Below are 111,427 nucleotides of genomic sequence, written 5' to 3'. Positions count from 1 at the left end.
CCGCACCCCGGGACGCTCGCGCCGAGCGGAGTGCCGGCGGCCGCCGCCCTCCATGCCCGGGTCGTCGTGCGCCGTCGCGACTTCACCGTCGACATCGCCCTCGACGTCGCCCCCGGTGAGACCGTCGCCGTGATGGGGCGCAGCGGCGCTGGGAAGTCGACGCTGCTCACCGCGCTCGCCGGGCTCACGCCGCTGGACGAGGGCGAGATCACGGTCGATGAGCGCGTGCTCGACCGCGCACCGCGCCTGCGCACCGCCCCCATGCACCGCGGCGTCGTGCTGCTCGGCCAGGACGCGCGACTGTTCCCGCACCTCACCGCGCGTGAGAACGTCGCCTTCGGCCCCCGGTCGGCCGGGGTTGCGGCATCCGTCGCCCGGTCCGCTGCGGACCAGTGGCTCGCGCGCGTGGGTCTGCCCGACGCGGGGGAGCGCCGGCCCGCGCACCTGTCGGGTGGGGAGCAGCAGCGGGTCGCGGTCGCCCGGGCCCTCGCCGCCCGGCCGCGGGTGGTGCTGCTCGATGAGCCGCTCGTCGCGCTCGACGCGGTGACGGCGTCGGAGATCCGCTCGATGCTGAACGAGCGTCTGATCGGGGTGACGACGATCGCCGTGACGCACGATGCGGTGGATGCCGCGGCCCTGGCCGACCGCCTGCTGATCGTCGAGCGGGGGCGGGCGACGCAGGACGGCCCCGTGCGCGAGGTGCTCGCCGCTCCGGCGACCGAGGTCGCGGCGAAGATCGCGGGCCTCGAGCGGCTCGTCGGTGTCGCCGCGGGCGGGGGATTCGTGCGCGACGGCATGCGGCTCGAGTCGACGGATGCCGCCTCCCTCAACCTCGCGGCGACGGAGGGGCGTGCGCTCGCCGCGGTCTACCGCGCGGCCGACGTGCGCCTCGGCGCGGGGGCACCGGCGACGGTGTCGCACCTGGAGCCGACGCCGACGGGCGTGCGCGTGGTCACCGACTCCGGCGTCGCCGAGGTATCGCCCGGGGAGGCCGCGGCGCTCCGCCCCGGGGACGTCGTGCGGTGGAGCGTCCCACCCGCCCGCGTGCGCTTCGTCGCGGCATCCTGATCCCGCGCGGCTCACGCCGTGACGACCCGCCCGCCCTCCAGCCGCACCTCGCGGTCGACCAGCCCCGCGGGCACGTCGACGTGCGACACCACCACCACGGCCTGGTCGCGACCGACGGCGCCCAGCAGGTCGGCGAGCAGGGCGTCGGATGCCGCGGGGTCCACGCCCGCGGTCGGCTCGTCGAGTACGAGCACCGGAAAGCCGCGCAGCAGCGACCGCGCGAGGGCGAGGCGTTGGGCCTGCCCGCCCGAGACGAGTCCGCCGCGGTCGCCCACGCGCGCGTCGAGACCGCCGCGCTCGTGAGCCCAGTCGGAAAGGCCGACGCGGGACAGCACGGCCCACAGGTCGGCCTCGGAGGCGCTGTCGCGGGCGAAGAGCAGGTTCTGGCGGATGGACTCGTCGAACAGGTACGGCGACTGCTCGATGAGGCCGACCGTGCGGCGCAGGTCGTCTCCCGAGAGGTCGCGCGCCTCGACCCCGCCGATGCGGAACGACCCGGAGTAGTCGAGGAAACGCGCGAGCACGTGCGCCAGCGTCGTCTTTCCCGCACCGCTCGGGCCGGTCACGAGAACGCGCTCGCCGGGTCCGACGCGCAGGTCGACGTCGTCCAGTCGTCCCGCGTCGCCGTCGGAGTCCGACCGGGCGGGCCAGTGAGCCCCGAGGCCGCGCAGCTCGATCCCCTCGCCCAGCGCGGGCGCGCGATCGGTCGACGCGGGCTCGTCGCGGGGGAGGCCGTCGGGGATGCGCTCGGGCACGGCATCCGCGATCCGCTCCGCCGCGGCGCGCACCTGCCGCCACGACGCGAGCGCGAGGGGGACGGGACCGAACACCTCGAACACGGCCATCGGCAGCAGCACGACGACCGCGAGTCCCGGTCCGGACAGGGTGCCGCCGGTCACGGCCGGGGCGGCGACGAGCAGAGCCGCGAGAGAGGCGACGCCCGCGAGCACCGACACCGCGCCCGAGGTCAGTCCCTGCGCCCCGCCGCGGCGCACGATCGCCCGACGCAGCGCCGCATCGGCCCGGCGCACCCGGTCGCGTGCGGCATCCACCGCCTCGTACGCGGTCAGCACGTCGAGGTTCGTGAGAAGGTCGTGCACCGCATCGGCGACGGCGGCGCGCAGCGGTGCGATCGAGCGCTCGGCGCGGGCGCCCGCGGCCCAGCCGACCGCGACGGCAGCGGCGAAGGCCGCGAGCAGGCATCCGAGCATCGTGAGCGCGGCGGGCCACGACACGAACGCGGTGAAGACGACGGCGGCCAGCGCGGTCGTGGCGGCCGTCACGAGCGGTAGCACGACGCGCAGCGGCAGGTTCTGCAGCTCCTCGACGTCGTCGACGACGCTCGACAACAGCCCGCCGCGCTGCGCACGCCCGAGGCCGTCGGGCGCGAGCGGCACGAGGTCGCGCACCAGGTCGGCGCGCACCCCCGCGAGCTGATGCAGCGCGGCATCGTGACCGCTCAGGCGTTCGAGGTACCGGAACACCCCGCGCGACAGGGCGAAGGCGCGCACCCCGACGACGGCGACCGACAGGTACATGACCAGCGGCTGCTCCGCGGCGCGCGCGATGAGCCACGCGCTCGCCGCGAGCAGGGCGACGGCGCTGGCGGCCGTGCCGAAGCCCGCGAGCAGCGCGGGGGCGAACCGCCGCCGCGACGGCATCGCCGCGCTCAGGATGCCGCGCACCCGCCCGTTCACGACCGCACCTCCGCGCCGACAATGCGTGAGTCGACAGAAATCGTCGCCCGAGCGACCTCCGAAGCGACACTTTTTGCCACCTCACGCGAGAAGAGGGGGGACAGCGCGACCACGCGGTCCGCGATCGCGCGAGCCGAGCGGCGGTGCGACACCAGCAGCACGCCGCGGCCGGCGTCGGCCTCCCGGCGCAGGGTCGCCCACAGGTGCGCCTCGGTCGTGGCATCCAGGGCGCTCGAGGGCTCGTCGAGCACGAGCACCGGCGACCCCGCGACGCGGGCGCGATACAGCGCGCGGGCGACGGCGACGCGCTGCGCCTCCCCGCCCGAGAGCCCCACCCCGCCCGCGCCGAGCGTCGTGGCGGGGTCGATGTCGGCCGCGCCCGCGTCGCAGAGGGCTGCGCCGATCGCCGCGGCGTCGACGACCGAGCCCAGCGCCACGTTGTCGGCGACCGTCCCCGCGAGCAGTCCCGGTCGCTGTCCGGCCCACGCCGTCGACGCACGCGCGTGCGCCACGACGGCGCCGTCGATCCGCACGGCGCCGTCGTACGACGCGAAGCCCAGCAGTGCCGCGACCAGCGACGACTTGCCCACGCCGCTCGGCCCGGTCACCAGCACGATCTGGCCGGGCCCGACCGACAGCGACACCTCCGGCAGCACGTGCTCCGCGCGCTGCACCCGCACCCGCTCGAGCGCGATCGTCGATCCGCGCGCCGGGGTGGCGGCATCCGGGCCCTGACTCGTGCGCGCAGCGTCCAGCGCGTCGAAGATCTCCTCCGTCGCGGCCACCCCCTCGCTCGCGGCATGGAACTGCACGCCCACCTGCCGCAGCGGCAGGTAGGCCTCGGGGGCGAGGAGCAGCACGAACAGCCCGACCAGCAGCGAGAGGTCGCCCGCGAGCAGGCGGAAGCCGATCGTCACGGCGACGATGGCGACCGAGATGGATGCCAGGAACTCCAGCGCGAAGCCCGAGAGGAACGACACGCGCAGCACCGTCATCGTCTCGCGCTTGTAGTCGCGCGTGACCGCCTCGATCGAGTCGGCGGCGCGGTGCTGCCGCCCGAAGGCCTTCAGCGTCCCCAGTCCGTCCACGGTGTCGGCGAAGCGCGCCGCGAGACGGCCGAGCGTGCCGTACTGCTTCTGCTGCACACCGCGGGTGGCCAGGCCGATCAGCACCATGAACAGCGGGATGAGCGGGATCGTCAGCACCACCGTCAGCCCCGACAGCGGGTCGGCCAGGGTCATCGCGCCGATGAGGATCGGCATCGTGATCGCCGTCGCGACGAGCTGCGGGAGGTAGCGGCCGAAGTACGCGTCGAGCGCCTCCAGTCCGTGTCCCGCGGTCACCGCGAGGGCGGCGGCGTTGCGCCCGCCGAGCCAGTTCGGCCCGAGACGGGCCACCGCCGCGACGAGCGCCTCGCGCAGCTGCGCCGATGCCGCCGCCGCTCCGCGGGCCGAGGTCCGCTCGGACGCCGCGATCAGCAGCCCCCGGAGCAGGGCGAAGGATGCCGCCGCCCCCACGTAGCCCCACAGCTCGCCGAGCGGCTGCCCCTGGATCGCCCCCACCAGCGCGCTCGTGAGCGTCCACGCGAAGCCCGTGATCACACCCGCCTGCGCGAGCACGATCGCCGCGGTGACGGCGAGGAAGCCGCGGGAGGCGGTGGCGTAGCGGAGCAGCCGGGGGTCGACGGGTTTCATGGGATCAGTGCGCGACGAGCGCGGCCTTCTCGATGCGGGCGCGGGTGACGCGCTTGCGGAACACCCAGTAGGTCCAGCCCTGATAGGCGAGGATCAGCGGCAGGAAGATCAGCGCCGCCCAGCTCATGATCGTGAGCGTGTAGTCGGTGCTCGAGGCGTTATCGATCGTGAGGCTCGCACCCCCGGCGAGGGTCGAGGGCATCACGTTGGGGAACAGCGCGAAGAAGAGCGCGGCCACGGCCGTCACGATCGTGACGGCGCCGAGGGTGAACGCCGTCCCCTCGCGATCGCGCGAGTTCGCGACCCACGAGCCGATGAGGGCCAGCGCGGCGACCCCCGACAGCGCCACGACGCCGAGGAACAACGGGGCCTGGGCGGCCTGGGCGATCGTCCATGCGAGGAAGACGGCCGCGAGGGCGATGGTGAGGAGACCGGCCCGACCCGCCAGGCGCCGCGCGTCGGCGCGGACCTGTCCGTCGGTCTTGAGCGCGACGAAGTACACGCCGTGCGTGAAGAACAGCAGCAGCGTCGTCAGCCCGCCCAGGATGCCGTACGGGTTCAGCAGCGTCAGCACGGTGCCGGCGTACTCGTGGTCGGCATCCAAGGGCACGCCCTGCACGATGTTGGCGAAAGCGACGCCCCAGAGGAACGCGGGGAGGGCGGACCCTGCGACGATCATGCGGTCGAACGAGCGCTTCCACCGGAGGGAGTCGCGCTGATGGCGGTACTCGAACGACACCCCGCGGGCGATGAGGGCGAGCAGGATGACCAGCAGCGGCAGGTAGAACCCGCTGAACAGGGTGGCGTACCACTCGGGGAACGACGCGAACAGCGCCGCCCCGGCCACGATCACCCACGTCTCGTTGAGATCCCAGACGGGGCCGATGGTGTTGATGATCTGTCGGCGGGCGATGTCGTCCTTGCCGAGGAAGGGGATCGACATGCCGACGCCGAAGTCGAACCCGTCGAGTACGAAGTAGCCGACGAAGAGGAAGGCGACGATCCAGAACCAGAGGTGTGCGAGATCCATGATGTTCTCCTGCGTTCTCAGTAGACCGTGGTCGGCGTGTTCTCGAGCGAGTCGTCGTGCTCGGCATCCGGGTCGGGCAGGGGCTCGGGGCCCTTCTGCGCGAACTTCACGATGAGACCGAACTCGACGATCGCGAGGCTGAGGTAGACGAGCGTGAAGGCGACGAGCGAGACGAGCACGCTCCATCCCGGGACGCTGGGGGAGACGCCGTCCTGCGTGAGCATGAGCCCGAAGACGATCCACGGCTGCCGGCCCATCTCGGTGAACACCCAGCCCACGAGGCTCGCGAGCATGGGCAGGGGAGCGGCCCAGATCGCCACGCGCCACATCCACCCGGCGACGGGGCGCTTGGCGTTCTTGCGCGTGACCCACAGACCGACGACGCTGACGAGGGCGGCGATCCCACCGAGGGCGATCATCCAGCGGAACGCCCAGTAGGTCACCCACAGCACGGGGGCGAAGTTGCCGTCGACCTGGTCGGCGAACTGGGGGAACATCTCCTGGCTGTACATCGTGTTCAAGTCGTTGATGCCCTCGACGCAGCCGTCGAGGGAGTGCGTCGACAGGATGCTGAGCAGGAACGGCACGCGGATCGAGAACAGCTCGCTCGTCCCGTCCGGGGTGCCGAGGGTGAAGATCGAGAACGACGCGTCCTGTCCGCAGACCGTGTTGAACGTCGCCTCGGCGGCGGCCATCTTCATCGGCTGCGTCGCGACCATGACCAGGCTCAATTGGTCGCCGACGATCGCCACGAGCACGAACGACACCACGGTGGCCCACAGGCCGAATCGCAGGGTCTTGCGCATCATGTCGGTGTTGCGCCCGCGGGCCATGTGCCAGGCCGAGACCGCGACCACGACCATGGCGGCGAACATCCAGCCCGCGAAGATCGTGTGCGGGAAGGCGGCGAGGGCCACGGGGTTCGTGAGCAGGGCCCAGAAGTCCACGAGCTCGGCGCGGTGCCCCTCCGCCGACATCTGGTAGCCGACCGGGTTCTGCATGAAGGCGTTCGCGGCGATGATGAAGTACGCCGACAGGGTGGCGCCGATGCTCGCCATCCAGATGCTCGCGAGGTGCGCCAGGCGGGGGAGCTTGTCCCACCCGAAGATCCACAGGCCGATGAACGTCGCCTCGAGGAAGAAGGCGAGCAGGCCCTCGAAGGCGAGCGGGGCGCCGAAGACGTCGCCGACGAACCGGGAGTAGGCCGACCAGTTCATGCCGAACTGGAACTCCTGCACGATGCCGGTTACCACGCCCATGGCGAAGTTGATGAGGAAGATCTTCCCGAAGAAGCGCGTGAGGTGCAGCCATCGGACGTCGCCCGTGCGATACCAGACGGTCTGGAAGACCGCCACGATGAGCGACATCCCCAGCGTCAGCGGGACGAAGAGGAAGTGGTACAGGGTCGTCAACCCGAACTGCCAGCGGGCGAGAGCCAGGGGGTCGAGCCACTCCATCGGGAGCCTCCGATCGAACCGGATTGTGTGGTCAGACCACATGCTACGCCGCGCCGTCACGCTCCGTCCGGCGATGATTCGGCGTCGAATCACCTCCCCGGTCTACGCTGTGACTTACCGGGAAAGTCTTTTCCCGCGAACGCTGCGGAGGTCGCATGTCGGTGCGTCAGAGCCTGCTCGCGATCCTCGATCGCGGCGCGTGCTACGGATCGCAGCTGCGCGCGGAGTACGAGCGCCGCACCGGCGTCGCCGTCAACGTGGGCCAGGTCTACACGACCCTCGAGCGTCTGGAGCGAGACGGGCTCGTCGAGGGCGCGGGCGTCGACGACGAGGCGCGGGTGCTGTGGCAGCCCACCGCCGCCGGCCGGGTCGAAGCCCGCACCTGGCTGACGACCGCGTCGCTCGCGGAGGGCCGCGACGACGTGGCACTGAAGATCGCCCTCGCCGTGACCCTCCCGGGCGCCGACGTCGACGCGGTGCTCTCGGCGCAGCGTGCAGCGGTGCGCAGCGCCCTGGGAGAGCTCGACGACGATGTCGACGATGCGGATGCCGTGCCCGCGGCGATCGTGCGCGCCGCCCGGCGCGCGAAGCTCGAGGCCGACCTGCGTTGGCTCGACGAGGTCGAGCGCCTCACCGCCCTCGCCGAGCCCTTCGCCCTGTCGGACGAGCGGCCGCGGCGCGGGCGACCCGCGCGCTCGGCGGTCTGACCCGACCGGCGAGACGGCTGCGGCTCCCTGATCTGCGAGCGGTGATCCGTTCGCGCAGGCTCGGTGATCTGCGCACGCTCAGTGGCATCCGGGATTCTCATGCTGTGGGTGTGCGGATCGCTGAGGGTGCGCGGGGAGACGACGGCGCGGACGGCCGCCCGGTTTACGGTATAAGCCTCTCGTAGCCCCCGCGTGGTCTTTCGTCAAGGGTCGGGCGCATCGTCGGGAGGACGTGCACGCTGAGAACACCCGGACGACCCAAGGAGTTCTCACATGGTCATGGAAGCACCGCTCAGCCGCCCGGGGTCGATGAAGGCCGCCGCTCGCTCCGCCGCGAAGGCCGACGCCGTCGTCATCCCGCCGGCGTTCACCGAGATTCCGTGGACGCGGATCGACCTGGACCTGTACGAGGTCGCTCGCGACGGCTACATCGTCGGTTACGTGGAGGTCGTCGGGGCCGTCTTCGTCGCTCTCGGCGGCGCACGGTACGACCGCGCGGTCGAGGTGTCGCAGCACCTGACGTTCCACGCGGCCGTCGACGCGCTCGTGCGTCGCGTCTTCTGACGCCGTTCCCCGGCGGGATGAGCGCCCGCCCGCGCGGTCAGCGCGCGAGCGTGTAGCCCGCTTCGTCGATCGCCCCGGCGATGTCGTCGTCGCTGATCCCGTCCGCACGTGCGATGCGCACGAGCGACGCGTCGCCGACGCGGAGGTCCACCGAGAGCACCTCAACGCCGTCGAGAGCCGAGAGCTCCTCGGTCACCGTGCGCACGCAGTGCTCGCAGGTCATGCCCTCCACGGAGAGGACATCGTTTCCGGTGGTGGCGGCGGGGGCGTTGGATGCCGCGGCGTTGTGCCCGCAGCCGCACCCGTCGCCGCAGCCTCCACCGGCAGGAGTGGCGGCCGTGAGGCCGAGTTCGATGCGCTGTTCCGACATGGTGGTCTCCTCAGGAACGGACCAGACGCGCGATGGCCTGGTTGGCTTCTTTCAACTTCTCTTCGGCGACGGGCCCGCCCTGCGCGGCGGCCTCGGCGACGCAGTGCGAGAGATGATCGTCGAGGAGCGAGAGGGCGACGTTCTCGAGCGCCTTCGTCACCGCCGACACCTGCGTGAGGATGTCGATGCAGTATTGGTCGTCGTCGACCATGCGCGCGATTCCGCGCACCTGCCCCTCGGCGCGACGCAGGCGCTTGAGGAGGTCGTCCTTGTGACCCTCGTATCCGTGCATGCGTCCATGATACCCCCATGGGGTATGCCTAGCACCGTCTCCCGGGGTGTCAACCCCCTCGGCGAACCGCCTGGCGTGGCGGAGGGTCGGGGCATAGGAGGTCGACATGCTTTCTCGTCAGACCGGTGGTGGTCGGCGATGACCACCGAACCTTTCCCCACCGGACCCCACCGCCCCGTGCGCATCCCGCACCTGCCCCCGTTGCGCTCGCAGCGGCGAGAATCGAAGGATGACGCGAACACTGGCAGCGCTTCCGGGCGCCGCCCGGAGGCTGTGCCTCAGCCGACGAAACGGCGAGATCTGCACTCGTGAGGACGGGCACCGGGGCCTTCACCACCGCACCGGTGGGCGACTGCTCTGGAGCGAGCTGCAGGCCGATGCGCCGGAATGCCCCGGCGCCGGATCCCCGGCTGAACCGGCCCCGACTCTGGACGACGGGTTCCCCGATGGGCGGGCCGTCTGCCCCGTGTGCTGGGCGTTCGTGGAGGTGACCACGGAGGGCGCGCTCGCCCCGCACGACTCCTGGCGCGGTGACGAATCGCGCGAGGAGGCCGACCGGCGGCGGGAGTGGTTCAACGCCTTCGGCTGGTGACGACCCCGGTCACGCGGGCGTCGAGACCAGCAGCGCCCGCCCGTCGACCACCTCGACGGTCTCATCGAGCGCGCCGGCGTGCACGAGGTCGTGCGTGACGAGCAGCGTCGCGGTGTCGCGGTCGTGCGTCAGCCGTGGCGGTCAGTGGGTCGTGAGTTCGTGACGGTGCGGAGCGACACGGCCGCTCTCAGCACGCCCAGGGCGATCATGACGACCGCGGGGCGAGGGTGGTCAGGGGGCTGAGGACGACGGCAGCGCGCCGTCGGCGAGCGCGCCGAGGATCGCGGTCAGGCCGATGCCGACGCCGACGAGCAGCACGACGAGGGCCTGCCCGACGGCGTCGCGCACGAGCGCGGGTGTGCTCGCCCCGAGCGCCTTCAGGATCGCGACGTCTCTGCGCATCGTGGAGCGCGGCGCGTCGAATCCGACGTCGCCGCGCGCCTGCACATCACCGATGCGACGGTGAAGTCGCACCTCGCGCACGTCTTCTCCACGCTCGGCGTCACCTCGCGCACCGCCGCCGTCTCGTCGGCGCGGGCCCTCGGCATCCCCCCCACCCTCCCTGTCCGGCCCGCAGGCGACGACGTACGATGGGCCTCATGATCCGGGTGCGAGTGGTCGGCGTGGCCCTCGACCCGGCCCAGCAGCACGTCATCCTGCTCTCGCCCGTCGACGCCGACACCGATGGGGAGCGTGTGCTCCCCGTGTGGATCGGCCCGCAGGAAGCCATGTCGATCCTCGTCGCGATCGAGGGGACCGCGACGCCCCGCCCGCTCGCGCACGATCTGATGACCACCATGCTGGGGGAGTTGTCGGCGAGCGTCGACCGCGTCGAGATCACCCATCTCGACGAGGGCACCTTTCACGCGCGCCTGGTCGTCGACACCCCGAGCGGACAGCGTTCGTTCGATGCACGCCCCTCCGACGCGATCGCGCTGGGGGCCCGCGTCGACGCGCCGATCTGGGTCGCCGACGCCGTCTTCGCCGAGGCGGGCGTGCCCGACGACGCGGTGGAGCTCGACCCGTCGCCCGAGGAGGAACGGGTGGAGGAGTTCCGCCGTTTCCTCGACGACGTCGACCCCGAGGACTTCCAGGGCTGACGGTCCGCCACCCCCGTGACGCTCCTAGACTCGCGGAGGGGCCGCGCGCCGCGGCCTGTTCCACGACGAACGGGGTACGAATGCAACTCGCCATGGTCGGACTCGGACGGATGGGCGCCAACATCGTGCGCCGGCTCATGAGGGATGGACACGATTGCGTCGTCTTCGACGTGAACCAGGATGCCGTGGCCTCCCTCGTCGAGGAGGGGGCGACCGGGGCGACGAGCATCGCCGACCTGGCCTCGAAGCTGCAGAAGCCGCGCGCCGTGTGGCTCATGATCCCCGCCGGGCTCACCGGCACGGTGGTCGACCAGGTCGCCGAGGTGCTCGAGCCGGGCGACATCATCATCGACGGCGGCAACTCAAACTACCGCGACGACGTGCGTCGGGCCGCGAAGCTCGATGCCACCGGCATCCACTACGTCGACGTGGGGACCAGCGGCGGCGTGTTCGGTCTCGAGCGCGGCTACTGCCTCATGGTGGGCGGTCACGACGAGGCCGTCGCGCACCTCGAGCCGGTGCTGCGCACCATCGCGCCCGGGCCGGGCGAGGTCGAGCGCACGCCCGGACGCACCGGCGATTACACGACCGAGGAGCGCGGGTACCTGCACTGCGGACCCTCGGGCGCCGGGCACTTCGTGAAGATGGTGCACAACGGCATCGAGTACGGCATCATGGCCGCGCTCGCCGAGGGCCTGAACGTGCTCAACAACGCCGACGCGGGCCTGCACCAGGGGGAGCACTCCGCCGAGGTCGCGCCTCTCGAAGAGCCGGAGTTCTACCAGTTCGACATCGACACCGCCCGCGTGACGGAGCTCTGGCGTCGAGGCTCGGTCATCTCGTCGTGGCTGCTCGACCTGACCGCCGCAGCTCTCGCGCAGAACCCCACGCTCGACGGGCTCGCCGGCCGTGTCTCGGACTCGGGCGAGGGGCGGTGGACCGTCAAGGCCGCCGTGGACACCGGAGTGCCGGTGCCGGTGCTGGCCGCGTCGCTGTTCGAGCGTTTCGCCTCGCGCGGCGAGGACCACTTCGCCAATCAGGTGCTGTCGGCGATGCGCCTGCAGTTCGGCGGTCATCAGGAGCTGCCCGCCGGAGACGTGCTGGAAGCGGGTCAGAAGAAGGCCGAGAGCGGCAAGAACTGATCTGCGGGCGCCGGCGTCACCGTGCGGACGTGGCGAGCGACCGATCCGGCGCAGACGTTCTGTCGGACCGGCTCACCAGACGTTCAGCGCTGACGGGTCAGCGCGTCAGCGCGATCTGGCAGATCGTGAGGCCCCCGCCGTCGTTCCACACCTCGACGGCGGGGGCCTCGCACGTCTGCTCTTCGGCCGTGAGCAGCCGCACGCCCTCGTCGTCGTAGACGGCGTACGGTCCGACGGTTCCTCGGACGGCGGCGGAGATCCCCTGGGGGAGCTCGCCGACGGAGGACAACGCTTCCAGGAGCGGGGCGCTCGCCGTCTCGCTGTAGAAGGTCGGGGCGTCGTAATCGCGGCAATTGGCCGTCCCGCCGGTGCCGACGGGGAAGCCCGTGCCGAGGCAGTAGCCGCCCGCGGGGACGTCGGGCAGAGCGCCGTGCTCGCTCCGATACTTCTCGAAGATCTCCTGCCACTGCACGAGTTTCTGCGTGGCCTGACGGTTCGGCGAGGTCTGCGCGGAGGTCAGGAGCACCGCGAGGAAGACGAGGGCACCGAGGATGATGAGCCCGCCGATGACCAGCGAGACGATGGCGACGGGGTGGAGGCGGGCGCGAGACGTGGACGACATGGCGGGCTTTCTCGAGGGACGGGCGCGGGCGACGCGATGACGGGTGCGTCAGACTCGCATGCGCGGCGGCGTCGCTCTTCCGCGATCACCGTCTCTCCCGCGACGAATCGTCCGAGGTTCACCCGGGCGGTCGCCCGCTCGGCATCCTGCGTTCTGCCGGGTCCGACGGGCGAGGGAGACTAGAGGGATGAGCAGTACGGCATCCGCGCCCTCCGACCGTTACGTCGTCGCCACCGACGGCGCCTGCAAGGGCAACCCCGGCCCCGCGGGCTGGGCCTGGGTCGGCGAAGACGGCCACTGGGCGGCGGGGTCGATCCCCTCGGGCACGAACAACATCGGCGAGCTGCTCGGTCTGCTGCACGCGATCACCGATCACGCCGATGTGCGGGAGCTGGTCGTGCAGGCCGACTCGAAATACGCCATCGACACGTACTCGTCGTGGATGGACGGCCACCGTCGACGCGGATGGGTCACCAGCGCGAAGAAGCCGGTGGCCAATCGGGGGATCCTCGAAGCGCTCATCGCCGCGCGCGACGCGCGTCGTGAGGCGGGGCTGCCCGATGTCGTCCTCGAGCACGTGCGCGGCCACTCCGGCCACGTGCTCAACTCGTGGGCCGACGAGCGCGCGGTCCGCGCCTCGCAGCACGCGGCGAAGGGCGAGGAGCTCATCTGGACCTCCCTGCGCGGCCTCGATCGCCTCGAGGTGCAGAAGGCGCCGCCCCGCTCGGCAGCGGACCGCAACGGCCGCTGACGGCCGCGGGCTCACCCGGCCAGCACCTGAGCCTCCTCCTCCGCGGTGAGTCCCGCGCGACGCGGCCGGTCGAGCCCGCGCGCGCGTTCGTCGTCGAGCACGCGACGCATCGTCTCGGCCAGCGGGCGACGTGTGCCGCCGGATGCCAGAAAGGCGGTGTCGCTGCGGCGGGAGAAGCCCCTGGCCTCCGCGGGCAGCCACAGGGGGAGCGACCGCGGGCCCGCCCAGTACTGCACGCCGCGGGCGAGGAGGGTGTCGTCGTCGAGGACGACGGGCTCCACGCTCGCCTCGGCCGCGTCGCGGGCCGCGCCGAGTATCGCGGCGAGGGGCACCTCCTCCCCGACGGCATTGACGGGACCGGCCGTCCGCGCGGCACCGGCCCGCACGATCCACTCCGCGAGGTCGTCGACGTCGATGCCCTGCGCGTGCCGTCCCGCCGTCTCGGGCACGACCACGCGGCCCCCGCGCGCGAAGCGCGCCGGCCAGTAGCCGAAGCGATCGGTGGGATCGCCCGGGCCCACGATGAGTCCGGCACGCGCCAGCAGCGCGCGATCGCCGACGGCCGCCGTGCTCAGTCGCTCGGCGTGCACCTTGGCATCCGCGTACTGCGAGAGGTCGGCGGGGTCGACGAGCGCGGCGGACTCGCCGGCGAACGGGGCGTCGGACCGGGCGTAGACCGACACGCTCGACACGAGGGTCCAGTGCGCCGCACGATCGGCGAGGGCCTCGAGACCGGATGCCACGAACCCCGGGTCCCACGACAGCTCGACGACGTCGTCCCACTCGCCCGTGAGGCGCGCGTAGGCGTCGGGATCGCTGCGATCGGCGCGCACGAGCTGCGCTCCCGTCGCGACGGCGCCGGACTCCCCGCGGGCGAGGCAGGTGACGTCGGCACCGGCATCCAGCGCCGCCGTCGCGATGGCGCGGCCGAGCCACGCGGTTCCGCCGAGGATGAGGATGCGTCGCATGCGGCCAGCCAAGCATCGCGACTGCCGCGAGGCGAGCGGGTTCGCGCTCGGCGGACGCAACCCCTCGCGGATCGCCCCGCTTGCTGGCAGAAAGGGTGGGTGCACCCCGTCGAACGCGCTCCCTCGCTCATCCAGCAGCGCTTCACCCTGGAACGCGCTCGAGCGTGGAGCAGGTGGATGATGGCAGCGTCCGTGATCTTCGCGGTGGGGACGACGCTCCAGGTCGTTCTCGACGGCGGTGACGTGCCCTGGTGGCGCTGGTTCGGGCTCGTATTCTGGTGGGTCGTGGTTGCTCTCAGTGCGCGTCGAGCGGTGCGGGAGGGGCGCTCGATCCGTGCGTTCGAGGCGGCGCATGGGCGGGATGCCGGAAGGCAACGGCCCGTCGGCGGCTGAGTCGCCTCAGGGCGCGGTCTCCGTCTCGACCGCCACGGCCTCCGCGTCGAGGGCCTCGGCATCCCGACTCCGACCGAGGATCTCGTAACGCCGCTCGATCCCGGCCGTCTCGGCGCCCCACGTGCTCGCCGCGACCCGACGCTGGTGGGCGTCGAAGGCCGCTTCGTCGACGAACCGTTCCTCGACTCGCCACACCAACGGGTCACCGGTCGGATCGACGTCGAAGGAGACGCATCCCGGTTCGGCCCGGGTGAGGGCGACGTGCGCCGGCAGGTGCGTGAGGACGCGGTCGAGCTCCGCGGCGTCGGCGCAGCGGAGCTCGCCCGTCAGCGTCACCTCGGAACCTGGAGGGGCGAGGGCGTGGTGCGGCATCCGCCCACGTTACGCGCTCAGGTCGCCGGGGCCGCGAGCGACGGGGTCTTCGCGATGGCATCCTTCAGCACCTTCTCGCCCGCGAAGAGGGTGTCGTGGTAGACGTCGCCGAAGGCGAAGGGGGCGCGCATGTGCCAGATCGACGCGCCGGTGCACCAGGACGACGTCAGCGGCGCTTTCAGGATCGAGCGGTACAGCAGAGCCTGCACGTCGTGGTTCGCGGCCCCCGTGGGGGGTGCGCTGCCCTCCTGCTGCGCGAGACCGTCGACACGCGGTTGCACGCCGACCTCGGTGATCAGGAAGGGCATCTGCAGCCGCTGGCACACGTCCTCCAGCTTGCCGAGGTGGTCGTCGGTGCGGCCGCCGGCCCCGCGCCAGCCGGCGGCGAGCTCGTCGACGGAGATGTTCGGCGCCGACGGGGTGTAGACCTTGTCGGTCAGGCGGATCCACGAGTTGATGCCGAACACGTCGAGAAGCTGCGCCATGTGCGGGGTGCCCTGGGGCAGCCAGTACGTGTGCAGCAGGTACAGCTCGAGGGTGGTGAAAGCGGCGGTGAGGTTCACCGCGGGTTCGACCGAGCGCACCGTCTCGACGAGGTCTACCCACTTCGCGTAGAGCGCGGCGTCGGTCTGACCGGGCTGCTCGCACGCGATCGAGAGGTACTCGATGTCGTTGTCGGCGCAGAGGCCCGCGAAGTGCACCATCTGCTCGGTCCACCGCGAGAAGAACCCGTCGACGGATGACGGGGCGTAATTCGCGCGGTAGAACCCGTCGCCGTCCTGCTCGGTGGCGATGTGGGGCTTGAGCAGGGTGATGCGCACGCCCCGGTCTTTCGCGAGCGCGAAGACCTTGCGGATGCGGTCGTCGGAGACCCGGGTGAACGTCGTGGAGGTGGCATCCGGGATGTAGCAGAGCACGACGAGGGTCGCGTGGGCGCCGAGACGCGCGATGCGGTCGAGTTCGCGCGCCGTCACCGACAACGGGGTCTTGTCGTCGAGGCTCAGCGAGATGCTGAGATCGCGCGTGATGGCGCCGACGGTGCCGGCGAACCGACGCCGCCGACGATCGTCGCCGCGGCGCACCTCGATCGTGAAGGCGTAGTCGCCGGTGGCGGTGAGTCGGCCCGCGAGCGCTGTACCGGTGATGCTCAGCCCGGCGGCAAGAGCGCCGTCGATCACGGTCAGGGTCGCGTCCGTGTTCTTCGAGAGCGGGCGGTGCACGGTGCCCCACACGTGCAGATCGAGATCCTCGGGAGCGTTCGGGCTGGCTGACGCCGAACCCGTGGAAGTCGGTGAGGCGGTTCCCGAGGAGGATCGGCCCGAGGGTGCGGCGCCCGGTTCGTCGGAAGCGCCGGCGGTGATCACAGTGGCCGCCGCGGCGCTCGCGGCGCCCAGGGCCACCACGCCGAGGCCGCCCAGGAGGAGCCCGCGTCGTGAGACGTCCATTTCGACCGGCCTCCTCTCGATCCGATGCCGTGCGGCGATGCGCCCGTTGCGCGGTGTCGACGTCGACCGAGGAGGCGGCCGCCTCTCGCGTGCCCCCGTCGCTACCAGGCTACGGGGCGTCCCCGGCGGGGCGGGCGCGATCTCCGGCGACTCTGGACGGTCTCATGGCGTCCGGCCCACCCGAACGTCCCGGTTACGCTGGGATCCCCCCACCTCTGGAGGCACCGTGTCACCCGTCGACCGTTCCCGACGCATCCGCGTCCTCCGCACAGCGACCCTCGGGATTGCGGGCGTCGGATCGTCGATCGCCATGGCGGTACTCGGGTCGTGGTGGCCGCCGATCATCCTGCTGCTGGCCACGGCCGGCGCCGTGCTCGTGATCTGGCGCTCCGACAGCGCGCTCGCGGCATCCAGGGCCGTCATCCCCGTGCTGATCGTCGTGAGCGCCCTCACGGTGGCGGGGCTGATGGGTGTGGTCGGCGCACTGCCCGCGGGCTGGGTGTGGGCCGCTCTCGGCGCCTACGCGGTGGCCTGGGGCGAATACCTGCTGTCGCAGACGGTCGCGCGCTCGCGCGGCATCACGACCTGGCGCTGAGCGGCATCGCCCGCTCGACGGCCATCCCCTCACCGTACGTCTTCGCGCGAGACGACGAACGGACCCGGATGCCGAGGGGGTGTCATCCGGGTCCGTTCGAGGGGGAGCGGGTCAGACCGTCGCGAGCGTCGACTGCCAGCCGAGCGCGGGGGCGACGTGCGTCGCGAAGTTCTCGACGAGGCGGAGGTTGAACTCCACGCCCATCTGGCTCGGGATCGCCATCGCAAGCAAGGGGCGCCGTCGAGAAAGTCTCGCAGCTCGACGCGGCCAGGCCAGAGACCGGGATTGTGATTCGCCACGTTCCGACATCTCACTCAATAAGATGCTCTTCCAACGACACACGTGATGACATTGCGAGCAAAAAGTTCTCGCAAGCTCTGTCGACCCAACTTGTAAAGAGCCACCATTGGCTGCTCCCACGGAGTTGCTCGACGTGGTGAGGGCGGTAGCGCACCATGTTGCTTAGGTGGAGCATAACTGCGAATGTGAGCGCTTCCGCAGAAATCAGTTCCAAGTGCGGGGATCGGACGATGTTGTCGCGTGGCTGAGCGAGCGTCCGGTTACGTGAAATCAAAGAACGATCGAACGCCTGCCTCAGACCCGGGAGCGCGAGCGGCATTGCTGAGTAGGGCACGGGAACCTTTGACTCGTACCGGACCACGTCATCGCGGTCGCTTTCAACATGATCGAATGAACCCGCGAACGCCGCCGCTTCGTCCAGCAACTTCCTAGGCGACAGGTCAGCTTCACGTAACGCTAACCGAGAAACTTCGACAACTAGCCAAGCAAAACGGTTCGGCCGCTTGCCACTGGCGCGAATAAACGTGTCCTCGATAGGTATAAGCAGAGGGCGCTTGTTGAAGGCGCTAGCGTATAGATCCACGCTTTCGTTCAGGTAGGGAATGAGGCGCGATACTTGCATTACGCCTGCGCCCCATACGTGACCTCTACCAGAATTTCCGGCGAGCAAGTGAAAGACGCCGCTTGTTTGGATCTGCAGATATTCCTGCGAAAATTCATACTGGCCCGTAAGGTGGGAATTATCTTGCCCGATCCCGTGTTTTATGCCCGGAGTTGCCGTATTCGGGTGATTCAGGAGGGTAAGATACGCCTTAGTTGCGTTCAGGACGAAGTAGTAGCCCAAAAGAGGTTTAGCAATGGGCTCAGCCCGGATAGCCGCCTCGTAATACTGACGGGCTTGCTGCACGTAAGCACTGAGGCGCAGTTTGGCGGCAACATCCAAGGAAGGCGCGCCGGCCTTCTGCAAAGCGGTTTCGCCAGCTGCTGCCGCAATCTCCATTGTCGACCATAAGTCGGCTACCGACGCACGAGGTGAGACGGGATGCCTAAACGACCCAGTTCCGGCAGCGATCGGGCGCCCGTTGTACGCGGTGGGCTCACCTATGCGAGCGGCCGGTGGTCGTCCGGCTCGCGCAACTCCTGTAGTAGAGACACTGGTCATGAACCCGCCCTTGAACCGTCTTCGTCCGAGACTCTGGTCCGTTGACCCTAGCGCTAGGTTACTCCGTCCGCGGTGATTGGCCGTGGACACACCAGCCCGTGCCTCAACTACCGATAGACACCGTCACCTGTGTGACGGACACTACGTCGAGCTTGGTCGCGGTTGCGATGGTTGGATGGAATAGCGCGATATTTACGCCGTCATCGCTGCTAACCGAACTCCGGTACAACACCCCGTCGAAACCCTTTTTCTTGATGTATTCGCACAGGTATTGCGTTGGAACGTATTCGTAAGCGACGCCGCTTGGTTGAACGGGGCGCGTTAGCTCTTCGCCTAGGCGCTCCAGAAGCGGCAAGTCAGCTCGAAGTTCGATTATCAGGGTCTCATCGCCATCGCTCAGCGGCGAAATGAGGGACCGTGGGTCTCGAAGGTCAGCCAGCTTCAGGTTGTCTGCGTCTGAGAGGTCGAACTGAGCGACGCATGCCCTTTCGCCCGTGTGAGGGCGAAGCTCCGCGACAGCGGTTGCCTGAGTTGATCCCAGGTAAAGGTAGGGGATGCCTGCGGGGTTGGCTCGACCGTGACCTGCTTTGTGACGCGGGGGTGCGCCCATGTCCGTCAGCGGGTAGGCATCGTCGCTCGTCATTAAGCGGGCACGATACCAGTTGCTGAATTCAAGTGCGGTGGGTGTGGTGATGAGTTGATCCAGTAGGACCGCCAAGCGATCCATGTCCATGGGTTCCTCAAGGAACCACCGGTTGCTGTGCATGAGTTCGTCGCGCAACTCTTCCCACCGGTGAAGATTGCCACCACTCGGGTGAGCGATGGGCGTGAACTTTCTGCGCACAATTTCGCCATCGTCCAGCACGTCCGCGAGTAGCTCCTTTGCCTGTGCTTCACTCAGCCTTCCGTTTGAGAACATCCTCCACTCGCTGATGAGGTGTCTGACCAGGAAATCTCCGTCAGGGTCTTCGCTGTAGGTCGCGATGAGCGGGGCAAACCATTGACTCAGTCTGGATGGGATTACGCATAGCACGCCTGCCATGCCGCAGTAATCGCAATCCTGCATAACCGGTTCGCATTGGTCGATCAGCTGAGCACGGATGTGTCGATCATTGAAGCATGTTGCGCAGCAGCGTCGGTCAGGCATTCGCGTGGTAGTCGGCAAGGGTCTCGATGTGATGCTTGATGGATAACTTTTTGACGTAACCGAGACCTGGGAAGTGTTTGCGCTCGTGCAGGTCACGGAACTCTTCGACAGCGGTTGTTGCGAGAATTTTTGAGGCTGGGTCGTCGACCGCCGAAATGAGTTTGGCGAGCGCCTGTGCGAACTTGCCGGCCGGGTCGACGGGGGTGTCGTTCGAGTCAGATTTGAAGTGGTAAACGAACATTGCGTCGTCGTTTGATGGGTCGATGAATGTCAAATGGATGGCGACAGCGTACGCAGGTCCGCCGCCCTCGCTGTAGTGGTCACCCACAGTCAGGAAGTCACCGTAACCGTCACCGCCAAGTTCTTCGTAGGTAACGTGGAGATCTGAGAACCGGTTGATGAAGTCGTAGTCGGCGTTCTTCTTACGTTCGAACCCGTCTTCGATCAGGATGCGCTGTGCGCCCTTGAATGGACGGCGGTAAAGGGTGTTGCGTGCATCGAGGAAGACATGTGTGACAGAACCTGACGGGAGATTGCCTGCGAGAGCTTTACCGTCGGTGAATCCGCCATGCACAAGGGTGAGTGGCCGTTCAGCGTAGGGTTCGACGAGTCTGAGCACATTGTTCACAGTCATGTCGCTCGTGAGGAGGAGTGCCGGGGAGATTGCATCGTTGTCCCCGTGGCTGTCGGCCATGTACTGCGCCAGAATCTCGCTGCTGTCTCTGTGATCGCCATGTCGCGGGTTCACGATGACCGCAGCGCTAGCACCCTTGAGGATTAGCTCGTCGAGTGTGCGCTGGAGTCCCTTGAAGGTCTCTCGAACTGGCTCGATGATCGGATTGAACCCGGCGTCTGCGATGACCGCCGCGCACTCGCGGATCGCAATCAACTCGAACTGCTTGCCGCGAAAGTACGGAAAGTACATCGTCGTTCCTAACTCCAGGTCATCACTGACGTCATCAACGTACCGGTAGCAGAGGAGAGGTTCGTGCGAGCGCTTCCGTTCAGGTCGCCGAAGAGTGCCGCAGTCCTGATGGAGGGCGGAAGCGTCCGCATGTGCGCTTCCTGGGCTGCGCGTGATCGGCTCTGCTTCAACACTTGCACAGCGTGCCGATGCACCTCAGCTGGGTCAAGCGTCGCGTAGAGGTTCCTCAGCTCCGCCCAAAGGCGAGTGTTGGGAACGTCCGGCGTTTCGATTCCGATGCGTTCAAGTATTTGTGTTGCCTCGTTGGCGCGGAGAGTCTCTAAGAGCGCCGTTGGGTCGATGCGTCCGGGGAGGTCCTGAGTCTCGCGCACGACCTGGAGTCGCAGACGAGAAGAGAGCACAAGCACGCCGACGTCATCCGGAGCGAGCCGAAGGACGGCATCCCTCTGACGAAGGCTCGTCACTACCGTGACGCTTGCGAAAACAGACCTGTAGTCGCTGAGCTGGGAAGGTAGGCGACTAAGCGAGTCTCGTTCTGACTTGATCTCATAGGCCGTGGCGGTGCCGTTAAGAATTACGAGGTCTGCCTTGGACCCGCGCGCACGCACCTCGCTCAGTACGGTCGCAGTGCGAAGGTTGTGTCGGCCAAGAGCAATCTTCTCAACAACCGAACTCCGATAGACGTAGTCGTCCCTGTTACCGGTCTTTGTCAGCTTGGAGTAGCTGAGATCAAGTGCATCCCGAAGCGTCGCTCCTTCGGGAAGGTCTGCCGGGATTGAAGTGTCTCGTAGTAACCGAGCAACAAGGGGTGAACGACCGCTCTGGCTGAGTTCGCGTATGGCGGCGGGGGAGAATAGTCGCGAGAGAGCGGCGAGCTCGCCAGTGGCAGATGTGCCCACGCGAAACACCCCCCCCGCTCGGAACCGTTGTCTGATTCTAGACGCCCACCCAGTCCGGGACCGGTTAGCCGACGGTCCTGTCGCGGAGGTCCTCTGACCTCAGCTGGTTACGTTCGCGCGCTTAGCGATGGGCCCTTCCCAGTTCGGTACCCAGCCCAGCGAGGGTGCGACGTACTTCGCGAACGACTCGACCAGCCTTGTATTATAAGCAACACCCAACTGGCTGGGGATGGTCATAGCAAGTATCGGCGCCCCGTCCCGCGCTCCTGACCTAGTTGGTCAGGGTGTTGTCCATGTGGGACCCGAGGTAGCCCACCGTCACATGTCCGACGGCGGAGTACGTGTCGAGGAAGTAGAGCCGAGGCGCGACTCCGGTGAGGTTCGAAAGCTTCACGTGGGCCACCATCAGGGCCTTCCCGGATGGATCAACCTTCGTGTCCACGGGCAGAGTCCGCTGCGCTCGGAACCTCTCGTTGGACTTCACGGTCTCGCCCTCTGACCAGACGACCTTGCCGATCTGAACGCGGTGGGGGTGATCCTTCTGGTGGGTGATGAAGTGGCTCAGCGACTGGTCAAAACTCGCGTCGCTTCGTGCGCGTGAGTAGGTGTCGAAGGTGACAAGCGCGTCCCAAGTCTTCATGACTGCGGCCTGACCGAGAACTGTGTGCTCGTCCAGCTCGAGAGCGTCTTCAATGTCGCCGGTGAAACGTACCCCCGTCAGCTCCTTCACTCGATCAAGAAGTTCCGCGAAGGTCTCGGGGTACTCCCTGGGACCCTCCTCGTCAACGAACGACCACGCCGCCGCAGCGCCTTCCGCTCCGAGGTTGGTGAGTGCGCGTCGAAGGTAATCGACCTGGCGGAGGAGAGAGGCCGCTTCCTCTCGCACCCTGGTGAGAAGCGCGTATTGGTCATCGTTCTCGGCCTGCAACTCAGCGACGAAGTCCTCGGCTGCCGAAGCACGCTGTGCGAGGGCCTTGTTCTCATTGAGGCCTTTAGCCACTTCGCTCTCCGCGAGTTCGGCGAGGGCCCTCCATACGCTGGCCTCGTCCTCATCGATCTGCGTGGCGCTGGCTGGCTGGTGCAGAGCGGCGAAAGGCCGCAGGCGTTCGTTGCGGAGGAACTCGTAATCGACCTCCCGCAGAACATCCGGGATGCGGAGAGCGCTGAGGCGCTTCAGCTGCGCGTTGCGGAGAATGCGACGAATGCGAGCTTCGGGGGAGTCGCGCAGCGTGGATGCGTGAAGAAGGCGATGTTTGAAGGCGTCTTGCCGGTCACTGAGATCGGCTCCTGGGAGGAAGGTGCGCATGGCGCCTGGCGATACCCAGTGACCGGCGCCGCCGTAACGGCGGTTGAAGAGGGCTCGCGCTTCCGGAGTGAGCGCGTACCCGATCCCCATACCTTGGATTTGTCCAGCGAGTTTGGTGACTTTTTCAGCCCACTCGGTAGCGTCTCCGCCTTCGGGAGTGGCCGCGACGAACACAGCGCCAATACGTGCTGAGTCCACGAGGACGCGCGCAAGCTCTTCCACGTGGCTCTCGCTCGCGATGACTTGGAACTCCGAAACTGGCTCGGCGCCTCCGTCTTTCATGTTCACAGCGTTGAGAATGTCCTGCACGAACGTGGGGCGCCCACTCATCTGGACTTCTTCGACTTCGCGACCATTGGAGTTAGTCCACAGAAGTGTTGGAGGCTCGACGTCTACCCACAGCCACAGCTTGTTCTCGGCAAGGGCGAGGGTCACGTTGGTCACGCCGGTGCGTGAGGTATCCGGATTGTCGTACCACTTGGGCGGCGCCCAGTCCTCTACGATTCGCCAACGCTTGGCGCTGATACTGCCGTCGCTGTTGGTGTAAGCGGAAGCAGTGATCGTGGCGCCGCTCGGATGAGTTACGACGCCCGACGAGGGGAGCTCGTCGTAACCCTTCTTTCCCGTGACCCAACCGCGGAAAGCTCGAATCATCTCGCTGAGATTCTCCTCGACGGGGTCAGCCGTCAGGATGGTCCGGTAGCCAAGTGCCATGAATACTCTCCCCCAGTGAGTCTGCGTCTCACTTCATCGTATGGAGGGCATCGGACATCGAGCGGAGATGCGAAGGGCGGACGTGGCGCGTGGCCTCGTTGCGAACATCGCTATTGTGGCGAGATGTCAGAGGGGCACAAATCGAAGAAGCCGCTGCGGTGGCCAACTATCTGGCTGGTCACCGGGTTGGTACTCGGGTTGGCAACCGCGTTCACCGCCCTGGCCAACCTCGGCCCTGCCGCCGGCGTGCTAGGTGCGTTGACGGCCGCGGTGGCTATCGTCCTGACGTACGTGATCGCCTACCGCCAAGCGATCGAGTCGTCGGAGCTAAGCGACACTGTCGTGAAGATCGACGCGGCTGTGTCGGATCTCGCGGAGGCAAATGAACGCCTCTACCAACTGACCCTGAGCGCCGCCGAGAAGGACTCAGCTCAGGCTTACGAGGGCGACGAAGAACTCGCGTCGGATGCGCCCGCTTTGAGTGTTGATTCAGAGAGCCTCGACGAGGCAGACGACAAAGAACCCCCGTACGCCTCCGAAGCGCTCGCTCGCCTGAGAAGCGCTGGCTCGATGCTGACGCACGCGAATGCGTCATGGAAACAGAAAATCCCAGATCCTCCCTTACGCGGGAACCACGGATGGTTTGTAGAGTCGAACGATCCCGCGATCACGGAGCGCTGGTACGTGCGAAAGGGACGGTACTGGAACATCCGCAAGGCGATGCCTCGAGAGTTCTTGGACGCGCTCGAGAGTCAGCAAAGAGTCGACCCCCGCACGATCAAGCATGATTTTCAGCTCAAGAAGCACGGGCTCGCCTCCTGGTATGCAAGGACATACGACGGGTCCCTGTGGCGGGTATGGAGGCCCAACCGAAACGCGAATCTTGGTGTCCAAACGGAGCCCGTTCCGGATGATCTGCAGGCGAGCTGAATAGTTGGGCAGGAGTCCCCACCGGCAATTACGTCCAGGTGAGCCGTGCTAGCGGCCCACAGCATGGTCCGGCGAGGCGATCCAGGCCTGCTACACGGTCGACTTCGCGTTATTGGGCACCCACCCCAACGACGGTGCGACGTACTTCGCGAACGACTCAACCAACCTTGTATTATAAGCAACACCCAACTGCGACGGGATCGTCAGCATGAGGGTGTCGGCGCTCATCACGGCCGCGTCGTTCTGCAGCTGCTCCACGAGCACCTCGGGCGGTGCGGCGTAGGTCTTTCCGAAGGTGGAGCGCATGCCGTCGATGACGCCGATCTGGTCGCTACCGGCCGAGCCGCCGAAGTACATCTCGTCTTCGGCCGAGACGATCGGGAAGATGCTGCGGCTGACCGACGTACGGGGCTCGCCCGCGTGGCCCGCCTCGCGCCACGCGGCGCGGAACGCGTCGAGCTGCTGGGCCTGCAGGATGTCGAACGGGGTGCCGTCGGCCTCCGTGAGCAGCGTCGACGACATGAGGTTGACGCCGATGCGTCCCGCCCACTCGGCGGTCGCGGTCGTGCCGGCGCCCCACCAGATGCGCTTCTTCAGGCCCGGGGAGTGGGGCTCGATGCGCTGCAGGCCCGTGCCGCCGCCGAAGGGGCTCATCGGGTCGCGCTCGGCGAGGCCTTCGCCGTCGATCGCGCGGAGGAAGAGGTCGAAGTGCTCGCGGGCGATGTCGGCGCCGCGCGGGTCCTTCGAGCCGGTGTAACCGAATGCCTCGTAGCCGTTCTTGACCGTCTCGGGTGACCCGCGGCTCACGCCGAGCGCGAGGCGGTTGCCGCTGATGAGGTCGACGGATGCCGCTTCCTCGGCGAGCATGAGCGGGTTCTCGTACCGCATGTCGATGACGCCGGTGCCGACCTCGATGCGGGAGGTGCGGGCAGCGATCGCGGCGAGCAGCGGCATGGGGGCCGCCTGCTGCCGGGCGAAGTGGTGCACGCGGAACGAGATGCCGTTGACGCCGAGATCGTCCATGCCCTGGGCGAGGTCGATCGCCTGGAGCATCGAGTCGCCCGCGGAGAGTTGGTGCCCCCCGCCGAGGGGGCCGTAGTGGCCGAAAGAGAGTGTGCCGAAGGAGCGCATGAAGGGGACAACGCGCGACGGGCCGATCTATTCCCGCGCATGTACCGCGAGACGGCCCCTGTGCCCGTCGCATGTGGAAGCATTTCGAGAATGGACGACGGCGTGCGCGAGGAGCTGCGGCGACTGCGCGCGCGAGCGTACGGCCCCGGGGCCGACATCTCCGACGACCCCGCCGCGTACGCGCGGCTCCTCGTCCTCGAGGACCTCGAGCGCACGGAGCGGACGGAGCCTGTGGCCCCGTCTCCCGAGCCGTCGGTTCCGGCGGGCGTGGAGGCCTCCGTCGGCGTAGCGCCCGTCGATCCGGCATCCCTCGATGACGATGCGGATGCGGAGGCCGAGGACGAGCGCGCCCGCGAGCGTGCACCGCTCGTCCGCTCGAAGCGCACCGTATGGGCGTGGGCCCTCTCCCTCGCGATCGTGGCGGCCCTCGCCAGCGCGGCGACCACCGCCGGCGTCGGTTTCGTGCCGGTCGCAGCATCCGTGGGGGCGCCGCAGGTGGCCACCCTCATGGAGGACCCGGGCACGCAGATCCCCACCATCTTCGGCCAGCGCACCGGAGACGAGCGCGCCTTCGCCGATTTCTACGGCGTCACCGCCTTCGTCGGCACCGCCCAGATCGACGCGAGCGAGAACCGCAGCGCCTGCCTCTACCTGCTCGACACCGACGAGGTGGGGCAGGACGGCACCACCGGCTTCCGCGGCAACTTCGTCTACGGCGGCTGCGGCGCCGGCATCTTCCCCGCCACCGTGCAGTTCGTGGTCGCCGAGGGCATGCCCGAGGCCTTCACGTCGCGGTTCCCCATCGGCACGAGCGTGCAGTTCGTGTACGACGGCGAGAACGTGGGCGTCTTCAGCGACGCGGGCTGAGGCGCAGTCGTCGAGAGCGGGGCGTTTGGGCGGGGCCGGTGGCTTCGACGGGCTCAGCCACCTCGTCGCGGGGAGCAGGCCGCTCCCGGCTCCTCCGACCGTCCCTGCGGCTGTCGGCAGCCCGGCCACCCGCCGGATGAGAGGGTGGGGGAGTGACCCCCCTCCTCGAGCACGTGCCCGCCGGCAGCGATCCGGATGCCGTGTACCTCGGCTTCGTCGAGTGGGCGGCCTCGCGCGAGCTGACGTTGTACCCCGCCCAGGACGAGGCGATCATCGAGATCGTGTCGGGGGCGAACGTGATCCTGTCCACCCCGACCGGTACGGGTAAATCCCTCGTCGCGGTGGCCGCGCACGCGGCATCCCTCTCCCGAGGCGGCCGCACCTACTACACGGCGCCGATCAAGGCGCTGGTGAGCGAGAAGTTCTTCGCGCTCGTCGACATCTTCGGTGCCGAGAACGTCGGGATGGTCACGGGCGACTCCTCTGTCAACGCGGATGCGCCCATCGTGTGCTGCACCGCCGAGATCCTCGCGAACCTGGCCTTGCGACAGGGCGCCGACGCGGACGTCGATCAGGTCGTGATGGACGAGTTCCACTACTACGGCGAGGCCGACCGCGGGTGGGCGTGGCAGGTGCCGCTGCTGCTGCTGAACCGCGCGCAGTTCATCCTCATGTCGGCGACCCTCGGCGACGTCGAGGACATCGCCGACGACCTCTCGCGCCGCACCGGCCGGCCGACGGCCCGCGTGACCGGCGTCGAGCGCCCTGTACCCCTGCACTTCGAGTACGCCCGCACCCCCGTGCACGAGACGGTGCAGGAGCTTCTCGACACGAAGCAGGCGCCGATCTACGTCGTGCACTTCTCGCAGGCGGCGGCCATGGAGCGTGCGCAGGCGCTGTCGTCGATCCGCATCATCGGTCGCGAGCAGCGCGACGAGATCGCCGAGGCCATCGGCGGGTTCCGGTTCACGACAGGCTTCGGCAAGACCCTGTCGCGGTACGTGCGGGCGGGGATCGGCGTGCACCATGCGGGAATGCTGCCGCGCTACCGGCGGCTCGTCGAGACGCTCGCGCAGCGCGGGCTCCTGCGCGTGATCTGCGGCACCGACACGCTCGGGGTCGGCATCAACGTGCCGATCCGCACCGTTCTCATGACGGCGCTGACGAAATACGACGGCACGCGCATGCGGCAGCTGTCGGCGCGCGAGTTCCACCAGATCGCGGGTCGCGCGGGCCGCGCCGGATACGACACCGCGGGCACGGTCGTCGTGATGGCGCCGGACCACGAGATCGAGAACGCCGCGCAGATCCTCAAGGCCGGCGACGACCTGAAGAAGCAGAAGAAGATCGTGCGCAAGAAGGCGCCGCAGGGCTTCGTCAACTGGACCGAGCAGAGCTACGACCGCCTCGTCGCGGCCGAGCCCGAGCCGCTCGTGCCGCAGATGAAGCTGAGCGCCGCGATGCTCATCAACGTCATCGCGCGCGGCGGCGACGTGTTCGGCAACGTCCGGTCACTGGTGTTCGACAACCACGAGCCCCGTCCCCGCCAGTACGAGCTCGCCCGCCGCGCGATCGCGATCTTCCGCACCCTCGTGCAGGCCGGGGTGGTCGAGGTCGTGCCCCCGCGCGAGTCGCCGAATCCTGTCGCTTCGGGCGGTTCCGAAGCGACGATTCCTGGCGAGTCACGCATTCGGCTCACGGTCGATCTGCAGCCGAACTTCGCGCTGAACCAGCCGCTGTCGCCTTTCGCGCTCGCCGCGATCGAGATGCTCGACCCCGAGGTGGAGCTCGGACGGGGGCCGGATGCCACGGCTGCCGCCGGCGGTGTGGGCACGGGGCACTACGCGCTCGACGTGGTCAGCGTCATCGAGGCGACGCTCGACGATCCGCGCCCGATCCTGTCGCAGCAGCAATTCCGCGCGCGCGGGGAGGCCGTGGCCGCGATGAAGCGGGAGGGCATCGAGTACGACGAGCGCATGGAGCTGCTCGAGGAGATCACGTGGCCCAAGCCGCTCGACGATCTCCTGGCGCAGGCGTACGAGGTGTTCGCGTCGAGTCAGCCGTGGATCCGCGACTTCGACCTCTCGCCCAAGTCGGTCGTGCGCGACATGTTCGAGCGGGCGTGCTCCTTCGGCGAGTACGTCTCGCTGTACCAGCTGGCCCGCAGCGAAGGGCTCGTGCTGCGGTATCTGAGTGACGCGTACCGCGCGATCCGCCAGACCGTGCCCGTCGACGCGCAGACGCCCGATCTGCTCGACCTCATCGCGTGGCTCGGCGAGCTGGTGCGCCAGGTCGACTCCAGCCTCGTCGACGAGTGGGAGCAGCTCATCAACCCCGCCGACGATCCGGATGCCCCTGTCGTTCCCCCGGCGCCGCCGTCGGTCCTCACCAACCGGCGCGCGTTCGTCGTCCTCGTGCGCAACGAGATGTTCCGCCGCGTGCAGCTGGCGGCGCTGCAGCGCGACGAGGAGCTCGTCGAGCTCGATCCCGACGTCGACTGGCCCGACGTCCTCGACCGGTACTTCGACGAGCACGACGCCATCGGCACGGGCGGAGCGGCACGTTCGTCCGCTCTGGTCGACATCGACGAGGCAGTGGCGTCCGACGGCATCTGGAGGGTCGAGCAGACCATCGACGATCCCGCGGGCGACCACGACTGGCGCATCCGCGCGGAGGTCGATCTCGCCGCGTCGGAGGAGGAAGGCACCGCGATCGTGCGGGTCACCGAGGTGCTGCGGCTCTGAGCGAAGATCGCCGGGACGAACGACAGCATCGTCGAGATGACGGCGTCGCTCGCGCGGCTCGAGGGGCTCCAGCCGTCACTGCTCATCGCGCGCGGCTGACGCCCTCCGTCCGCGACGGGCATCGGCGCGCTGGCCTGACCCTCGCAGGAACGACGGATGCCGAGGCCCTGAGGCCCCGGCATCCGGTGTGTTCGACTCCGCTTACGACTTGCGGGCGACGCGGTTCTCGGCGCTGACCATCCACGACAGCTGCTCGAGACGCTCGAGCACGCCGTGCAGGATGTCGGCGCTGGTGGGGTCTTCCTCGTCGACGTCGTCGTGCACGTCGCGGACGGTGCCGACGACGGCGTCCAGACGCTCGGTGATGAGGTCGATGACCTCGGCCGTGTCGACCTCGCCCTGCGGGAACTCGGGGAGGGTGGTGGTCTCGGCGACCGTGTCGCTGCGCCCGTCGGGCAGGGCGTGCAGCGCGCGCATGCGTTCGGCGATCTCATCACCGAACTCGCGGGCCGCGTCGATGATCTCGTCGAGCTGCAGGTGGGTGTCGCGGAAGTTCTTGCCGACGACGTTCCAGTGGGCCTGCTTGCCCTGGATCGACAGCTCGATGAGGTCGACCAGCACGGCCTGCAGGGCATCGGTCAGCTGCTCCGACGCCTGAAAGCCCTTCTCGGCGTTCTGCTCGTCGGTGGTCTCGGGACCGCTGCCTCCGCGCGCGGGGCGGCGGCGGTTCTTGGTGGGGGCGTCCTTCGTGGTGGTGGACATGCGCGTTCCTTTCGCTCACGGTCGATAGCGACGTTAGGCCGCACGCTCCGGCGGGCGGCGGGGGTTGCAAGGGCGTCGGGAGAGAGGTACCGGGGTCGGCCCGTAGCCGTTCACGCTCCGGACGACAACCCCGGGGGCCCCTCGCCGCGTGATTCCTAGCGTGAAGACGTGGCTCCCACTCCTCCCGCACCGTCTCGACCCCTTCGCGACTACGCCGCGATCGGCGACGGCCGCACGGTCGCGCTCATCAGCCTGGACGGGTCGGTGGACTGGCTTCCGCTGCCCAACATCCACTCGCGTCCGGTGTTCGCGCGCCTCGTCGACGAGTCCGCGGGAGGCTGCATCGAGCTCGCGCCCGTCGAGGAGTACGAGGTCACGCGGCGGTACATCCCGCGTACGAATGTCCTCGAGACCACGTTCACCACGGCATCCGGGGTCGCCACCGTCACCGACGCCATGGTGACGGGCATCGCCGGACGCCTGCCGTGGGCGGAGCTCGCCCGCCGCGTCGACGGCGTGAAGGGCGAGGTGGAGTTCGCCTGGTGTGTGCAGCCGGGCACGATGCTGCGCTCCGCCGCCCCCTGGACCGAGCGCATCGACGGCTTCTCGATCATGCGCGTCGACCACGTCTCGCTCGCGGTGACCGGCCACGAGCACGGACTCCACGGCGACCCGGATGCCGGCGACGAGAGCATCGACGGAGGGTTCACGACCACGAAGGGTTCGCGGCACCTGCTCGTGATCGCCGCGACGGAGGGGGAGCCGCTTCGCATCCCCGACGCGAAGAACGTGGACCGGGGCATCGACCGCACCATCGGTGGGTGGACGATGTGGTCGGACGAGTTCTCGTACGAGGGTCCGTGGGGCGACGACGTGCAGCGCAGCGCCCTCGCCCTGAAGCTCCTGCTCTTCAGCCCCACGGGGGCGATCGCGGCCGCGGCGACGACGTCGCTGCCCGAGAATCCGCGCGGCGGGAAGAACTGGGACTACCGCTTCGCCTGGGTGCGCGACCTCGCGTACACGGCGCACGCGTGGGTCGGCTTCGGCCTGCGCGAAGAGACCCACGCCGCGATCTCGTGGCTGCTGCGCACCATCCGCAGGAACGGTCCCGAGGTGCAGGTGATGTACACGCTCGACGGCGACGCCGAGATCGGGCTCGACAAGCACGAGGTGCCCGGCTGGAACGGCAACCAACCGGTCGTCACCGGCAACCCCGCGCAGGGGCAGCTGCAACTCGGCGTGTACGGCGACCTCATCGCGCTGTGTCGCACGTACGTCGAGGCCGGCAACCGCCTCGACACGCAGACCGGCCGGTTGCTCGCCGACGTGGCCGACCGCACGTGCGACCTGTGGCGTCGCGAGGACTCGGGAATGTGGGAGCTCCCCGAGCTCAGGCACTACACCTCCTCGAAGATGGGCTGCTGGAAGGCCCTCGACGACGCCCAGTGGCTCGCCGACGGCGGTCACATCCCCGACAACGGCGATCGCTGGCGCGCCGAGCGCGATCGCATCCACCGCTGGGTCGAAGAGCGCTGCTGGTCGGAGAAGCTCGAGGCGTACACGCTCGCCCCCGGCAGTGAAGACCTCGACGCCTCCGTGCTGCTGCACGCGCCCACCGGCTTCGACCGGGGTGAACGCATGTCGAAGACCTTGGATGCCATCACCGCGCGCCTCACGACCGAGAACCACCTCGTCTACCGCTACACGGGCATGGATCAGGAGGAGCAGACGTTCGTCGCCTGCGCCTTCTGGCGGGCGACCGCCCTGGCCTGCGTGGGACGCCACGACGAAGCCCTCGAGGCCATGGACGCCCTGGTCGCCCAGGGCAACGACGTCGGCATCTACTCGGAGATGATCGCCGAGGCGGACGGGGCGTTCTGGGGCAACCTGCCGCAGGCGCTCAGTCACCTCGCCCTCATCAACGCCGCCCTCGTCATCCGCGATCTCGTCGACGACGTCGTGCTGAAGAACCGCTGACCCTCCGCCGGAGCGGTTCCGCCCCGGCATCCCCCCTATGAAAGGACTCGCCATGAGCACGCAGTACACCTTCACCGATCCGGCGAAGCTCTACGCCGACATCGACCCGCAGTCGCAGGATGCGAAGGAGCCCGGTCTCGACGCCGAGCTGACGCCGAAGGCCGCCCTCGGTGAGGACACCTACGTCGGCAGCGAGCGGCTGAAGGGCCGCAAGGCGCTGATCACCGGTGCCGACTCGGGCATCGGCGCGGCCACCGCCATCGCGTTCGCCCGCGAGGGGGCCTCCGTCGCGATGTCGTACCTGCCGGAGGAGAAGGTGGATGCCGACCGCATCGCCGGCATCCTGCGCGAGGCCGGCGCGACCGTCGTGCAGATCCCCGGCGACCTGCGCGAGCGCGAGTACGCCCGCACGCTCGTGAAGGAAGCGGTCGAGGGCCTCGGCGGCCTCGACATCGTCGTCAACAACGGCGGCAAGCAGATCTTCAACGAGGACGTCACGACGCTGACCGACGAGCAGTTCGACGACACCTTCAAGACCAACGTCTACGCGATGTTCTGGATCTGCAAGGAGGCCGTGCCCCACCTGCAGCCGGGTTCGACGATCATCAACACCACGTCGATCCAGGCGTACTCGCCGGCGCCGATCCTCGTCGACTACGCCTCGACGAAGGCGACGATCAACACCTTCACGAAGGCGCTCGGCCAGCAGCTCGCCCCGAAGGGCATCCGCGTGAACGCCGTCGCGCCGGGACCCATCTGGACGCCGCTGCAGGTCACCGACGGCCAGCCCGACGAGAAGGTCGACGAGTTCGGCGAGGAGACCCCTCTCGGCCGCATGGGTCAGCCGGCTGAGCTCGCCCCCGCGTACGTGTACCTCGCCTCGGCCGAGTCGAGCTACGTGATCGGCGAGACGCTCAACGTCAATGGCGGCATGCCCACGCCGTAAGCGCCGTCCCGCAGAGGGCCGTCGTCCCGGTCGGGGCGGCGGCCCTTCGGCGTATGTGTGGGGATCGGTCCCTTCGACAGGCTCAGGGACCTTGCGCGCGGCTCAGGTGCCGGCGGGTGCGCGGGAGGTGCCTGAGTTTGGGCGAAGCCACCGTGGCCGCGTCGGGGTCCGGCGTGCGGCCGGGGGAGGTGGCTGAGCTCGTCGAAGCCACCGCAGCCGGCTCAGGCGTCGAGGGGTTTGCGGTAGAAGATCTCGCCCTCGGCGGTGATCTCGGTGCGCTGGTAGCCCTCGCGCTCGTACAGGCGCTGGTTGGCCTCGCTCAGCCCCCCGGTGAACAGCTCGGCCTCGGTCGCGCCGGACTCGCGCCCGCGCTGCTCCACGGCCCCGAGCAGCAGCGTGCCCAGGCCCTCGCCCTGCTGGTCGGGGGCGATCGCCAGCCGGCCGATCAGCAACAGCTCGCCGTCGATGCGGGCGCGCACCGCGCCGACGATGCGGCCGTTACGGACGGCGACGCAGCCGAGGTTCTCGACGAGCTCCGCCGCGAGCTCCTCGAGCGTCTGCGTCAGCGGCGGCATATCGGGGTCGCCGTAGATGAGGGCTTCGCTGGCGAACGCGGCACGTTGGATGGTCAGCACCTCACCGGCATCGTCGGGGTGGATGGGGCGGATGACGGGCTCGTCGGTCATGGGACTCTTTCGGGGCGATTTCGAAGCGGGGTTAACTATCATGGGCCGTGCTGCGATGTCTTTCCGGGGACTAGCGCTCCTCGCCATGAACGACTTCTTCGACTCGCGCGTCCGCACCGACGACGTCGCCGACACGCAGGCCTGGCTCCAGGCGCAGTACGGTCACGTCGATGTGATGGCCGACCGTGCGGCGATCGCGGAGCACGCCGTCGGGGACGCGACGTTCGCGCTGCGGCGTCTGACGTGGGAGTGCCGCGCGGAGATCGTCTACGAAGCCGACCGGTTCTTCTTCGCCACCTCGGGCCCCGGTTACGCGTGGCGCATCGGCTCGCGCACGGGTGACTACAGCGTCGAACCGGGGATCGTGCAGCCCGGGCACGAACTGGTGGGGCGCCCGGATCGGACAGAGGTCGAGCTGCTGTCGTTCGAGGCGGACTGGCTGACGGAGGCCGCCCGCACGATGTACGGCGACGACGAGCTCGCGGTGCGCTTCGACGGCACCGCCCCGCTCTCGAGGCGGCTGCGCGACTATTGGCTGGCGACCTTGCGCTGGTCGCTGACGCAGACGCCGCTGCTCGCCGAACCGCTGGTGCGGGCGCAGGTGCGCCGCACCCTCGCCGCGGCGACGCTCGAGGCCTTCCCTCTGGCCGGCGATCCGCGGGAGCGGCGGGCATCGGCGATCGAGCAGGCGTCGATCTACGCTGCGGCGGTCTCGTGGATCGACGATCACGCGTCCTTGCCCGTCACGGTCGACGACGCCGCCCGTGCGGTCGGCACCTCGGCGACGGGCCTGCGCCGGGCGTTCCTGGCGAACGGGCATCTGGCATCCACCCCCGAGGACTACCTGACGCAAGCGCGTCTCAGTGCCGCGCACGCCGACCTGCTCGCGGCCGACCCGATGGTCGTGGGCGTGGCCGACATCGCGGCGCGCTGGGGGTTCATCGACCCCGCGGCCTTCGCGGATGCCTACCGCGACGCGTATCGCACGACGCCGCGGCGGACGCTGGATCGCTGATCTCAGCGGTCGCGGTCGGTGTACTCGCCCGGGTCGTCGAGGTCATCGCGCGACTCGTGACCGCTGGGCTGCTCGACGTCGGTGTAGGCGCCGGCCTCGTCGGCGCGGGGGCGGCTCTCGGTGCCGTCGGCGTTCTCGCGGTCGACGTACTCGCCGGGCTGGTCGACGCTGCCGCGGTCGGCCTCGCCGTCGGGCAGTTGGACGTCGGTGTACTCGCCCTCATCGGGTCCCGTGCCGTGTCCGGTGTCGTGTCCGTGAACGTCGCGATCGGCCATTGCCGCCTCCTCGGGGTCGTGGTTGATCCGACGCTAGCTCCCGGATGCCGCTCCCGCGACCGTCTTGACACGTCGCTGCCGTGCGGCCCCGGTCCGTGTCAAGGCCGCCGGGCGACGCGGCGCCGGGGTGCAGGGTGGGAACATGCCAGCTCTCGCCATCATCCTCGTCATCGTGGGCCTCGTGCTCCTGTTCCTCGGCGTCTTCGTCGAGGCCGTCAAGTTCCTGCTGTGGATCGGGATCGTCATCCTGATCATCGGCATCATCGCCGCGCTCATGCGCTTCATCCGCCGACAGGTCTGACGACCGGTCGCATCGACGCCGCTCCACGCGTACCCCCACGGGGGTTCCGCGTCGGGCGGTGTCGTCGTTCGAGGGCGTGCTCGTCCGCGGCCTTCCGCCCGGTAGGTGCTCAGCCCGCGAAGAGGTCGCGCGCCCGCGGCCGACGCGTCGCGGCGACGTCGTCGAGGGCGGCGCCGAGCTCGGGGAAGCGGAAGGTGAATCCCGCCTCGGTGAGCCGGCGGGGGACCGCCCATCGGCTCTTCAGCACCAGCTCGGGCTCGTTGCGCAGGAGCGCCATGGCTGGATCGAGCATCCACCGCCACGCCGGCAGGCCGAACGGCATCCGGGCCGCCCGCCGCAGCTCGCGCATCAGCGTGCGGTTGTCGCTGACGCCCGGGGCGGAGAGATTGACGGGCCCCGCGAGCGTGTCGTGGTCGCGGAGGAAGCGGACGGATGCCACGACGTCGTCGATGTGGATCCAGCTGAAGCGTTGACGTCCCCTCGAGCGGTGCCACGATGACCACGCCGGACCGGTCGGGTGCGCACCGATGCCGCGGTAGCGACGGTGCGGGAACCACCAGCTGTCGATCTGGGGTCCGCCGAGGCCGAGCCGGGCGAGGGCGAAAAGCGTGCGGGTGGCGGGTCCGTCGCCGAGCACGATCGCCATGCGCAGCGCGACGCGGCGCGTGGACGGGAGGTCGCCGGCGAAGAACGCCCGCTCCCAGCTCGTGGCCACATCGACCGAGAAGCCCTCGCCGAGCACGCCCTCGACCTCGTCGTTGCCGCTCTCGGTCTCGTGCCGGTAGATCGTGGCGGTGGAGGCGTTCATCCAGACGCGCGGCGGTCGCTTCGCCGCCGCGACGGCGGTGTGCAGCGCCCGCGTGGTGTCGACGCGCGAGCGGAGGATCTCGTCACGGTTCGCATCGGTATACCGGCAGGACACGATCTTCCCCGCGAGGTTGATCAAGACGTCCGCGCCGTCGACCACGCGCGCGATCGCCGGTGGATCGCCCCACACCGCGGACCCCGTGCGCCCGACGGTGAAGACGTCGTACCCGTCGTCCTCGAAGGCGCGCGCCAGAGCCCTCCCGACGAAGCCGCTCGCGCCGGCGATGACGGCGCGGGGGCGGGGAGCGGGCTGAGGGTCGCGGTCGGCCGGGTGATCGGTCACGGGGGCTCCTGTCGTCGGTCGATGCTATCGACCGGTCTGCGCCCACGGCCGTCGCGGCGCGTCCCGCGGCGCGCTGAGCTCCGGGGCGGTATCCCGCGCACCGCCTCCGTGGCGGGGGTCTCCGGGATGCCGGCCGCGCAGCAGGCCGCTGATCGCGTCAGCCCAGGAGCTTGTGCATCGTGACGGAGCCATTCGTCGGCTCAGTGAAGCCGAGGCTGCGATACAGCGCCTGGCCGGGCGGGTCGGCCAGCAGCGTCACGTAGGCACCCTCGGGGGCCCTCTCGCGGATTTCCGCGAGCAGGTCCTCGAGGATCCGACGGCCGAGCCCGCGTCGCTGATGCGAGGGCAGGGTCGCCATGTCGGCGACGAGGAAGTACCACCCGCCGTCTCCCACGACCCGGCCCATCGCGACCGATCGGCCGTCGGCATCCACGATCCGTCGCCACGCCCAGCTGTTCGCGAGTGCCGGGGCGCCCTGGTCGGGCCGCTTCGGGGTGAGCCCGGAGGCGCGGCGGAGTTCGAGGTAGTCGTCGAGCGAGGGGGCGAGGGGCTCGAGGCGCAGGTCGTGCATCGTCCCAGCCTGGCAGGAAACGGCCGCGGCGATCCGGACGCATCTCCCTCGCACGAGGGAGGTGCGCGGCGACCGGCGTCCGTAGCGTGGGAGGACCCCCACCGGAAGGAACCTCGTGACTCTCGCCCGTCGCCTGACCGCCCTCGTCTCCCTCGCGGCCATTGCCGCCCTCACGGCGTGCACGAGCGCGAAACCCGCTCCTCCCGCCTCGCCCACGGCATCCGTCGACATCCCCGCCACACCGGTGGGGGAGCGGATGACGTGGATCATCGACGTCTTCGAGGCGGAGGCCGACACCACTGCCGGCGAGTGGGCGCGCGTGCTCGACGAGAACTTCCAGAAGCAGGTGCCGGCGGAGCAGGTGGCCGAGATGGTGAACCGTCAGATCCGCCCCGCGGCGCCCTTCACCGTCACCGCCTACACCGGCACCGAGACGCAGGCGCGCGCCACCCTCGCAGGCAGCGCCGGCGACCCCTTCGACCTCACGCTCGCGATCGACTCCGCGGGTCGCGTCACGACGATGCTCCTCGCGCCCGTGGCTCCGACGTGGGAGCCCTCCACCTCGCTCGAGGAGGTGGAGCAGCGGCTCCGCGAACTGCCCGGCGAGGTCAGCGCCCTCGTGCAGCGGGGCGACGAGACCGTGATCTCGATCGACGCCGACCGCTCCGCGCCGCTGGCGTCGGTGTTCAAGCTCTACGTGCTGTTCGCGACGGCCGAGGCCGTGGCATCCGGCGACGCGTCATGGGACGAGACGCTCGTGCTCGACGACCTCGACCGCAGCCTGCCCTCGGGCGAGCTGCAGGACGCTCCCGCGGGCACCGAGGTGTCGGTGCGGGATGCCGCGTCGGCGATGATCCGCATCAGCGACAACACCGCGACCGACCTGCTCATCCGGCGACTCGGACGCGAACGCATCGAGTCGGCGGTCGCGCGCAGCGGGCACGCCGATCCGGCGGCGCTGACGCCCTTCCCCTCCACGAAGGAGATCTTCACCCTCGGCTGGGGCGACCCCGCGGTTCGTGCCGAATGGGAGGCCGCCGACGGCAGCGGCAAGCGGGCGGTCCTGGATCGCATCGCCGCAGCGCCGCTCGCCGTCCCGGGCGAGGCGGTGAGCACGTCGCAGTGGCAGAACGGATTCGACTGGTTCGCGTCGGCTGCCGACGTTGCCGCCGTGCACCACGCGCTGCAGCAGACCCAGGATGCCGAGGTGCTCGGCATCCTGAGCGAGAACCCGGGGCAGGGGCTCGATGTCGGGACGTGGCCGTACGTCGCGTTCAAGGGCGGTTCGAGCCGTGGCGTGCTGTCCGGGAGCTGGTTCGTGCGCGACGACGCGGAGGAGGCGACGGTGGTGCTGCTGATGGCGGACGCCGACGTCGCGGCCGTGTCGGAGGCGATGCCGAGCTTCTTCCATCTCGCCGAGGACGCCCTGCGGCTGGCGCACTGACGGCTCGGCGCCGGGCCGGGGTGGGGGGCCGGAGGCTTCGACAGGCTCAGGCTCCTCTGTGGGAGGTCCCTGAGCCTGTCGAAGGGACCGTCGGCCGGTCAGGCCTCGTCGGGGTCGGGAAGGCCCTGGGCGATCTTGCTGGATGCCGCGGAGTCGCGGCCCACGCCCGGCTGGAAGGCCGCGATGGGGTCGTCGGCGTCGACGTGCGCCTCGCCGCCGTCGTCGCTGCGCGGGGGAGACGCCGGGGTGCGGACCTCTTCGTCTTCGGCGGGGACGTCGTCGTGGTCGGGGCCCCCGGTGTCTTCCGTGTGGCGCGAGGTCGAGCCGCCCTCGCCGCGCGCATCATCGGTTCCGCGCTCGGTGAGTCCGTCGGCGGCGCGCGTGCCGACGCCGGGCAGGTCGTTCTGGCTCGAGATGCCCTGGAGGCGCGCTTCGTCGTCGGGGTCGATGCGCGCCGTGCCGACGGCCCCCGAATCGGCGCCGGCTGCGCCCGCGGGCACGTCGGCGGTGAGTCCGTCGGACTCGGGGACGATGTTCTCTTCGTCGGCTCCGGGGAGCCGCTCGGCGGGAGTCTCCATGCTGTTCCTTCCGTGGGTGTGCCGCCACGTTAGGCGCGGGATACCCGCGCGGGTCCGGGGTTGCGCTCGCCGGGTCATCGGCATCCGTTCCCGCTCGGCCCGCGTTCCGGAGGGGCTGGATAGGCTCGGAGGACGCTTCGAAAGGAACCGCAATGCAGCAGCGTCCCCTCTCCCGTACCGGCCGCGAGGTCTCGGCCGTCGGCCTCGGCACCTGGCAGCTCGGGGCCGATTGGGGTGATGTCAGCGAAGACGACGCCCGCGCCGTGCTCGAGGCGTCGGCCGACGCCGGCGTCACCCTCTTCGACACCGCCGACGTCTACGGCGACGGGCGGTCCGAGCAGATCATCGGCGCGTTCCTGAAGAGCCGTGCGGATGCCGGCATCACGGTCGCGACCAAGATGGGCCGCCGCGAAGACCAGGTGCCCGAGAACTACGTGATGGAGAACTTCCGCGGCTGGCTCGACCGCTCGCGGCGATTGCTCGACACCGAGACGCTCGACCTCGTGCAGCTGCACTGCCCTCCGTCGGCCGTGATCGACGACGACGCCACGTGGGACGCCCTCGACCAGCTGGTCGCGGAGGGCGTGATCGCCGCGTACGGCGCGTCGGTCGAGACCATGGACCAGGCCCTGTCGGCGTTGCGTCGGCCGAACCTCACCAACCTGCAGATCATCTTCAACCCCTTCCGGCTCAAGCCCCTCGACGAGGTGCTGCCCCTCGCGGCCGAGAAGAACGTCGCGGTGTTCGCGCGCGTGCCGCTGGCCAGCGGCCTGCTGTCGGGCAAGTACACGGCGGACACGACCTTCGACGAGAACGACCACCGCACCTACAACCGCAACGGCGAGGCCTTCGACAAGGGCGAGACGTTCTCGGGGGTGCCGTTCGAGGAGGGCGTGGCCGCGGCCGACGAGCTCAAGGCGTCGCTGCCCGAGGGCGTGAGTCTGCCGGCGGCCACGCTCGCGTGGATCGCGTCGCGCGAGGGCGTCACCGCGGTCATCCCGGGAGCGCGCTCGGTGCCGCAGGCTGCCGCCAACGCGGCGGCCGGGGATCTGCTCGACGGCGGGTTCGACCTCGACGCCTTCGACACCCTCGTCCGCGACGTGTACGACCGGCGCCTGCGTGCGGAGATCCACCCGCAGTGGTGACCTCGTCATGACGAAAGCCGGGCCCGCCTGTGAAGGCGGGCCCGGCTTTCGTCGAGGGGCGGACGTCAGCTGACGTCGCCGCGCCAGGCGCCGGACTCGGCGCCGCGCGACTCGATGTACTCCTTGAAGTTCGCGAGGTCCTTCTTGACCGAGTGGTCATCGGCGCCGAAGACCGCGCCGAGTTTCTCGAGGGCGCCTGCGGGCTCCCAGTCGATCTGCACGGTGACGCGCGTCTCGGTGTCGGACAGGCGGTGGAAGGTCACGACGCCGGCGTGGTTCTCGTCGCCGCCGACGCTGTTCCACGCGACGCGCTCGTCGGGGTGCTGCTCGGTGATCTCGGCGTCGAACTCGCGCTCGGCGCCGGCGATCTTCACCTTCCAGTGCGTGAGCGTGTCGCTCTTCTGCGTGATGGACTCCACGAAGCTCATGAAGTGCGGGAACTCCTCGAACTGCGTCCACTGGTTGTAGGCGACGCGGACGGGAACGTCGACGTCGATGGTTTCGATGACCTGTGCCATGGTGCGTGTCCTCTTCTCGTGTGTCTTCCGGGGATGCCCCCAGTCTTCGCGCGATCCCGACGACTGGCCCCCGGGGTTGAGGGATCGGCGTTCGTGCCCTATAGGCGAAGTGCGTCCCGCTGGCTCGCCCACCGCCGGGGTGGGGCCATAAACGCCATTCGTGCGCAGAAACGCGGTGCCGGAGCGTTTATGCACAGGAATCGCGTTTATCGCGGCCTCATGCCGGGCGCGGGCAGTGCCCGGCGCGGCGCACTGCCCGGCGCGGCCCGGTGCCCGGCGGGCCGGCGCTCTCAGGCGCGGCCGCGCAGGATCAGGTGCCAGTACACCCACGGGAGCACGCGGCGGTCGGCGATCCACGACAGGCGGCGCTCGCGGTACAGCGAGCGCCAGAACGGCACGCTCGGCTGCAGCCGTCCTTGACGGTCGAACTCGGCGAAGACGACGGTGCCCCGCGACACGGTGAACGGCACGACGCTGTAGCCGTCGTACCGCGCGGACGGAGCGCGGCCGTTCAGCACCGCCGTCATGTTCTTCACCAGAGCCTTCGCCTGCTGCCGGATCGCCCCGCCCGAACGTCGAGTGGCCACGGTCGCCGCGTCGCCGACGGCCCAGATCTCGGGGTGGCGCACGTGTTGGAACGTCTCGGCGTCGACGTCGACGAACCCGTGCGGATCGTCGGATGCCGCCAGCCCGCTGCCGGCGATCCATTCCGGCGCCCGCTGCGGCGGGACGGCGTGCAGCACGTCGTACGCGATCGTCTCGCGGACGTCGCCGTGGCCGATCTCGAGCGTACGGGAGCCGGCATCCACGCTCATCAGCTCGCGTTGGTACCGCACCTCGATGCCGTACTCGTCGAGCTTGCGTTGCAGCTCGCGATCGATGGCCGGGATGCCGAAGGGCACCGGGTCGGGGCAGACGAACACGACGCGGATGTCGTCGCGCACGCCGATCGCCCGCCACCAGTCGCACGCGAGGTACATCGGCTTCTGGGCGGCGGCGCCGCACGACGCGGGCTCGGGAGGCTGCGTGAACACGACGGTGCCGCGGCGCAGGTCGCGCAGCACGGGCGAGGCCTTCGCCGCGAGGTCGTAGTCGTAGTTCGACACGCCCTCGGGGGCGGCCATGGCTTCGGGCAGGCCGGGGATCTGCTCCCACGCCATGCGCATGCCGGCGCAGACGACGAGCTGGTCGTAGTCGATACGACCGCCCGAGACGAGGTGCACGCGCCGGGCGGTGGCATCCACCGTGAAAGCCTCGTCGCGCAGCCAGCGCACCCCGGGAGGGATGACGTCGGCTTGGGGGCGTACGGCCTCGGAGGCGCGCGCGGCCCCACCGGCGATGTGCGATTGCAGCGGGGCGAACACGTGCTGCTCGCGCGGCTCGATCACGGTGATGTCACCGACACGTGCACGGTGGAGGCGGCCGGCGACGGAGAGTCCGGCGTTGCCGCCGCCGATCACGACGACGCGCACGGGCGCGGCGGAGGGGGTGGGGGTCATGCCCCCAGGCTCCGCCGCGCGCCGGGGAGACGCCAGCGCCTTGACAGCCGGCTCAGGCGTACGACTCGGGCGACGCCGTCTCGTCGGCGGGTTCGGGCACGACGTACAGGCCCGTGGGGGAGTTCGCCGTCGACATGAGAGCCTCGAGCCACGCGCGGTTCAGCGCCGGCGGACGCCCGCCGTTGAACTTGAACACGATGTTCGCGCGGGGGTGCACCCATACCGAGGTGCGGCCGCCGCCCGTGCTGATGTCGTCCTTCCACACGAAGTAGAACGGCTCCCCGCGGCGGAGTTTGTTGCCGACGACCACCTGAAGGTGCGCGAGGAGACGGTCTTCGAACTCGTTGCGAACGCCGCCCTCGTAGATGAACTTGCCCACGTCTGTCCTTTCGCGGGCTGTCGTGCCCCGCTCTCATCACTGTGCAATCGCTATGGCGCGCACGGGCATCGACGGCACCGCGCGCGCAACATCGAGACCGAACGCGTCGCCTCAGAACATGCGGGCCACCTGTGCCGGGTTCTGCCCGTAGTGCTCGCGGTGATAGCGGGCGAACCGCGATGCGCTGGAGAAGCCCCACCGTCTCGCCACGTCCGAGACCGACACCGCCGTCCCGGCGCGCAACTCGTCGTGCGCCGCCGTGAGCCGCACACGGCGGACGTATTCCATCGGCGTCATGTCCAAGGTGCGACGGAAGGCATGCTGCAGCCCGCGTCCCGAGATCCCCGCGGCGGCCGCGATGTCCTCGAGGGTGAGCGGCTCGTGGGCGTGCGCCTCGATGTGCGCGACCGCGCGACGCACGGTGCGCGGGGCGGACGAGCGCTGGCGCGCGCGCTCCACGGCTTCGACGTACGCCGTCGAGAACGTCGACAGGGTCGTCAGCAGGGCGTGCCGCTGCAACTCCGTGGCGAGGATGTCGTCCTCGTGCACGCTCGCCAGCGACGACGACACGTGCGCGAACGAACGTTCCCACTGGGTTGCGGCGTCGCGGTCCCGCGCGTGCGGGTCGATGCGGCGCAGCACCAGGCGGTCATCGCCCGACGCGATGCGCGCGACGCGCTCCGCGTCGCTGCGGTCGAAGACGAAGGCCCGCACCCGGGCCGAGTTCGTCCACTGCGCGTCGGCTCCCGCATCCGAGGTCATCCACGGCCGTCGCGGGTCGATGGCACGTCCCTCCGACTCGATGCGCACGTCGTCCGCGATCATGCGGCACGCCATGAGCTGGTCGCTCATGCGCACGGAGGAATGGACGGATGCCGTCAGCTCGTACGACACCACCGAGAAGTGCGCGAGCTCGACCGAGGTCCACGAGAACGACACCGTTCGAGGGTCGACTCGTTCGATTCGGGCGCTGGGGACGAAGCGGCGCCACACGCGTTCGACATCGTCGACGCCGCGCGAGCGGACGGAGAGGGTCTCTCCCATGGTGTTCCTTCCGTCGCGCGGGTGCGCGAACCGGGGTGGGGATATGAAGCGGGGCGGGTGTCGGACGCGGCGCTCACTACGGAGGCGTGCGTTCGGCTGTCAAGGGGCGGGCCGGTGGCATCGGGGCCGCGTTGGATGGGACTACCGCCGATCCCGGCGACCACCCGCGTCCGACGGAAGGACCCCCCATGAGCGACGCTTCGATCGACCCGACCCCCGACGCGACCACGCCGGCCGCAGACGTGGGCATCGCGGGTGTGCAGCCGCTGCGCGACGGCGACACCTCCATCGAGCCGGACCCCTCGCTCGACCCCGCCCAGGCGGAGTGGGACGCCACCACGGCACTCGACGAGGGCGCCGACCCCGACGACATCAACCCGGCCACCGCGACCGGCGCCGACCCGGCCGAAATCCCGGCCGATGACAGCGACATCCCGCTCGAGGACATCCACCCCGAGTCCACCGGAACCGACTCCCAGGGCGAAGACCCCGGCGTCGTGGAGCTGGGGGAAGAGGGCCAGGGCGACCTCGCCCCCGAAGACCTCTGATCCGCTCTCGACGCCCCGATCACCGCGTGCGGTGGTCGGGGCGTCGCGCGGATGGGCGCCGATCGCGTCCCTGCGCTCACGCACCGTCGTGTCCTTCCGCGACCCGTCGCCGAAGGACGCGCGCGGGCGTGGCCGCCCGGCGCATGCGTCGACCGGCGTACACCACCCCGCCGCGGAGACGGAGCGCGAGCGCGAGCCAGCTCGTGATCGCCCGTTCCGCGGCCCAGGCGGGTGCCCACAGGGCTGCGGTGCGGGGGTAGACGGCCCCGCCGTGATCGCGCCGGCGCCCCCTCTCGGCGACCGCGACGGCCAGTGCGGCCAGGAGGCACAGGATGCCGGGTCGCCCGCGCACCAGGAGGACCGCGGGTGCCAGCGCGAGCTCGGTGCACATCCGCGCGGGCTGAGCCAGGCTGTCGTAGGCCTGCCGTACCCGCTGGGAGAAGAACCGGCGCGCGTCCGGGGGGAGTCGACGGACGTAGAGGTCGCGGCGATGCCGCACGCGACCGCCGCGGGCGAGGACCGTGCGCTCCATCTCGAGGTTCTCGAAGAGCGCGTTCACGTCATAGCCATCGGGGAGGGCCGCGCACCGCAGGGCGTAGGTGCCCGGGAAGTCGCGGCCGAGGCCGCGGTTCACCAGCGACCGCGCCGTGTCCCAGCGGGCGTGCCAGGGCGCGGGGGCGAACACGTTCTGCGGCGCGACCAGATCGGCGTCCGACAGGTCGGACAGGAGAGCGAGCAGGCTCGCGCGGTCGTGGCGCACGTCGTCGTCGGCGATCACCACTCTTTCGCCCCGGGCGAGCGCGAGCCCGGTGACCACGCCGCAGGCCTTGCCGTTGCCGTGGGCGACCGGGTGCGGCGCGACATGGCGCACCGCGCGAGGGAAGGCCCGCGCATGCGCGGCGAAGAGCGCGGGCGGTGAGCCGTCGACCACGGTCACGTCGATCCACTGCACGAGGCCGTCGAGGTAGTTCGTGAGGTCGTCGAGGTCGGTGTCGTCACTCCATCGCAGCGGCAGCACGTATTCGGCGTCGAGACGCATCGTCGGCGGCGCGTTACTCGTCGGTGCGGAAACCCGACGCCTTGTGGGTTCCGTCGCAGAGCGGCTTGATGGTCGACAGGCCGCAGCGGCATAGAGCCACTGTGCGGCGGGTGCGGGGGAGTTCCGCGCCGTCGCTCGTCACGAGGTGCGCGTCGCCGCGTACGAGAAGCGGTCCATCGGGGTAGGCCGTGATGGTGACGCGGTTGTCGTTCAACGCTCGTCCTCCGCGCGCAGCGACGACGCACCGCGCGACCACGCGTCGAGCATGTGCCGGCCGACGCGGTCGTCGACCTCGAGGCAGGCGGCGGCGCCGAACAGGATGTCGCCGAGCAGGTCGGGTCGATCCTCGGCCAGCGCACCGGCGAGGTCGTGCCCGGCGATCTGCTCGTGCACCGCGTCGGCCTCGACGTGCTCGTCGAAGTACTCGCAGACGTCGTCGCCGAAGCCGAGCCGTCGCAGGCCCTCGGCGTAGAGCCGGTTGGGGATCGACGAGGTCATCTCGAATGCGGCGAGATGACCGACGACTGCGCCGAGGAGACGGCGGTTGAGCCCGAACATCGACATCGTGTTGTGCGAGGCGAGGGTCACGGCCGGCACGTCGTCGATGTAAGCGCCGTACTCGTCGGTGAGTCCCGCGCCGCGGACGGCCCGCGCGAAGAGGGTCGAGTGCACGCGGTCGGGGCGACCGGCGCCGTACTCGTCGGACTGGATCTCGACGAGCGCGGCCTTGGGGCGACCGGTCAGGCGGGGGATGGCCCACGAGTGCGGATCCGCTTCGCGCAGCGTGTAGACGGTCCGGTGCACGAGGAATTCGTGCGCCTGGTCGAGCGTCGCTTTGCGAGCGAGGTGGCGCGAGAGGCTGGGACCGCCCTCGGTGCCGGTCAGGGCGAAGAGCGCGCGGGCCACGGCGTCCGCGGTGGGGGCGGGGGAATCCGGGACGGTCACGCTCGCGCGCAGCGAGGCCTCGAAAGCCGACTCGATCACGCGCCGCGTGGCGATGAGCGCAGGGTCCCATTCGAGTTCGGCGCGGAAGGCCGCGATCGATCCGTATGACGAGGCGTAGAGGGCGAACAGCGCGAGTTGGAGGTCGTCGTCGCGTTCGATGTCGGAGGTTTCGGCCACCGCCGCATCGGCAAGCGCGGTGTGCCCGTTGGCGACGCCGTCGACGAGGTGGCCCAGCACGGCTGCGCTCACGGGTCCGCGGGGGCTGAACGGAGCGGAAGCGATCCCGGCGTCGTCGATCGACGCGGGGGGCAGGGGCGAGGTCAGGGCGGCGGACACCCTGGAACTGTGCGTCAGGGAGAGGTGCTTGTTCGAGACCCTTGACAACCGAAGGTGCCCGGGCGAGGGAGCGATCCAGTGGGATCGCTCCCTCGCCCGGTCTGCGTCACTGCTCGATCGGCTGCGGCGTGCTCTCGTGGGCTTCGATCACCCCGTCGCCGTCGTCGGTCGAGACCGCGATGCGGCGCGGCTTCGCCTTCTCGCTGACCGGGATGGTGACGGAGAGCACACCGTTGCGATAGGCGGCGCTGATGCCCTCGGTGTCGATGCCCTGGCCGAGGTTGAGCTGTCGGACGAAGGATGCCGTCTCGCGTTCGCGCGTGATCCACTTCACGCCCTCGCCGGAGCCGAGGGTGCGCTCGGCGCGGATCGTGAGCAGCTGACCGTCGACGTCGATGTCGACCGACCCGGGGTCGACACCCGGCAGGTCGGCCGCGAGCACGTAGTGGTCGCCGTCGCGGTACAGGTCCATCGGCATCCGTCGCGGACCACCGCCGCGGCGGGCGTCGAGGAGCGTCGACGCGAGGCGGTCGAGGTCGCGGAAGGGGTCGTAAGTGGCCATGGTCGTTCTCCTTTTCGATCGGTCCGGATGAGGCACCCGGGTGTTCGGGAAGTTGAGTCACCTGCGCTCAACTCGAGAGTAGATTAGCACTCTCGGGGTGAGAGTGCCAAGAGCTCGGGCGCGCGATTGTGCACCCCACCCTCGCCGCCCGCAACCCCCGTGCCGGACCCCCCTCAGCGCGCGTTTCGTGGCAATCGATGCCGGGCCCCCCGGTCGGCATCCCCACGACGAAGGAGAGACATGTACTTCCATCGGCAGGAACTCCAGCACAGCGCCACCCCCGACAAGCCCGACGCGGTCTACGCCCGCAAGCTGCAGGAGGTGCTCGGCGGACAGTACGGCGAGATCTCCGTCGCGATGCAGTACCAGTTCCAGGCGTGGAACATGCACATGCCCGGCAAGTACCGCGACCTGGTGTTCGGCATCGGCGCCGAAGAGATGGGCCACGTCGAGATGCTCGCGATCATGATCGCCCAGCTGCTCGAGAAGGCCCCGCTCGGCATCACCGAGGAGGCCGTGCAGAACGACCCCACCGTCGCGGCCGTCGTCGGTGGAACCGACATCCAGCACGGCATCGTCGCAGGCGCCGGCGCCCGCCCCGTCGACTCGATGGGCAACCCTTGGCAGGGGAGCTTCATCACGGCGAGCGGCAACCTCCTCGCCGACTTCACCGCCAATGCGAACGCCGAGATGCAGGGGCGCGTGCAGGTCGCGCGGCTCTACCACCAGACCGACGACCACGGGGTGAAGGACCTGCTCGCCTTCCTGCTCGCCCGCGACACGATGCACCAGAACCAGTGGGCGGCCGCGGCCGCCGAACTCCAGGCCGAGGGCTACGAGAAGCTCCCCGTGCCGAGCAACTTCCCCCTCGACAAGGAGGACCGCGACGTGTCGTACCAGTACATCAACTTCAGCAACGGCACCCAGGCCGGCGACGGCACGTGGGCGTCGGGACCGACCCCCGACGGCAAGGGCGAGTTCTCGTACCTGCCCGAGCCCCCCGCGGGCGTGCCGATGCCCCCGCCCACGCACCCCGACGCGCGGTTCTACGGCACCACCGAGCTGCCGAACACCGTCGAGAAGCTCGCGGGCCGCGCGCAGGACGCGCTGCACAAGGAATGAGCGGGATGGATGCCGCGGCGCCGGGGCCCTCGACGGTCTCGGCGCCGCGGAGCGGAGCGAGTTTCCCCGCGATGCGTGCGGCCAAGGTGCCGCGCGCGATCGTGGCGGGTCCCTACGGGCACCCCTTCCACCCGGTCGCGGTGACCATCCCCATCGGGGCGTGGTCCTCGAGCCTCGTGTTCGATCTCCTGGGTCTCGCCGCCGATGATCCCCGGGCGTACGCGACCGGGTCGCGCTGGCTCATCGCGATCGGTCTCGGCGGAGCCGTGGGTGCGTCGGTGCTCGGTCTGCTCGACCTGTCGCGCATCCCTCGCGGGACGCCGGCCCGGCGGACGGCCCTCACCCACCTTGTCATCAACGTCACCGCGATGGTGCTGTTCTCCGTCAGCCTGGTCGTGCGGGCGCTCGATCTCGCGCGGGTGCCGGTCGTCGCCTTCGCGCTCAGCGTCGTCGCCTCCGCCGGGCTCAGCGTCTCGGGCTGGCTCGGCGGCAAGCTCGCCTATCGCTGGGGTGTGCGGGTCGCCGACGAGAACACGCAGCGCGAGGGGTTCGAGACGGCCGCCTGAGGCTGTTCGATGCCGGATGCCGGGCATGCTGCCCCGTCGTGCTCTCTCTCCCCCCCCCCCCCCCCGGGCGGGACGCTGCCGAGTGTCCAGGACACGCCGCCTGCCCGCTCTGCGCGCGGCGTGTCTTGGACACTCGAGTGGCAGAGGGCGGCATGGGCCGAGTGGCGGAAGCTGTTGAGTCTCCAGGACACGCCGCCTGTCCGCTCTGCGCGCGGCGTGTCATGGACACTCGAGCGGTGAGGGCGGCGTGCGCGGCGTGGAAAGCGGGAGGCAGGATGCGACGGGGTGGGCGCGTCAGCGCGGGCGCCGCAGCGGCACCCGGCCCCAGCCGCCGCTGACCGCGCCGGGGTCGTGTTGCGGCTCGAGCACCGCGCCGGGCGTGGGTCCGACGGGGCGCCGGCGGAGGCCGAGGATGTGCTGCAACGCGCGGATGAAGCGGTCGTAGACCCGCGGCGCGAGGAACTGCAGCGGACGGGTCACGAACTGCGCGGCACCGACACCGACCTCGTGCCGGGGCCCGCGGGTCACCCGCACGATCGCGCGCGCGACGCGGTCCGCCGCGACCACGGGCGGGAGCGGGAAGGCCATCCTCCCGGTGTAGTTCGCCGCGCGCTGGTAGATCGGGGTGTCGATGCTCGCCGGCAGCACGACCTTCACCCGGATGCCGCGGTGCGCGAGCATCTCCTGCCGCAGTGACCGCGCGAAGCCGAGCAGACCGTGCTTCGCGGCGACGTACGACGAGACGTAGGGCCCGGCCACCTGCGAATAGAGCGAGCCGACGAAGACGATCGTGCCGCCCCCGCCCGCGCGGAAGTGCGGAAGCACGGCGCGCGCGGCGCGCATGTGCCCGAGAAGGTTCGTCTCGATCACCCGGTCGCGCACCGCGTCGGGGGTGTCCTCCACCGAGCCGTACGAGAACACCGACGCCGAGCCCACCCACACGTCGATCCGTCCGAAACGGGTGATCGTGGCATCCGCCGCTCGTTTCGGTCCATCGGGAGTGGAGAGGTCGATCGACAGGGTCAGCACCTCGGCCCCGCGGCGGCGGCACTCCTCGGCGGCCGCGGCGAGAGCGACCTCGTCGCGCGCGACGAGCACGAGCCGGGCGCCGCGTCGGGCGAAGCGGAGGGCCGCCGCCCGTCCGATCCCTCGGGAACCACCGGTGACGACGACGACCTGACCCATGCTGTCCCCTCTGCGGCGGGCCGTGGCGGCTCCGCGCGTGCACAGCGTGCGTGTCTGCTGCGTGCGTGTGGACGACGCTAAGCGGTGCGTCCCGGCGCGGCCGAGGGGGTTGACGTCGGCACGCCGCGATAACAGCACCTCCGCGCCCCCGCAACCCCGTGTGCGGTCCGCCGTTCCCGCGCGGAGGGTGTGCGGCATGTCGAGTGCACACGCGGAACCCGGGCGCACGCCCGACGGTGTGAGGGAGGTCGCCGACGGCGTGCTGATGATCACGCGCGCCCTCACCAACAGCTACCTCGTCGCCACCGATGACGGTCTGATCCTCATCGACGCGGGATTGCCGCGATCCTGGCCCTACCTCGTGGCGGCCCTCGCCGCCCACCGCTCCGGTCCCGACGACCTGGTGTCGGTCGTTCTGACGCACGGCCACTTCGACCATGTCGGCACCGTCGACCGCCTGCAGCGCGCACACCGCGTCCCGATCCACGTGCACGAAGCCGACGTGCCGCTCGTGCGGCATCCCTACCGCTACGACCGCGAGACCTCGCGCCTCCTCTATCCGCTCCGCCACCCCGGCGGCATCCCGGCCCTCGCCAAGATGGCCCGCGCGGGGGCCCTTTCCGTCCGGGGAGGCGACGCGCTCGGCGACATCCGGCCCGGCGAGCCCCTGCGAGGCGGTCTCGTCCCGATCGCGACGCCCGGCCACACCTACGGCCACACCGCCTTTCACCTGCCCGACCGCGACCTGCTCTTCACGGGCGACGCGCTCGTCACCCTCGACCCGTACACCGGGCGCGCGGGCCCGCAGATCGTCGCCCGCGCGGCCACGGCCGACAGCGCGACGGCGCTCAGCGTGCTCGCCGCGCTCACCGAGACCCGCGCCGGCACGCTGCTCCCCGGTCACGGCGACCCCTGGACGGCCGGGGTCGAACACGCCGTGCTCGACGCGCGCGCAACCGGGGCGCATTGACCGGGGGCCGACCCGGCCCGCGAGCCGCGGACCGGAGCCCCCACCCGACCAGAGCCCACGACCGACGAGGAGAGAACGCATGAGAGCGATGACCTACCGGGGACCGTACAAGGTCCGCGTCGAGAACAAGCCCGATCCGCGCATCGAGCATCCCAACGATGCGATCGTGCGCGTCGAGCGGGCGGCGATCTGCGGATCCGACCTGCACCTGTACCACGGCATGATCCCCGACACCCGGGTGGGCCACACCTTCGGCCACGAGTTCATCGGCCGCGTCGTCGACGTCGGTTCGTCGGTGCAGAACCTCACGGTCGGCGACCGGGTGATGGTGCCGTTCAACATCGCGTGCGGCACGTGCTTCTTCTGTGCGCGCGGCCTGCTGAGCAACTGCCACAACGTCAACGCCAACGCCACGGCGGTCGGCGGCATCTACGGCTACTCGCACACCGCGGGCGGCTACGACGGCGGCCAGGCCGAGATGGTGCGCGTGCCGTTCGCCGACGTGGGGCCGCGGGTGATCCCCGACTGGCTGCACGACGAGGACGCCCTCCTGCTGACTGACGCCTTCTCGACCGGGTACTTCGGCGCGCAGCTCGGCGACATCGTCGAGGGCGACACCGTCGTGGTGTTCGGCGCGGGGCCGGTCGGCCTGGCCGCGGCGCGCTCCTCGTGGCTCATGGGCGCCGGGCGGGTCATCGTCGTCGACCAGATCGACGCGCGCCTCGAGATGGCCCGGTCGTTCGCGCTCGCCGAGACGCTCGACTACCGGGAGCACCAGGACATCGTGGTCGAGCTGAAGAAGCAGACCGACTGGCTGGGGGCCGACGTCGTGATCGACGCGGTCGGCGCCGAGGCCGACGGCCACTTCCTGCAGCACCTCACCGGGGCGAAGCTCAAGCTGCAGGCGGGGTCGCCCGTCGCCCTCAACTGGGCGATCGACTCCGTCCGCAAGGGCGGCACCGTCTCGGTCATGGGCGCGTACGGTCCCCTCTTCACCGCCGTGAAGTTCGGCGACGCGATGAACAAGGGCCTGACCATCCACACGAATCAGGCCCCGGTCGCGCGCCAGTGGCCGCGCCTGCTCGAACACATCCGTGCGGGGCACGTCTCGCCCCGCGAACTCATCACCCACCGCATCCCCCTCGAGCACATCGCCGAGGGATACCACATGGTCTCGGCCAAGATCGACGGTCTCGTGAAGGCCGCCATCCTGCCGCCGAACGCCTGAGAGGAGCGACGATCATGGCCTACACCGCCGACAAGCCCACGCCCCCGCCGAGCGCGGAGCAGCTGCGCGCCCGCATCCCCGGCTGGGGTGCCGACCTCGATCCGGCCGACCGCCCGTCGCACCCGAAGGAGCAGGCGCAGGACCTCAACGCCCACTGGGATTTTCCCGACGAGCAGCCCGAACCCCCCGGCGGCCGCGAGCGGTCCATCGAGCACGGCCGGCTCACGCCCGTTTTCGGGACGGCCCAGCCTTTGCACGGCGTCTCGGGCGCGATCCGCCGCTACTCCTACTCCCGTTTCAGCGAGGCCCGCGCCGCCCATTGGCTGCTCCTGCTCGCGGCCGACCGCGTGGATGCCGGGGGTGCGCACCTGCGATCGCTGCTGTCGCGGCATCCCGACAACCCGATCACCGAGACCGGCGTCCTCGCCGAGCGTCACTGGTCGCCCCTCGGTGACCGCCGCGGACGCGCGGACGCCCGTCATCAGTGGATCGACCCGCTGCTGGTCGCCGGTCCCTGGGTCCTCGGGGCGTTCGGGGTCGTCGCCGTGGGGCGTCGGCTGCTGCGGCGCTGATGAGCGTCGGGGGCGGCGGGGCGCCGGGTCGCGGTAGCGTCATCGGGTGACGGATGCCGCGGCCCACCCTCCCCTCGCGAAGGCGCTGTGGGGGGCCACCCATCCCGGGCCGACACTCGTCGTCACGGTCCTGTCGCTCGCCCTCGGCATCGCCGCCGGCGTCGAGCCCGCGCGTCTCGCGCTGCTGGTCGTGGCCGTGTTCGCCGGCCAGGTGTCGGTCGGACTCTCGAACGACGCGATCGACGGCGGCCGCGACGCGGCGGTCGGTCGCACCGACAAGCCCATCGCCGGGGGAGCGATCACCCCGGAGCGGGCGCTTGCGGTCGCCGTGGCATCCCTCGTCGTCGCGATCGTCCTCTCGGCGCCGCTCGGGCCGGGACTGCTCGCCGCGCACGCGATCGCCCTCGCCTCGGCGTGGGCCTACAACGCCGGGCTCAAGTCGACGCCGTTCTCGATCGCCCCCTTCCTGCTGAGCTTCGGGCTGTTCCCCTCTTTCGCGACGCTCTCGCTGCCCGATCCGCAACTCGCCGCGCTCTGGGCCTCGCTCGCCGGTGCCGCCCTCGGCGCCGCCGTGCACCTCACCAACGTCGTGCGCGACCTCGACGACGATCGCCGGACGGGCGTGCGCGGCCTGCCGCACCGGCTCGGCGCGCGCGCCTCGGTGGTGCTCGCCGCGGTGGGGATCGCTGTCGGCGCGATCGCGGTGCTCTTGGGGACGGATGCCACGACCCGCGGCACCGTGTTCTTTGCGGCCGTGTTGACCGTCGCGGTCATCGCCGTCGTCACGGCGATGGTGCGCCCTCCGGGTCGCGCGGTGTTCCAGCTCACGATGCTCGCGGCCCTGCTGCTGGCCGCCCAGCTCGTCGCGACCTGACGCCCTGCCGCCAGCGGCGTCGCCGGGGGCCGCGCCCGACCCGGCCGGTATGCACGACGGCGGGTGCCCCCGCCGACACGCCGCGCGGGCGGACCGGCGTCGGCGCGTCGTCCGCGGCGTCCGCCGCATGCAGACCCCCCCGCCATCACCGCCCGCCGTGCTGTCGGCGCCGCCGGGGGCCACCCGCCCCAGCCTCGAGAGCGCCCGTCAGCCCCGCGCCCGCGCCGCCCGATCGAATCGCATCGCGTACGCCCGGGTGAACGCTTCGCCGCCCGGCCCGCGCAGCGCCGTGCGCAGCGCCATCGTGCGCGCCGCGTGGGCGGACGGGCCCGCCGCGCGACCGAGCATCGTGTTCAAGAAGGCGAGGCGCGCCGCGTGCCGCGCCGACGCCAGGCGATCGCGTTCCCACCGGGCGAGGCCCGCGTCGTCGCCGCGGCGCACCCAGGGCCCGAGCAGGGGCGCGAGCGTCAGCGCATCGAGCAGGCCGAGGTTCATCCCCTGACCGCCGATCGGGCTCACCTCGTGCGCCGCGTCGCCCACCACGATCACGCGTCCGCGCCGAAGGGCCGGAGCCACCGCGCGCCGCACCCCGAACGTCGACGCGCCCGCGATGTCGACCGGGGTCCCGGTGCGGGCGGCGACGGCGTCGCGGAGGAAACCGTCGGCATCCGTCACCTCGTTCGTGCCCGCCCAGGCGACGAGCCGGCGCCGGCCGCCCGGCAGCGGGAACGACTCGACCACTCCCGCGCGCTCGAGGTGAACGCGCGCGACGGGACCCCCTGATGCCACGACGTCGGCCATGACGTACCGGTCGGGGTAGTGGTGCGTGCGCACGGCTCCCGGGCGGTACACGAGGTCGCGTCCCGACCACCCGGTGGCGACGACGACCACCCCCGCGCGGATCTCCCCGCCGTCGTCGAGCTGCGCGCGGATGCCGTCGGTTTCCTGTCGCAGCGATGTCACGCCCACACCTCGCCGCACCGGCGGGGCGAGCGCGGTGAGCACCTCGATCGTGTCGGACTGCGGCAGGGCCGCGACGTACGGATGCCGTGCTCGCAGCCGATCGAACCGGATCTCGGCCAACACGCGACCGTCGGCGCGCGCCTCGCCGCGGGCGATGCGCACCGCGCGCTCGCGGATGCCGTCCGTCGCCCCCGACGCCTCGAGCAGCGCCAGGGCGGGGGAGTGGATGCCGATCGCCCGCGTTCCTGCGCCCGGATCGGTGCGCCGCTCGACGACGGCGACCTCGACGCCGCGCATACGCAGGTCTGCGGCGAGGGCGAGGCCCACGGGACCCGCGCCCACGACGAGCACCTCGGTCATGCGCGTCCTTTCGCCGTCGCGAGCACGCGGAAGGGCGCCGGCGTCTCGACGACCCACGGTGCGCCGAGGGCGGCGGCCAGCTCCGGCGCGCGGTAGCTGCGGCGGATCGAGCGCAGCCCGTCGACGCGCAGGAAGGTGCCGACCGAGAGCGGGGCGACGCCCACGGCGTACAGGCCGTAGGCGAGACGCCCGCGCGCGATGTCGGCGTGCAGGACCGTGCCGCGGGAGAGGGCGAGGGAGTCGTCGGCGAACGCGCGGAGCGACTCCGCGTCGAGGTGGTGCAGCACGTGGTTCGACAGCACGAGGTCGAACGTCTCGCCCGCCGCGATCAGCTCGCGGGAGCCCTGCGACACGAAGCGCACGCCGGGGCGCTCCCGCCGCCGCGCGGCCTCGTGCGCGCGCGGATCGGGGTCGGCTCCCACCCACTCCACCTCCAGGCCGTCGCGGGACGCCAGCGCCGCGAGGCGCGCGACGACGTCGCCGCCGCCCGAGCCGAGGTCGAGCACGCGGGCGGGGCGGCCGAGCGCGACCAGGTCGGGCCGCACCCGCGTGCGGTACACGCGGCCCCACGCCGAGACGAGGCGGTTCACCACGTCGAAGCGGCGGTAGGTCGCCGCCAGCGCCCGCGGGTCGCAGTCCGGGTCGTCCATGAGCTCGGTCAGCGCGGTGTCGCGGTGAGCGAGGCCGGTGAGGGCGCTCACGCCGTCGCGCGGCGCACGGTGATCTTCGCCGCCTCCACGGTGAGCCCCGGTCCGAAGGCCATGGCCGCGATCCGGTCGCCCTCGCCGAGGGCCGCATCGGCGAGCAGGTCGCGCAGGATGAACAGCAGCGTGGCGCTCGACATGTTGCCGTGCCCCCGCAGCACCTCCCGCGACGGGGCGAGGGCCGCGGCATCCAGCTCCAGGGCGCTCTCGACGCGATCCAGGATGCTGCGGCCACCCGGGTGCACGGCCCAGGCGTCGATGTCGGAGAGGTCGCCGAGCACGTCGGCGGCGATCGCGGAGATCTCCCGACCGATGATGCGCGGCACCTCGGGCGTCAACGTCATCTCGAAGCCCGAATCGCCGACCGTCCAGGCCATGTCCTTTTCGCCGTCGTCGGTGACGTGGGTGGCGAAGCCGTCGAGGTCGAGGCCCTCGCGAGAGGGATCTCCGGATGCCACGATCGCAGCTCCCGCACCGTCGGCGAACACCGAGGCGGCGACGATCTGGTCCGGGTGCGATGAGGTCTGCCAGTGCAGCGAGCACAGCTCGGTGCAGGCCACGAGCACGACCGCGTCGGCGTCGTTCCCGACGATCCGCTCCGCGAGGCGCAGAGCCGGGATCGCCGCCGCGCAACCGATGAATCCGAGGTGGTACCGCTCGACGGTGGGGGAGAGGCCGAGGTCGCGCACGAGGTGGTAATCGGGACCGGGGGCGAACATGCCCGTGCACGACACGGTCACGACGTGCGTCACGGCATCCGTGTCGTAGCCGGATCCCTCGATGGCCGCGCGGGATGCCGCTGCGAAGAGCCCCGGGGCGGTGCGTCGGTACTCGTCGTTGCGCGCCCCCGTCGGCGGCATGAGAAGCGTGTCGCCGTCGCGCACGGGGAGGCCGTCGTCGGCCGCGCCGGCGAGCTGCGGCAGCACGACGTGACGGGTGTCGATCGCGGCGGCGTCGAAAGCGGCCCCGACCAGGCGCTGCGCCTTGCGGTCGAAGCCCGGTTGGGCGGCGAAGAGGTCGCGGAGCGTCGACTGCGTGACGCGGGTGTCGGGCAGGGCCGTGCCGATCGACACGATTCGGGCGGTCATGCCTCACTGTAGACACGCTTCGCAGGCCTCGGCGCGGGGATGGTGCGGGTGTCGCGCGGCGTCTATGGTGCAGCACCGCGTCCCGGCCGCTGCGCGGTGCTGTCAATCCCCGCGGCGCTTCGCCGACCCCGACCTACGGTGGCCCTTCGTTCGTGAAGAAGGAGTGCGCCATGACCGGTTCCGAGCCGTCCGATCCCACCCGAGTGACCGCGCAGAAAGCGGTGCGCGAACCGAACCCCCGCGTCTGGCTGCTGGCATCCGGCATCCTGGCCGTCATCGCGATCGTGCTGTTCGCCTTCTCGATCCCCATCGTCGCCGCGTGGGCGTGGATCGGCATCGCCTTCCAGATCGCGATCTTCGCCGCCCTGCTCGCGAACGGACTCGGCGGACGCCGCACCGCCTACCAGGGGTACATCTTCGCCGTGCTGATGTGCGTGCAGGCGGCCGTGGCGCTGCTGGTGATCGTCATCATCGCGATCGCCGCGTGGATGCCACCCGCCTGACGTTCCGTCGCGTCGGCGTGCGACACGCCGCCTTCCCAGGTGGCTGACCTTGTCGAAGCCACCGGCACCCGGTCCTTCTGGACGGGCGCAGGGACCCGCATCCGCCCACTCGACGACGCCCCGCCCGGTCGTCCGGACGGGGCGTCGTGGGCGTGATCAGCCGCCGAGGACGCTACTGACGTCGGTGGGGCTGTCGAACTCGTCGACGTCCGCGGATCGCAGCCGCTCGAGCAGCTGCTCCGGCGCGCCGTTGTCTTCGGCGATCCCGATCAGCTCGTGCCGGCCGACGGGGTAGTCGACTCCGGCGAGGTACTTCTGCAGTTCGATCGCGTCGGGCAGATCGGCCATGGTGCTCTCCTTCTTCTCGGGGGTGGGGATCAGAGAATCGGCTTGCCGCCGGTCACCGCGACGCGCGCGCCGGAGACGTAGCTGGCCTCGTCGGAGGCGAGAAGCACGTACACGGGAGCGAGCTCGGCGGGCTGACCCGGGCGCCCGAGGGGCACCTGCTCGCCGAAGCTCTCGACCTTCTCGGCAGGCATGGTCGCTGGGATCAGCGGGGTCCACACCGGCCCCGGCGCCACACTGTTGGCCCGGATGCCGCGTTCTGCGAGCAGCTGGGCGAGGGACGCGGTCATATTGGCGATGGCCGCCTTGGTGGCGGCATACGGAAGCAGCTGCGGCGACGGCATGTCGGAGTTGACCGAGCTCGACGCGATGATCGACGCCCCCTCGCCCAGGTGCGGCAGCGCGGCCTTGACGGTGTGGAAGTACGCGCTGACGTTCGTCGCCCAGGTGTAGTCCCACTCGCTGTCCTCGATCTCCTCGAGGGTGTCGTGGCTCATCTGGAAGGCGGCGTTGACCACGAGCACGTCGAGCTTGCCCAGCTGCTCGACCGTCCGCGCGACGAGGTCGCGGCAGTGCTGCGGATCGGAGACGTCGCCCGGAAGGAGCACGGCGCGGCGGCCGGCGTCCTCGACGAAACGGCGGGCCTCCTCGGCATCCTCGTGCTCGTTCAGGTAGGCGATCGCGACGTCGGCACCCTCGCGGGCGTAGGCGAGGGCGACGGCCTTGCCGATCCCGCTGTCACCCCCGGTGATCAGGGCCACCTTGCCCTCGAGCCTGCCGGAGCCGCGGTAGGTCTGCTCGCCGTAGTCGGGTTTCGGATCCATCGCCCGGTCGGTGCCGGGGACGCTCTGCTGCTGGGCGGGTTGCGACATGTCTGCCTCCTGGGAGATCGGGGAGGCCCCACCCCACCCGGTGCCCGGCGATCGCGCACGAGGGTTGACAGCGGTCGCGGTGCGTCCGCAATCCGGCTGAGCCCGTCGAAGCCGCCGGGACGTGCCGTACCCGTCCCTTCGACGGGCCGAGGGACCGATGTCGCGCTCTCCTCGGTGGGTGGGCCCGTCGAAGCCACCGTGACCCGTGGCTCGCGGTCCCCCCGACGGGCTCAGGGACCTCGGCCACCGGCGCTCAGGCCGCGAGGGCCTCGCGGCGCAGCAGGCCGGAGATCGCGCCCCGGTACTCGGCGATCATGCGGCTGCGGTCCAGTCGTCCGCGGGCGGCGAGGGCGGCTGCCCGAAGCGCCGGGCGCAGGGCGAGGGCATCCTCCCAGGCCTCGACGACCGCGTCGACGTCGCGAGCGGTGACGAGACCGAACCCCTCCACCATGCGTGCGGCGTCACCGACGTCGGTCGTCACGGGAACCGCTCCGGATGCCGCGCCCTCGACCAGGCAGAGCGGAGAGGCCTCGCCGAAGGCGCTCGTGAGGGCGACGACATCGGCGATGCGGTACAGCTCGGGCATGTCCTCCCGCAGGCCGAGCGCGTGCAGGGCGACGCCGGATGCCACCCCGCTCGCGGCGCGCAGGGCGCGGAAGGCGGGGTTGTCCGGCGTCATCCCGGACCCGCACAGGAGGTAGTGCGTGCCCGGTGCGCGCCGCGCGTGCCGGGCGACGGCGCGGAGGAAGAGCCCCGGGTCCTTCATGGCGTCGAAGCGCGCGGCCAGCAGCACCACGGGCGCCGTCTCGGGGATGCCGAGCACCGAGCGGATGCGGCGTCGCTCCGCACGCGTGCCGGGGCGGAAGCGGCGCGTGTTGATGCCGTTGTCGATGACCCACGCCTCCTGGGCGGCGACCCCGGCCCAGGCGTACGCGTCGGAGGTCGAGGTCGCGCACGAGATGGTGGCCGTCACGGCGCCGGAGGCGGCGGCATCCGTCAGCCAGCCCAGGGCGGGACCCGAGTGCGTCGGGTCGGAACGGTGCAGGCACGCGGCGAGCGGGACGTCGGGGAGCAGCCCCGCGCGATCTAGCGCCACGACGAGGCTGAGCGGCTGCTCCTTCAGCGACAGCACCACATCGGCGTCGGCGAACAGTTCGGCGGCGTGGTCGAGTTCGGCGGCGGTGAAGTCCTCGGGGGCGATGGGGTGATCGCCGGCGATCCGGTCAAAGGCATCGATCTGCACCCCCGCCTCGCGCAGGCGGCGGTAACGGGTGTCATCGCGGGCGAGTTGCAGTGAGGCGTCGCGGCGCGCCGACGCGGTCAGCGAGAGCACCCGGTGCTCCTGCGATCCGTCGCGTGCGAGCCCCACGACGACGTCGGAATGGAGGATGCGGGCTCCCCCGGCGAAGAAGCCCTCGTAGAGGGAGAGCACACGGATGGATCGCGTCATCGGGGTCTCGTTTCGGCCGGGGAGAGGCACCGCGGATGCGGTCGTCCCATGCTGGGGGTTCGACCCCGTGGGACGGGTTACGCCCGAAAGACCATCGTGTGAACGCCCGGACACGAGCCGACGCGCCGGCCCCCGGGGGAGGGGACCGACGCGTCGGGTGAAGGGGCGGTGGATCAGGCGCGGGGCGCGACCACCATCGCCTCACCGGCGTCACGTGTGCGCGACCAGGGCCAGCGCGGCGCCGTGCGCTCGCGCGGTTCGTCGGCCGAGCGCGGCACGATGCCGTTGCCCATCGCGGTCGACATGGCGATGCTCCACACCGAGCCCGCCTGCTGTCCGCTCTGCTGTCCGTAGATCATGATGTTCTCCTCACCCCCGTCTCCCGACGGGATGCACCCCGTCTCCCGACGGGCGTCTTGATCTCCGTCCTAGATCGGGACGGGTCGCCGCGAGCACCTCTTGACAGAGGTGACACGATGCGCCTCGCGCGCCGGGGGAGCGGGGGCCGCGGGGTGGAGCGAGCCCGGTGCCCCACCCCGCGGTGTCCTCACGCGCCGCGGACGGTCTCCCCGGCATCCTGAGCACGGTCGCGCACGGTGGAGGCCGCCTCGGCGGAGTCGTCCTTGACGTGCTGCACTGCCTCGGCGGCGCGATCCTTCACGGCGCCCACGGCTTCGCTCGCGGGTTCCTTCAGGTCGGAGACGATCTCCTGCGCGACGTCCTTCGCCTCGTCGATCAGCGGAGCGGCCTTGTCCTTCGCCTTCGCGGCGGCATCGCGTTCGGCGCGCGACGGCGGGATGAGGGAGGCGAGGACGAGGCCCGCCCCGAAGGCGACGAGACCCACGGCGAGCGGGTTGCCCTTCGCCGTGTGGCCCGCGTCGTGCGCGGCATCTCCCGCCCGGTGGGCGAGGTCGGATGCCGCACTCCCGGCGTCGTCGGCGACCCCCATGACGCGATCGCGCACGTTGCGCACGGCGCCGTGCAGCTTGCTCTTCTGCCGATCGACGATCTTGGAGGGCGTCACCTTGTCGGCGAGGGCGTCGACGTCGGAGCCCAGGTCGGCACGGGTGCGCTCGATCTCGGCGCGGATGGCTTCCGGTGAATCGGTCATCGGTTCTCCTCGTTCCTTGCGAATGCTTCCGGTATCTCCTGCAGAGTGGCCGCCGTCTGCGGCACGCCCTGCACGGTCTTCAGGCGGCGGCGGCCGATCACGAAGAGGATCCCCGCGATCACCGCCCAGATCACGGCGACCACCACGGCCGACCAGGCGTGCCCGATCAGCAGCGCGAGCGCCTCCCAGAGGGCGATGGACAGGAAGAGCACGACCATTCCGGCCGCGTATCCCGCACCGCCGAGCAGCCCGGCGCCCTTCGCCGACTTCGTCGCCGAGTCCTTCACCTCGGCTTTGGCCAGCGCCAGCTCCTGGCGCAGGAGCGTCGACATGTCCCGGGTGACCTCGCCGACGAGCTCACCGAGCGAGGTCGTCGCCGCCCTCTGCTCAGAGGGTGTCGGGTCGGTCATCCGAACCTCCTTCGCGGGCGCCGTCGAGGCGCGCGGCGGACTCGGTGTACAGCGGCGGGTCGCCGCCGTCGACGTCGGCGGTCAGCCCCGTGTCGTCGACGACCGGGACGGTGGGCGTCGCGTCGACGCCACCGAGCGGCGGGACGGTCCCCTCGAGCCGGTTCGCGTCGTGGTCGCTCGCCCTCACCGCGGCGTCGGCGTCCGCGAAGCGCGGCCCGCCGAGCGGGGCGGGAGCGGTCGATCCCTCCGTGCTGGATGCGGCACCGGCGGCGATCGCGCGGCTGAGCCGGCCCACCACCACTCCCGCGACGGCCGCGACGGCGATGAAGGTGCCGGGCCGTCGACGGGCGAACGAGGTGACGTCCTGCATCAGCTGCTGGGGATCGCGATCCGCGAGCCACGAGCTCACGGTCGAGGCGTGCCCGGCGACGCGTCGCACGAGATCGCCCGCGATACCGCCCCCTTCATCGGCATCGGCCATGCGGGAGAAGTCCTGGCCCAGGGACCCGAGTCCGTCCGCGAGGCGCTGCTGCTGCGTGGCGGCCTGGTCCGACAGCTCTCGTCCCGATTGCGCCATGAGGTCGCCGATGCGGGCCTTGGCTTCGCCGGCGACCGCGGCCGCCTCGTGGGCTCCGGACTGCGCGACCTCCTGGGCGGCGTGGCCCGCCGTCTTCGCGGTTGCCGACGCCTCCTGGGCGGCTGCTCCCGCCTTCGCGGCTGTGCCCGAGTCCTCGTCATGCGACGTGGTGAATTGCGACATGTTCGCTCCTTCCGTGGCGTTGGAGTGTCCGGTCTAGGTCCGAAAGCACGCCTCTGCCTCGGGCCTTGCACCGCTCGTCGCCGCATGCAACGCGCGCGTCGGCCGGAGCTCTTCGGAAAGCGTCCACGCCGACCGACCCGCCGTGTCGCCCAACGCAACGGTCAGGAGCACCGGGGTGGGATGAGTACGATCATGGCTCGTGCAGTCGTCATCCGAAGTTCCGCCGTCGCCCTTCCCGGGCTCGGCTCTCGGGCGCTCCCTCCTCGCGTACGGCGAGGCGCGGCGCACCGTCGCCGCCGAGGCCCGTCGCGCACTCTCCCTGAACGAGCTCGATGCGCGGGCCCTGCTGTTCGTCGCCGACAACCCGGGGGCGCGGCCGTCGCACGTGCGCGATCACCTCGGTATCACCTCCGCCGGCGTGACCACGCTCATCGACCGTCTCGTCCAGCGCGGCGCCGTGCGTCGCGATCTCGACGCCGAAGACCGCCGGGTGAATCACATCACCGCCATCGTCGACTTGGACGCGCCGCCGTGGTCGGCGCTGCGCGCGTTCGATGCGGGCATCGAGGACGCGGTCGCCCGTATGGATCCGGCCCTTGCCGGCCGCGTGGCGCAGGTCATCGACGAACTCGTCGCGCACGCGCGACGCTGACCGGCCGTCACTCCAGCCCGGGACCGGTGACCATCCCCGTGCGGCCAGGGGTGAGGGGGGCGATCCCGCGTCGGGCGACGCGACTACTCGGCGGCGGCGGCGAGGAATGCCTCGGAACGCGCCTGCAGGAACGAGCACAGCGCGGCGAGGGTCGCGAGTTCTCCGGACAGGGCCATCACGCGTCCGGCCGGAAGGGGAGCGGCGTCTTCGCGCGGCTCGAACGTCACCGACCAGTCGGTCGCGCCCTCCGCGTTCCCGGGTGCGATGTAGAAGGTCGTGGACACGCTGCGCAATCCGGCCGCGATCAGGCCGGCATCCCCGCCGTCGTCGCTGTCCTGCGGGATCACGCGGAGGATATCGGCGTCGTCGTACCCCAGGGCACGGAAATCGTCGATCCACGACTGCAGCGTGGTCACTGTGCGAAACGGCATCACGATCCCCTCGGACGATGGCGCTCGGACGGCCACCGCATCCATTATGGCGCGCGTGGCGGTGCGACACCGGGGTCGTGACCCGCGTATCGAGGCGCCGCCGAGCACCGCACCGGGGAAGAGCGCGGCGGCACGGGGTTCCGCAATACCGCCTGGGAATGCAGCCGCGCCCCCGGTGACGGTCGGTCACCGACCGGATTCTGCGCTTCCCGGCTGATCGATCGCGCCCGGCGGCCGACCGCGCCGAAATGCGCATTTTCCGCGCGACGGAAGATACGGTGAAAGTGGATGGGGGGTCATCCACGCCGGCTTTCGTGGTCGGAGGCAGCGGTGTGGATCACGGTGTTCTCGCAACGTGAGAGCGTTCCCATATCGTCGTACGCCCCTGGGCGCAATGGTCTAGCCGCACATTCATGGACGATTTAGGAAGCCTGCGTGGAGCATACGAACATCGAGACGCGCGACGCCGAGACGGTGGAGCACCTGTGGCAGACGATCGTCCCGGGCGCGCGCATCGCCCGAGCGGATGCGATCCAGCCGGCGCTGGCGTGGCATGCGGCGTCCGAGCCGGGCTTCGGGTTCTGCGACTACACGATCGGTTCGACGATGCTGGTCGAGTCCGACCCGCTCGACCAGGTGGTGGTCGGCCGCATAGCCGGTCCGCGGGTCGCCGGTACCTATCGCCGCGAACGCATCGACACCGCGGTGCCGTTCATGGTGGTGGACCGTCCGCTGGAGATCGCCTTCACCGGGCGCATCGCGGGCACCGCGGTGTCGTTCTCGCGGACCGAGTTCGACGACGCCGCCCGGCGCCTGTCGGGCGACGACGGATTGCGGGTGCGGGCGACCGGCTACGCGCCGGTCAGCGAGCAGCGGATGCGGTACTGGTCGCGCACCTGGGAGTACACCCGCGACGTGCTGCTGCGCTCTCCCGAACGCACCCCGCTCATCCAGCAGCAGGCGCGCACGCTCATGCTCGAGGCGTCGCTGATGACCTTCCCCACGACGTTCACCGACGCCCTCGCGTCGGGGCGCCCGTCGCGCCCGCTGCCCGCCCCGGTGCGCCGGGCGAAGGCCTATGTCGAGGCGCACGCCGCCGAACCGGTGGTGCTCGCCGACATCGCTCAGGCGGCCCGCCTGTCGCCGCGCGGCCTGCAGTACGCCTTCCGCGCCGCCACCGGCCGCACCCCGATGCAGTATCTGCGCCGTGTGCGTCTGGATGCCGCGCGCGCCGAGCTGCGCAGCGCCGATCCGTCGGTCGAGACGGTCGCGGCGATCGCCGCGCGCTGGGGCTTCTCCAACCTGGGCCGCTTCGCCGCGATGTACCGCGGGGAGTTCGGCGAGACGCCCTCGACGACGCTGCGCTCCTGACACCGCCCTCGCCCCGCTGGGTCCTGTTCCCGCTCCGAGTCAGTGCCCCGCGCCGAGGCCGCCGCTGAGGCGGTCGTGGAATCGGGCCGCCGCGTCGTTCATGCCCTCGAGCTCGACGGTCGTGCCGAGGTGCGCGTACTTGGTGCGCACCGCGTCGAGCGCGGCGACGGTCGAGGCGTCCCACACGTGCGAGCGCGTCAGGTCGATGACGACGCGCGCCGGGTCGCGGTGGTAGGCGAACTTCGTCGTGAGGTCGTTGCTCGAGGCGAAGAACAGCTCGCCCTCCACGATGTAGCGGGCGGTGTCGCCGTCGACCGTCCGCGTGACGTTCGTCAGGCTCGCGACCCGGCGGGCGAAGAGCACGGCCGCCGCGACGACGCCCACCCCCACGCCGATCGCGAGGTTGTGCGTCCACACCGTTCCCGCGACGGTCAGCACCATGACGATCGTCTCGCTCAGCGGCATCCGGCGCAGGGTCGAGGGGCGGATGCTGTGCCAGTCGAAGGTGGCGATCGACACGACGATCATCACGGCCACGAGCACGGCCATCGGGATGATGGCGACCACGTCTCCGAATGCGAGAACGAGCACCAGCAGGAAGACGCCCGCGAGGAACGTCGAGATGCGGGTGCGCGCGCCCGACGCCTTGACGTTGATCATGGTCTGGCCGATCATCGCGCAGCCGCCCATGCCGCCGAACAGGCCGGACAGCACGTTCGCGGCGCCCTGGCCGAGCGACTCGCGGGATTTCGACGAGGGCGTGTCGGTGATGTCGTCGACGAGGGCCGCGGTCATCAGCGACTCGAGCAGGCCGACGACGGCCATCGCGAGTGCGAAGGGGAGGATGATGCCGAGCGTGTCGAGGGTGAATGGCACGTTCGGGATCAACAGGGCGGGCAGGCTCTCGGGCAGCGCGCCCTGATCGCCGACGGTCGGCACCGAGATGCCGAACACGACGGCGGCGCCGGTGAGCAGCACGATCGCGACCAGCGGTGCGGGAATGGCCTTGGTGAGGCGCGGAAGCAGGTACATGATCGCCAGGCCCGCCGCGGCGATCGGGTAGACCGCCCAGGGCACGCCGATCAGCTGGGGCACCTGCGCGGTGAAGATGAGGATGGCCAGGGCGTTCACGAAGCCGACCATCACGCTCCGCGGGATGTAGCGCATGAGCTTCGCGACGCCGGCCAGGCCCAAGATCACCTGCAGGATGCCACCGAGGATCACCGTCGCCAGGAGGTAGTCGACGCCGTGCTCGCGGGCGACGGGGGCGATCACGAGCGCGATCGCGCCGGTCGCCGCGGAGATCATGGCGGGGCGTCCACCCAGGAAGGCGATCGCGACCGCCATGACGAACGACGAGAAGAGTCCGAGGCGGGGGTCGACGCCGGCGATGATTGAGAACGCGATGGCCTCGGGGATGAGCGCGATCGCGACGACGAGGCCGGCGAGCACTTCCCGGGTGAGCAGGCGCGGGGACCGCAGGGCCTGCAGGACGGTGGGTTCGGGGCGCGGGCGCGCGAGGACGTCGGTCATGTCGATGCTCCTGAGGGGTATCGGGGGGAACCCGCAGCGGCGCGGGGAAGAATGGGGGGTAGCGATCGCGACCGAGAAGAACTCTACCGTAACGTCAGGTTTGCGGGATCGGGGATGCCATGACACAGGGGAAGCCGATGCAGATCGGCGAGCTCGCCGAGCGCACCGGGCTGTCGATCCGGACGCTGCGGCACTACGACGAGATCGGCCTCCTGCGCCCGTCGGCTCGGAGCGAGGGCGGGTTCCGCCTCTACACGAACGACGACGAATCCCGCCTCCTGCTGATCCGCCGGATGAAGCCGCTCGGGTACTCGCTCGAGCAGATGGGCGAGCTGCTGGCGGTGGTCGACGGTCTCGAGGCCGACCCCGACGACGCGGCGCTGCGCGAGCGGTTCGCCGGCATCCGCGAAGAGGCGCAAGAGCGCCGCGAAGACCTGCGCCGCAAGGTCGCCGCCGCCGACGAGTTCGTCGCGCAGCTGGAGGCGCGATGACCGTCCACGACATCTCGCTCGAGGGGCACGGCATCCGGCTTTCTCCCGCCACTCCCTCGGACGCCGTCGAGGCGTGGCCCTTCACCGACCCGGAGCTGTGGAGTCGCATGACCACTCCCTGGCCCGACTCGACCGACGCCTACGCCGCGCACGTCGACCGTCAGCTCGCGACGCCCGGCCTGTTCGCGTTCACCGTGAGGGATGCCGACACCGGCGCCGTGCGCGGCTCGACGACGTTCTACGAGTACGTGCCCGCGCAGGGACGCGTCGAGATCGGCACGACCTGGTACGGCCGGGACTTCCAGGGCGGTCGCACAAACCCCGCCGCCAAGCTGCTGCTGCTCACCCACGCGTTCGAGACCTGGGGCGTCAACCGGGTCGCACTGCGCTGCGATGCGCGCAACGAGCGCAGCGCCCGGGCGATCGAACGGCTCGGCGCGACGGCGGAAGGGCGCCTGCGTCGGCACCGCATCGCCCCCGACGGCTCGGTGGCCGACACTCTGTACTTCTCGATCCTCCGCGACGAGTGGGACGGGGTGCGCGCCGGACTCCAGGCGCGGCTCGCAGCACCCGCGTCGCGCGAAACGGCGTCTCGCTGACGATTCGCGCCGTCGTGCGCGCGGGGCGTCCCCGGCGCGCGATCCCGCGGTCCACATGCTCACACGCCGCCCTCTCGCGGTCCACGGGCACGCGGAATGGTTCCCGCTTCCGCGGGGGAGTCGGCCCGCAGGGCGCGACCCGTGATTCAGGCGGGCTCGGCAGCCGTGTAAGATCGTCTGTTGGAAGTGTGTCCGAGCGGCCTAAGGAGCATGGCTGGAATCCATGTAGGCGGGGTAACTCGCCTCGCAGGTTCAAATCCTGTCACTTCCGCCACACGAAGAGCGTCATCCCCGGATCGGGGGTGGCGCTCTTCGGCATTCAGCCCACGCTCTCGCGTTCGCGCTCGGCATCCACGGCGCCCGGCCGCACGACGAGCGAGCGGGGCAGCACGCGCGCGAGCACGCGCCGCGCCGGGGTCGCCCGCGCGAACAGCCCGGCCCGGATGCGGTCGACGGCCGCGGCCAGCGCCGGCCCGTTCGCGGCGTCGGGCGCGTCACCCGCGTAGCTCACGCGCTCGAGGGCCTCGCTCAGCACGCCGACGTCGTCCGCGTCGACGCCGTGGTCGTCGATGAGGCGCGCGGCGAACGCGCGGGGCGACTCGGCCCCGGGGGCGAGGATGCCGAAATCCACCGCGTCCTCCTGCAGCGCCGTCCACGCGGCCACCGCATCGCCCGCTCCCGCAGCGTTCAGCCGCCGGCGACGACGGACGATGCGCAGCAGCGCCGGAACGAACGCGGCCACCAGCAGCGCCAGGACGACGATCCCCACGGGCACCCACGCGGCGCCCGGCCGCGCGCTCGTCGACGCGCCCCCGGTGTCGACGGCGCCCACGTCGCCGCGGTCGGCCGCCGAGGGCGCCGTCGACGGCTGCGCGTCGGGGGCAGCGGCATCCTGACCGGGGCTGGTGGGTGTCGTGCCGCCGTTCGAGGTCGATCCCGAGGCGAAGTTCGTGGGCACGCCGAGGCTGTTCGTCGGCTCGAAGGGCACCCACCCGATGCCCTGGAAGTAGACCTCGGGCCAGGAGTGCAGCTGGCTGGAGGTGACGGTGTACTCGGTGCCGCCCTGCTGCGGGATGCCGGAGGCCGTGCCCGGTAGGTACCCGACCACGATGCGCGAGGGCATTCCGAGCGTGCGTGCCATCACGGCGAACGCGGAGGCGTAGTGCACGCAGTAACCGGCGCGCACCTGGAGGAAATCCGCGACCGCATCGAGCCCGGCGCCGTCGAAGCCCGCGTCGACGGGTGCATCGAGTGAATACCGGAACGCGCTGCTGCGGAACCACGTCTGCATCGCCAGAAGGGCGTCGTAGGGGTTCGAGGTCCCGGCGGTGACCTCGCGGGCCGTGTCGCCGATGACCGCGGGCACGTCGGCCGGCAGCGCGGTGACGTCGGCGCCGAGGCCCGTGTCGCCCACCGGACGGCTGCGGATCTGCTCGAGCGTCGGGCGCGGCACGCTCGCCTGCACCTCGTACTGCTGGTCGCGCGTCGAACCGGCGCGCGTCACCACCGTGCGGTTCTGCGGCATCCCCAACCACTCGCCGTCGAGTCCCGTGACCGTCGAGGCGGGGTAGGGCACCGGCAGCCAGGGGCTGTCGAGGGCGTCGACGGTGACGTCGGTGGTCCAGTCGGCGCGGGCGATCTCGGCGTCGGCCTCGACCGGGCTGAAGACGGCGCCGTCATCGGGGACGGCCACGGTGTCGGCGCTGTCGGGCGACCAGACGGCGCCGTCGAAGCGCGAGAGCGTCACCGCGCGCAGATACGGCGCCGTCGGGGCGGTCGTCCGCACGGTGAGGACGTCCACCTCGCGCGGCTGGCGCAGGTCGTTGCCGAGCTCGAGGTTGGGGTTGATGGTCGTTCCCGTGCCGCCGGAGCCGCCGGTGGCGAAGCGCAGGCCGGGTTGGGGGAGGAGCGGCGTGGCGACGACGGCGACGATGACGGCGACCACCGCGACGGCGACGGCCGTCGCCGAGACCCCCAGCCGCCCGGACGCGGTCCGGGCGATGGGGCGATGTCGGGCCTGCACGGCCGCACGGGCGCGCGTGTCGACGCGCAGCAGGAACAGCAGGGCGGCGGCGAGGAGCACGAAGCCCGCGACGTCGACGTCGGCGGGGATCGCGATCGTGGGGATCAGCGACACCGCGACGAGACCGACGCCAGCCAGCAGCGGCATGCGCGCGGTCAGCACGACGTGATCGAGCACCAGGGCGAGGCCGCCGACGGCGGCGACGAGCAGGAAGCTCAGGCCGGTCTCCGGGGGCACCGGGGCCACGCCCAGGCGGATCTCCTCGGCGGCCCCCGAGAGCAGTCCCGGCACCGAGGCGAAGGTCGCCGGGGTCGGGATGACGCCGAGCAGCGCGGTCGAGCGCCCGAACAGCAGCGTGAGAACCACGATCCAGACCGCTGCCTCGACGATGCTGGCGACGACGGCGGGCAGCTGCGCGAGGCGCACCAGCAGTCCCGCCGCCAGCACCGCGGCCGACAGCACCGCCGCCCCGGCGACCCACGGCCCGGGGGCGATCACCGAGAACGCGGGCAGCAGCGCCGCGATGATCGCGACGTACAGTCCCACCGTCAGCAGCGCGGCGTCGCGCCGCCGGCGGGCGGTGCAAAGTCGGGTGACGTCAGCGGCCGACACGGGCGTACCCCTGTTCGATCGCGTCGTCCCACGCCGCGGCGACGTCGCCGCCGGGGAGCACATGTGCGGCACGCCACCCGCCCGCGCGCAGCCGCTCGAGCTCGGCGTGCTCGGCCACGACGAGCAGCACCGGCAGGGCGGAACGCTGAGCGACGGCGCCGAGGTCGGCGCGGTCATCGGCCTGCAGCGACCCGGTGATCACGATCACGGGCCCCGTCAAGGCGGCCGCCGTCGCCGGGACGACGCGTCGCGCGGGATCGTCCGGGCGGGCGCGCAGGCTCGCGAAGACCGCTGCGGTGGCGCGCGCGTCGGCGTCGTCGCCGCCCTCCACGGGGTCGGCGAGCAGATGTCCGTCGCTGTCGATCACGTCGACCGTGTATCCCTCGTGGACGAGGCGCGCGACCGCGGAGACGCACGCCGAGACGGCCGTCTCGAACGCCGCGTCGCCGCCGGGGGCGTGCGCGGCCACCGGCGACCACCGCGACAGGGCCCGGTCGAGCACCACGGTGGCCGCGGGGCTCGACTCCTGCTCCTCCTGCCGCACCATGAGCGTGTCGCGGTGGGCGGTTGCCCGCCAGTGGATGCGGCGCATCGAGTCGCCGGGTGCGTAGGGGCGGGCGACGAGGTTGTCGGCGCCCTGACCGATCTGCAGCGTGGTGGTCTGGCGGGATCCGCCGGCCTCTCCCGCGGCTCCGGGCAGGGCCGTCAGCTCGCGCACCGTGGGCGCCACGGTCACCGGCGTCGTGCGGCCGAGGGCGATGCGTCGACGCAGTAATCCGAACGGATCGGTGGTCGTCACCTCGAAGGGCCCGAGGGAATGGATGCCGCGCGCGGCCCCCGTCATGCCGTAGCGCACCTCGATCGTCGACGACGCACCGCCCAGGCTCGGGGCGATCGTCGGCGACGACCCCTCGGCCGGTCCCGACAGACCCGACGGCAGCGCGTCGCGCCACCGCCCCGGAGCGGTCGGCAGGGCACTGTGGATGCCGGCGCGCACGGTGACGGTGGCGGAGCCGCCGACCTCGGGCACTTCGGGCGAGACGACGCGCGTCACCGCACCCGATCCACGCGTCATCAGCAGGGCGACGGCCGACGCCGCCAGCAGGGCGACCAGGAGCGTTGCGAAGTACAGCAGCTCCGGGATGCCGGCGCGCTGCGCGATCACGAAGGCCGCGACCGCGAGCAGAAGGGCGCCCGTCCCTCGCAGCGTGAACGGCCAGACCCGCCCCACCCGCGCTCTCACGGCCGGGCGGCGAGGGGCACGCGCACGCTCGCGGCGATCCGCTCGAGGGCGTCGGTCACCACCGCCGCCCCCGCCTTGCCGCCGGCCGCCGACCGGTTGGCGATCAGGCGATGGGCGAAGACGGGCGCCAGCAGGGCCGTGATGTCGTCGGGGATGACGTACGACCGGCCGTCGAGCGCCGCCCGCACCTTCGCGGCACGCACGAGCTGCAGCGTCGCGCGGGGGCTGGCGCCGAGCCGGATGTCGGGGTGGCTGCGCGTCGCCTGCGCGAGCGCGACGACGTACTCCTCGAGGGCCGGGGCGACGTGGACGCCGCGGGCCCACGCGATCATGGCGGTGACCTGGCGCGCCGAGACGACGGGGGCGATCGCGTCGAGCGGATTGACCGCGTCGCGCTGGCGGAGCATGAGCGCCTCTGCGGCGGCATCCGGGTATCCCATGGAGATCCGCAGCAGGAAGCGGTCGCGCTGCGCCTCGGGGAGTGCGTACGTGCCCTCCATCTCGAAGGGGTTCTGCGTGGCGACCACGAGGAACGGCGAGGGCAGCACGTGCGTGCGCCCGTCCACGGTCACCTGTCGCTCCTCCATGGCCTCGAGCAACGACGACTGGGTCTTGGGGGAGGAGCGGTTGATCTCGTCGGCGATGACGATGTGCGCGAACACCGCGCCGGGCGTGAACTCGAACTGGCGCTGCACCGGATTGAACACCGACACTCCGGTGATGTCGCCGGGAAGGAGGTCGGGCGTGAACTGGATGCGGCGCACGTCGGCGTCGATCGTGGCGGCGAGGGCCCGCGCCAGCATCGTCTTGCCGACCCCGGGCACGTCCTCGATCAGGAGGTGCCCCTCCGCGAGCAGGGCGATCAGGGCGCTCTGCACGGCCTCGGGCTTGCCGTCGATCACCTGCGACACGGATGCCAGGATCCCCCCGGTCAAACGGGCGAAGGACTCCGCATCCAGGGGCACCTCGGCGGCGGGTCGGGTGGTGGTGTCGGCGCGGCGGAGTCGTGATGCCGCCTCGGGCGTGACCGTCTCGTCCATGGCATCCCTTGGGTCGCGGGGTGGAGGCGCGTCGTCGCCGCCGTGACCTGATCGTAACCTGCGCGATGGGGACGGGGGCCTGAAACGGCGGGCGCACAGGCGTCACTCGGCGGATGCTCGGGCCCCTAGGATCGGGGAGCGTTGGTACACCCGAGGAGCCCGCGCATGCCGCACACCACCCCGTCCCTGCCGGATGTCACGCACGTGCTGGCCGTCGACATCGGCGGGACGAAGGTGGATGCCGCCGTCGTCTCCCTCGCGGGCGAGGTCGAGCGGGCGAGCGTCACCAGGCGACCGACCGGGCGAACCGCCGATCGGGATGAGATCGCCCGCAGCATCCGCGAAGCCGCCGTCGCCGCGCTCGCCGCCGTGCCCGACGCCCGCGTCGGCGCGATCGGGGTGGGAAGTGCCGGTCCCGTCGACCTGCCCTCGCGCTCCGTCTCCCCGCTGAATCTCCCGCTCGCGGCCGGTCTGTCGGTCGACGAGGTGCTCGGCGGTCTCGTCGACGGTCCGATCCGCCTCGCCCTCGACGGCACCTGCATCGCCCTGGCGGAGCACTGGCGGGGCGCGCTCGTGGGCTGCGACGACGCCATGGCGATCGTGGTGTCCACCGGCGTGGGAGGCGGGCTCATCCTCGGCGGTCGGCCCGTCCCCGGCGCGAGCGGCAACGCGGGGCACCTGGGCCAGACGTTCGTGCGCACGATCGAGGGCGGCGATGCCGTGGCATCCACGCTCGAGGCGGTCGCGGCCGGCCCCGGCACGGTCGCCTGGGCCCAGCGCCAGGGGTGGCAGGGCGAGACCGGTCTCGACCTGGCCGCCGCCCATGCGGCCGGCGACGCCGTCGCGATCGCGGCCGTCAGTCGCTCGGCCGCGGCGGTCGGTCAGGCGATCGCCGCGGCGGCGACCCTGTGCGACCTCGAGGCCGTCGCCATCGCCGGCGGCTTCTCGCAGGTCGCCCCCGACTACATCGATCAGGTCCGGGCGGCCGCCGCGGAGGCGTCGGTGCACGCGTATGCGCGCCGGTGCCGCATCGTGGGCTCGGGTCTCGACGGCCATGGCCCGCTGCTGGGCGCGGCGGCGCTCGCGCTGCAGGCCTGAGGCCGGGGCGGGCATCGGCCGGCCGGGGTGAGAGCGGCTCCGTCGGTCGGGTAGGCTGTACACGGCTCTCCGCGTGGCGGTACCCAGGCCAACTCCCCCAGGACGGAAACGTAGCAAGGGTAACCAGGCTCTACCGGGTGCGCGGAGGGTCTTTTCTTTACCCGGAAACGAGCCGGCTCACGCGCGGCGGCGAGGGTGCCGGATGGCCCGCCCGTCAGCGCCGGGAGAACGGCCCGTCGAGCGCCGCCCACTGCAAAAGCATGATCGTCTTGGCATCCTGGATCGCGCCGGTGCGGATCATCGACAGGGCGTCGTCGATGTCGTACTCGAGGATCTCGATCTCCTCGTCCTCCTCGGCGAGACCGCCCCGGTCGCCCTCCCGCTCGGCGCCGTCGTAGGCCGCGGCGAAGAAGTGCAGACGCTCGGTCACGGATCCGGGACTCATGTAGACGTCGAAGACGTGCTCGACTTCGTCGACCCGCACCCCGGTCTCCTCCTCGGCCTCCCGGCGGATCGCGGTCACCGGGTCGTCGTCGTCGAGCAGCCCCGCGGCCGTCTCGATCAGCATGCCGTCGGGGTGGTCGTTGACGTAGACGGGGTAGCGGAACTGGCGGGTCAGCAGCACGGTTCGCCGGGCCGCGTCGTAGAGCAGGATCGTCGCGCCGTTGCCGCGGTCGTAGGTCTCGCGCGTCTGCGTGCTCCACTCGCCGTCGTCGCCGCGGTAGCGGAAGGTCGTGGCGCGCAGCACGTGCCACCCCGCAGCGAGGAGGCGCACGTCGGTGACCTCGACGCGCGGGTTGCGGTCGAGATCCCGACCGGTGAGGTGGAGGCCCGTGCGCCCGCGGTGGTCGGGGACGGTGGTGCCGGGCAGCGCATCGTTCATGATTCGGAACAATAGTGCAGAAACGTGCAACAATGTGAATATGCTCGCCGCCGCCCGCAAAGACGCCCTGCTCGAACGGTTGCGCCGTGACGGCCGTCTGGTCGTCAAAGACGTCGCGCTCGAGCTCGGCCTGTCCGAAGACAGCATCCGCCGCGATCTTCGCGAACTGGATGCCGCTGGCCTCGCCGTCCGGGTCTACGGCGGTGCTCTGCCGGCGTCACCGGCCGTCGCCGACTACGACGCGCGGGGGAGTGTGGCCCGATCGAGCAAGGCCCGCGTCGCCGCCGCCGCGGTCGCCCTCATCGAACCCGGCGCCACCGTGCTCCTCGATGGAGGGACGACCACCCTGGCGCTGGTCGACGCCCTGCCGCGAACGTTCGCCGGCACCGTGATCACGCACTCGCCGACGGTCGCCGCGGCCCTTCTGCACCACGAGGCCGAGGTCATCGTGATCGGCGGCCGCATGTTCAAGCACTCGGCCGTGGCGTGCGGCTCCGCGGCCGTCGAGGCGGCGCAGAAGATCAGCGCCGACATCTTCTTCCTCGGGGTGACCGGCGTGCATCCGGCGGCGGGACTCACGACCGGGGATGCCGAGGAGGCGGCGATGAAGCGCGTGCTCGCCGAGCGGGCCGCCGAGACGTTCGTGCTCGCCAGCGAGGAGAAGCTGGGGGCGGCTTCGCGCTTCGGCATCCTGCCGCTCGACGGTGTGGCCGGTGTGGTCGCTGATCTGGAGCGGAAAGCACCGCTTTCGACGGAACTTCGGGCGGCAGGAGCTCGGCTCGTGGGGACGGGGGGAGTCGCGCGAGACCCAGCTGCCGGTCAGTTGTAGTTGAAGCAGGAATCGGCTCGCGACGGTTCGATGGGCTCATCGCGGTAGATCACGATCAAGTTCTCAACGCCCTTCGCGTCGACCGTCACCCCTGGGAGGGGAAAGCAGGCGTACGTGATTCCGCCCTCCTCCCAGAAATCCGCCGCAGTCCCGACGGAACAGTCGTCTCCGTCCTCGCGCGTGAAGCGGATCGAGTCCGGTCCGGAGCTTTCGACGAAGGTCCAGGTGCCGGAGAACGAGCGCGTTTCATCGATCCTCAGGTCGTTGACGGTACGGGGTGTCGATCGACCCTCGCACCAGGCATTCGACGGCCATCCGGTCGCTTGGAAGGTTCCGTCAGCTCGAACATCGAGGCGCAGGGGCGAATCGCCGCCTGCGCTCCACGATCCCACCGCGTCTTGTGCAGACAGGTCATAGTTCAGGGAGGCGCAACCGGTCATCAACATCATCGACACAATGACTCCCGCAAAAGTCCCCGACCGTGCCATCCTCATGACTCCCAAGTAAACGGCACCTCCGTTGCCGCCGGCCGCCTCAGGGGCTCGGAGCAGGGTGCGGGTCTCTTCGACCGGCGGCGATACGGGACCCGTCGGAGTTCTTCTGCCTAACCGGGGTTGAGGCAATCCTCTCGACCCGGAACTCTCCTCACGAAGCCTTCCTGATCACTCGACGCCGAAGCAACCCCGAGGCGATGTCGGGGGCCCGCAATAGGCTGGGGCGCGTGACGCAGAGCATCTACATCACGTCGGCCGAAGGTCATTCGGGCAAATCCTCCGTGGCTCTGGGCGTCCTCGACGCCTTGAGCCGCGTCACGCCGCGCGCGGGGGTGTTCCGCCCCATCGCGCGCTCCACGGCCGAACGCGACTACGTGCTCGAGATGCTGCTCGACCACGACAGCGTCGACCTGGAGTACGACGACTGCGTCGGCGTCACCTATGACGACGTGCGCGACGACGCCGATGCGGCCCTGGCCCGCATCGTCGAGCGCTACAAGGCGGTCGAGGCGCAGTGCGACGCCGTGGTCATCATCGGCAGCGACTACACCGACGTGGGCAGCCCGGCCGAACTCGCCTACAACGCCCGCATCGCCGCGAACCTCGGGGCCCCCGTGCTCCTCGTGCTCGGCGGTCGCGCCCAGCAGGGCCACAGCGAGACCCTCGGTCTCTCGGTCGCGCGCACCCCGCAGGAGGTCGGGCAGATCGCCTCGCTCGCGATCTCCGAGCTGCAGCACGAGCGTGCGGCCCTCTTTGCCGTGATCGCCAACCGCGCCGACGCCGACCACCTCGACGAGATCGTGGCATCCGTCCGTCAGGTCGTCGACGCGGCACCCGCCGCGGGGCCCGCGGAGAGCCGCACGGTCCCGGTGTGGGCCCTTCCGGAAGACCGCTTCCTCATCGCGCCGTCGGTCCGCGGCGTCCTGCGCTCGGTCGAGGGCGAGCTCATCAAGGGCGACCCGGCGCTGCTCACCCGCGAGGTGCTGGGTGTGGTCGTGGCGGGCATGTCGATGGTCAACGTGCTGCCGCGGCTGAAGGAGTCCGCGGTCGTGGTGATCCCGGCCGACCGCACGGAAGTGCTGCTCGCGGCGCTCCTCGCCAACGCGTCGGGCACGTTCCCCTCCCTCGCCGGCATCGTGCTGAACGGCGGGTTCGAGCTGCCGGACTCGATCGTGCGACTGATCGACGGCCTGGGGTCTCCGCTGCCGATCATCGCCACCGACCTCGGAACCTACGACACCGCCGTGCGCATCATGAACACGCGCGGTCGCCTCGCCGCCGACTCGCAGCACCGGTACGACACCGCCCTCGCCCTGTTCGAGCGTCATGTCGACACCGAGCTGCTCACGCGCGAGCTCGGGGTCGCCCGGCCGAGCGTCGTCACGCCGCTCATGTTCGAGTACGGACTGGTCGACCGCGCCCGCGCCGACAAGCGCCGCATCGTGCTGCCCGAGGGCACCGACGACCGTGTGCTGCGGGCAGCGGCCACCGTCCTCTCGCGCGGCATCGCCGATCTCACCATCCTCGGCGAGCCGATCGAGGTGCGCGGGCGCGCGATCGAGCTCGGCATCGACATCCGGGATGCCGAGGTGCTCAGCCCCTTCGACGCGGTGCACGTCGACAAGTTCGCCACCGAGTACGCGCGACTGCGCGCCCACAAGGGCGTCACCTACGCGCAGGCGGCCGACACCGTCACCGATGTGTCGTACTTCGGCACTCTGATGGTGCACCTGGGTCTCGCGGACGGCATGGTCTCGGGTGCCGCGCACACGACGGCGCACACCATCCGCCCGGCCTTCGAGATCATCAAGACCGCTCCGGGTGTCTCGGTGGTGTCGAGCGTGTTCCTCATGGCCCTCGCCGACCGCGTGCTCGTCTACGGCGACTGCGCCGTCATCCCCGATCCGACCAGCGAGCAGCTCGCCGACATCGCGGTGTCGTCGGCCGCTACGGCCGAGCAGTTCGGCATCGCCCCGCGCGTGGCGATGCTGTCGTACTCGACGGGCGAGTCCGGTACCGGCGCCGACGTCGAGAAGGTGCGCGCGGCCACCGCCCTGGTGCGCGAGCGTGCTCCCGAGCTGCTCGTCGAGGGTCCCATCCAGTACGACGCCGCCGCCGACGCGGCCGTCGCGCGGGCCAAGATGCCGGGGTCCGAGGTCGCCGGGCGCGCCACGGTCTTCGTCTTCCCCGACCTCAACACGGGCAACAACACCTACAAGGCGGTGCAGCGTTCGGCGGGAGCGGTCGCGATCGGACCGGTGCTGCAGGGCCTCAACAAGCCGATCAACGACCTGTCGCGCGGCGCGCTCGTCGACGACATCGTCAACACCATCGCGATCACCGCGATCCAGGCCCAGGGGAGCGTCGAATGAGCGTCGTGCTGGTCGTCAACAGCGGGTCGTCGTCGTTCAAATACCAGCTGCTCGACATGGCGCGCGAGGAGGTGCTTGCGAGCGGCCTCGTCGAGCGCATCGGCGACCCTTCGACAGGCTCAGGGACCGGAGGGACGGCGAAGCACACGGTGAAGGCCGCGGCGCTCGCGTCGGCCGACGGCCCGGCGCCGACGGTGACGGATGCCACGTACTCGATCGAGCGCGAGATCCCCGACCACACCGCCGGCTTCGCCGTCATGCTCGAGGCCTTCGCCGCGCACGGACCCTCTCTCGACGAGCACCCGCCGGTGGCCGTGGGCCACCGCGTCGTGCACGGCGGGGCGCGGTTCTTCGCGCCGACCGTGGTCACCCCTCTCGTCGAGATCAACATCGACGAGCTGTCGGTACTCGCGCCGCTGCACAACCCGGCGAACCTCGCCGGCATCGTCGCGGCCAAGAAGGCGTTCCCGGCGGTGCCGCACGTCGCGGTGTTCGACACGGCCTTCCACCAGTCGCTCGCGCCCGAGGCGTACACGTACGCGATCGATCGCGAGGTCGCCGAAGCGCATCGCATCCGCCGTTACGGCTTCCACGGCACGAGCCACAAATTCGTCAGCGAGGCCGCCGCCGCCTTCGTGGGGCGCCCCCTCGGCGAACTCAAGCAGATCGTCTTCCACCTCGGCAACGGCGCGTCCGTCGCCGCGATCGAGGGCGGTCGCTCCGTCGACACCTCGATGGGCCTCACCCCCCTCGAGGGTCTCGTGATGGGCACGCGCTCCGGCGACCTCGACCCCGCCGTGCTCCTGCAACTCGCCCGTCGCGCCGAGATGTCGATCCCCGACCTCGACACGCTGCTGAACAAGCGGTCGGGCCTTCTCGGCATCGCGGGCGTGTCCGACATGCGCGACATCCAGGAGCGACGGGATGCCGGCGACCCGGCGGCGCGGCTCGCCTTCGACGTCTACATCCACCGTCTGCGCGCCTACGCGGGCGCGTACCTCGCCCAGCTCGACGGCGTCGACGTGATCTCGTTCACGGCGGGAGTGGGGGAGAACGCCCCCGCGGTCCGCGCGGAGGCGATGGCCACCCTCGGTTTCGCCGGCGTCGAGATCGACCCCGAGCGCAACGCGGCGCGCGAGCGCGGCATCCGTCGCATCTCCACCGACTCCTCGCGCGTCGAGGTGCTCGTGGTGCCGACCGACGAGGAGCTCGAGATCGCGCGGCAGACCCTGTCGGTCACCGCCTGATCGCTCAGGCGGTCGTCATCTCGTCGCCGAAGGCGGCCAGCGCCTCTGCGATGATCCTGTCGCTCGTCAGGTCCTCGCCGAGCGCGGTGCGCAGAGTGTGCGCTTGGATCGCAGTGACGATGCCGCGCGTCACCGCGTCGATGGGCCGCCCCTTCGCGCGAGCCCAGGGGGTCGCGGCGGCTCGACAGGCGTTCGAGAGCGCTCCGACGGCCGACGCGTAGATCGCGTGGAGGTCGGGGTCGGTCGTGGCCTCGCTCCAGATCTGCAGCAGGATGCGCCGGGGGAGGGGCTCGTCGTCGGCGCGGCCGCAGACGACGGCGACGATCTCGGCGGGCGTGCGGACGCGGTCGCTTTCGGCGAGGAGCGCCTCGACGCGGATCGGGATGACGTCGGCGGCGACGGCTGCCATGATCTCCGATCGCGTGCCGAAGTGGGAGTAGATCGAACCGACCGACAGGCCGGCTTCGGCGGAGATGTCGGCGATCGACGTGTGCGCGAGACCCTTCGCCGCCGCGGCCCGAAGGGTCGCTTCCATGATTTCGAGGCGTCGTGCGCGGGCAGTCTCTGCGGTGAGGCGGGGCATGTAAAGAGAGTACTCGTTCTCCATGGTAAAAAAGAGCATTCATTCTTTTTGTGCGGAAGGCACCATGTCGACCACCCTGATCACTTCGAAGCGCACCCGTTGGCTACCGGCCACCGTCATCGGGGCGGGCGCCGCCCTCGTCGTCGCCCTGATCGTCGCGGCGTTCCTGTGGCCGACGGTCACCTCTTCGGTGAAGAATCTCCCCGTCGGCGTCGTCGGTGACGCGGCGGCGGTCGCGGGGGTCGACGCGGGCCTGCACCAGAACGCCGCCGGTGTCTTCTCCACGCTCGCCCAGGACTCCCGTGACGAGGCCATCGCCTCCGTGCAACGCCGCGAGACCTATGGTGCGATCATCGCGGGTCCGTCCCCGGAGGTGCTGGTGGCCGGTGCGGCATCCCCCTCCGTCAGCGCGATCCTTCGTCAGGTCGCCGAGACCCTGCAGCAGCAGACGGCCGCACGCGTGGCCGCTGCGGGCGGTGACGCGTCGTCGGTCTCGGTCGTGGTGACCGACGTCGTTCCGCTCGTCGAGGCGGACCCCAACGGTTCTGCCCTCGCTGCGGTCGGCTTCCCCCTGACCCTCGGCGGGATCGCCGGAGGCGTGCTGATCTCGCTCCTCGTGACGGGGGTCGGCCGACGACTCGTCGCCCTCGCGATGTTCACCGTGGTGTCGGCGGGAGCGATCGCCTTCCTCACGCACACATGGTTCGGCATCCTGCCGGCCCCGGACGGGACGTTCAGCCTGGCGGCGGCGATCGCGGTGAGTCTGCTCGGCACCGCGTCGTTCGTCGTCGGAGCGAACGCGGTGCTGCGCACGGCGGGGATCGCGGTCGGCGCCAGTCTGACCATGCTCGTGGCCAACCCGATCTCGGCCGCGACCGTGCCGGTGCAGTATCTCGTGGAGCCGTGGGGGGTGATCGGGCAGTTCTTCGTCCCGGGCGCGGCCGCCACCCTCGTCCGTGATCTCGCGTACTTCCCCGCGGCGGACGCCACCCGTCCCTGGCTCGTGCTGATCGCCTGGGCAGCGTTGGGCGTGGTGCTGAGCGCCCTCGGTCATTTCCGCAACCGCGAGGTGGTGCACCTCGAGGCGATCGAGGAGGATGCGCCCCTCACGCCTCGCCCGCGCGCGTCGGTGTCCTCGACTCGCTCGGCTGCGCCGACGGTGTGACCGCCGCCGTCGGCTCCTCGTTCGCGTCCTGTGCCCGGGGGAGCGATCGCCGCGGTCCCACGACGTGGTGTGCTCGACGGCGCGCGGGCGCTGCGCACGGTCTCGTGCGGGAGGATGCCGACCGGTCTCGGTCCGAGGGCTGGATCGGCGGACGCGCCCTCTCGGTCACCGCGTGATGAGGCCTGGCCCCGCCGCCCCGCCACTACGCTGGAGGGGCGGCGCTCCGGGCGCCCGCGCCACCGCACACCCCGATCTGGAGCACGCCGTGACCGACAGCCCCGACCTGCCCGACCTCACGTCTTTCGAGGGCGTGCTGTTCGACCTCGACGGGGTGCTCACCCCCACCGCCGAGGTGCACATGCGGGCGTGGAAGACGATGTTCGACGAGCTCTTCGCGGACTGGAAGATCGAACCGGCCTACACCGATCGCGACTATTTCGAGTACGTCGACGGCAAGAAGCGCTACGACGGGGTCGCGAGCCTCCTGCGCAGCCGCGACGTCGAGGTGCCGTGGGGCGACCCGTCGGATGATCCGAGCGAGGACACCGTGTGCGGTGTCGGCAACCGCAAGAACGAGGTGTTCTCGCGCATCCTCCGCAGCGAGGGCATCCAGCCCTATCCGGGATCCGTCGCCCTCCTCGACGTGCTCCAGGCCGCCGGCACCCCGATCGCGGTCGTGTCCAGCTCGAAGAACGCCGTTGAGGTGCTCGAGGCCGCGGGGCTCCTCGACCGGTTCCCCGTGGTGATGGACGGCGTCGTCGCCGAGCGGGATCACCTGGCATCCAAGCCGGCCCCCGACGTGTTCGCCGAGGCCGCCCGCATGCTGGGCGTCGACCCCGAGCGATCGGTGGCGGTCGAAGACGCGCTCAGCGGCGTGCGGTCGGCCGTCGCGGCCGGCTACGGCGTCGTGGTGGGCGTGGACCGCGGCGTCGGCGCCGAGGATCTCTCCACCGCCGGCGCGACCGTGGTCGTCGACGACCTCGCCGCGTTCGTAGACTGAGCCGTCGCCTGCGCGCGGCGTCCCTGACGCCGGTCGCGGAAGAAGACACCGAGCTCCACCGGCCCGAGCGGCATGCCGTCCGTTCGCGCCGACCCGAACCCGCCACCGGAAGGCCCGCCCGATGATCGATCGCGATCGCTTCCCCATCGACGAGTGGCGACTCGTCGAGACGCAGTTCTCCATCGACGATGTGGGGGTCACCGAGACGCTTTTCGCGGTCGGCAACGGCTACCTGGGGCTTCGCGGCAACTCGATCGAGGGACGCTTCGCGCAGGAGCAGGGCACCTTCATCAACGGGTTCCACGAGACCTTCCCGATCCGCCACGCCGAGCAGGCGTACGGATTCGCCGAGGTCGGACAGACGATCATCAACGCACCGGATGCCAAGGTCATGCGGGTCTACGTCGACGACGAGCCGCTCTCGCTCGACGTCGCCGACGTGCGCGAGTACGAGCGCGTGCTGGACATGCGCCAGGGCATCCTCCGTCGCGACATCCTCTGGGTGACGCCCTCGGGCAAGCGCGTGCGCATCCAGGACGAGCGGTTCGTGTCGTTCGACGAGAAGCACCTGGCCGTGCTGCGACTGACCGTCACCGTCCTGGACTCCGACGCGCCCGTCACCGTCAGCAGCCAGCTCCTCAACCGCCAGGACGGCGAGGGTATCTACGGCGGCTCTCCGATGGCATCCGGGCAGTCCGGGTTCGACCCCCGCAAGACCGAGAAGCTCAGCGACCGTGTGCTGCAGCCGCGCGAGTACTGGCAGGACGGCGAGCGCTCGGCCCTGAGTTACGAGGTCAGCGAGTCGAACATGACGCTCGCCGTCATCGCCGACCACCTCGTCGACACGCAGAACGAGTACACGGCCCGTCGCCTCATCGAGCCCGACATCGCCAAGAACGTCTACCGGGTGCACGCGAAGGCCGGCGTCCCCACCACGATCACCAAGCTCGTCAGCTACCACACCTCCCGTGGTGTGCCGACGGGCGAGCTGCTCGATCGCTGCCGCCGCACCCTCGACCGCGCGGTCGAGACGGGGATCGACCGCTTGGTCGAGCAGCAGATCGCCTGGTACGCCGACTTCTGGGACCGCTCCGACGTGCGCATCGGCGGCCACGGCGACCTGCAGCAGGCCACGCGCTGGTGCCTGTTCCAGCTGGCCCAGGCCGCGGCCCGCGCCGACGGCCAGGGTGTGCCGGCGAAGGGCGTCACGGGCTCGGGATACAGCGGCCACTACTTCTGGGACACCGAGGTGTACGTGCTGCCGTTCCTGGCGTACACGTCGCCGCTGTGGGCGCGGAACGCTTTGCGCATGCGCTACCTGATGCTCCCGGCGGCCCGTAAGCGCGCGCACCAGCTCAACGAGGCCGGCGCCCTCTTCCCGTGGCGCACGATCAACGGCGAAGAGGCCTCGGCCTACTACGCCGCGGGCACCGCGCAGTACCACATCAACGCCGACGTCGCCTTCGCGCTCGCGAAGTACGTCCGCGCCACGGGCGACGAGGAGTTCCTCGCCCGCGAGGGCGTGGACATCGCGGTCGACACCGCGCGCCTGTGGGCCACGTTGGGGTTCTGGCGATCGAGCGACGGCTCCGACGACGGCGAACGCGACTCGTTCCACATCCACGGCGTCACGGGGCCCGACGAGTACACCACGGTCGTCAACGACAACCTCTTCACCAACGTCATGGCGCGCTTCAACCTGCGCTTCGCCGCGCGCACGGTCCGCGACCTCGCCGAGAACGACCCCGACGCCTACGCCCACATGGCCGACCGCATGAACCTGGACCCCTCGGAGCCCGAGCGGTGGGAGAAGGCGGCCGAGGCCATGCACATCCCGTTCAGCGAGGCCCTCGGCATCCATCCCCAGGACGCCGTGTTCCTCGAGCGCGAGATCTGGGACCTCGAGAACACCCCGCCCGACCAGCGTCCCCTGCTGCTGCACTTTCACCCGCTGGTGATCTATCGGTATCAGGTGCTCAAGCAGGCCGACGTGGTGCTCGCCCTCTTCCTGCAGGGCAATCACTTCACGGATGCCGAGAAGCTGGCCGACTTCGAGTACTACGACCCGCTGACCACCGGCGACTCCACGCTGTCGGCCGTCGTGCAGTCGATTCTCGCCGCCGAGGTGGGGTACCAGGACCTCGCGCTGGAGTACTTCCGCCAGGCCGCGTTCGTCGACCTCGGCGACCTGCACCACAACGCGTCCGACGGCGTGCACGTGGCCTCGGCCGGCGGGGTGTGGACCGCGCTGGTGAGCGGCTTCGGCGGCATGCGCGACCACTTCGGCAGGTTGACCTTCGATCCGCGCCTGCCCGCCGATTGGCCCGAACTGTCGTACGTGCTGCACTGGCACGGTACGCGCCTCGACGTCACCCTCACCGCGACCGCGCTGACGCTGCGCGCCGGGGGAGAGGGCGGCTCGGTCGCCTTCGCGGTGCGTGACGTGGAATACACGGTGGCGCCGGGCGAGACCGTCCGCGTCGCGCTGCACGGCCAGGGGCCGGTGCGTCCGGGTCGTCCGTCGATCCGCCAGCTCGAGGGCTCGGTGCGCGAGGACGGCACGCTGCTGTCGGCGTCGGTGCCGATCGTCACCGCGGCGATCCCGATCGTGAGCGACGACGAGTCGCCCATCGCGGTGGGCCTCGACGGCGGCTTCTGACCCTCCTCGAACGCGGCGGCATCCCCCGGGGTGTCGCCGCGTTCGGCGTTCGGCGACGGGGATTCCGGTGGTCGTCGGGGACCACTGAGGTGCGCCCGGGCTGCAGCGTCGTGCGCTCACGGGAGCGATGTCGGAGGGACGCCGTAGGCTGGTGGGGTGACGACAGCCCTGTACCGCCGATACCGCCCCGAGGCGTTCGGCGAGATGATCGGGCAGTCGCAGGTGACCGAGCCGCTCATGACCGCCCTGCGCAGCGACCGCGTGGGTCACGCGTATCTGTTCTCGGGTCCGCGCGGCTGCGGAAAGACCACGTCAGCGCGCATTCTGGCCCGCTGCCTCAACTGCGCGGCCGGCCCCACCGACACCCCGTGCGGCGTGTGCGACAGCTGCGTCGAGCTCGGACGCGGCGGTGGCGGCTCGCTCGACGTGGTCGAGATCGACGCGGCCAGCCACAACGGCGTCGATGACGCACGCGACCTCCGCGAGCGGGCGATCTTCGCCCCCGCCCGCGACCGCTTCAAGATCTTCATCCTCGACGAGGCCCACATGGTCACGCAGCAGGGCTTCAACGCCCTGCTCAAGCTCGTCGAAGAGCCTCCGGCGCACGTGAAGTTCATCTTCGCGACCACCGAGCCCGAGAAGGTGCTCGGCACGATCCGCTCGCGCACGCATCATTACCCGTTCCGGCTGGTGCCGCCCGCGGCGATGCTCGAGTACGTGCAGGAGCTCTGCGAGAGCGAGGGCGTCGGCGTCGAGGCCGGAGTGCTCCCCCTCGTCGTGCGCGCCGGCGGGGGGTCGCCCCGCGACACGCTGTCGCTGCTTGACCAGCTCATCGCCGGAAGCGACGCGGATGCCGAGGGGCACGTCCTCGTGCGCTACGAGCGGGCCGTCGCACTCCTGGGCTACACCCACTCCGAGCTCCTCGACGAGGTCGTCGACGCGTTCGCCGCCGGCGACGGGGGAGGGGCCTTCGCCGCGGTCGACCGCGTCGTGCAGACGGGGCAGGACCCCCGGCGCTTCGTCGACGACCTGCTCGAGCGGTTGCGCGACCTGATCGTCGTGGCCGCCACGGGCGCCGGTGCTTCGGCCGTGCTGCGCGGGGTACCCGACGACGAGCTCGAGCGCATGGCCCGCCAGGCCACCGCCTTCGGCGTGCACCGCCTGTCGCGCACCGCCGACCTCGTGGTCGCCGCGCTCGACGAGATGACCGGGGCCACCTCCCCGCGTCTGCAGCTCGAGCTTCTCGTGGCACGCGTGCTCACCCACGCCGGCGTCGCGCAGGGCACTGCTCCGGCGACTGCCCACGACCTCGACGTCGCGCACGGAGCAGCCTCGGCCGCCGCCGCCCCCGCGACGGGGCGTCCGGCCTCACCCGCCTCCGACATCGCCGCACTCGGCGTCACTGCGCCGCGCGACGGAGGGTCGGCGCCGACCGCGCCGCGCGTCGCCGCCCCCGCTGCCGGATCGCCCGCGATCGCATCGCCCGGTGCGCCGCGCATCGCCGCCCCCGGCGTCGCCGCCCCGACCGCGACCTCGCCGGTCGCGTCGCCGACGGTGGCGTCGCCCGGTGCGGCGGCGCCCGCTACGGCATCACCGGTCGCTGCACCGACCGTCGCGTCGCCCGCGGCGGGACCGACCGTGGCGTCGTCGGGCGCTGCACCGAAGGTCGCGTCGAGCGCTCCGGCGCAGTCCGCGCCCGCGTCGGGGATGCCCGCCGGCCCCGAGCGCGCTCGTCCCGCCGACGACGATGCACCGCCGCCGTTCACCGACGACGACGCACCGCCGCCCTTCGACGACGACGAGGCGCACCCCTTCGACACGGCCCCGACGCCGGGTACCGAGGTCTCGGCGACACCGCGACCTGACGCGCCGCGATCCGCAGCGCAGGGTGCACCGTCCCGCGAGGGCGCTGCCGCGTCGGCTCCCTCCTCGGCGAGCAGCGGTGACGTCCCGGTGGAGGGCCGCGCACCGGCGAACGCCGCAACGCCGTCGAGCGAGGCGCCGGCTCGCGAGCCCGCGTCGAGCGCCGCCTCCGCTCCGGTCTCTTCGGCTGCGCCCGCACGCCCGTCCGAGGCAAGTCGCCCGTCGAAGGCGAGCGCCCCGGACGTCGCGAGCGCTCCGTCCGCCCCGGACGTCCTGAGCGCTCCGTCCGATCCGGCCGCCACCGCCGAGGCGGCGTCCTCGGCCACGCCGAGCGGGAGGTCCGACGTTCCCGAGACGCCGGAGTCGACCTCCCCGTCCGCGCCCGACGCCCCCGCCTCCGGCCGCACGACCTCGCCCGCATCGTCGGTCGCGAGCGCCCCTGACGACGACCCCTCACCCCTTGAGCCGGTCGCCCCGACCCCGCCCGCGATCCCCGTCGGCCCGATCGAGCTCGGTCACGTGCGCGACGCGTGGCCCGAGGTGCTCGGTCAGCTCGAGGTTGTCAGCAGGTCGTCGTGGCTGACCGTGTCCACGGCCACCGTCGTCGCGTTCGACGCCGACGTGCTCACGCTCGCCTTCCGCACCGCGGCCGACCTCACGGCGTTCAAGACGCGCACCCCCGAAGGCGGCCCGAGCGAAGACCTGCGCCAGGCGATCCAGGCGGTCCTCGGCATCCGCGTGAAGTACCTCGCGCGCCTCGACGGCGACGGCGGTCCGGGCGGTTCGCAGCGCCGGCCGGCAGACGCCCCGTCATCCGGACCGGGAAGCGCCCGGGGCCCCGTTCCGCCGGCATCCGGTGCGCGCACCGCGTCCACCTCGGCGCCCTACGCCTCGTCGGTGACCGAGTGGGCCGTGGCCCCCATCCCGTCGTCCGACGGGGGAGCGCCCACCGCCCTGGCCGTCGACGACGAGCCCGACGACGCGGTCGTCGAACCCGTGGCGACCGCACCGCACGCCGGCGTGGTGCTGCCTCCGCGCGAGGTCGCGCCGTCGGTGCCCGCGCCCGATGAGGTCGACGATGACGACGTCATCCCGCCCGCAGACGAGACCGAAGCCCCGCTGCCGCCCGTCGTCGTGCCCCGCATGGCTCCGCTCCGCGGCGGCGTGCAGCGGTACGGCGAAGCCGTGGTGCGCCAGATGCTCGGTGCCACCTACGTCCGCGACGAACCCTACGAGCCCCCGACGAGGTTCAGCTGATGTACGACGGCATCGTCCAAGATCTGATCGACGAGTTCGGGCGCTTGCCCGGCATCGGGCCGAAGTCGGCCCAGCGCATCGCGTTCCACATCCTGCAGTCGCCGTCGTTCGACGTCTCGCGCCTGTCGACGCTGCTCGGCGAGATCCGCGACAAGGTCAAGTTCTGTGAGATCTGCGGCAACGTCTCCGAGCAGGAGCGGTGCTCCATCTGTCGCGATCCCCGTCGCAACGCGGCCCTCATCTGCGTCGTCGAGGACGCCAAGGATGTCGCGGCGATCGAACGCACGCGGGAGTTCCGCGGTCTGTACCACGTGCTCGGCGGGGCCATCAGCCCGATCGCGGGCATCGGTCCCGACGACCTGCGGGTCACGCAGCTCATGCAGCGCCTCGCCGACGGCACCGTGCAGGAGGTCATCCTGGCCACCAACCCCAACCTCGAGGGCGAGGCGACGGCCACCTACCTGAGCCGCCTGCTGCACACCCTCGAGATCCGCGTCACACGGCTCGCATCCGGTCTGCCCGTCGGCGGCGACCTCGAGTACGCCGACGAAGTGACCCTCGGCCGTGCCTTCGAGGGACGCCGCACGCTCTGACGACACTCCCGCGCCCGCACCGCGACGCCCGCGTGCCGGCCCCACGTGCCGGTGGACGCACCGCGGCGTCCGACGGCCCGGCTGCTATCCCCGAGCCCGGGCCCGCACCCGCGTCACGCTCGACAGCGTGGCCCGCACCGGCTGCCCGAGGTAGATGCCGAGCGAAGCGCCGACCGCGAGCGCGATGCCGATGGTCGCCGCTCCCGCAAGGGTGGTCACGCCGGTCATGAGCACGGCCGGGTCGTCACCTGACTCGACGATGCCGAGCAACCCGCGGAACACGGCAGCACCGGGGACGAGCGGGAGGATCGCAGCCGTGGTGATGGCCACCGACGGCACGTGCAGACGGTAGGCGACCACGATGCCGACGAAGCTGCCGACGAACGCCCCCACCCCGCTCGCAGCCGCGACCTCGAACCCGAGCCCGGTCGCGGCGACGTAGCCCGCCCATGCCACGAGGCTCAGTGCAGCGCTGACGAGGATGATGCGCGCCCCGGCCCCGTTGAACACCGCGACGGCGACGGCGATCACCGCGGCACCGACGAACTGCAGCACGACGGGTCCGAGGGGGAGGGCGTTCGAGGGTGGCGACATCCCGAGCCCGATCACCCGTACCGTCTCAAGGCCCGCCAGGATCCCCAGCACCACGCCCAGCGTCTGCGTCGTGAGTTCGAGGATGCGCCCCGTAGCCGTCAGAGCGAAGCCGTCGATGGCATCCTGTGCCGCGCCGACGACCGTGAGGCCGGCGAGCATGAGCACGATCCCGGATGCCACGATCACCGACGGCCGGATCGCGGCGGCCGCGTCCAGGCCGGTGTACCGCAGCAGCGGCGACAGCGCGGCGACGACGGTGAGGACGAACCCGCCGGCGATCTGCGCGAAGAAGTACGGCACCCGCGCGCGGGCCATGACGTGCTGCGTCGTCGCGGCCATCGCCGCGGCAATGAACGACAGCACGAGCGCCAGCCAGTTCGCGCCGAACATGATCGCGACCCCGGCGGCGAGGGTGGCCTGGGAGGCGATCACGATGGCCGGGCGGTAGCGGAACGGCAGGCGCCGGATGGCGCGGCAGCGGGAGACGGCGTCGTCGAGGGAGAGGCCGCCCGTGATCTCGGTGACGAGCGCCTGCAGGCGCTGCAGCTTCGCGTGGTCGGGTACCGATCCCCGCACGACGCGCAGAAGGGTCGTGGGATGCGAGGCACCCGGGCGGCTGTGCGCGATGGTGATCGAGTTGTAGGTCACGTCGACGTGGACCGGATCCAGGCCGTACGCGCCGCACACGCGCACGATCGTCAGTGTGACCTCGTTGGCCGGGGCGCCGACGACCAGCATCGTCTCGCCGATGCGGATGGCGAGGTCCAGGATGCGCGTGGCCAGGGCCTCGTCGATCACGGTCAGCAGCGTCGTGTCGAGCGACGATGCGTCGTCGGTGTGCACGAGGCGCCGCAGCGACGACAGCCAGTGGCCGGGGGTGAGCGGCATCCGAAGGCTCCAGGGGGGAGGGGGTGGAACCCGTCGATCCTAACCGCGACCACGGGGGCGTCCGGTGCGGTCGCGCATGGCGGAGGCGGTATGCGCGCGCCTCTAGGATGATGCTCGGGTGCGGCACGAGCGCCCCGTCGTGGCATCCCGACGCACGACCCCTCCGGGAGTTCCTTCATGGCTCTGATCGTCCAGAAGTACGGCGGTTCCTCCGTCGCCGACGCCGAGAGCATCAAGCGCGTCGCCAAGCGCATCGTCGACACCCGCCGCGCCGGCCACGAGGTCGTCGTCGCCGTCAGCGCCATGGGTGACACCACCGACGAGCTCCTCGACCTCGCTGGCCAGGTCGCCCCGATCCCCGCGCCCCGCGAGCTCGACATGCTGCTGTCCAGCGGCGAGCGCATCTCGATGGCGCTGCTGGCGATGGCGATCCACTCGATGGGCTTCGAGGCCCGTTCCTTCACCGGCAGCCAGGCCGGAATGATCACGGATGCCACGCACGGCGCCGCTCGCATCGTCGACGTCACCCCGGTGCGGCTTCGCGAGGCGCTCGACGAGGGCGCGATCGTCATCGTGGCCGGCTTCCAGGGCTTCAACCGCGACACCCGCGACATCACGACGCTCGGCCGCGGCGGGTCGGACACGACCGCCGTCGCGCTCGCCGCAGCCCTCGAGGCGGATGTGTGCGAAATCTACAGCGACGTCGACGGCATCTTCACCGCCGACCCCCGCGTCGTCCCGCTCGCGCGCAAGCTCGGCCGGGTCGGCAGCGAGGAGATGCTCGAGCTCGCCGCCAACGGCGCGAAGGTCCTCTACATCCGCGCGGTCGAGTACGCCCGTCGTCACGGCGTGCTGATCCACGCGCGTTCCACGTTCAGCGCGAGCGAGGGCACCTGGGTGCTCGACGCCTCGAAGAAATCCCCGCTCGTCCCCGAGGGAGCCACCATGGAAGAGCCCATCGTCGCCGGCGTCGCCACCGATCTCAGCCAGGCGAAGATCACCGTCATCGGCGTGCCCGACGTTCCCGGCAAGGCCGCCGACATCTTCAAGATCGTCGCCAAGTCCGGCGCCAACGTCGACATGATCGTGCAGAACGTCTCGGCCGCCGCCACCGGCCGCACCGACATCTCGTTCACGCTCCCGAAGACGGATGCCACGACGGCGCTGAAGGCGCTGGCCGGCGAGCAGGCCGAGGTCGGGTTCGAGAGCCTCGTGCACGACGACCAGATCGGCAAGCTCTCCGTCGTCGGCGCGGGTATGCGCACGCACTCGGGCGTTTCGGCGACGCTGTTCGAGGCGCTCAGCATGGCCGGCGTCAACATCGAGATGATCTCCACCTCCGAGATCCGCATCTCGGTGGTCGTGCGCGGCGTCGATCTCGCCGAGGCCGCGCGCCTCGTGCACACGGCGTACGGGCTCGACGGCGATGCCGAGGCGACCGTCCACGCCGGCACCGGTCGCTGAGCGCCCGCTTCGCTGAAGGGCGCGGGCGCGGTCTACGCCGCATCCGCGACAGGAGTTTTCCGGTCGTCCCCGCTTTCACCGACCGGATCCGGCCGTCCATCGACGCCTGACCGTCAAACTTCCTGCTTGCCCTCGCCGCCGTCGGTCACCCCACCGCTGCCCGCGCTACCCTGACCCGAACGCCGCGTTCGCGGCATCCATCACCCGAACCACCGAGGTACCCGCATGACCCGCATCTCCGATTCCGGAATCTCCCTCGCCGTCGTCGGCGCCACCGGCCAGGTCGGCACCGTCATGCTCGAGATCCTCGCCGAACGCGCGTTCCCGATCCGCGAGCTGCGACTGTTCGCCACCGCGCGCTCGGCCGGTTCGTCGATCGAGTTCGGCGGGCACTCCGTGATCGTCGAAGACGTGGCCACGGCCGACCCGGCGGGCGTCGAGGTCGCTCTCTTCTCCGCGGGCGCCACGGGTTCGCGCGCCCACGCCCCCCGCTTCGCCGAGGCGGGCGCCCTGGTGATCGACAACTCGAGCGCCTGGCGCATGGATGCCGAAGTCCCCCTCGTCGTGAGCGAGGTCAACCCGCACGCGATCGATCAGGCCGTGAAGGGCATCGTCGCCAACCCCAACTGCACCACGATGGCCGCCATGCCGGTGCTGAAGGTCCTCGACGCCGAGGCGGGCCTCGAGCGACTGATCGTCAGCACGTACCAGGCCGTCTCCGGCTCCGGCCTGGCGGGAGCGCAGGAGCTCCTCGGCCAGGTCGAGGGCGTCCTCGCGCAGGGCGACGTCGAGCGCCTCGTGCGCGACGGGTCGGCGCTGGAGTTCCCCGAGCCCGAGAAGTACGTCGCCCCGATCGCGTTCGACGTCATCCCCTTCGCCGGCAACCTCGTCGACGACGGTCTGAACGAGACCGATGAGGAGAAGAAGCTCCGCAACGAGAGCCGCAAGATCCTCGAGCTACCCGACCTCCGCGTCGCCGGTACGTGCGTGCGCGTCCCCGTCTTCACCGGCCACTCGCTCAGCATCAACGCCGAGTTCGCCCGCGACCTCTCGCCCGAGCGAGCCCGCGAGCTCCTCGCCGACGCCCCGGGCGTGCGTCTGGAGGAGGTCCCCACCCCGCTCCAGGCCGCCGGCACCGACCCGAGCTACGTCGGCCGTATCCGCGCCGACCAGTCCGCCCCCGAGGGCAAGGGCCTCGTGCTGTTCATCAGCAACGACAACCTGCGCAAGGGCGCTGCGCTCAACGCGGTGCAGATCGCCGAGCTCGTCGCCGAGAAGCGTCTCGCGACGGCCTGACGCCGCGGCCTGAGGCCACGGCATCCGGGTGCCGGATGCCAGGTGTCTCGACATCGAAGGGACCGATCTCTCGATGTCGAGACACCTCACGGCCCGCACCTAGAATCGACGGGTGACTGAAAACGTCGATGTTCTCCTCATCGGTGGCGGCATCATGTCCGCCACTCTCGGCACGCTGCTCAAAGACCTCCAGCCCGATCTGAAGATCGCTGTGCTGGAGCGCTTGAGTGACGTCGCGCAGGAGAGCTCCAACGCGTGGAACAACGCCGGCACCGGCCACGCGGCGCTGTGCGAGCTGAACTACACGCCCGAGGGCAAGGACGGCTCCATCGACCCCGCCAAGGCGGTGGCGATCAACGAGCAGTTCCAGCAGAGCCGTCAGCTGTGGGCGTCGCTCGTGGCGGAGGGCGTGCTCGACGAGCCGTCGACGTTCATCAACGCGACCCCGCACATGACCTTCGTCCGGGGCGAAAAGGACGTGGCCTTCCTCCGCAAGCGCTACGAGGTCCTCAAGCAGCAGCCGCTGTTCGCGGGTATCGAATACAGCGAGGACTCGCGCGTCATCAACCAGTGGGCGCCGCTGCTCATGCAGAAGCGTCGCAAGGGCGAGCCCTTCGCGGCGACGCGCGTCCCCGCCGGCACCGACGTCGACTTCGGCTCGCTCACGCGGCAGCTCTTCGCGAACCTGCGCGAGAAGGGCGTCGAGGTCGTCACCAACCACGACGTCAAGAAGCTGAAGAAGCAGAAGGACGGCTCGTGGGAGGTTTCCTACCGCCACGTGATCGGCGGCACTCCCGGCTCCATCAACGCGAAGTTCGTGTTCGTCGGCGCGGGCGGGTGGGCGCTGAAGCTCCTGCAGCGCTCCGGCATCCCCGAGATCAAGGGCTACGGCGTCTTCCCCATCGGAGGGCAGTGGCTCAAGACCTCCAACCCCGACATCGTGTCGAAGCACCGCGCCAAGGTCTACTCCCAAGCCTCGGTCGGCGCGCCGCCCATGTCGGTCCCGCACCTGGACACGCGCGTCATCGACGGCGAGTCCTCGCTGCTGTTCGGACCGTTCGCGACCTTCAGCCCGAAGTTCCTCAAGAACGGCTCGATGCTCGACATCGTCACGCAGGTGCGTCCGCACAACATCGGCCCCATGCTGAAGGTCGCCGTCGACAACCCGAGCCTCATCAAGTACCTCATCAGCGAGCTGCTGAAGACCCACGCGAAGAAGGTCGACAGCCTGCGCGACTTCATGCCGACGGCCAAAGACGAGGACTGGGAGCTGCTCGACGCCGGTCAGCGCGCCCAGGTCATGAAGCGCGATAAGGACAAGGGCGGCGTGCTGCAGTTCGGCACCGAGGTCGTCACCTCCGCCGACCACTCGATCGCCGGGCTCCTGGGCGCGTCCCCGGGCGCCTCGACGGCCGTGTCGATCATGCTCGGCCTCATCAAGACGTGCTTCCCCGAGCGGATGCCGCAGTGGGAGCCGCGCCTGCGCGACCTCATCCCCAGCTACGGAGAGTCGCTCAACACCCACCCCGAGGCTGCTCGCAGAGAGCTGGATGCCACGGCTCGCGCCCTCGCGATCAACCCCTGAGGCCCGCGTGGCGAAGCTGTACTTCCGCTACGGCGCGATGAACTCCGGGAAGTCCACCGCGCTGCTGCAGGCGGCGTACAACTATGAGGAGCGCGGACAGCGCGTGCTGCTGGCCAAGCCCGAGATCGACACCAAGGGTGCCGACCAGATCGACAGTCGTCTCGGCGTGACCCGGCGGGTCGACTTTCTCGTCGGCGGCGACGACGATCTGCGCGAGATCTTCCACGCCTCGGCCGGTCACGCCCCGGTGGCCTGTCTCCTGGTCGATGAGGCGCAGTTCTTCACCGCGGGCCAGGTCGACGACCTGCTGCGCATCGCCGTGCTCGACGGCATCCCGGTGCTGGCGTATGGGATCCGCACGGACTTCCGCACCGAGGCGTTCCCGGGCTCGGCGCGCCTCATGGAGATCGCGCACAGCCTCGAGGAGCTGAAGACCATCTGCCGGTGCGGCCGCAAGGCGATCTTCAACGCGCGGCTGGTGGGCGGGCGGTTCGTGTTCGATGGCGACCAGGTCGCGATCGACGAGGGTCAGATCGCCGGTGAGGTCACCTACGAGTCGATGTGCGCGGCCTGCTACCTGCGCGAGTCCGGCGGCCGGCTCGACGGTCGCTGACGCACCCGGCGTACCCGGTCCGCGCGGCGCCACCCTGCGGCGCGGGCGTGTCTGCGCCGAGCGATAGCCTGGAGGCATGCGCGTCCTCCTCGCCGGCGGTGCCGGTTACATCGGAACCCACACGGCCGTCGCCCTCCTCGAGGCCGGCCACGACGTCGTCCTGCTCGACGACCTCTCCGGCACCCACGCGGTCGCCGCCGAGCGCGTCGAACGCATCACCGGCAAGCCCGCGCCCCTGGTCGTCGGCGACGCCGCCGACGAGGCGGTGGTCACGGCCGTCTTCGACGAGCACGGGCCGATCGACGCGATCATCCACCTGGCGGCCTTCAAGGCCGTGGGGGAAAGCACGCAGAAGCCTCTGGAGTACTACTCCAACAACCTCGACACGACGTTCGCCCTGTTGAAGGTCGGTATCGCCCGCGGCATCCGCTCGTTCGTCTTCTCGAGCACCGGCACGGTCTATTCCGACCCGGCCGACCTGCCGTTCACGGAGGAGTCGACCACGAGCATCGACCTGTCGAACGCGTACAGCAAGTCCAAGCGCATGAACGAGGTCGTCCTGGCGGACGTGGCGCGGGTGAACCCCGAGCTCAACGTCACCGTTCTGCGCTACTTCAACCCGGTCGGCGCGCACGCGTCGGGCCTCATCGGCGAGGACCCGGCCGGCATCCCGAACAACCTGATGCCGTTCGTCTCCCGCGTCGCGATCGGCACGCTCGACGAGATCGGCGTCTTCGGCAACGATTACGACACCCCCGACGGCACGGGCCTGCGCGACTACATCCACGTCGTCGACCTCGCCGAGGGGCACGTCGCCGCCCTCGAGCAGGCGCAGCCCGGCCACCAGGTGTTCAACCTCGGCACGGGGCGGCCTGTCAGCGTCCTCGAGCTCGTGGCCTCCTTCGAGAAGGCCGTGGGCCGCGAGCTGCCGAAGAAGATGCTCGCGCGTCGTCCCGGCGATGTGGCGGCGACGTACTGCGACCCGACGAAGGCCGCCGACGTCCTCGGCTGGCGCACGCGGTTCGAGATCGACGACGCCTGCCGCGACTACTGGAATTGGCAGACGACGAACCCCGCTGGCTACGCGACGGCCGCCTCGGAGTGACCTCGCGCGCGTAGGGTGATGTGGTCCGGCCACACTGTCGCGTCGGGTGAAGGGGGAACCTCATGCCCGAAAGCGCACCGCGGGCCTGGCAGGTCGTGCTCGAGCGCATCGAGAGCGATCTGCGCGACGGCCGCCTCGGGCCGGGTGATCGCCTGACGCCCGAGCGGGAACTCGCCGCGCAGTTGGGCGTCGGACGCTCCAGCGTGCGGGAGGCCGTGCGGGTGCTCGAGGTGCTCGGGGTGGTACGCACCGCGACCGGCTCCGGCCCCTCGGCGGGGGCGATGATCGTGACCACGCCGCGCGGGGGACTCGCGGCGTTCCTGCGCCTGCAGGTGGCGGCGAACGGTTTCCCCCTGAGCGATGTGGTGCGCACGCGCGTCGTGCTCGAGTGCGACGTCGCCGAGCGGCTCGCTCGCTCAGACGCGGATCTGAGCGAGATCGTCGGCATCCTCGATGCGATGGATGCCGAGAGCCTCGCCCCCGCGGACTTCCTCGCCCTCGACGCGCGCTTCCACCAGGCGCTCGCCGAGACCTCGGGCAACGCCGTCGTCTCGGCGATGATGGCGGGGCTGCGCAGCTCGATCGAGGCCTACACGCAGGCGGGAGCCGCTCGTCTGGACTCCTGGGAGACCACCGCCGACCGACTCCGCCACGAGCATCGGCGCATCGTCGACGCCGTGTCGCGCGGTGACGCCGACAGCGCGCGTGAGCGTACGCGCTCGCACATCACCGACTACTACACCGAGGTGGCGCAGGCTCTGAGCCCCTCCGACACCGCGGACGACGCGGTCGGCGACGCCGTGCGCGCCGCCGTGCGCGCGTCGACGACCACTTGAGAGGAACCCCGTGACCGATCGCCCCGCCCGCCCGCCGCGCCCGCAGCACGTCCTCCACGTCGTGGCGACGGAATGCCTCAGCCCGCACCTCGTGCGCGTGCGCGCCCGCGGCGCCGATCTGGCCGCGTTCCGCGAGAGCCCGCACACCGACGCGTACGTCAAGATCTCATTCGCCAAGCCCGAGCTGGGTCTCGAGCCGCCCTACGACCTGGCGACGTTACGCGAGACGCTGGCGCCTGAGGACCTGCCCGTGACGCGGACGTACACGGTGCGCTCCGTCGACGGAGACGAACTCTCGATCGACTTCGTCGTGCACGGTGACGAGGGCCTCGCCGGGCCCTGGGCGGCGCACGCCCAGCCGGGCGATCGGCTCGTGGTCTCGTCACCCGGTGGGGGGTACGCCCCCGACCCGTCGGCCGATTGGCACCTGTTCGCGGGCGACGAGTCCGCGCTCCCCGCGATCGCGGCTGCGCTCGAGGCCCTCGCTCCGGATGCCGTGGGCGCGGCGTTCCTCGAGGTGCAGAGCGCTGAGGAGCAGCTCCCGCTCACCGCGCCGCCCGGGGTCCTTCTGACGTGGGTGCACCGCGGTGAGGCGCCCGCCGGCGCCACGCCCGTGCTGGCCGAGGCGGTGGCGGCGTGGCATCCGCTCGACGGACGAGGGCAGGTTTTCGCGCACGGCGAGCGTGAGGCGATGAAGGCCTTGCGCGACATCGTTTTCACCCGTTGGGGGCTCGAACGTAACCAGGTGTCCCTCTCGGGATACTGGGCGTACGGCCGGACCGAGGACCGGTTCCAGGCCGAAAAACGCGAACCGATCGGCAAGATCCTCTGACGTCGCGGCGCGGGCCCGACCTCAGGCCTGAGCGCGCTCCGGGAGCGTGGGGATGAGCTGCTCGAGGAACGCCGCGGTGTCCTCCCAGCCGTGCACGGCCTGGCAGGTCACACCCATGGCGAGGACCGGGTAGTCGTTGCCGTCGGGGTCGAGCCGGTCGCCGACGAAGAGCATGTCGTCGAGGGGGATGCCGGTCGCTTCCGCGAGCTTGCCCATGCCGTAGGCCTTGTCGATGCCGCGGTGGGTGATGTCCACGGAGGTCGAGCCGCCGGAGCGGACTTCGAGGTCGGGGATGCGCGCGGCGACGGCCTCGCGGAGGTTGTTCTTCTTCTCGCCCGTCGGGTCCCACGCCATCTTCGCGTCGAGCGGGGCCGACTGGCCGAGGGCGGAGAAGGTGATCTGCGAACCGCGGTCTTCGAGGATGTCGCCCCAGGGCTCGGCCTCCCACAGGCCGAGGCGCTCGGCCTCTTCGCGCACGGCCGACAGGGCGCGCTTCTTCTCGTCGTCGGTGAGGGAGTGCGCGTACACGGTCTCGACGCCGGCGGGGGTGAGGCGGTAGTACTGCGTGCCGCAGGTCGGCATGAGGTGGAACCGCGAGAGGAGTTCTGGCGCTGCTTCGGGCAGCCGCTCGACGACCTGGCTGCGGAACTGCTGCAGCTGCCCGCCGGAGATGATGGCGACCTCGACACGCTCGGCCAGTGCCAGCAGGAGTTCGCCGATCCGAGGGTCGATGGCCGACTTCGACGGGGCGAGGGTGTCGTCGAGGTCGAAGGCGACGAGGCGGGGCGTGGCGTCGGACACGGGGCTCCTAGGAAGGGGTCGTCGTGCGCACGGGGGTGCGCGGGCGGCTGTCGACCGGCATCCGGGAATGCCGCGCGATCGACCTCGATTCTACGGGGGGCCGCGCCGGACGCCTGTCGCTCGGGGAGCGGCCGGGAGCGGGCGAAGCCGCGAGCTCAGGCCCGGCGCAACAGGGTGCCGATCTGTGCACCGTCGCGGTCGAAGACCGTCATCGTGTCGCCCGAGATCTCGGCCGATCGAATGCGGCGCAGCCAGGTGTCTACGCCGAGGCATGCTTTCAACGTGCTGATCCCGAGAGAGAAGGAAAGCCGATCCCCGTCGACGGAATAGGAGCCCAGGATGCCATTGCACCCGTCGCTGCCGCGCACTTCCCCGTCATTCAGGACGAGATGTTCGTCGCCCGTTCCCGCCCATTGTTCGCCTGTGAAGGCGGGCGCGGATCGCGGGCTGCGACCGATGACTCCCATGCCTATGAATGCAACCGCCGTCATGGCGACCCACCTGCCGATCATGAGACTCTCCTCATCTTTGACGGAATGCGAAAAATGTTCTTACCCAATGTTCAGGTTGTCATAGGGTGAACCGCGACGCTGAGAGATGGGTGGGGGCCCTGTCAACGGTTCCTGTCCTGCTCATGGTGCGTTTTTCCATCAACGACATGAGATGAGACGATGACACGAAACATGAAGCGTATGGGGTGGGCCGGCGCGTCCGCCGCTCTCGCGCTCACCGCGTCCGGCTTGCTGGCCCCCGCGGTCGCCTTCGCCGGTGACGACCAGTCGGTCGCGCCCACGTCGGGCGCCGAATTCGACGCCACCGCCAAGCAGCTGCTGAGCAGCAATGAGCAGGTTCAGGCCGTCGCGAAGGACGGAAACGGCAACGTCGTCGTCTACGCCACCGCCGATGAGGCAGCTCTGCAGGGCGAGGCGAAGACTTTCGTCGAGTCGAAGTCGAACGTCCACGTGAAGGTCATCGACAGCCCCATCAAGGCGCTGGCCGAGACCGATGTCGTCGCCGGCGCCGGGTACTTCTCGACCGACCCCGCGAACCCGGGCCCCGGTGGTCTCTGCTCGATCGGATTCACGGGGTGGAGCCCCCAGGGCGACCCGGCCGTCATCACTGCCGGTCACTGCAACGAAGACGGGCTCTTCTCGCGCAGCTTCCTGACGCTGCCCTCGGGCGACCCCGCCGGTGGTGGAGCGGGGGACAACACCACCGCCAAGGTGACGGACGAACTCGGAACGCTCGCGTTCACGCAGTTCGGTGGTCCTGGCAGCACCGAGGGCTCCGAGGGTGACGTGACTTCGGTCGATATCGCGACCATCGACATCACCAACGACGCGCTCGACCTGCACCCCGAGATCACCGACTGGACCACGGCTTCCAGTGACGACCTCTCGAAGTCGACCACCGACGTCACCGCCGTGGGTTCTGCCCAGGTCGGCCAGCCCGCCTCCAAGTCGGGCCGCACCACCGGGCTCACCACCGGCACGGTGACCGCAGTGCAGGGTTGGTCGAAGATCAGCAAGCCCGACGAGACCTTCCGCTGGGTGTACGGCTTCGCGATCGAGAGCGACTCGCGGATCGTCCAGGAAGGCGACTCGGGTGGAGCCGTCTTCCAGGGCGGCACCGCGGTGGGCGTCGTCTCCGGTGGCAGCCAGGACGGCGACCTCCTGTGGGCCGCCGACCTCCAGGCCGGTCTCGCTCAGACCGACGGCTACACCGTCGCGCTGAAGATCAACGCTCCTTCGCTCGTCACCCCCGCCGACGGCGGCACGGTGGGCGTCGGCGGCGCCATCTCCGGTACCGCTCAGGTGGGCACCACGCTGAAGGTGAAGCCCTCGAACGGCGACGCCTTCGACGTGACCGTCGACGGTTCGGGCAACTGGAGCTTCGCCGCTCCCGACAAGCTCGGCACCTACTCGTTCTCGCTCACCTCGGTCAGCGGCTACAACACCTCGGCCACGGTCGACGCGTCGGTGCGGGTCAAGGCGGAGGCCCCGGTCATCACGAGCCCCGCCAACGGCTCGACGATCGAGAACGAGCTCACCGCGATCTCGGGCACCGGCCTCGCCGGCGCCACCGTGACCCTGGCGGGCGACGTCAAGGGCACCGCGAAGGTCGGCGCCGACGGCAACTGGTCCGTCGGGACCGATCTCAGCATCGGCCAGTACAAGGTCACCGCCACCCAGGCCCGCGACGGTGAGACGTCGGCCGCGGCCACCGTCGAGTTCACCGTCGCCCCCTCGGCTCCGGTCATCACCGGCATCCAGGACGGAGAGTCGTACACCGGCGCCGCTGTTCCCACCGCGATCTCGGGCACGGGCCTCACCGGCGCCGACATCACGGTGACGATCAACGACGCGAAGGTCGGCGAGACTGTCGTCAAGGACGGTAAGTGGTCGGTCGTGCTGAAGGACGCCCTGGCCGCCGGTGACTATGCCGTGGTCGCCACGCAGACGGTCGACGGTGTCTCGAGCTCCGCGTCGGTGAGCTTCTCGGTCACGGCCGCACCCGCCCCGGCGCCTTCGCCCAGCGGCACCCCCGCTCCGGGTGGAAACCCCGGCGGCGGCAACGGTGGCGGCAACGGCGGCGGACTCGCCAACACCGGTATGGGTGACGTCGCCCCCCTCGCATGGGGCGCGTTCGCCCTCATGCTGGGTGGCTTCGGCGCCCTCGGTTACCGCAAGGTGCGCCGCAGCACGCGATAAGCACCCCTGAGTCAGCGCCCCCGGCGCCTTCCCGTTTCGGAAGGCTCCGGGGGCGCTTTCTCGTAGGGGCACGCGGACGATGCGCCGTGGCCCGACGACGGCGAGACCTCGCCGTGTGCCCGATCCTGCGTCCAGAGCGTGCAGCTGCTCGATCGGCGTCCATCGGGAGCGAGGCGCGGAACCGCGGCGAAGAGCTCTCGCGGTGCGAATCGCCGCTGCCGCGCTGGCTGGCCCCTGCGCCGTGCTGGGTCGGGGTGATGGGCCGGGTGGGGGGCGATGGCCGGCGCGAGGCGACGAATCGGCCGGGGCGGGCAATGTGCCGGCGCAGGGCGATGGGCAGCCCGAGGAAAAGAAGAAGGGCCCCCGCTGAGCGGAAGCCCTTCTCGATGATGCGATGGTCGGGGTGACAGGATTTGAACCTGCGGCCTCGTCGTCCCGAACGACGCGCGCTACCAAGCTGCGCCACACCCCGTTGCAACTTGAAAAGTCTACCCTGCCGCGGGCCATGCTCCGAACCACGCGAGACACCGGGCGCGCCGCCGCCGTGCTCACGGGCTCGATCGGGCGTCCCGGGGCGGGCGGCGGCCCGTCATGGGCGGGCCGCCACCCGGGGGCGTCAGATGCGCAGAGTTCGACGACGGCGCGCGACCGCCCACAGCACCGCGCCGAGCCCGGCGACCGTCATCGCCGTTCCCGCCAGGGCCGGGACCGCCGCCGCGGAGGAGCCGGTTGCCGCCAGGGACGCGATCGCGGCCGGCGGAGGCACCGGCGCGCCGGCGGCCGGCGGGGGTGCCGGAACGGGCGTCGCCGTCGGTGCGGGCGGAGCCACCTGCTCCGTCTGCGAGGGCGACGCGAATCGCTCCGTCCACCGATACCCGACGGGCAGGTGCGGCGCGGTGGCCGACTCCTGGGCGTCGCGCTCGATGCGCCAGACGGCGGTGTAGACGCCCGGCCCGGGGAGCTCGGGACTCTGCACCGTGTAGGTTCCGGCCCCGACGGAGGGGTCGGTGGTGAGGCTCAGGTGGGCGAGGGGTGTGAGATTCCCTGGGACCTCGTCGGCTTCGGCCGGCCACGCCCCCGTGCGATAGACGTCCGCAGTCGCGGTGACCGAGACGAACGACCCGTCGCTGCGGCGCGGCCAGACGCCGTCCTGCGGCGAGACCGTCACCTCGTCGATGAACCGTCCCGCCGCGATGCGCGCTGTGGTCTCGATGCGTGGGGAGAACCGCACGGGCCGGGGCGTGGCATCCTGTGTCGACAGCTCGAACCGCGTGGGCTCGGCGGGACCGGCGCTCTCCTGCTGTCCGGGGGTCGTGAACAGGCGAACGGCGGCCGCGTGAACCGCGAACGACCCCGTGACGTGCACGACGTACGGACGGCCATCGTCGGATGCCGACGCGGGAGCCGTGATCGCGTACGTGTCGCCGACGTGGACGTTCTCGCGAGCGGTCGTTCCGGTGTCGGTGAAGATCGCGTTCTCGAGCTGGAGCGTTCCGGTCGCGTCGGGGTCGACATCGACGCTCACGCTGCCGTGCGTGGGGTCGTCGGCGTCCGTCGTGAGAGCGAGGGAACCACCGATCCGCGGAACCTGAACGGCCTCGGCCTCGGCGAGATATTGCGCCGTCCGCTCCTGGATCGCGCGGCTGTTCTCTGGGCTGGCGCGCCGCATGATGTAGTCGATCGCCCCGGCGAGATCGTCGCCCTCATATCCCCAGGAGTGCAGCGTGGTCGGACGGTCGACGATGGCTTTGACGGCCCACGCGACGCTCGCGGCCTGCACAGGGTCGTCGGTCTGCCCGTACGTGGTCACCAGATGGTTGATCGACACGAGCTGCTGCGGGGTGAGTCCGTTCACGTCGCTGGAGGTGCCGTGATCGGTCGTCGCGTCGGTCGCTACGGGAAGACCCGGGTGGATGCAGTACGTGTGGGTGTCGCCCACCCGCATGGACCCGTGCCATCCGGTGCGCGAGAGGGGTGCCCACGTCCCGAAGCCCGTGCCGCGATCGGCGGCCTGAGCCGCGGGTGCGGCGACGAGGGTGCCGACGAGGACCGTGAGGAGGACGAGGGCCGCGGGGATGCGACGTGTCGGTGGAGGAGGATGGTGCATGAGTGGTTCCCTTCGATCGAGGAGTTCGATCGTCGGTCATCCGCCTGCCGGCGCATGCGGAGAAGGGACCGATCCGTGGATGGATCGATCCCTTCTCGCGGTGGGGAGGAGCGGTTAGCGCGGGAGAAGCGTGAGCAGGCTCGCCTCCGGGCGACAGGCGAAACGCACCGGCGCGTAGATCGAGTGTCCGAGTCCCGCGCTGACGTTCAGCGGCACGGAACGACCCTCCGCTGCCCACGCGCTCAGACCGCGCGCCTGGTCGAGCGGGAGGTCGCAGTTCGACACGAGCGCCTTCCCGCTGAACGGCACGCGCACTTGCCCGCCGTGCGTATGGCCGGCCAGCAGCACGTCGGCGCCGAGGCCGACGAAGGTGTCGAGGGTTCGGCGGTAGGGCGCGTGCATGACGCCGAGAGTGAGGTCGGCATCCGGCAGGGACTCGAGGACCGGGGGGATGAGGTCGGGCTTGTCCCAGTTGCGGTGGGCGTCGTTCACGCCGAACGCCGTGAGACGGAGCCCCTTCACCTCCAGCGACACCGCCGTGTCGTCGAGCACGCTCCACCCGAGGTCGTCGGTGAAGAACCGGTCGAGCGCATCGACGTCGAGGTGCTTGTGCGCGGGGAGGTTGCCGGAGGGGCCCAGGAAGTAGCGCAACGGGTTGCGGGGAGCCGGCTCCTGAAAGTCGTTCGAGCCGTGGACGACGAGGCCCGGGACGCCGCGCAGGGGAGCGAAGGCGGCACGGATTCCGGTGAGGCCGTCGCGATGGCCCAGGTTGTCGCCGGTGTTGACGACGAGATCGGGCGAGAGCTCGGCCAGTCTGGCCATCCACTCCTGCTTGCGGTGCTGCCACGGCGCCATGTGCGCGTCGGAGACATGCAGGATGCGAATGGGCTCCGCCCCCTTGGGGAGCACGCGAACGGCGTGGTAGCGCACGGTGAAGAGGTAGCGCTCGACGCCCATTCCCCAAACGGCCGCCCCGACGGCGGCCGCCCCCGCGACCCCGAGGGGCGCGAGGGCGGCCTTCACCAGGGGACCGGTCACGAGGGGCAGTCCTTCGCGATGATGGTCAGCGCGATGTTGGTGCTCTTGGGCGCCGAGGTGCCGCCGGGCGGGTTGGTCGAGACGACCTGCCCCTCGGCGGGAGCCTTCTCGTCCTTGGAGCACCCACCGATGGAGACGGTGCCGTAACCCGCCGACAGCATGGCCGCGCGAGCCGAGCTGACCGGCTGGCCAGCGACGTCGGGAACCGTGCCGCCCTGCCCGTTACCAGGGCTCAGGGTGATGACGGAACCCACGGCCGCCGAGCCGCCGCCGGGGTTCTGCGCCGCGACGCGGTCGTTGCCCAGCTCGGAATCGATCGGGTCGCCCACCGAGACGCGGAAGCCGGCGTTCTGGAGGGTGGAGCGCGCGCTGTCGATCGTCTGCCCGACGACGTTCGGCAGGTCGGCCTGCTTCGTGCGCAGCAGATCCGAGGCCGGATCCGGGAAGCGGTCGCCTCCGTAGAACTCGTTCGATGCGCTCTGAATGTCGCGAGCCAACGGGTACCGGATGTCGGCGAGCTGCAGACCGTTGTAGTACTTGCGGAACAAGTCGACCGTTCCGGTGTAGTTCCCAACCCAGACGGCCGTCGTGGTGTTGGTCGAGGACTCGATCATCCAGGTCTCGTGGCCCTCGTGCGTCCCGGTCTTGCCCGCCATGGGAGTGCCGTCGCCGGGGTTCGCGCGGGCGCCCGTTCCTCCACTGGACATGACGCCCTGCAGGGCGTAAGCGGCGGTCGCGGCGATCTCGGGCGTGAGCGCGGCGGAACAGGTGCGCTCGGGGATCGCCCGCTCGGAACCGTCGCTGGCGGTGACCTTGTCGATGACCTTCGGCTGGCAGAGGGTTCCGCCGTTGGCGACCGTGGCGTACGCGGCGGCCATCGCGATGGGCGAGACGTTGTCGTCACCGATGACGTTGTTCGGGAACTTCATTTCGATGGGCGTCCCGTCGCCGCGAGTGACACCGAGCTTCGCCGCGGTCTTGGCGATGTCGCAAAGGTCGAGTTCCGATGCCATCTGCAGGTATCCGGTGTTCAACGAGTCCCTCGTGAACCGCAGAGGCGTGCCGACGTAACCGCGGTCATTGGCGAAGTTGTTGATGACGTCTTTTTTATTGGGGTTGACGTAGTTCCCTGTGCAGGAGTTCGTCATATTCGGAACCGGCCCCAGCGTGCCGTTCAACGTTTCGTTGAGGGAGTGCCCCTTCTCGAGCCAGTCGACGAGGGTGAACAGCTTGAACGTCGACCCGGCGCTGAACCCGATCGAGCCGCCGTTGTTGATGTCACCGGCGAACACCACCGAGTTGTAGGTGGGATCCGATTGAGCGAGCGAGGCGTCCTGCGTGAACTTCGTGTTCTGCGCGATGGCGAGAACCCGGCCGGTCTTGGCTTCCAGATTCACCGCGGTCGAGCCGAACTTGATGCCGTCGTAGCTCTGGGGCGCGTACTCGCTCATGGCATTCTGCGCGGCATCCTGAACACGCCAGTCCAGCGTGGTCTGGATGGTCAGACCGTCCTGGCGCAGCGCTCGCACGCGGTCGTCGGTCTCTTCGCCGAAGGCGGGGTCGTTCAGGATCGTCGAGACGACGTACTGGCAGAAATACGGAGCGGCGGAAGCGGCGCAGCCCTGGTCGGTCGAGGTGATCGACGGGCTGATCGGCTCGATCGCGAACTGCACGTACTGTTCGTGCGTGATCTTGCCGTCAGCCTCCATGCGGCTGAGCACGTAGAGCTGGCGGCCCTTCGTCTCGCTGTAGCCGTCGGCGGCGTTGACGAGCTGCTCCTGCGTGATCTCGCCGTTGTCGCGCAGCGTGTACAGCGCCTGGATGGTCCCCTGGTCGACGTCGTCGATCGAGCCGTCGGGCGCCTTGTTCCACGCGGTCGTGCCGTCGTTGATCGAGCCCTCGGGGATGTCGATGCGGAAGCGGTTGGGGTTCTGCACCATTCCCGCCAGCACCGCGGCCTGCCCGACGTTCAGCTGCGAGGCGGGGACGTTGAAGTAGCGCTTCGCCGCGGCGTCGATGCCGTACGTGACGCCACCGAAGTTGGCGATGTTGAGGTAGCCGAGGAGGATCTGGTCCTTCGTGTACTCCTTCTCGAGCTGCACGGCGTAGCGCATCTCCTGGAGCTTGCGCTGGTAGCCCGCGGCGCCGTCGGACTGGATCGCCTCGAGGGCGCACTTCTGCAGCGCCTCGTCGCGTGTCATGGCCGGCTGCGTGTCGGTCGCCTCGACGGCCTTCGCGTCGCGCTCGCAGCGCTGGACGAGCACGTTCTTCACGTACTGCTGGCTGATCGAGGATCCACCCTGGGTCTCGCCGCCCGAGGCGTTGCTGAGCAGGGCGCGCGCCGTTCCGATGAGGTCGACGCCACCGTGCTGGTAGTAGCGGGGGTCCTCCGACGACAGCACGGCGTCGTACATGACCGGAGAGACCTGGTCGAACGTGACGGGTGAGCGGTTCTGGTCGAAGAACTTCGCCAGCACCTGGTCGCCGGCTATCAGCGTCGTCGGCTGCATGAGCTCGTCGGGCTGCAGGTAGCTCGGCATCTTGTCGAAGATCGTGATGGCGCTGGAGGCCGCGGCGCCGGAGACGGCGATGGCCGGCGTCACGGCGGCGGTGACCAGGAGTCCGGCGACCGCGCTCAGGCCGACGAGGCCGACGATGCCGCCGAGGGCGCCGCTAGCCGTTCGTTTGTTCTCGGGCATAGGGTTGATGCTAAGCGACGTTGCTGGGCGATGCCTCGAAGGCGTGCGCTCGCGCGCGTACGTATCCGTCCCCGCGCGCGAGATCCACGCGCGCCGACCCACCGCCGGGAGCTCCGAATGACCACGTGGGAATACCTCACCACGCCGCTGCTGATCCACAACACCGCCGCGATCCTCAACAACTGGGGCAAGCAGGGGTGGGAGCTCGTGCAGGTGGTGACCGGTCCCGAGGGCGGACTCGTCGCGTACTTCAAGCGTCCTACCGGCGGAGGCGCCGCGAACGCCGGCCTGGGTGCCGCCGAGACCGCCGCCAAGCAGTTCGAGGGCCAGCAGTGAGCGTCTCCGAGCGCCTGGCCGCCCTCGGCGTCGAGGTCCCCGCGGTCGTCCCGCCGGTGGCGTCGTACATCCCTGCGAAGCGCCACGGCGACCTCGTGTACACCTCGGGGCAGCTGCCGATGGTGCAGGGGGTGCTCCCCGCGACCGGCAAGGTCGGCGAGTCCGAGGGTCTGGTGACCCAGACGGATGCCAAGGGCTACGCGCGTCAGTGCGCGCTGAACGCGATCGCGGCCGCGGCGGCCCTCGTCGGCGGCGTCGACAACCTCACCGGTGTGCTCAAGCTGACCGGGTTCGTGGCATCCGTCCCCGACTTCACCGGGCAGCCGGGTGTCATCAACGGCGCGAGCGAATTCCTCGGCGAGGTGTTCGGCGAGGCCGGCGCGCACGCGCGATCGGCGGTCGGCGTGCCGGTGCTGCCCCTGGACAGCCCGGTCGAGGTCGAGGTGGTCTTCACCGTCGCCTGACGACGTGGACGCGAGGGGGCCGTGAACGGGATGACCGTTCGCGGCCCCTTCGTCATCGTGGAACGTGCGTCGGCGCGACAGGCCGGGGACGCCGCGAGAGCGGCATCCCCGGCCGGCGGGTGTCACTTCACCTGGGCGCTGATCACGCTCATGACGGCGGTGTCGGCCAGGGTCGTCGTGTCTCCGACCTCGCGCCCCTCGGCGACGTCGCGCAGGAGGCGACGCATGATCTTGCCCGAGCGGGTCTTCGGCAGCTCGCCGACGATGTAGACGTCGCGGGGGCGGGCGATCGGTCCGATCTGCTCGCCGACCCATCTGCGCAGCTCGTCGCCGAGGCCCTCGACGGGGTTCTGCTTCAGGTAGCGGCTTTTGATGATCACGAAGGCCACGACCGCCTGGCCTGTCGTCTCGTCCGAGGCGCCCACGACCGCTGCCTCGGCCACACCTTCGTGTCCGACCAGGGCCGACTCGATCTCGGCGGTCGACAGGCGGTGACCCGAGACGTTCATGACGTCATCGACGCGGCCGAGCAGCCAGACGTCGCCGTCGTCATCGAGACGGGCGCCGTCGCCGGCGAAGTAGTAGCCCTTGTCGGCGAACTTGTCCCAGTACGTCTCGCGGTAGCGGTCGGGGTCGCCCCAGATGCCGCGCAGCATGCTGGGCCACGGCTCGGTCACGACGAGGAGACCGCCGCTGCCGTTGCCGACCGGCTCGCCGGCGTCGTCGACGACCGCGATGGAGATTCCGGGCACGGGCACCTGCGCCGAGCCGGGCTTGGTCTCGGTGACACCCGGCAGGGCCGAGATCATGATGGCTCCCGTCTCGGTCTGCCACCACGTGTCGACGATCGGCGTGTCGTCGGCCCCGATGATCTCGCGGTACCAGACCCACGCCTCGGGGTTGATGGGCTCTCCGACGGAGCCGAGCAGACGCAGCGACGACAGGTCGAAGCTCTGCGGGACGTCCCGACCGATCTTCATGAACGACCGGATCGCCGTCGGCGCGGTGTAGAAGACGGTAACTCCGTGATTCTGGATCAGCTCCCACCAGCGCCCCGGGTGCGGGGTGTCGGGCGTCCCCTCGTAGAGGAGCTGCGTGGCGCCGTTGGCGAGCGGACCGTAGGTCACGTACGTGTGCCCGGTGATCCAGCCGATGTCGGCGGTGCACCAGTAGACGTCCGTCTCGGGATGCACGTCGTGGACGACCCGGTTCGTGAACGCGGCCTGGGTGAGGTACCCGCCGGAGGTGTGCAGGATGCCCTTCGGCTTCCCCGTCGTGCCGGAGGTGTACAGGATGAACAGCGGCGTCTCGGCCGGGAACGCCTCGGCCTCGTGCTCGGCGGAGGCGTTCGGCACCGCGTCGTGCCACCAGATGTCGCGGTCGGCATTCCATTCGACCTCGTTCTCGCCCCGCTTGACGACGATCACGTGTTCGACGGTCTCCTGGATGCCGGAGCCGTTGCGGTCGGAGAGCGCTTGGTCGACCGCGGGCTTCAACGGTGAGACCTTGCCCTTGCGCCACCCACCGTCTGCGGTGATGACGACCTTGGCTCCGGCGTCGTCGATGCGGGCACGAAGGCTGTCGGCCGAGAAGCCGCCGAAGACGACCGAGTGCACAGCCCCGATGCGCGCGACGGCGAGCATCGAGGCGATCGCCTCCGGGATCATCGGCAGGTACAGCGCCACGCGATCGCCGCGCTCGACCCCGAGCCCGAGCAGCACATTGGAGAGTCGCTTGACCTCGTCGGTGAGCTCGGCGTACGTGACGTTGCGCTGATCGCCCGGTTCGCCCTCCCAGCGCAAGGCGATCCGGTCCCCGTTGCCGGCCTCGACGTGGCGGTCGAGGCAGTTGTAGGCGACGTTCAGCTCGCCGTCGGCGAACCATTCCGCGAACGGCGGGTTGGACCAGTCGAGCACTTTCGTGAAGGGCGTGTGCCAGTGCAGTTCCCGCGCCTGCTCGGCCCAGAAGCCCTCGCGGTCGGCGGCGGCGCGCTCGTACAGACTCCGGTCTGCGACGGCGTTCTCGGCGAAAGCGGCCGACGGGGCGAACCGTCGGGTCTCGTTGAGGAGGTGGTCGATCTGGCTGCTCATCGCGGCGCTCCTTCGCGTTCACGTCACGCCCGCGTCGGTGCGCGGCGTTCTACCCGGGTCACGCTATCGAGCGCTCCGGTCGCGAGCCACCTCCGATAGTTGGCATCGGCGTCGCCCGGGAAACAGGTGATATATCGCGATGAATAGGTCGTGGGAGTTGGCCCGAATCAATGGCGCGCGTACGCTGAAGACGCCCGAACATCGCTTCCGGCACTCGCGTCGGGGGGAGCCCCCCAATTTTCCTCCGGCGCGCGGCGGCATCCCTCGCCCCCCACTGTAGGGATGCCGCCCCCTTCTTTTTCCGGGCCTCTTCGCCCTTCCTCCCCACACGTGCGATCCGGACTGCTGTCCACGGATGCCGGTTCGCGCCCGGCGCCGCGTCGGCCCTCTCCCTACCGTCGTGGTCATGGCATCCCTCGCCCTCCCCGCATCGTCCGTCGAGGCGGAACGCCGCCCCATCGCAGACAGCGATCCGGATCGGCGCGCCGTCGACGAAGACGCGGCGGTGGCGTTCCTGCGCCCGTTCCTCGACGACCCGCTCGTCACCGACCTCTTCGTCAACGGCGAGCATGGTCTCTTCGTCGACCGGGGTGCCGGGATCGAGCGCGTGGCGTCGTGGCGGGCGAGCGAGAGCGAGGTGCGCCGTCTCGCGGTGAGGCTCATCGCCCGAGGCGGACGGCATCTCGACGACGCGTCGCCCTGCGTCGACGTGCGCCTCGAGCGCGGCATCCGGGTGCACGCGGTGCTCGCGCCCGTGGCGACCAGCGGCACGAGCATCTCCGTTCGCGTCCCGCGGTGGGAGGCTCCCGACCTGTCGGCACTGGCGCGCACGGGAATGCTGTCGTCCCGTCAGCGCGAGCGCATTGAGGACTTCGTGCGTCGTCGCGTGAACGTGCTCATCACGGGTTCGACCGGCGCGGGCAAGACCACTCTTCTGTCCGCCCTGTTGGCCCACGTCCCGGTGGGCGAGCGCATCATCACCATCGAAGAGGTCGCCGAACTGCGTCCGTGTCATCCGCATCATGTTTCGCTCGAGGCGCGGCAGGCGAACATCGAGGGAGCGGGCGCGATCCCGCTCGCGCGACTGCTGCGCGAGGCTCTCCGCATGCGACCCGACCGCCTGATCCTGGGTGAGTGCCGCGGCGAGGAGCTGCGGGAGCTCCTCTTGGCCCTGAACACGGGGCACGACGGAGGTGCCGGCACGCTGCATGCGAGCAGCCTCGTCGACGTCGCGACGCGGCTGGAAGCGCTCGGTGCCCTTTCCGGAATGGATGCCGTGACCACGGCGCGGCAGGTGGTGAGCGCCGTCGGTGCGGTGGTCCACGTCGAGCGCTCGGGCGGTCGGCGCCGCGTCGCCGCGTGGGGGCGCCCTGTACTGCGCGGCGGCCGACTCGCGATCGATGCCGAGGAGTGGTCGTGACGGCTTCGCGGGCCGACCCCTACGCGACGGTGGTGCGGCTCGCCGTACTGCTCGGCGGGGGAGCCTCTCCCGCACGCGCGTGGCGGCATCTCGCGACCAGCGGCGATCCCGCACTGCGAGGTGCGGCCGTCGCGGCCGAGAGGGGCGGCGATGTCGGCACGGTCCTGACCGCAGCGGGCGGCGCCTGGGGCGATATCGCCGCCGTCTACAGCGTGGCCGTCGAGACGGGCGCTCCGCTGGCGGAGACCCTCCGTTCCGTGGCGGGGGGTCTGCGCGACGCGGCTGAGGTGGCATCCGAGGTGCGCGTCGCCATGGCGGAACCGCTCGCCACGGCGCGCCTGCTCGGCTGGCTGCCCGCGGCGGGGATACCCATGGGCGCGCTTCTCGGCGCCGACTCCGCAGGCGTGCTGCTCGGCGATCCGATCGGCCGCGCGTGCCTGGCGGGCGGGGTCGTCCTGATCGGCGCGGGGCGCATCTGGTCACGGCGACTGGCCCGAGCCGCTCGTCCGCCCGCGACGGTCCCCGGACTGGAAGCGGAACTCTGGGCGGTCGCGCTCTCGGCGGGGGCCTCTCCCGAGCGGGCGCGGGAGGTGATCGCGCGCCGGGCGTGCGGCCCCGACGAATCCGAATCGCACGCCGTCGACGCGACCCTCGATCTGGCGCTGCGCGCCGGCGTTCCCGCCGCGGAGCTCCTCCGCGCCGACGCCTGGGCGTCTCGCCACC

Annotated in this window: 109 protein-coding genes, 2 tRNA genes, 1 other RNA gene and 1 pseudogene (2 of these 113 cut by a window edge); 54 read left to right on the top strand and 59 right to left on the bottom strand. The window is 70.7% G+C overall.

Going from position 1 to position 111,427, the window contains the following annotated elements:
* A protein-coding gene (locus B0B15_RS14105; RefSeq protein ID WP_083709097.1) for an ATP-binding cassette domain-containing protein crosses the window boundary here: on the top strand, window positions 1-1,068 show its 3' portion. 93 nt of this gene lie to the left of the window's left edge; only the last 1,068 of its 1,161 coding nucleotides appear in the window; its start codon lies off the left edge, out of view; it ends in the stop codon at window positions 1,066-1,068.
* A gap of 11 nt (window positions 1,069-1,079) precedes the next feature.
* Here B0B15_RS14105 and cydC read toward each other — a convergent pair whose 3' ends face one another.
* The 4 genes from cydC to B0B15_RS14085 are packed head-to-tail and all read right to left on the bottom strand — an operon-like array spanning window position 1,080 to window position 6,946.
* Window positions 1,080-2,765 (bottom strand): thiol reductant ABC exporter subunit CydC, encoded by a 1,686-nt coding sequence (gene cydC, locus B0B15_RS14100; protein ID WP_256334306.1) that lies wholly within the window; start codon window positions 2,763-2,765, stop codon window positions 1,080-1,082.
* Window positions 2,762-4,459, bottom strand: a complete 1,698-nt coding sequence (gene cydD / locus B0B15_RS14095; RefSeq protein WP_083709057.1) for a thiol reductant ABC exporter subunit CydD — start codon at window positions 4,457-4,459, stop codon at window positions 2,762-2,764. The genes cydC and cydD overlap by 4 nt, the downstream gene beginning before the upstream one ends.
* A gap of 4 nt (window positions 4,460-4,463) precedes the next feature.
* A complete protein-coding gene (gene cydB, locus B0B15_RS14090; protein ID WP_076677123.1) occupies window positions 4,464-5,489 on the bottom strand; it encodes a cytochrome d ubiquinol oxidase subunit II in 1,026 nt (341 codons plus the stop codon).
* 17 nt (window positions 5,490-5,506) lie between these two features.
* Window positions 5,507-6,946, bottom strand: a complete 1,440-nt coding sequence (locus B0B15_RS14085) for a cytochrome ubiquinol oxidase subunit I (RefSeq protein WP_076677121.1) — start codon at window positions 6,944-6,946, stop codon at window positions 5,507-5,509.
* 155 nt (window positions 6,947-7,101) lie between these two features.
* Here B0B15_RS14085 and B0B15_RS14080 point away from each other — a divergent pair, with 155 nt between their 5' ends.
* Together B0B15_RS14080 and B0B15_RS14075 are read left to right on the top strand one after the other, a co-directional pair.
* Window positions 7,102-7,653 (top strand): PadR family transcriptional regulator, encoded by a 552-nt coding sequence (locus B0B15_RS14080; RefSeq protein ID WP_076677119.1) that lies wholly within the window; start codon window positions 7,102-7,104, stop codon window positions 7,651-7,653.
* A 273-nt stretch (window positions 7,654-7,926) separates the two neighbouring features.
* The gene (locus tag B0B15_RS14075) at window positions 7,927-8,217 is read left to right on the top strand and encodes a hypothetical protein (RefSeq protein ID WP_076677117.1); all 291 of its coding nucleotides are present in this window, start codon (window positions 7,927-7,929) and stop codon (window positions 8,215-8,217) included.
* Between the two features lie 37 nt (window positions 8,218-8,254).
* Here the strand turns inward: B0B15_RS14075 and B0B15_RS14070 are convergent, their stop codons facing one another.
* On the bottom strand, window positions 8,255-8,587 hold the full coding sequence (locus tag B0B15_RS14070) for a heavy-metal-associated domain-containing protein (protein ID WP_076677114.1): 333 nt from the start codon (window positions 8,585-8,587) through the stop codon (window positions 8,255-8,257).
* A gap of 10 nt (window positions 8,588-8,597) precedes the next feature.
* A complete protein-coding gene (locus B0B15_RS14065; RefSeq protein ID WP_056230224.1) occupies window positions 8,598-8,879 on the bottom strand; it encodes a metal-sensitive transcriptional regulator in 282 nt (93 codons plus the stop codon).
* Between the two features lie 229 nt (window positions 8,880-9,108).
* Here B0B15_RS14065 and B0B15_RS14060 point away from each other — a divergent pair, with 229 nt between their 5' ends.
* Window positions 9,109-9,471, top strand: coding sequence for a hypothetical protein (locus B0B15_RS14060; protein WP_076677111.1), 363 nt, complete (start codon window positions 9,109-9,111; stop codon window positions 9,469-9,471).
* Window positions 9,472-9,702: 231 nt separating this feature from the next.
* Here B0B15_RS14060 and B0B15_RS16885 read toward each other — a convergent pair whose 3' ends face one another.
* A complete protein-coding gene (locus tag B0B15_RS16885; RefSeq protein WP_306169561.1) occupies window positions 9,703-9,954 on the bottom strand; it encodes an FtsX-like permease family protein in 252 nt (83 codons plus the stop codon).
* Between B0B15_RS16885 and B0B15_RS16055 the strand changes: the two genes are divergently transcribed.
* The 3 genes from B0B15_RS16055 (at window position 9,934) to gnd (ending at window position 11,713) form a co-directional block, all read left to right on the top strand.
* Window positions 9,934-10,074: a hypothetical protein gene (locus B0B15_RS16055; RefSeq protein WP_256334307.1), complete on the top strand. Its 141-nt coding sequence runs from the start codon at window positions 9,934-9,936 to the stop codon at window positions 10,072-10,074. The two genes, B0B15_RS16885 and B0B15_RS16055, sit on opposite strands and share 21 nt — an antisense overlap.
* The gene (locus B0B15_RS14045; protein WP_076677677.1) at window positions 10,071-10,571 is read left to right on the top strand and encodes a bifunctional nuclease family protein; all 501 of its coding nucleotides are present in this window, start codon (window positions 10,071-10,073) and stop codon (window positions 10,569-10,571) included. Before B0B15_RS16055 ends, B0B15_RS14045 begins: the two co-directional genes overlap by 4 nt.
* A gap of 80 nt (window positions 10,572-10,651) precedes the next feature.
* Window positions 10,652-11,713, top strand: coding sequence for a phosphogluconate dehydrogenase (NAD(+)-dependent, decarboxylating) (gene gnd, locus B0B15_RS14040; RefSeq protein WP_076677106.1), 1,062 nt, complete (start codon window positions 10,652-10,654; stop codon window positions 11,711-11,713).
* A 97-nt stretch (window positions 11,714-11,810) separates the two neighbouring features.
* Here gnd and B0B15_RS14035 read toward each other — a convergent pair whose 3' ends face one another.
* Window positions 11,811-12,335 carry a hypothetical protein gene (locus B0B15_RS14035; protein WP_076677103.1) on the bottom strand — a complete coding sequence of 175 codons (525 nt, stop codon included), beginning with the start codon at window positions 12,333-12,335 and terminating at the stop codon, window positions 11,811-11,813.
* 187 nt (window positions 12,336-12,522) lie between these two features.
* Between B0B15_RS14035 and B0B15_RS14030 the strand changes: the two genes are divergently transcribed.
* Complete coding sequence (locus B0B15_RS14030) at window positions 12,523-13,086, top strand: ribonuclease H family protein (RefSeq protein WP_076677101.1); 564 nt, start codon at window positions 12,523-12,525, stop codon at window positions 13,084-13,086.
* An 11-nt stretch (window positions 13,087-13,097) separates the two neighbouring features.
* Here B0B15_RS14030 and B0B15_RS14025 read toward each other — a convergent pair whose 3' ends face one another.
* Entirely contained in the window at window positions 13,098-14,054 is a 957-nt protein-coding gene (locus tag B0B15_RS14025; protein WP_076677099.1) for an NAD-dependent epimerase/dehydratase family protein, read from the bottom strand.
* Between the two features lie 99 nt (window positions 14,055-14,153).
* Here B0B15_RS14025 and B0B15_RS14020 point away from each other — a divergent pair, with 99 nt between their 5' ends.
* Window positions 14,154-14,447, top strand: a complete 294-nt coding sequence (locus tag B0B15_RS14020) for a hypothetical protein (RefSeq protein ID WP_076677097.1) — start codon at window positions 14,154-14,156, stop codon at window positions 14,445-14,447.
* A 6-nt stretch (window positions 14,448-14,453) separates the two neighbouring features.
* Here the strand turns inward: B0B15_RS14020 and B0B15_RS14015 are convergent, their stop codons facing one another.
* Together B0B15_RS14015 and B0B15_RS14010 are read right to left on the bottom strand one after the other, a co-directional pair.
* Entirely contained in the window at window positions 14,454-14,819 is a 366-nt protein-coding gene (locus B0B15_RS14015; RefSeq protein WP_083709056.1) for a putative quinol monooxygenase, read from the bottom strand.
* Window positions 14,820-14,836: 17 nt separating this feature from the next.
* Window positions 14,837-16,264, bottom strand: coding sequence for a glycoside hydrolase family 113 protein (locus B0B15_RS14010; protein ID WP_076677093.1), 1,428 nt, complete (start codon window positions 16,262-16,264; stop codon window positions 14,837-14,839).
* A 226-nt stretch (window positions 16,265-16,490) separates the two neighbouring features.
* Here B0B15_RS14010 and B0B15_RS14005 point away from each other — a divergent pair, with 226 nt between their 5' ends.
* Window positions 16,491-16,859 (top strand): hypothetical protein, encoded by a 369-nt coding sequence (locus B0B15_RS14005; protein WP_076677091.1) that lies wholly within the window; start codon window positions 16,491-16,493, stop codon window positions 16,857-16,859.
* Window positions 16,860-16,970: 111 nt separating this feature from the next.
* On the opposite strand, the pseudogene B0B15_RS16285 reads toward B0B15_RS14005, so the two are convergent.
* The 6 genes and pseudogenes from B0B15_RS16285 to B0B15_RS13980 all read right to left on the bottom strand — a co-directional run.
* A pseudogene (locus B0B15_RS16285) lies at window positions 16,971-17,087 on the bottom strand (alkane 1-monooxygenase); the annotation flags it as partial.
* Window positions 17,088-17,169: 82 nt separating this feature from the next.
* Complete coding sequence (locus tag B0B15_RS14000) at window positions 17,170-18,159, bottom strand: YaaC family protein (protein WP_176776650.1); 990 nt, start codon at window positions 18,157-18,159, stop codon at window positions 17,170-17,172.
* 265 nt (window positions 18,160-18,424) lie between these two features.
* A complete protein-coding gene (locus B0B15_RS13995; protein WP_218641717.1) occupies window positions 18,425-19,387 on the bottom strand; it encodes an RES family NAD+ phosphorylase in 963 nt (320 codons plus the stop codon).
* A 73-nt stretch (window positions 19,388-19,460) separates the two neighbouring features.
* Window positions 19,461-20,393, bottom strand: coding sequence for a sce7725 family protein (locus B0B15_RS13990; RefSeq protein WP_076677085.1), 933 nt, complete (start codon window positions 20,391-20,393; stop codon window positions 19,461-19,463).
* Between the two features lie 8 nt (window positions 20,394-20,401).
* Window positions 20,402-21,292, bottom strand: coding sequence for a sce7726 family protein (locus B0B15_RS16930; RefSeq protein WP_076677674.1), 891 nt, complete (start codon window positions 21,290-21,292; stop codon window positions 20,402-20,404).
* A gap of 271 nt (window positions 21,293-21,563) precedes the next feature.
* Window positions 21,564-23,312, bottom strand: a complete 1,749-nt coding sequence (locus B0B15_RS13980) for a hypothetical protein (RefSeq protein ID WP_076677083.1) — start codon at window positions 23,310-23,312, stop codon at window positions 21,564-21,566.
* 123 nt (window positions 23,313-23,435) lie between these two features.
* Between B0B15_RS13980 and B0B15_RS13975 the strand changes: the two genes are divergently transcribed.
* Window positions 23,436-24,242 (top strand): hypothetical protein, encoded by an 807-nt coding sequence (locus B0B15_RS13975; protein WP_076677081.1) that lies wholly within the window; start codon window positions 23,436-23,438, stop codon window positions 24,240-24,242.
* A gap of 90 nt (window positions 24,243-24,332) precedes the next feature.
* Here the strand turns inward: B0B15_RS13975 and B0B15_RS13970 are convergent, their stop codons facing one another.
* Complete coding sequence (locus B0B15_RS13970) at window positions 24,333-25,373, bottom strand: LLM class flavin-dependent oxidoreductase (protein ID WP_076677079.1); 1,041 nt, start codon at window positions 25,371-25,373, stop codon at window positions 24,333-24,335.
* A 90-nt stretch (window positions 25,374-25,463) separates the two neighbouring features.
* Here B0B15_RS13970 and B0B15_RS13965 point away from each other — a divergent pair, with 90 nt between their 5' ends.
* Together B0B15_RS13965 and B0B15_RS13960 are read left to right on the top strand one after the other, a co-directional pair.
* Window positions 25,464-26,240, top strand: coding sequence for a hypothetical protein (locus tag B0B15_RS13965; RefSeq protein ID WP_076677077.1), 777 nt, complete (start codon window positions 25,464-25,466; stop codon window positions 26,238-26,240).
* 152 nt (window positions 26,241-26,392) lie between these two features.
* Window positions 26,393-28,984, top strand: a complete 2,592-nt coding sequence (locus B0B15_RS13960) for a DEAD/DEAH box helicase (RefSeq protein ID WP_076677075.1) — start codon at window positions 26,393-26,395, stop codon at window positions 28,982-28,984.
* A gap of 201 nt (window positions 28,985-29,185) precedes the next feature.
* Here B0B15_RS13960 and B0B15_RS13955 read toward each other — a convergent pair whose 3' ends face one another.
* Window positions 29,186-29,746 carry a Dps family protein gene (locus B0B15_RS13955; RefSeq protein ID WP_076677073.1) on the bottom strand — a complete coding sequence of 187 codons (561 nt, stop codon included), beginning with the start codon at window positions 29,744-29,746 and terminating at the stop codon, window positions 29,186-29,188.
* A gap of 168 nt (window positions 29,747-29,914) precedes the next feature.
* On the opposite strand from B0B15_RS13955, the gene B0B15_RS13950 reads away from it, so the two are divergent.
* Together B0B15_RS13950 and B0B15_RS13945 are read left to right on the top strand one after the other, a co-directional pair.
* Entirely contained in the window at window positions 29,915-31,723 is a 1,809-nt protein-coding gene (locus tag B0B15_RS13950) for a glycoside hydrolase family 15 protein (protein ID WP_076677071.1), read from the top strand.
* A 52-nt stretch (window positions 31,724-31,775) separates the two neighbouring features.
* Window positions 31,776-32,669 carry an SDR family oxidoreductase gene (locus B0B15_RS13945; protein WP_076677068.1) on the top strand — a complete coding sequence of 298 codons (894 nt, stop codon included), beginning with the start codon at window positions 31,776-31,778 and terminating at the stop codon, window positions 32,667-32,669.
* 221 nt (window positions 32,670-32,890) lie between these two features.
* Here the strand turns inward: B0B15_RS13945 and B0B15_RS13940 are convergent, their stop codons facing one another.
* Window positions 32,891-33,355 carry a GNAT family N-acetyltransferase gene (locus B0B15_RS13940; RefSeq protein ID WP_076677067.1) on the bottom strand — a complete coding sequence of 155 codons (465 nt, stop codon included), beginning with the start codon at window positions 33,353-33,355 and terminating at the stop codon, window positions 32,891-32,893.
* Between the two features lie 85 nt (window positions 33,356-33,440).
* Between B0B15_RS13940 and B0B15_RS13935 the strand changes: the two genes are divergently transcribed.
* A complete protein-coding gene (locus tag B0B15_RS13935; RefSeq protein WP_076677065.1) occupies window positions 33,441-34,370 on the top strand; it encodes a helix-turn-helix transcriptional regulator in 930 nt (309 codons plus the stop codon).
* 2 nt (window positions 34,371-34,372) lie between these two features.
* Here the strand turns inward: B0B15_RS13935 and B0B15_RS13930 are convergent, their stop codons facing one another.
* Window positions 34,373-34,645: a hypothetical protein gene (locus tag B0B15_RS13930; protein WP_076677063.1), complete on the bottom strand. Its 273-nt coding sequence runs from the start codon at window positions 34,643-34,645 to the stop codon at window positions 34,373-34,375.
* A 142-nt stretch (window positions 34,646-34,787) separates the two neighbouring features.
* Here B0B15_RS13930 and B0B15_RS16540 point away from each other — a divergent pair, with 142 nt between their 5' ends.
* Entirely contained in the window at window positions 34,788-34,946 is a 159-nt protein-coding gene (locus B0B15_RS16540; protein ID WP_176776651.1) for a hypothetical protein, read from the top strand.
* Window positions 34,947-35,055: 109 nt separating this feature from the next.
* Here the strand turns inward: B0B15_RS16540 and B0B15_RS13925 are convergent, their stop codons facing one another.
* Together B0B15_RS13925 and B0B15_RS13920 are read right to left on the bottom strand one after the other, a co-directional pair.
* Window positions 35,056-36,096: an epimerase gene (locus tag B0B15_RS13925; RefSeq protein ID WP_076677061.1), complete on the bottom strand. Its 1,041-nt coding sequence runs from the start codon at window positions 36,094-36,096 to the stop codon at window positions 35,056-35,058.
* Window positions 36,097-36,253: 157 nt separating this feature from the next.
* On the bottom strand, window positions 36,254-36,667 hold the full coding sequence (locus tag B0B15_RS13920; RefSeq protein ID WP_076677059.1) for a GNAT family N-acetyltransferase: 414 nt from the start codon (window positions 36,665-36,667) through the stop codon (window positions 36,254-36,256).
* Window positions 36,668-36,782: 115 nt separating this feature from the next.
* Between B0B15_RS13920 and B0B15_RS13915 the strand changes: the two genes are divergently transcribed.
* Window positions 36,783-38,111 (top strand): serine hydrolase, encoded by a 1,329-nt coding sequence (locus tag B0B15_RS13915; RefSeq protein ID WP_076677057.1) that lies wholly within the window; start codon window positions 36,783-36,785, stop codon window positions 38,109-38,111.
* Between the two features lie 98 nt (window positions 38,112-38,209).
* On the opposite strand, the gene B0B15_RS13910 is transcribed toward B0B15_RS13915, so the two are convergent.
* Window positions 38,210-38,689: a hypothetical protein gene (locus B0B15_RS13910; RefSeq protein ID WP_076677055.1), complete on the bottom strand. Its 480-nt coding sequence runs from the start codon at window positions 38,687-38,689 to the stop codon at window positions 38,210-38,212.
* A gap of 152 nt (window positions 38,690-38,841) precedes the next feature.
* Between B0B15_RS13910 and B0B15_RS13905 the strand changes: the two genes are divergently transcribed.
* Window positions 38,842-39,834 (top strand): aldo/keto reductase, encoded by a 993-nt coding sequence (locus B0B15_RS13905; protein WP_076677052.1) that lies wholly within the window; start codon window positions 38,842-38,844, stop codon window positions 39,832-39,834.
* Between the two features lie 65 nt (window positions 39,835-39,899).
* Here the strand turns inward: B0B15_RS13905 and B0B15_RS13900 are convergent, their stop codons facing one another.
* The 4 genes from B0B15_RS13900 to B0B15_RS13885 form a co-directional block, all read right to left on the bottom strand.
* Window positions 39,900-40,352 (bottom strand): SRPBCC family protein, encoded by a 453-nt coding sequence (locus tag B0B15_RS13900; protein ID WP_076677050.1) that lies wholly within the window; start codon window positions 40,350-40,352, stop codon window positions 39,900-39,902.
* A 290-nt stretch (window positions 40,353-40,642) separates the two neighbouring features.
* Window positions 40,643-41,851: an NAD(P)/FAD-dependent oxidoreductase gene (locus B0B15_RS13895; RefSeq protein WP_076677047.1), complete on the bottom strand. Its 1,209-nt coding sequence runs from the start codon at window positions 41,849-41,851 to the stop codon at window positions 40,643-40,645.
* Window positions 41,852-41,903: 52 nt separating this feature from the next.
* On the bottom strand, window positions 41,904-42,230 hold the full coding sequence (locus tag B0B15_RS13890; RefSeq protein ID WP_076677045.1) for a DUF7882 family protein: 327 nt from the start codon (window positions 42,228-42,230) through the stop codon (window positions 41,904-41,906).
* A gap of 111 nt (window positions 42,231-42,341) precedes the next feature.
* A complete protein-coding gene (locus B0B15_RS13885; protein ID WP_076677042.1) occupies window positions 42,342-43,274 on the bottom strand; it encodes a helix-turn-helix transcriptional regulator in 933 nt (310 codons plus the stop codon).
* Between the two features lie 188 nt (window positions 43,275-43,462).
* On the opposite strand from B0B15_RS13885, the gene B0B15_RS13880 reads away from it, so the two are divergent.
* Entirely contained in the window at window positions 43,463-43,822 is a 360-nt protein-coding gene (locus tag B0B15_RS13880) for a sugar ABC transporter ATPase (RefSeq protein ID WP_083709053.1), read from the top strand.
* Window positions 43,823-43,898: 76 nt separating this feature from the next.
* On the opposite strand, the gene B0B15_RS13875 is transcribed toward B0B15_RS13880, so the two are convergent.
* The 4 genes from B0B15_RS13875 to B0B15_RS13860 form a co-directional block, all read right to left on the bottom strand.
* The gene (locus B0B15_RS13875; RefSeq protein ID WP_076677039.1) at window positions 43,899-44,861 is read right to left on the bottom strand and encodes a glycosyltransferase family 2 protein; all 963 of its coding nucleotides are present in this window, start codon (window positions 44,859-44,861) and stop codon (window positions 43,899-43,901) included.
* Window positions 44,862-44,874: 13 nt separating this feature from the next.
* Window positions 44,875-45,075, bottom strand: coding sequence for a CDGSH iron-sulfur domain-containing protein (locus B0B15_RS13870; RefSeq protein WP_076677036.1), 201 nt, complete (start codon window positions 45,073-45,075; stop codon window positions 44,875-44,877).
* Window positions 45,072-46,142, bottom strand: a complete 1,071-nt coding sequence (locus tag B0B15_RS13865; RefSeq protein WP_371113260.1) for an iron-containing redox enzyme family protein — start codon at window positions 46,140-46,142, stop codon at window positions 45,072-45,074. The genes B0B15_RS13870 and B0B15_RS13865 overlap by 4 nt, the downstream gene beginning before the upstream one ends.
* A 106-nt stretch (window positions 46,143-46,248) precedes the next feature.
* On the bottom strand, window positions 46,249-46,704 hold the full coding sequence (locus B0B15_RS13860; protein ID WP_076677034.1) for an Hsp20/alpha crystallin family protein: 456 nt from the start codon (window positions 46,702-46,704) through the stop codon (window positions 46,249-46,251).
* A 240-nt stretch (window positions 46,705-46,944) separates the two neighbouring features.
* On the opposite strand from B0B15_RS13860, the gene B0B15_RS13855 reads away from it, so the two are divergent.
* Both B0B15_RS13855 and B0B15_RS13850 read left to right on the top strand, forming a co-directional pair.
* Window positions 46,945-47,826: a manganese catalase gene (locus B0B15_RS13855; protein ID WP_076677033.1), complete on the top strand. Its 882-nt coding sequence runs from the start codon at window positions 46,945-46,947 to the stop codon at window positions 47,824-47,826.
* A gap of 5 nt (window positions 47,827-47,831) precedes the next feature.
* Window positions 47,832-48,392, top strand: a complete 561-nt coding sequence (locus B0B15_RS13850; RefSeq protein ID WP_256714478.1) for a DUF2231 domain-containing protein — start codon at window positions 47,832-47,834, stop codon at window positions 48,390-48,392.
* 294 nt (window positions 48,393-48,686) lie between these two features.
* Here B0B15_RS13850 and B0B15_RS13845 read toward each other — a convergent pair whose 3' ends face one another.
* Window positions 48,687-49,577, bottom strand: a complete 891-nt coding sequence (locus B0B15_RS13845; protein ID WP_076677031.1) for an SDR family NAD(P)-dependent oxidoreductase — start codon at window positions 49,575-49,577, stop codon at window positions 48,687-48,689.
* A 196-nt stretch (window positions 49,578-49,773) separates the two neighbouring features.
* Here B0B15_RS13845 and B0B15_RS13840 point away from each other — a divergent pair, with 196 nt between their 5' ends.
* The 4 genes from B0B15_RS13840 to B0B15_RS13825 all read left to right on the top strand — a co-directional run bounded on the left by B0B15_RS13840 (window position 49,774) and on the right by B0B15_RS13825 (window position 53,221).
* Complete coding sequence (locus B0B15_RS13840) at window positions 49,774-50,547, top strand: MBL fold metallo-hydrolase (RefSeq protein ID WP_076677029.1); 774 nt, start codon at window positions 49,774-49,776, stop codon at window positions 50,545-50,547.
* 79 nt (window positions 50,548-50,626) lie between these two features.
* Window positions 50,627-51,775 carry a zinc-dependent alcohol dehydrogenase gene (locus B0B15_RS13835; protein ID WP_076677027.1) on the top strand — a complete coding sequence of 383 codons (1,149 nt, stop codon included), beginning with the start codon at window positions 50,627-50,629 and terminating at the stop codon, window positions 51,773-51,775.
* A 14-nt stretch (window positions 51,776-51,789) separates the two neighbouring features.
* Window positions 51,790-52,347, top strand: a complete 558-nt coding sequence (locus tag B0B15_RS13830; RefSeq protein WP_076677025.1) for a hypothetical protein — start codon at window positions 51,790-51,792, stop codon at window positions 52,345-52,347.
* Between the two features lie 46 nt (window positions 52,348-52,393).
* Window positions 52,394-53,221: a UbiA family prenyltransferase gene (locus B0B15_RS13825; protein ID WP_076677023.1), complete on the top strand. Its 828-nt coding sequence runs from the start codon at window positions 52,394-52,396 to the stop codon at window positions 53,219-53,221.
* A gap of 207 nt (window positions 53,222-53,428) precedes the next feature.
* Here B0B15_RS13825 and B0B15_RS13820 read toward each other — a convergent pair whose 3' ends face one another.
* The 3 genes from B0B15_RS13820 to B0B15_RS13810 are packed head-to-tail and all read right to left on the bottom strand — an operon-like array spanning window position 53,429 to window position 56,336.
* Window positions 53,429-54,544, bottom strand: a complete 1,116-nt coding sequence (locus tag B0B15_RS13820) for an FAD-dependent oxidoreductase (RefSeq protein ID WP_076677021.1) — start codon at window positions 54,542-54,544, stop codon at window positions 53,429-53,431.
* The gene (locus B0B15_RS13815; protein WP_083709094.1) at window positions 54,541-55,194 is read right to left on the bottom strand and encodes a methyltransferase domain-containing protein; all 654 of its coding nucleotides are present in this window, start codon (window positions 55,192-55,194) and stop codon (window positions 54,541-54,543) included. Before B0B15_RS13815 ends, B0B15_RS13820 begins: the two co-directional genes overlap by 4 nt.
* A gap of 47 nt (window positions 55,195-55,241) precedes the next feature.
* On the bottom strand, window positions 55,242-56,336 hold the full coding sequence (locus tag B0B15_RS13810; RefSeq protein WP_076677017.1) for a type III polyketide synthase: 1,095 nt from the start codon (window positions 56,334-56,336) through the stop codon (window positions 55,242-55,244).
* Window positions 56,337-56,506: 170 nt separating this feature from the next.
* On the opposite strand from B0B15_RS13810, the gene B0B15_RS13805 reads away from it, so the two are divergent.
* Window positions 56,507-56,839: a hypothetical protein gene (locus B0B15_RS13805; RefSeq protein ID WP_076677015.1), complete on the top strand. Its 333-nt coding sequence runs from the start codon at window positions 56,507-56,509 to the stop codon at window positions 56,837-56,839.
* Between the two features lie 156 nt (window positions 56,840-56,995).
* Here B0B15_RS13805 and B0B15_RS13800 read toward each other — a convergent pair whose 3' ends face one another.
* From B0B15_RS13800 to B0B15_RS13770, 7 genes are all read right to left on the bottom strand, one after another.
* A complete protein-coding gene (locus B0B15_RS13800) occupies window positions 56,996-57,187 on the bottom strand; it encodes a DUF2795 domain-containing protein (RefSeq protein ID WP_076677013.1) in 192 nt (63 codons plus the stop codon).
* A gap of 29 nt (window positions 57,188-57,216) precedes the next feature.
* Window positions 57,217-58,056 carry an SDR family oxidoreductase gene (locus B0B15_RS13795; protein ID WP_076677011.1) on the bottom strand — a complete coding sequence of 280 codons (840 nt, stop codon included), beginning with the start codon at window positions 58,054-58,056 and terminating at the stop codon, window positions 57,217-57,219.
* Window positions 58,057-58,309: 253 nt separating this feature from the next.
* Window positions 58,310-59,506: a glycosyltransferase gene (locus tag B0B15_RS13790; RefSeq protein WP_076677009.1), complete on the bottom strand. Its 1,197-nt coding sequence runs from the start codon at window positions 59,504-59,506 to the stop codon at window positions 58,310-58,312.
* Between the two features lie 173 nt (window positions 59,507-59,679).
* Complete coding sequence (locus B0B15_RS13785) at window positions 59,680-59,865, bottom strand: hypothetical protein (RefSeq protein ID WP_076677007.1); 186 nt, start codon at window positions 59,863-59,865, stop codon at window positions 59,680-59,682.
* Between the two features lie 188 nt (window positions 59,866-60,053).
* Window positions 60,054-60,617 carry a DUF3618 domain-containing protein gene (locus B0B15_RS13780; RefSeq protein ID WP_076677005.1) on the bottom strand — a complete coding sequence of 188 codons (564 nt, stop codon included), beginning with the start codon at window positions 60,615-60,617 and terminating at the stop codon, window positions 60,054-60,056.
* Entirely contained in the window at window positions 60,614-61,027 is a 414-nt protein-coding gene (locus B0B15_RS13775; RefSeq protein WP_076677003.1) for a phage holin family protein, read from the bottom strand. The genes B0B15_RS13780 and B0B15_RS13775 overlap by 4 nt, the downstream gene beginning before the upstream one ends.
* A complete protein-coding gene (locus B0B15_RS13770; protein WP_076677001.1) occupies window positions 61,005-61,787 on the bottom strand; it encodes a hypothetical protein in 783 nt (260 codons plus the stop codon). The genes B0B15_RS13775 and B0B15_RS13770 overlap by 23 nt, the downstream gene beginning before the upstream one ends.
* Window positions 61,788-61,986: 199 nt before the next feature.
* On the opposite strand from B0B15_RS13770, the gene B0B15_RS13765 reads away from it, so the two are divergent.
* The gene (locus B0B15_RS13765; protein WP_076676999.1) at window positions 61,987-62,439 is read left to right on the top strand and encodes a MarR family winged helix-turn-helix transcriptional regulator; all 453 of its coding nucleotides are present in this window, start codon (window positions 61,987-61,989) and stop codon (window positions 62,437-62,439) included.
* An 83-nt stretch (window positions 62,440-62,522) separates the two neighbouring features.
* Here the strand turns inward: B0B15_RS13765 and B0B15_RS13760 are convergent, their stop codons facing one another.
* Window positions 62,523-62,870, bottom strand: coding sequence for a hypothetical protein (locus B0B15_RS13760; RefSeq protein WP_076677663.1), 348 nt, complete (start codon window positions 62,868-62,870; stop codon window positions 62,523-62,525).
* Between the two features lie 435 nt (window positions 62,871-63,305).
* Here B0B15_RS13760 and B0B15_RS13755 point away from each other — a divergent pair, with 435 nt between their 5' ends.
* Entirely contained in the window at window positions 63,306-64,241 is a 936-nt protein-coding gene (locus tag B0B15_RS13755) for a helix-turn-helix domain-containing protein (RefSeq protein WP_076676997.1), read from the top strand.
* 39 nt (window positions 64,242-64,280) lie between these two features.
* Here the strand turns inward: B0B15_RS13755 and B0B15_RS13750 are convergent, their stop codons facing one another.
* Window positions 64,281-65,774 carry a SulP family inorganic anion transporter gene (locus B0B15_RS13750; protein ID WP_076676995.1) on the bottom strand — a complete coding sequence of 498 codons (1,494 nt, stop codon included), beginning with the start codon at window positions 65,772-65,774 and terminating at the stop codon, window positions 64,281-64,283.
* 119 nt (window positions 65,775-65,893) lie between these two features.
* Here B0B15_RS13750 and B0B15_RS13745 point away from each other — a divergent pair, with 119 nt between their 5' ends.
* From B0B15_RS13745 to B0B15_RS13735, 3 genes are all read left to right on the top strand, one after another.
* Complete coding sequence (locus tag B0B15_RS13745) at window positions 65,894-66,265, top strand: MerR family transcriptional regulator (protein ID WP_076676993.1); 372 nt, start codon at window positions 65,894-65,896, stop codon at window positions 66,263-66,265.
* On the top strand, window positions 66,262-66,864 hold the full coding sequence (locus tag B0B15_RS13740; RefSeq protein ID WP_076676991.1) for a GNAT family N-acetyltransferase: 603 nt from the start codon (window positions 66,262-66,264) through the stop codon (window positions 66,862-66,864). Before B0B15_RS13745 ends, B0B15_RS13740 begins: the two co-directional genes overlap by 4 nt.
* A 182-nt stretch (window positions 66,865-67,046) precedes the next feature.
* Window positions 67,047-67,138: transfer RNA gene (locus tag B0B15_RS13735), tRNA-Ser, on the top strand.
* Between the two features lie 45 nt (window positions 67,139-67,183).
* On the opposite strand, the gene B0B15_RS13730 is transcribed toward B0B15_RS13735, so the two are convergent.
* From B0B15_RS13730 to B0B15_RS13720, 3 genes are read right to left on the bottom strand one after another with little or no spacing between them, the layout of a single operon-like run.
* A complete protein-coding gene (locus B0B15_RS13730) occupies window positions 67,184-69,499 on the bottom strand; it encodes a transglutaminase TgpA family protein (RefSeq protein ID WP_076676989.1) in 2,316 nt (771 codons plus the stop codon).
* Window positions 69,486-70,730 (bottom strand): DUF58 domain-containing protein, encoded by a 1,245-nt coding sequence (locus B0B15_RS13725; RefSeq protein WP_076676987.1) that lies wholly within the window; start codon window positions 70,728-70,730, stop codon window positions 69,486-69,488. The genes B0B15_RS13730 and B0B15_RS13725 overlap by 14 nt, the downstream gene beginning before the upstream one ends.
* 8 nt (window positions 70,731-70,738) lie before the next feature.
* Window positions 70,739-71,782 (bottom strand): AAA family ATPase, encoded by a 1,044-nt coding sequence (locus tag B0B15_RS13720; RefSeq protein ID WP_083709048.1) that lies wholly within the window; start codon window positions 71,780-71,782, stop codon window positions 70,739-70,741.
* Window positions 71,783-71,947: 165 nt separating this feature from the next.
* Here B0B15_RS13720 and B0B15_RS13715 point away from each other — a divergent pair, with 165 nt between their 5' ends.
* On the top strand, window positions 71,948-72,880 hold the full coding sequence (locus B0B15_RS13715; protein ID WP_076676985.1) for an ROK family protein: 933 nt from the start codon (window positions 71,948-71,950) through the stop codon (window positions 72,878-72,880).
* 60 nt (window positions 72,881-72,940) lie between these two features.
* An RNA gene (ffs, locus tag B0B15_RS13710) (signal recognition particle sRNA small type) lies at window positions 72,941-73,037 on the top strand.
* Between the two features lie 57 nt (window positions 73,038-73,094).
* On the opposite strand, the gene B0B15_RS13705 is transcribed toward ffs, so the two are convergent.
* Window positions 73,095-73,763 carry an NUDIX domain-containing protein gene (locus B0B15_RS13705; protein ID WP_076676983.1) on the bottom strand — a complete coding sequence of 223 codons (669 nt, stop codon included), beginning with the start codon at window positions 73,761-73,763 and terminating at the stop codon, window positions 73,095-73,097.
* Between the two features lie 40 nt (window positions 73,764-73,803).
* On the opposite strand from B0B15_RS13705, the gene B0B15_RS13700 reads away from it, so the two are divergent.
* The gene (locus B0B15_RS13700; RefSeq protein ID WP_076676981.1) at window positions 73,804-74,592 is read left to right on the top strand and encodes a DeoR/GlpR family DNA-binding transcription regulator; all 789 of its coding nucleotides are present in this window, start codon (window positions 73,804-73,806) and stop codon (window positions 74,590-74,592) included.
* Here B0B15_RS13700 and B0B15_RS13695 read toward each other — a convergent pair.
* The gene (locus B0B15_RS13695) at window positions 74,583-75,041 is read right to left on the bottom strand and encodes a hypothetical protein (RefSeq protein WP_176776652.1); all 459 of its coding nucleotides are present in this window, start codon (window positions 75,039-75,041) and stop codon (window positions 74,583-74,585) included. The two genes, B0B15_RS13700 and B0B15_RS13695, sit on opposite strands and share 10 nt — an antisense overlap.
* Before the next feature lie 272 nt (window positions 75,042-75,313).
* Here B0B15_RS13695 and pta point away from each other — a divergent pair, with 272 nt between their 5' ends.
* Window positions 75,314-77,458 (top strand): phosphate acetyltransferase, encoded by a 2,145-nt coding sequence (gene pta, locus B0B15_RS13690; protein WP_076676977.1) that lies wholly within the window; start codon window positions 75,314-75,316, stop codon window positions 77,456-77,458.
* A complete protein-coding gene (locus B0B15_RS13685) occupies window positions 77,455-78,705 on the top strand; it encodes an acetate/propionate family kinase (protein ID WP_076676975.1) in 1,251 nt (416 codons plus the stop codon). Before pta ends, B0B15_RS13685 begins: the two co-directional genes overlap by 4 nt.
* Before the next feature lie 4 nt (window positions 78,706-78,709).
* On the opposite strand, the gene B0B15_RS13680 is transcribed toward B0B15_RS13685, so the two are convergent.
* Window positions 78,710-79,288: a TetR/AcrR family transcriptional regulator gene (locus B0B15_RS13680; protein WP_176776653.1), complete on the bottom strand. Its 579-nt coding sequence runs from the start codon at window positions 79,286-79,288 to the stop codon at window positions 78,710-78,712.
* Window positions 79,289-79,352: 64 nt separating this feature from the next.
* Between B0B15_RS13680 and B0B15_RS13675 the strand changes: the two genes are divergently transcribed.
* From B0B15_RS13675 to recR, 5 genes are all read left to right on the top strand, one after another.
* Entirely contained in the window at window positions 79,353-80,453 is a 1,101-nt protein-coding gene (locus B0B15_RS13675) for a hypothetical protein (protein WP_076676971.1), read from the top strand.
* A gap of 265 nt (window positions 80,454-80,718) precedes the next feature.
* Window positions 80,719-81,453: an HAD family hydrolase gene (locus B0B15_RS13670; protein ID WP_076676969.1), complete on the top strand. Its 735-nt coding sequence runs from the start codon at window positions 80,719-80,721 to the stop codon at window positions 81,451-81,453.
* 121 nt (window positions 81,454-81,574) lie between these two features.
* Window positions 81,575-84,112, top strand: a complete 2,538-nt coding sequence (locus B0B15_RS13665) for a glycoside hydrolase family 65 protein (protein WP_076676967.1) — start codon at window positions 81,575-81,577, stop codon at window positions 84,110-84,112.
* A 156-nt stretch (window positions 84,113-84,268) separates the two neighbouring features.
* Window positions 84,269-87,232, top strand: coding sequence for a DNA polymerase III subunit gamma and tau (locus B0B15_RS16925; RefSeq protein ID WP_076676965.1), 2,964 nt, complete (start codon window positions 84,269-84,271; stop codon window positions 87,230-87,232).
* Window positions 87,232-87,825 (top strand): recombination mediator RecR, encoded by a 594-nt coding sequence (gene recR / locus B0B15_RS13655; RefSeq protein ID WP_076676963.1) that lies wholly within the window; start codon window positions 87,232-87,234, stop codon window positions 87,823-87,825. The genes B0B15_RS16925 and recR overlap by 1 nt, the downstream gene beginning before the upstream one ends.
* An 84-nt stretch (window positions 87,826-87,909) precedes the next feature.
* On the opposite strand, the gene B0B15_RS13650 is transcribed toward recR, so the two are convergent.
* Complete coding sequence (locus B0B15_RS13650) at window positions 87,910-89,307, bottom strand: threonine/serine exporter family protein (RefSeq protein ID WP_076676961.1); 1,398 nt, start codon at window positions 89,305-89,307, stop codon at window positions 87,910-87,912.
* Window positions 89,308-89,484: 177 nt separating this feature from the next.
* Between B0B15_RS13650 and B0B15_RS13645 the strand changes: the two genes are divergently transcribed.
* The 7 genes from B0B15_RS13645 (at window position 89,485) to B0B15_RS13615 (ending at window position 97,038) form a co-directional block, all read left to right on the top strand.
* Window positions 89,485-90,771: an aspartate kinase gene (locus B0B15_RS13645; RefSeq protein WP_076676959.1), complete on the top strand. Its 1,287-nt coding sequence runs from the start codon at window positions 89,485-89,487 to the stop codon at window positions 90,769-90,771.
* Window positions 90,772-90,996: 225 nt separating this feature from the next.
* On the top strand, window positions 90,997-92,067 hold the full coding sequence (locus tag B0B15_RS13640) for an aspartate-semialdehyde dehydrogenase (RefSeq protein WP_076676957.1): 1,071 nt from the start codon (window positions 90,997-90,999) through the stop codon (window positions 92,065-92,067).
* A 112-nt stretch (window positions 92,068-92,179) separates the two neighbouring features.
* Window positions 92,180-93,652: a malate:quinone oxidoreductase gene (locus B0B15_RS13635; protein WP_076676955.1), complete on the top strand. Its 1,473-nt coding sequence runs from the start codon at window positions 92,180-92,182 to the stop codon at window positions 93,650-93,652.
* 7 nt (window positions 93,653-93,659) lie between these two features.
* Complete coding sequence (locus tag B0B15_RS13630; protein ID WP_076676953.1) at window positions 93,660-94,265, top strand: thymidine kinase; 606 nt, start codon at window positions 93,660-93,662, stop codon at window positions 94,263-94,265.
* A gap of 76 nt (window positions 94,266-94,341) precedes the next feature.
* The gene (gene galE, locus B0B15_RS13625; protein WP_076676951.1) at window positions 94,342-95,370 is read left to right on the top strand and encodes a UDP-glucose 4-epimerase GalE; all 1,029 of its coding nucleotides are present in this window, start codon (window positions 94,342-94,344) and stop codon (window positions 95,368-95,370) included.
* A 62-nt stretch (window positions 95,371-95,432) separates the two neighbouring features.
* On the top strand, window positions 95,433-96,206 hold the full coding sequence (locus B0B15_RS13620) for a FadR/GntR family transcriptional regulator (protein ID WP_076676949.1): 774 nt from the start codon (window positions 95,433-95,435) through the stop codon (window positions 96,204-96,206).
* 10 nt (window positions 96,207-96,216) lie between these two features.
* Window positions 96,217-97,038, top strand: coding sequence for a siderophore-interacting protein (locus tag B0B15_RS13615; RefSeq protein ID WP_076676947.1), 822 nt, complete (start codon window positions 96,217-96,219; stop codon window positions 97,036-97,038).
* Window positions 97,039-97,059: 21 nt separating this feature from the next.
* Here B0B15_RS13615 and B0B15_RS13610 read toward each other — a convergent pair whose 3' ends face one another.
* Window positions 97,060-97,839, bottom strand: a complete 780-nt coding sequence (locus B0B15_RS13610; RefSeq protein WP_076676945.1) for an HAD-IIB family hydrolase — start codon at window positions 97,837-97,839, stop codon at window positions 97,060-97,062.
* A 155-nt stretch (window positions 97,840-97,994) separates the two neighbouring features.
* Window positions 97,995-98,351 (bottom strand): META domain-containing protein, encoded by a 357-nt coding sequence (locus tag B0B15_RS13605; protein WP_083709045.1) that lies wholly within the window; start codon window positions 98,349-98,351, stop codon window positions 97,995-97,997.
* Between the two features lie 159 nt (window positions 98,352-98,510).
* Here B0B15_RS13605 and B0B15_RS13600 point away from each other — a divergent pair, with 159 nt between their 5' ends.
* Window positions 98,511-100,550 (top strand): chymotrypsin family serine protease, encoded by a 2,040-nt coding sequence (locus tag B0B15_RS13600; RefSeq protein WP_143016375.1) that lies wholly within the window; start codon window positions 98,511-98,513, stop codon window positions 100,548-100,550.
* 395 nt (window positions 100,551-100,945) lie between these two features.
* Here the strand turns inward: B0B15_RS13600 and B0B15_RS13595 are convergent.
* From B0B15_RS13595 to B0B15_RS13580, 4 genes are all read right to left on the bottom strand, one after another.
* Window positions 100,946-101,022 (bottom strand) — tRNA-Pro (locus B0B15_RS13595).
* 144 nt (window positions 101,023-101,166) lie between these two features.
* A complete protein-coding gene (locus tag B0B15_RS13590; RefSeq protein WP_076676941.1) occupies window positions 101,167-102,657 on the bottom strand; it encodes a hypothetical protein in 1,491 nt (496 codons plus the stop codon).
* A 114-nt stretch (window positions 102,658-102,771) separates the two neighbouring features.
* The gene (locus B0B15_RS13585; RefSeq protein WP_076676939.1) at window positions 102,772-103,695 is read right to left on the bottom strand and encodes a metallophosphoesterase; all 924 of its coding nucleotides are present in this window, start codon (window positions 103,693-103,695) and stop codon (window positions 102,772-102,774) included.
* Window positions 103,692-106,394 (bottom strand): transglycosylase domain-containing protein, encoded by a 2,703-nt coding sequence (locus tag B0B15_RS13580; protein WP_076676938.1) that lies wholly within the window; start codon window positions 106,392-106,394, stop codon window positions 103,692-103,694. Before B0B15_RS13580 ends, B0B15_RS13585 begins: the two co-directional genes overlap by 4 nt.
* Window positions 106,395-106,511: 117 nt before the next feature.
* Here B0B15_RS13580 and B0B15_RS13575 point away from each other — a divergent pair, with 117 nt between their 5' ends.
* Together B0B15_RS13575 and B0B15_RS13570 are read left to right on the top strand one after the other, a co-directional pair.
* A complete protein-coding gene (locus B0B15_RS13575) occupies window positions 106,512-106,730 on the top strand; it encodes a Sp36 family protein (RefSeq protein ID WP_076676936.1) in 219 nt (72 codons plus the stop codon).
* Window positions 106,727-107,194: a RidA family protein gene (locus tag B0B15_RS13570; RefSeq protein ID WP_076676934.1), complete on the top strand. Its 468-nt coding sequence runs from the start codon at window positions 106,727-106,729 to the stop codon at window positions 107,192-107,194. Before B0B15_RS13575 ends, B0B15_RS13570 begins: the two co-directional genes overlap by 4 nt.
* A gap of 122 nt (window positions 107,195-107,316) precedes the next feature.
* On the opposite strand, the gene acs is transcribed toward B0B15_RS13570, so the two are convergent.
* The gene (gene acs, locus B0B15_RS13565; RefSeq protein WP_076676932.1) at window positions 107,317-109,284 is read right to left on the bottom strand and encodes an acetate--CoA ligase; all 1,968 of its coding nucleotides are present in this window, start codon (window positions 109,282-109,284) and stop codon (window positions 107,317-107,319) included.
* Between the two features lie 406 nt (window positions 109,285-109,690).
* Here acs and B0B15_RS13560 point away from each other — a divergent pair, with 406 nt between their 5' ends.
* Window positions 109,691-110,704, top strand: a complete 1,014-nt coding sequence (locus tag B0B15_RS13560; protein WP_176776655.1) for a TadA family conjugal transfer-associated ATPase — start codon at window positions 109,691-109,693, stop codon at window positions 110,702-110,704.
* Window positions 110,701-111,427, top strand: the 5' portion of a protein-coding gene (locus tag B0B15_RS13555) for a type II secretion system F family protein (protein ID WP_256334308.1). 146 nt of this gene lie beyond the right edge of the window; 727 of the gene's 873 nt are visible here — the first part of the coding sequence; it begins with the start codon at window positions 110,701-110,703; its stop codon lies beyond the right edge, outside the window. The genes B0B15_RS13560 and B0B15_RS13555 overlap by 4 nt, the downstream gene beginning before the upstream one ends.

The sequence above is a fragment of the Microbacterium sp. RU1D genome (assembly GCF_900156435.1).
Lineage (GTDB): Bacteria > Actinomycetota > Actinomycetes > Actinomycetales > Microbacteriaceae > Microbacterium.
Note: the sequence above shows the minus strand (reverse complement) of the source record. Positions and strands in the feature narration are given on the sequence as shown.

Bases quoted from the DNA above. Each gene is read 5' to 3' on its own strand.
- cydD (WP_083709057.1), bottom strand. From the start codon at position 4,459: ATGAAACCCGTCGACCCCCGGCTGCTCCGCTACGCCACCGCCTCCCGC.
- cydB (WP_076677123.1), bottom strand. From the start codon at position 5,489: ATGGATCTCGCACACCTCTGGTTCTGGATCGTCGCCTTCCTCTTCGTC.
- B0B15_RS14085 (WP_076677121.1), bottom strand. From the start codon at position 6,946: ATGGAGTGGCTCGACCCCCTGGCTCTCGCCCGCTGGCAGTTCGGGTTG.
- B0B15_RS14080 (WP_076677119.1), top strand. From the start codon at position 7,102: ATGTCGGTGCGTCAGAGCCTGCTCGCGATCCTCGATCGCGGCGCGTGC.
- B0B15_RS14075 (WP_076677117.1), top strand. From the start codon at position 7,927: ATGGTCATGGAAGCACCGCTCAGCCGCCCGGGGTCGATGAAGGCCGCC.
- B0B15_RS14070 (WP_076677114.1), bottom strand. From the start codon at position 8,587: ATGTCGGAACAGCGCATCGAACTCGGCCTCACGGCCGCCACTCCTGCC.
- B0B15_RS14065 (WP_056230224.1), bottom strand. From the start codon at position 8,879: ATGCACGGATACGAGGGTCACAAGGACGACCTCCTCAAGCGCCTGCGT.
- B0B15_RS14060 (WP_076677111.1), top strand. From the start codon at position 9,109: ATGACGCGAACACTGGCAGCGCTTCCGGGCGCCGCCCGGAGGCTGTGC.
- B0B15_RS14045 (WP_076677677.1), top strand. From the start codon at position 10,071: ATGATCCGGGTGCGAGTGGTCGGCGTGGCCCTCGACCCGGCCCAGCAG.
- gnd (WP_076677106.1), top strand. From the start codon at position 10,652: ATGCAACTCGCCATGGTCGGACTCGGACGGATGGGCGCCAACATCGTG.
- B0B15_RS14035 (WP_076677103.1), bottom strand. From the start codon at position 12,335: ATGTCGTCCACGTCTCGCGCCCGCCTCCACCCCGTCGCCATCGTCTCG.
- B0B15_RS14030 (WP_076677101.1), top strand. From the start codon at position 12,523: ATGAGCAGTACGGCATCCGCGCCCTCCGACCGTTACGTCGTCGCCACC.
- B0B15_RS14025 (WP_076677099.1), bottom strand. From the start codon at position 14,054: ATGCGACGCATCCTCATCCTCGGCGGAACCGCGTGGCTCGGCCGCGCC.
- B0B15_RS14015 (WP_083709056.1), bottom strand. From the start codon at position 14,819: ATGCCGCACCACGCCCTCGCCCCTCCAGGTTCCGAGGTGACGCTGACG.
- B0B15_RS14010 (WP_076677093.1), bottom strand. From the start codon at position 16,264: ATGGACGTCTCACGACGCGGGCTCCTCCTGGGCGGCCTCGGCGTGGTG.
- B0B15_RS14000 (WP_176776650.1), bottom strand. From the start codon at position 18,159: ATGGAGATTGCGGCAGCAGCTGGCGAAACCGCTTTGCAGAAGGCCGGC.
- B0B15_RS13995 (WP_218641717.1), bottom strand. From the start codon at position 19,387: ATGCAGGATTGCGATTACTGCGGCATGGCAGGCGTGCTATGCGTAATC.
- B0B15_RS13990 (WP_076677085.1), bottom strand. From the start codon at position 20,393: ATGTACTTTCCGTACTTTCGCGGCAAGCAGTTCGAGTTGATTGCGATC.
- B0B15_RS13980 (WP_076677083.1), bottom strand. From the start codon at position 23,312: ATGGCACTTGGCTACCGGACCATCCTGACGGCTGACCCCGTCGAGGAG.
- B0B15_RS13975 (WP_076677081.1), top strand. From the start codon at position 23,436: ATGTCAGAGGGGCACAAATCGAAGAAGCCGCTGCGGTGGCCAACTATC.
- B0B15_RS13970 (WP_076677079.1), bottom strand. From the start codon at position 25,373: ATGCGCTCCTTCGGCACACTCTCTTTCGGCCACTACGGCCCCCTCGGC.
- B0B15_RS13965 (WP_076677077.1), top strand. From the start codon at position 25,464: ATGGACGACGGCGTGCGCGAGGAGCTGCGGCGACTGCGCGCGCGAGCG.
- B0B15_RS13955 (WP_076677073.1), bottom strand. From the start codon at position 29,746: ATGTCCACCACCACGAAGGACGCCCCCACCAAGAACCGCCGCCGCCCC.
- B0B15_RS13945 (WP_076677068.1), top strand. From the start codon at position 31,776: ATGAGCACGCAGTACACCTTCACCGATCCGGCGAAGCTCTACGCCGAC.
- B0B15_RS13940 (WP_076677067.1), bottom strand. From the start codon at position 33,355: ATGACCGACGAGCCCGTCATCCGCCCCATCCACCCCGACGATGCCGGT.
- B0B15_RS13935 (WP_076677065.1), top strand. From the start codon at position 33,441: ATGAACGACTTCTTCGACTCGCGCGTCCGCACCGACGACGTCGCCGAC.
- B0B15_RS13930 (WP_076677063.1), bottom strand. From the start codon at position 34,645: ATGGCCGATCGCGACGTTCACGGACACGACACCGGACACGGCACGGGA.
- B0B15_RS16540 (WP_176776651.1), top strand. From the start codon at position 34,788: ATGCCAGCTCTCGCCATCATCCTCGTCATCGTGGGCCTCGTGCTCCTG.
- B0B15_RS13920 (WP_076677059.1), bottom strand. From the start codon at position 36,667: ATGCACGACCTGCGCCTCGAGCCCCTCGCCCCCTCGCTCGACGACTAC.
- B0B15_RS13910 (WP_076677055.1), bottom strand. From the start codon at position 38,689: ATGGAGACTCCCGCCGAGCGGCTCCCCGGAGCCGACGAAGAGAACATC.
- B0B15_RS13905 (WP_076677052.1), top strand. From the start codon at position 38,842: ATGCAGCAGCGTCCCCTCTCCCGTACCGGCCGCGAGGTCTCGGCCGTC.
- B0B15_RS13900 (WP_076677050.1), bottom strand. From the start codon at position 40,352: ATGGCACAGGTCATCGAAACCATCGACGTCGACGTTCCCGTCCGCGTC.
- B0B15_RS13895 (WP_076677047.1), bottom strand. From the start codon at position 41,851: ATGACCCCCACCCCCTCCGCCGCGCCCGTGCGCGTCGTCGTGATCGGC.
- B0B15_RS13885 (WP_076677042.1), bottom strand. From the start codon at position 43,274: ATGGGAGAGACCCTCTCCGTCCGCTCGCGCGGCGTCGACGATGTCGAA.
- B0B15_RS13880 (WP_083709053.1), top strand. From the start codon at position 43,463: ATGAGCGACGCTTCGATCGACCCGACCCCCGACGCGACCACGCCGGCC.
- B0B15_RS13875 (WP_076677039.1), bottom strand. From the start codon at position 44,861: ATGCGTCTCGACGCCGAATACGTGCTGCCGCTGCGATGGAGTGACGAC.
- B0B15_RS13860 (WP_076677034.1), bottom strand. From the start codon at position 46,704: ATGGCCACTTACGACCCCTTCCGCGACCTCGACCGCCTCGCGTCGACG.
- B0B15_RS13855 (WP_076677033.1), top strand. From the start codon at position 46,945: ATGTACTTCCATCGGCAGGAACTCCAGCACAGCGCCACCCCCGACAAG.
- B0B15_RS13850 (WP_256714478.1), top strand. From the start codon at position 47,832: ATGGATGCCGCGGCGCCGGGGCCCTCGACGGTCTCGGCGCCGCGGAGC.
- B0B15_RS13845 (WP_076677031.1), bottom strand. From the start codon at position 49,577: ATGGGTCAGGTCGTCGTCGTCACCGGTGGTTCCCGAGGGATCGGACGG.
- B0B15_RS13840 (WP_076677029.1), top strand. From the start codon at position 49,774: ATGTCGAGTGCACACGCGGAACCCGGGCGCACGCCCGACGGTGTGAGG.
- B0B15_RS13835 (WP_076677027.1), top strand. From the start codon at position 50,627: ATGAGAGCGATGACCTACCGGGGACCGTACAAGGTCCGCGTCGAGAAC.
- B0B15_RS13830 (WP_076677025.1), top strand. From the start codon at position 51,790: ATGGCCTACACCGCCGACAAGCCCACGCCCCCGCCGAGCGCGGAGCAG.
- B0B15_RS13820 (WP_076677021.1), bottom strand. From the start codon at position 54,544: ATGACCGAGGTGCTCGTCGTGGGCGCGGGTCCCGTGGGCCTCGCCCTC.
- B0B15_RS13815 (WP_083709094.1), bottom strand. From the start codon at position 55,194: ATGGACGACCCGGACTGCGACCCGCGGGCGCTGGCGGCGACCTACCGC.
- B0B15_RS13810 (WP_076677017.1), bottom strand. From the start codon at position 56,336: ATGACCGCCCGAATCGTGTCGATCGGCACGGCCCTGCCCGACACCCGC.
- B0B15_RS13805 (WP_076677015.1), top strand. From the start codon at position 56,507: ATGACCGGTTCCGAGCCGTCCGATCCCACCCGAGTGACCGCGCAGAAA.
- B0B15_RS13800 (WP_076677013.1), bottom strand. From the start codon at position 57,187: ATGGCCGATCTGCCCGACGCGATCGAACTGCAGAAGTACCTCGCCGGA.
- B0B15_RS13795 (WP_076677011.1), bottom strand. From the start codon at position 58,056: ATGTCGCAACCCGCCCAGCAGCAGAGCGTCCCCGGCACCGACCGGGCG.
- B0B15_RS13790 (WP_076677009.1), bottom strand. From the start codon at position 59,506: ATGACGCGATCCATCCGTGTGCTCTCCCTCTACGAGGGCTTCTTCGCC.
- B0B15_RS13785 (WP_076677007.1), bottom strand. From the start codon at position 59,865: ATGATCTACGGACAGCAGAGCGGACAGCAGGCGGGCTCGGTGTGGAGC.
- B0B15_RS13780 (WP_076677005.1), bottom strand. From the start codon at position 60,617: ATGACCGATTCACCGGAAGCCATCCGCGCCGAGATCGAGCGCACCCGT.
- B0B15_RS13775 (WP_076677003.1), bottom strand. From the start codon at position 61,027: ATGACCGACCCGACACCCTCTGAGCAGAGGGCGGCGACGACCTCGCTC.
- B0B15_RS13770 (WP_076677001.1), bottom strand. From the start codon at position 61,787: ATGTCGCAATTCACCACGTCGCATGACGAGGACTCGGGCACAGCCGCG.
- B0B15_RS13760 (WP_076677663.1), bottom strand. From the start codon at position 62,870: ATGCCGTTTCGCACAGTGACCACGCTGCAGTCGTGGATCGACGATTTC.
- B0B15_RS13750 (WP_076676995.1), bottom strand. From the start codon at position 65,774: ATGACCGACGTCCTCGCGCGCCCGCGCCCCGAACCCACCGTCCTGCAG.
- B0B15_RS13745 (WP_076676993.1), top strand. From the start codon at position 65,894: ATGACACAGGGGAAGCCGATGCAGATCGGCGAGCTCGCCGAGCGCACC.
- B0B15_RS13740 (WP_076676991.1), top strand. From the start codon at position 66,262: ATGACCGTCCACGACATCTCGCTCGAGGGGCACGGCATCCGGCTTTCT.
- B0B15_RS13720 (WP_083709048.1), bottom strand. From the start codon at position 71,782: ATGGACGAGACGGTCACGCCCGAGGCGGCATCACGACTCCGCCGCGCC.
- B0B15_RS13715 (WP_076676985.1), top strand. From the start codon at position 71,948: ATGCCGCACACCACCCCGTCCCTGCCGGATGTCACGCACGTGCTGGCC.
- B0B15_RS13705 (WP_076676983.1), bottom strand. From the start codon at position 73,763: ATGAACGATGCGCTGCCCGGCACCACCGTCCCCGACCACCGCGGGCGC.
- B0B15_RS13700 (WP_076676981.1), top strand. From the start codon at position 73,804: ATGCTCGCCGCCGCCCGCAAAGACGCCCTGCTCGAACGGTTGCGCCGT.
- B0B15_RS13695 (WP_176776652.1), bottom strand. From the start codon at position 75,041: ATGATGTTGATGACCGGTTGCGCCTCCCTGAACTATGACCTGTCTGCA.
- B0B15_RS13685 (WP_076676975.1), top strand. From the start codon at position 77,455: ATGAGCGTCGTGCTGGTCGTCAACAGCGGGTCGTCGTCGTTCAAATAC.
- B0B15_RS13680 (WP_176776653.1), bottom strand. From the start codon at position 79,288: ATGCCCCGCCTCACCGCAGAGACTGCCCGCGCACGACGCCTCGAAATC.
- B0B15_RS13675 (WP_076676971.1), top strand. From the start codon at position 79,353: ATGTCGACCACCCTGATCACTTCGAAGCGCACCCGTTGGCTACCGGCC.
- B0B15_RS13665 (WP_076676967.1), top strand. From the start codon at position 81,575: ATGATCGATCGCGATCGCTTCCCCATCGACGAGTGGCGACTCGTCGAG.
- recR (WP_076676963.1), top strand. From the start codon at position 87,232: ATGTACGACGGCATCGTCCAAGATCTGATCGACGAGTTCGGGCGCTTG.
- B0B15_RS13650 (WP_076676961.1), bottom strand. From the start codon at position 89,307: ATGCCGCTCACCCCCGGCCACTGGCTGTCGTCGCTGCGGCGCCTCGTG.
- B0B15_RS13645 (WP_076676959.1), top strand. From the start codon at position 89,485: ATGGCTCTGATCGTCCAGAAGTACGGCGGTTCCTCCGTCGCCGACGCC.
- B0B15_RS13640 (WP_076676957.1), top strand. From the start codon at position 90,997: ATGACCCGCATCTCCGATTCCGGAATCTCCCTCGCCGTCGTCGGCGCC.
- galE (WP_076676951.1), top strand. From the start codon at position 94,342: ATGCGCGTCCTCCTCGCCGGCGGTGCCGGTTACATCGGAACCCACACG.
- B0B15_RS13620 (WP_076676949.1), top strand. From the start codon at position 95,433: ATGCCCGAAAGCGCACCGCGGGCCTGGCAGGTCGTGCTCGAGCGCATC.
- B0B15_RS13605 (WP_083709045.1), bottom strand. From the start codon at position 98,351: ATGATCGGCAGGTGGGTCGCCATGACGGCGGTTGCATTCATAGGCATG.
- B0B15_RS13600 (WP_143016375.1), top strand. From the start codon at position 98,511: ATGACACGAAACATGAAGCGTATGGGGTGGGCCGGCGCGTCCGCCGCT.
- B0B15_RS13590 (WP_076676941.1), bottom strand. From the start codon at position 102,657: ATGCACCATCCTCCTCCACCGACACGTCGCATCCCCGCGGCCCTCGTC.
- B0B15_RS13580 (WP_076676938.1), bottom strand. From the start codon at position 106,394: ATGCCCGAGAACAAACGAACGGCTAGCGGCGCCCTCGGCGGCATCGTC.
- B0B15_RS13575 (WP_076676936.1), top strand. From the start codon at position 106,512: ATGACCACGTGGGAATACCTCACCACGCCGCTGCTGATCCACAACACC.
- acs (WP_076676932.1), bottom strand. From the start codon at position 109,284: ATGAGCAGCCAGATCGACCACCTCCTCAACGAGACCCGACGGTTCGCC.
- B0B15_RS13560 (WP_176776655.1), top strand. From the start codon at position 109,691: ATGGCATCCCTCGCCCTCCCCGCATCGTCCGTCGAGGCGGAACGCCGC.